At 65.0% G+C, this 114,702-nt stretch carries 107 protein-coding genes and 1 pseudogene (2 of these 108 only partly in view); 57 read left to right on the top strand and 51 right to left on the bottom strand.

The annotated features are described in order from the left end of the window. From FNA67_RS06860 to FNA67_RS06870, 3 genes are all read left to right on the top strand, one after another. Window positions 1–286, top strand: the 3' portion of a protein-coding gene (locus FNA67_RS06860; RefSeq protein ID WP_049704489.1) for a DUF2059 domain-containing protein. The gene continues 230 nt to the left of window position 1, outside the view; 286 of the gene's 516 nt are visible here — the last part of the coding sequence; its start codon lies off the left edge, out of view; the stop codon is at window positions 284–286. Between the two features lie 99 nt (window positions 287–385). Continuing rightward, on the top strand, window positions 386–1,762 hold the full coding sequence (gor, locus tag FNA67_RS06865; RefSeq protein ID WP_147655499.1) for a glutathione-disulfide reductase: 1,377 nt from the start codon (window positions 386–388) through the stop codon (window positions 1,760–1,762). A 100-nt stretch (window positions 1,763–1,862) separates the two neighbouring features. Beyond that, window positions 1,863–3,236 carry a class II 3-deoxy-7-phosphoheptulonate synthase gene (locus FNA67_RS06870; protein ID WP_049704491.1) on the top strand — a complete coding sequence of 458 codons (1,374 nt, stop codon included), beginning with the start codon at window positions 1,863–1,865 and terminating at the stop codon, window positions 3,234–3,236. Between the two features lie 36 nt (window positions 3,237–3,272). Here FNA67_RS06870 and FNA67_RS06875 read toward each other — a convergent pair whose 3' ends face one another. After that, entirely contained in the window at window positions 3,273–3,698 is a 426-nt protein-coding gene (locus tag FNA67_RS06875; protein ID WP_244616510.1) for a response regulator, read from the bottom strand. Between the two features lie 247 nt (window positions 3,699–3,945). On the opposite strand from FNA67_RS06875, the gene FNA67_RS06880 reads away from it, so the two are divergent. The 3 genes from FNA67_RS06880 (at window position 3,946) to FNA67_RS06890 (ending at window position 7,986) form a co-directional block, all read left to right on the top strand. Continuing rightward, complete coding sequence (locus FNA67_RS06880; RefSeq protein WP_147655501.1) at window positions 3,946–4,890, top strand: hypothetical protein; 945 nt, start codon at window positions 3,946–3,948, stop codon at window positions 4,888–4,890. A 100-nt stretch (window positions 4,891–4,990) separates the two neighbouring features. After that, entirely contained in the window at window positions 4,991–6,664 is a 1,674-nt protein-coding gene (locus FNA67_RS06885) for an NAD+ synthase (protein ID WP_147655502.1), read from the top strand. Further along, entirely contained in the window at window positions 6,661–7,986 is a 1,326-nt protein-coding gene (locus tag FNA67_RS06890; protein WP_147655503.1) for a glutamate--tRNA ligase, read from the top strand. Before FNA67_RS06885 ends, FNA67_RS06890 begins: the two co-directional genes overlap by 4 nt. Here FNA67_RS06890 and FNA67_RS06895 read toward each other — a convergent pair. Continuing rightward, entirely contained in the window at window positions 7,931–9,070 is a 1,140-nt protein-coding gene (locus FNA67_RS06895) for a DUF2865 domain-containing protein (RefSeq protein ID WP_170267240.1), read from the bottom strand. The genes FNA67_RS06890 and FNA67_RS06895 overlap by 56 nt on opposite strands. Window positions 9,071–9,234: 164 nt before the next feature. Between FNA67_RS06895 and FNA67_RS06900 the strand changes: the two genes are divergently transcribed. The 9 genes from FNA67_RS06900 to FNA67_RS06940 all read left to right on the top strand — a co-directional run bounded on the left by FNA67_RS06900 (window position 9,235) and on the right by FNA67_RS06940 (window position 18,995). After that, complete coding sequence (locus FNA67_RS06900; protein ID WP_147655505.1) at window positions 9,235–10,242, top strand: fumarylacetoacetate hydrolase family protein; 1,008 nt, start codon at window positions 9,235–9,237, stop codon at window positions 10,240–10,242. A 186-nt stretch (window positions 10,243–10,428) separates the two neighbouring features. Beyond that, a complete protein-coding gene (cysS, locus tag FNA67_RS06905; RefSeq protein ID WP_147655506.1) occupies window positions 10,429–11,814 on the top strand; it encodes a cysteine--tRNA ligase in 1,386 nt (461 codons plus the stop codon). A gap of 52 nt (window positions 11,815–11,866) precedes the next feature. Continuing rightward, on the top strand, window positions 11,867–12,241 hold the full coding sequence (locus FNA67_RS06910) for a VOC family protein (protein ID WP_049707887.1): 375 nt from the start codon (window positions 11,867–11,869) through the stop codon (window positions 12,239–12,241). Continuing rightward, entirely contained in the window at window positions 12,228–12,698 is a 471-nt protein-coding gene (locus FNA67_RS06915; RefSeq protein ID WP_147655507.1) for a GFA family protein, read from the top strand. Before FNA67_RS06910 ends, FNA67_RS06915 begins: the two co-directional genes overlap by 14 nt. After that, window positions 12,695–13,168 (top strand): GFA family protein, encoded by a 474-nt coding sequence (locus tag FNA67_RS06920; protein ID WP_147655508.1) that lies wholly within the window; start codon window positions 12,695–12,697, stop codon window positions 13,166–13,168. Before FNA67_RS06915 ends, FNA67_RS06920 begins: the two co-directional genes overlap by 4 nt. A 6-nt stretch (window positions 13,169–13,174) precedes the next feature. Continuing rightward, window positions 13,175–14,776, top strand: coding sequence for a citramalate synthase (gene cimA / locus FNA67_RS06925; RefSeq protein WP_147655509.1), 1,602 nt, complete (start codon window positions 13,175–13,177; stop codon window positions 14,774–14,776). A gap of 52 nt (window positions 14,777–14,828) precedes the next feature. Next, a complete protein-coding gene (locus FNA67_RS06930; protein WP_147655510.1) occupies window positions 14,829–16,637 on the top strand; it encodes a LysM peptidoglycan-binding domain-containing protein in 1,809 nt (602 codons plus the stop codon). A 121-nt stretch (window positions 16,638–16,758) separates the two neighbouring features. Further along, a complete protein-coding gene (locus FNA67_RS06935; RefSeq protein ID WP_049704502.1) occupies window positions 16,759–17,085 on the top strand; it encodes an ArsR/SmtB family transcription factor in 327 nt (108 codons plus the stop codon). Continuing rightward, window positions 17,085–18,995, top strand: coding sequence for an ABCB family ABC transporter ATP-binding protein/permease (locus FNA67_RS06940; protein WP_049704503.1), 1,911 nt, complete (start codon window positions 17,085–17,087; stop codon window positions 18,993–18,995). Before FNA67_RS06935 ends, FNA67_RS06940 begins: the two co-directional genes overlap by 1 nt. Window positions 18,996–19,163: 168 nt before the next feature. Here the strand turns inward: FNA67_RS06940 and FNA67_RS06945 are convergent, their stop codons facing one another. The 7 genes from FNA67_RS06945 to FNA67_RS06975 form a co-directional block, all read right to left on the bottom strand. Next, window positions 19,164–20,093, bottom strand: a complete 930-nt coding sequence (locus FNA67_RS06945; RefSeq protein ID WP_147655511.1) for a DMT family transporter — start codon at window positions 20,091–20,093, stop codon at window positions 19,164–19,166. Between the two features lie 152 nt (window positions 20,094–20,245). Further along, window positions 20,246–23,560: an efflux RND transporter permease subunit gene (locus FNA67_RS06950; RefSeq protein ID WP_049704505.1), complete on the bottom strand. Its 3,315-nt coding sequence runs from the start codon at window positions 23,558–23,560 to the stop codon at window positions 20,246–20,248. Window positions 23,561–23,562: 2 nt separating this feature from the next. Continuing rightward, window positions 23,563–24,771 (bottom strand): efflux RND transporter periplasmic adaptor subunit, encoded by a 1,209-nt coding sequence (locus tag FNA67_RS06955; protein ID WP_049704506.1) that lies wholly within the window; start codon window positions 24,769–24,771, stop codon window positions 23,563–23,565. 17 nt (window positions 24,772–24,788) lie between these two features. Further along, complete coding sequence (locus FNA67_RS06960; protein ID WP_053167741.1) at window positions 24,789–25,343, bottom strand: PadR family transcriptional regulator; 555 nt, start codon at window positions 25,341–25,343, stop codon at window positions 24,789–24,791. 178 nt (window positions 25,344–25,521) lie between these two features. Further along, complete coding sequence (gene cysQ, locus FNA67_RS06965) at window positions 25,522–26,340, bottom strand: 3'(2'),5'-bisphosphate nucleotidase CysQ (protein WP_147655512.1); 819 nt, start codon at window positions 26,338–26,340, stop codon at window positions 25,522–25,524. Between the two features lie 3 nt (window positions 26,341–26,343). Next, window positions 26,344–27,216, bottom strand: a complete 873-nt coding sequence (gene nadC, locus FNA67_RS06970; RefSeq protein ID WP_147655513.1) for a carboxylating nicotinate-nucleotide diphosphorylase — start codon at window positions 27,214–27,216, stop codon at window positions 26,344–26,346. 81 nt (window positions 27,217–27,297) lie between these two features. Next, window positions 27,298–28,317, bottom strand: a complete 1,020-nt coding sequence (locus FNA67_RS06975; RefSeq protein WP_244616512.1) for a LacI family DNA-binding transcriptional regulator — start codon at window positions 28,315–28,317, stop codon at window positions 27,298–27,300. A gap of 163 nt (window positions 28,318–28,480) precedes the next feature. On the opposite strand from FNA67_RS06975, the gene FNA67_RS06980 reads away from it, so the two are divergent. The 6 genes and pseudogenes from FNA67_RS06980 to FNA67_RS07005 all read left to right on the top strand — a co-directional run. Further along, window positions 28,481–31,267, top strand: coding sequence for a glycoside hydrolase family 2 protein (locus FNA67_RS06980; RefSeq protein ID WP_147655514.1), 2,787 nt, complete (start codon window positions 28,481–28,483; stop codon window positions 31,265–31,267). 200 nt (window positions 31,268–31,467) lie between these two features. Further along, a complete protein-coding gene (locus tag FNA67_RS06985) occupies window positions 31,468–32,553 on the top strand; it encodes an ABC transporter ATP-binding protein (protein ID WP_147655515.1) in 1,086 nt (361 codons plus the stop codon). 110 nt (window positions 32,554–32,663) lie between these two features. Continuing rightward, the gene (locus tag FNA67_RS06990) at window positions 32,664–33,944 is read left to right on the top strand and encodes an ABC transporter substrate-binding protein (protein ID WP_049704511.1); all 1,281 of its coding nucleotides are present in this window, start codon (window positions 32,664–32,666) and stop codon (window positions 33,942–33,944) included. Between the two features lie 61 nt (window positions 33,945–34,005). Next, complete coding sequence (locus tag FNA67_RS06995; RefSeq protein WP_049704512.1) at window positions 34,006–34,884, top strand: carbohydrate ABC transporter permease; 879 nt, start codon at window positions 34,006–34,008, stop codon at window positions 34,882–34,884. Between the two features lie 53 nt (window positions 34,885–34,937). Next, window positions 34,938–35,765 (top strand): carbohydrate ABC transporter permease, encoded by an 828-nt coding sequence (locus FNA67_RS07000; RefSeq protein WP_174851695.1) that lies wholly within the window; start codon window positions 34,938–34,940, stop codon window positions 35,763–35,765. A gap of 11 nt (window positions 35,766–35,776) precedes the next feature. Further along, a pseudogene (locus FNA67_RS07005) lies at window positions 35,777–36,460 on the top strand (carbohydrate ABC transporter permease); the annotation flags it as partial. Window positions 36,461–36,521: 61 nt separating this feature from the next. Here the strand turns inward: FNA67_RS07005 and FNA67_RS07010 are convergent. The 9 genes from FNA67_RS07010 to FNA67_RS07050 form a co-directional block, all read right to left on the bottom strand. Continuing rightward, window positions 36,522–37,550, bottom strand: coding sequence for a GntR family transcriptional regulator (locus tag FNA67_RS07010; protein ID WP_147655518.1), 1,029 nt, complete (start codon window positions 37,548–37,550; stop codon window positions 36,522–36,524). A gap of 34 nt (window positions 37,551–37,584) precedes the next feature. Beyond that, the gene (gene pip / locus FNA67_RS07015; protein ID WP_049704514.1) at window positions 37,585–38,559 is read right to left on the bottom strand and encodes a prolyl aminopeptidase; all 975 of its coding nucleotides are present in this window, start codon (window positions 38,557–38,559) and stop codon (window positions 37,585–37,587) included. After that, the gene (gene pqqE, locus FNA67_RS07020) at window positions 38,549–39,760 is read right to left on the bottom strand and encodes a pyrroloquinoline quinone biosynthesis protein PqqE (RefSeq protein ID WP_147655519.1); all 1,212 of its coding nucleotides are present in this window, start codon (window positions 39,758–39,760) and stop codon (window positions 38,549–38,551) included. Before pqqE ends, pip begins: the two co-directional genes overlap by 11 nt. Next, a complete protein-coding gene (gene pqqD, locus FNA67_RS07025) occupies window positions 39,757–40,077 on the bottom strand; it encodes a pyrroloquinoline quinone biosynthesis peptide chaperone PqqD (RefSeq protein ID WP_147655520.1) in 321 nt (106 codons plus the stop codon). The genes pqqE and pqqD overlap by 4 nt, the downstream gene beginning before the upstream one ends. Continuing rightward, window positions 40,074–40,838, bottom strand: a complete 765-nt coding sequence (gene pqqC, locus FNA67_RS07030) for a pyrroloquinoline-quinone synthase PqqC (protein ID WP_147655521.1) — start codon at window positions 40,836–40,838, stop codon at window positions 40,074–40,076. Before pqqC ends, pqqD begins: the two co-directional genes overlap by 4 nt. Beyond that, window positions 40,835–41,743: a pyrroloquinoline quinone biosynthesis protein PqqB gene (pqqB, locus tag FNA67_RS07035; protein WP_147655522.1), complete on the bottom strand. Its 909-nt coding sequence runs from the start codon at window positions 41,741–41,743 to the stop codon at window positions 40,835–40,837. The genes pqqC and pqqB overlap by 4 nt, the downstream gene beginning before the upstream one ends. A 29-nt stretch (window positions 41,744–41,772) precedes the next feature. Continuing rightward, window positions 41,773–41,853, bottom strand: coding sequence for a pyrroloquinoline quinone precursor peptide PqqA (pqqA, locus tag FNA67_RS07040; RefSeq protein WP_035027773.1), 81 nt, complete (start codon window positions 41,851–41,853; stop codon window positions 41,773–41,775). Between the two features lie 112 nt (window positions 41,854–41,965). Continuing rightward, a complete protein-coding gene (locus FNA67_RS07045; RefSeq protein WP_082201915.1) occupies window positions 41,966–43,045 on the bottom strand; it encodes a LysR family transcriptional regulator in 1,080 nt (359 codons plus the stop codon). A gap of 95 nt (window positions 43,046–43,140) precedes the next feature. Next, entirely contained in the window at window positions 43,141–44,061 is a 921-nt protein-coding gene (locus tag FNA67_RS07050) for a LysR family transcriptional regulator (protein ID WP_147655523.1), read from the bottom strand. A 132-nt stretch (window positions 44,062–44,193) separates the two neighbouring features. On the opposite strand from FNA67_RS07050, the gene FNA67_RS07055 reads away from it, so the two are divergent. The 10 genes from FNA67_RS07055 to FNA67_RS07100 all read left to right on the top strand — a co-directional run bounded on the left by FNA67_RS07055 (window position 44,194) and on the right by FNA67_RS07100 (window position 53,575). Then, window positions 44,194–45,240: a class 1 fructose-bisphosphatase gene (locus FNA67_RS07055; protein WP_147655524.1), complete on the top strand. Its 1,047-nt coding sequence runs from the start codon at window positions 44,194–44,196 to the stop codon at window positions 45,238–45,240. Between the two features lie 18 nt (window positions 45,241–45,258). After that, a complete protein-coding gene (locus tag FNA67_RS07060) occupies window positions 45,259–46,131 on the top strand; it encodes a phosphoribulokinase (RefSeq protein ID WP_049704521.1) in 873 nt (290 codons plus the stop codon). A 10-nt stretch (window positions 46,132–46,141) separates the two neighbouring features. Beyond that, window positions 46,142–47,365, top strand: a complete 1,224-nt coding sequence (locus FNA67_RS07065) for a phosphoglycerate kinase (RefSeq protein WP_147655525.1) — start codon at window positions 46,142–46,144, stop codon at window positions 47,363–47,365. Then, a complete protein-coding gene (gene fba / locus FNA67_RS07070) occupies window positions 47,365–48,444 on the top strand; it encodes a class II fructose-bisphosphate aldolase (protein WP_147655526.1) in 1,080 nt (359 codons plus the stop codon). The genes FNA67_RS07065 and fba overlap by 1 nt, the downstream gene beginning before the upstream one ends. 29 nt (window positions 48,445–48,473) lie before the next feature. Then, the gene (locus FNA67_RS07075) at window positions 48,474–49,934 is read left to right on the top strand and encodes a form I ribulose bisphosphate carboxylase large subunit (RefSeq protein WP_147655527.1); all 1,461 of its coding nucleotides are present in this window, start codon (window positions 48,474–48,476) and stop codon (window positions 49,932–49,934) included. Between the two features lie 12 nt (window positions 49,935–49,946). Next, window positions 49,947–50,366 (top strand): ribulose bisphosphate carboxylase small subunit, encoded by a 420-nt coding sequence (locus tag FNA67_RS07080; protein ID WP_049704525.1) that lies wholly within the window; start codon window positions 49,947–49,949, stop codon window positions 50,364–50,366. Window positions 50,367–50,549: 183 nt separating this feature from the next. After that, window positions 50,550–51,443 carry a CbbX protein gene (gene cbbX, locus FNA67_RS07085; RefSeq protein ID WP_244616516.1) on the top strand — a complete coding sequence of 298 codons (894 nt, stop codon included), beginning with the start codon at window positions 50,550–50,552 and terminating at the stop codon, window positions 51,441–51,443. After that, the gene (rpe, locus tag FNA67_RS07090; protein WP_147655529.1) at window positions 51,440–52,111 is read left to right on the top strand and encodes a ribulose-phosphate 3-epimerase; all 672 of its coding nucleotides are present in this window, start codon (window positions 51,440–51,442) and stop codon (window positions 52,109–52,111) included. Before cbbX ends, rpe begins: the two co-directional genes overlap by 4 nt. A gap of 14 nt (window positions 52,112–52,125) precedes the next feature. After that, window positions 52,126–52,845 carry a phosphoglycolate phosphatase gene (gene gph / locus FNA67_RS07095; RefSeq protein WP_147655530.1) on the top strand — a complete coding sequence of 240 codons (720 nt, stop codon included), beginning with the start codon at window positions 52,126–52,128 and terminating at the stop codon, window positions 52,843–52,845. Next, window positions 52,838–53,575, top strand: coding sequence for an HAD-IA family hydrolase (locus tag FNA67_RS07100; RefSeq protein ID WP_147655531.1), 738 nt, complete (start codon window positions 52,838–52,840; stop codon window positions 53,573–53,575). The genes gph and FNA67_RS07100 overlap by 8 nt, the downstream gene beginning before the upstream one ends. A gap of 154 nt (window positions 53,576–53,729) precedes the next feature. Here FNA67_RS07100 and FNA67_RS07105 read toward each other — a convergent pair whose 3' ends face one another. The 9 genes from FNA67_RS07105 to FNA67_RS07145 all read right to left on the bottom strand — a co-directional run bounded on the left by FNA67_RS07105 (window position 53,730) and on the right by FNA67_RS07145 (window position 63,902). After that, window positions 53,730–54,956 carry a metal-dependent hydrolase family protein gene (locus FNA67_RS07105; protein WP_147655532.1) on the bottom strand — a complete coding sequence of 409 codons (1,227 nt, stop codon included), beginning with the start codon at window positions 54,954–54,956 and terminating at the stop codon, window positions 53,730–53,732. A 302-nt stretch (window positions 54,957–55,258) separates the two neighbouring features. Beyond that, a complete protein-coding gene (locus FNA67_RS07110; protein ID WP_147655533.1) occupies window positions 55,259–56,233 on the bottom strand; it encodes an ABC transporter ATP-binding protein in 975 nt (324 codons plus the stop codon). Beyond that, window positions 56,226–57,218, bottom strand: coding sequence for an ABC transporter ATP-binding protein (locus FNA67_RS07115; RefSeq protein WP_147655534.1), 993 nt, complete (start codon window positions 57,216–57,218; stop codon window positions 56,226–56,228). Before FNA67_RS07115 ends, FNA67_RS07110 begins: the two co-directional genes overlap by 8 nt. A gap of 24 nt (window positions 57,219–57,242) precedes the next feature. Next, window positions 57,243–58,187, bottom strand: a complete 945-nt coding sequence (locus tag FNA67_RS07120; protein WP_049704533.1) for a succinylglutamate desuccinylase/aspartoacylase family protein — start codon at window positions 58,185–58,187, stop codon at window positions 57,243–57,245. Window positions 58,188–58,212: 25 nt separating this feature from the next. Further along, window positions 58,213–59,058: an ABC transporter permease gene (locus FNA67_RS07125; protein WP_049704534.1), complete on the bottom strand. Its 846-nt coding sequence runs from the start codon at window positions 59,056–59,058 to the stop codon at window positions 58,213–58,215. Between the two features lie 5 nt (window positions 59,059–59,063). Then, the gene (locus tag FNA67_RS07130) at window positions 59,064–60,044 is read right to left on the bottom strand and encodes an ABC transporter permease (RefSeq protein ID WP_147655535.1); all 981 of its coding nucleotides are present in this window, start codon (window positions 60,042–60,044) and stop codon (window positions 59,064–59,066) included. After that, the gene (locus FNA67_RS07135) at window positions 60,041–61,213 is read right to left on the bottom strand and encodes a M24 family metallopeptidase (protein WP_147655536.1); all 1,173 of its coding nucleotides are present in this window, start codon (window positions 61,211–61,213) and stop codon (window positions 60,041–60,043) included. Before FNA67_RS07135 ends, FNA67_RS07130 begins: the two co-directional genes overlap by 4 nt. A 68-nt stretch (window positions 61,214–61,281) precedes the next feature. Continuing rightward, complete coding sequence (locus tag FNA67_RS07140; protein ID WP_147655537.1) at window positions 61,282–62,829, bottom strand: ABC transporter substrate-binding protein; 1,548 nt, start codon at window positions 62,827–62,829, stop codon at window positions 61,282–61,284. A gap of 47 nt (window positions 62,830–62,876) precedes the next feature. Next, complete coding sequence (locus tag FNA67_RS07145; RefSeq protein WP_244616517.1) at window positions 62,877–63,902, bottom strand: GntR family transcriptional regulator; 1,026 nt, start codon at window positions 63,900–63,902, stop codon at window positions 62,877–62,879. A 229-nt stretch (window positions 63,903–64,131) separates the two neighbouring features. Here FNA67_RS07145 and FNA67_RS07150 point away from each other — a divergent pair, with 229 nt between their 5' ends. Then, window positions 64,132–65,112, top strand: a complete 981-nt coding sequence (locus FNA67_RS07150; RefSeq protein ID WP_147655538.1) for an aldo/keto reductase — start codon at window positions 64,132–64,134, stop codon at window positions 65,110–65,112. Window positions 65,113–65,153: 41 nt separating this feature from the next. Here FNA67_RS07150 and FNA67_RS07155 read toward each other — a convergent pair whose 3' ends face one another. From FNA67_RS07155 to cueR, 3 genes are all read right to left on the bottom strand, one after another. Next, window positions 65,154–66,068 (bottom strand): ABC transporter substrate-binding protein, encoded by a 915-nt coding sequence (locus FNA67_RS07155; RefSeq protein ID WP_147655539.1) that lies wholly within the window; start codon window positions 66,066–66,068, stop codon window positions 65,154–65,156. A gap of 59 nt (window positions 66,069–66,127) precedes the next feature. Next, window positions 66,128–67,339 (bottom strand): MFS transporter, encoded by a 1,212-nt coding sequence (locus FNA67_RS07160; protein WP_147655540.1) that lies wholly within the window; start codon window positions 67,337–67,339, stop codon window positions 66,128–66,130. A 116-nt stretch (window positions 67,340–67,455) separates the two neighbouring features. Then, complete coding sequence (gene cueR / locus FNA67_RS07165) at window positions 67,456–67,911, bottom strand: Cu(I)-responsive transcriptional regulator (protein WP_147655541.1); 456 nt, start codon at window positions 67,909–67,911, stop codon at window positions 67,456–67,458. 134 nt (window positions 67,912–68,045) lie between these two features. Here cueR and copM point away from each other — a divergent pair, with 134 nt between their 5' ends. Then, window positions 68,046–68,477 (top strand): CopM family metallochaperone, encoded by a 432-nt coding sequence (copM, locus tag FNA67_RS07170; protein ID WP_244616518.1) that lies wholly within the window; start codon window positions 68,046–68,048, stop codon window positions 68,475–68,477. A 40-nt stretch (window positions 68,478–68,517) separates the two neighbouring features. On the opposite strand, the gene FNA67_RS07175 is transcribed toward copM, so the two are convergent. Beyond that, window positions 68,518–69,687, bottom strand: coding sequence for an MFS transporter (locus FNA67_RS07175; RefSeq protein WP_147655542.1), 1,170 nt, complete (start codon window positions 69,685–69,687; stop codon window positions 68,518–68,520). A gap of 66 nt (window positions 69,688–69,753) precedes the next feature. After that, window positions 69,754–70,251 (bottom strand): hypothetical protein, encoded by a 498-nt coding sequence (locus FNA67_RS07180; protein WP_170267241.1) that lies wholly within the window; start codon window positions 70,249–70,251, stop codon window positions 69,754–69,756. Between the two features lie 400 nt (window positions 70,252–70,651). Between FNA67_RS07180 and FNA67_RS07185 the strand changes: the two genes are divergently transcribed. From FNA67_RS07185 to FNA67_RS07215, 7 genes are all read left to right on the top strand, one after another. Further along, window positions 70,652–71,806 (top strand): Gfo/Idh/MocA family protein, encoded by a 1,155-nt coding sequence (locus FNA67_RS07185; protein WP_049704544.1) that lies wholly within the window; start codon window positions 70,652–70,654, stop codon window positions 71,804–71,806. An 11-nt stretch (window positions 71,807–71,817) separates the two neighbouring features. Beyond that, window positions 71,818–72,705 carry a carbohydrate ABC transporter permease gene (locus FNA67_RS07190; protein WP_049704545.1) on the top strand — a complete coding sequence of 296 codons (888 nt, stop codon included), beginning with the start codon at window positions 71,818–71,820 and terminating at the stop codon, window positions 72,703–72,705. A 101-nt stretch (window positions 72,706–72,806) separates the two neighbouring features. Next, entirely contained in the window at window positions 72,807–73,649 is an 843-nt protein-coding gene (locus tag FNA67_RS07195) for a carbohydrate ABC transporter permease (protein WP_049707894.1), read from the top strand. A 42-nt stretch (window positions 73,650–73,691) separates the two neighbouring features. Beyond that, a complete protein-coding gene (locus FNA67_RS07200; protein WP_049704546.1) occupies window positions 73,692–74,915 on the top strand; it encodes an extracellular solute-binding protein in 1,224 nt (407 codons plus the stop codon). 114 nt (window positions 74,916–75,029) lie between these two features. Further along, a complete protein-coding gene (locus FNA67_RS07205) occupies window positions 75,030–76,118 on the top strand; it encodes an ABC transporter ATP-binding protein (RefSeq protein WP_147655543.1) in 1,089 nt (362 codons plus the stop codon). 40 nt (window positions 76,119–76,158) lie between these two features. After that, a complete protein-coding gene (locus FNA67_RS07210; protein WP_049704548.1) occupies window positions 76,159–77,025 on the top strand; it encodes a MurR/RpiR family transcriptional regulator in 867 nt (288 codons plus the stop codon). Window positions 77,026–77,102: 77 nt separating this feature from the next. Then, the gene (locus FNA67_RS07215; RefSeq protein WP_147655544.1) at window positions 77,103–79,112 is read left to right on the top strand and encodes a beta-N-acetylhexosaminidase; all 2,010 of its coding nucleotides are present in this window, start codon (window positions 77,103–77,105) and stop codon (window positions 79,110–79,112) included. Window positions 79,113–79,225: 113 nt separating this feature from the next. On the opposite strand, the gene FNA67_RS07220 is transcribed toward FNA67_RS07215, so the two are convergent. From FNA67_RS07220 to epmA, 5 genes are all read right to left on the bottom strand, one after another. Continuing rightward, window positions 79,226–79,540 carry a type II toxin-antitoxin system RelE/ParE family toxin gene (locus FNA67_RS07220; protein WP_049704550.1) on the bottom strand — a complete coding sequence of 105 codons (315 nt, stop codon included), beginning with the start codon at window positions 79,538–79,540 and terminating at the stop codon, window positions 79,226–79,228. Window positions 79,541–79,542: 2 nt separating this feature from the next. Then, window positions 79,543–79,797, bottom strand: coding sequence for a ribbon-helix-helix domain-containing protein (locus FNA67_RS07225; protein ID WP_049707895.1), 255 nt, complete (start codon window positions 79,795–79,797; stop codon window positions 79,543–79,545). Between the two features lie 165 nt (window positions 79,798–79,962). Further along, on the bottom strand, window positions 79,963–81,423 hold the full coding sequence (locus FNA67_RS07230) for a M81 family metallopeptidase (protein ID WP_147655545.1): 1,461 nt from the start codon (window positions 81,421–81,423) through the stop codon (window positions 79,963–79,965). 152 nt (window positions 81,424–81,575) lie between these two features. Next, the gene (locus tag FNA67_RS07235) at window positions 81,576–82,622 is read right to left on the bottom strand and encodes a lysine-2,3-aminomutase-like protein (protein WP_147655546.1); all 1,047 of its coding nucleotides are present in this window, start codon (window positions 82,620–82,622) and stop codon (window positions 81,576–81,578) included. Next, a complete protein-coding gene (gene epmA / locus FNA67_RS07240; RefSeq protein WP_371874360.1) occupies window positions 82,619–83,638 on the bottom strand; it encodes an EF-P lysine aminoacylase EpmA in 1,020 nt (339 codons plus the stop codon). Before epmA ends, FNA67_RS07235 begins: the two co-directional genes overlap by 4 nt. Before the next feature lie 186 nt (window positions 83,639–83,824). On the opposite strand from epmA, the gene efp reads away from it, so the two are divergent. The 12 genes from efp (at window position 83,825) to FNA67_RS07300 (ending at window position 94,994) form a co-directional block, all read left to right on the top strand. Continuing rightward, complete coding sequence (gene efp, locus FNA67_RS07245; RefSeq protein WP_049704554.1) at window positions 83,825–84,394, top strand: elongation factor P; 570 nt, start codon at window positions 83,825–83,827, stop codon at window positions 84,392–84,394. Between the two features lie 82 nt (window positions 84,395–84,476). Then, window positions 84,477–86,030: a VOC family protein gene (locus tag FNA67_RS07250; RefSeq protein ID WP_147655547.1), complete on the top strand. Its 1,554-nt coding sequence runs from the start codon at window positions 84,477–84,479 to the stop codon at window positions 86,028–86,030. A gap of 172 nt (window positions 86,031–86,202) precedes the next feature. Then, a complete protein-coding gene (locus FNA67_RS07255; protein WP_147655548.1) occupies window positions 86,203–89,139 on the top strand; it encodes a monovalent cation/H+ antiporter subunit A in 2,937 nt (978 codons plus the stop codon). Further along, the gene (locus FNA67_RS07260; protein ID WP_049704557.1) at window positions 89,139–89,474 is read left to right on the top strand and encodes a Na+/H+ antiporter subunit C; all 336 of its coding nucleotides are present in this window, start codon (window positions 89,139–89,141) and stop codon (window positions 89,472–89,474) included. The genes FNA67_RS07255 and FNA67_RS07260 overlap by 1 nt, the downstream gene beginning before the upstream one ends. Before the next feature lies 1 nt (window position 89,475). Then, the gene (locus FNA67_RS07265; RefSeq protein WP_147655549.1) at window positions 89,476–91,101 is read left to right on the top strand and encodes a monovalent cation/H+ antiporter subunit D; all 1,626 of its coding nucleotides are present in this window, start codon (window positions 89,476–89,478) and stop codon (window positions 91,099–91,101) included. After that, the gene (locus tag FNA67_RS07270) at window positions 91,098–91,583 is read left to right on the top strand and encodes a Na+/H+ antiporter subunit E (RefSeq protein ID WP_147655550.1); all 486 of its coding nucleotides are present in this window, start codon (window positions 91,098–91,100) and stop codon (window positions 91,581–91,583) included. The genes FNA67_RS07265 and FNA67_RS07270 overlap by 4 nt, the downstream gene beginning before the upstream one ends. Continuing rightward, window positions 91,580–91,861 carry a K+/H+ antiporter subunit F gene (locus tag FNA67_RS07275; RefSeq protein ID WP_049704560.1) on the top strand — a complete coding sequence of 94 codons (282 nt, stop codon included), beginning with the start codon at window positions 91,580–91,582 and terminating at the stop codon, window positions 91,859–91,861. The genes FNA67_RS07270 and FNA67_RS07275 overlap by 4 nt, the downstream gene beginning before the upstream one ends. Next, window positions 91,858–92,232, top strand: coding sequence for a monovalent cation/H(+) antiporter subunit G (gene mnhG / locus FNA67_RS07280; RefSeq protein ID WP_049704561.1), 375 nt, complete (start codon window positions 91,858–91,860; stop codon window positions 92,230–92,232). Before FNA67_RS07275 ends, mnhG begins: the two co-directional genes overlap by 4 nt. Before the next feature lie 33 nt (window positions 92,233–92,265). After that, window positions 92,266–92,904 carry a DedA family protein gene (locus FNA67_RS07285; protein ID WP_147655551.1) on the top strand — a complete coding sequence of 213 codons (639 nt, stop codon included), beginning with the start codon at window positions 92,266–92,268 and terminating at the stop codon, window positions 92,902–92,904. 96 nt (window positions 92,905–93,000) lie between these two features. Beyond that, on the top strand, window positions 93,001–93,789 hold the full coding sequence (locus tag FNA67_RS07290) for an SDR family NAD(P)-dependent oxidoreductase (protein WP_147655552.1): 789 nt from the start codon (window positions 93,001–93,003) through the stop codon (window positions 93,787–93,789). Between the two features lie 20 nt (window positions 93,790–93,809). Next, window positions 93,810–94,592: a MoaF C-terminal domain-containing protein gene (locus FNA67_RS07295; protein WP_147655553.1), complete on the top strand. Its 783-nt coding sequence runs from the start codon at window positions 93,810–93,812 to the stop codon at window positions 94,590–94,592. A 12-nt stretch (window positions 94,593–94,604) separates the two neighbouring features. Next, complete coding sequence (locus FNA67_RS07300) at window positions 94,605–94,994, top strand: nuclear transport factor 2 family protein (protein WP_049704565.1); 390 nt, start codon at window positions 94,605–94,607, stop codon at window positions 94,992–94,994. 208 nt (window positions 94,995–95,202) lie between these two features. Here the strand turns inward: FNA67_RS07300 and FNA67_RS07305 are convergent, their stop codons facing one another. From FNA67_RS07305 to FNA67_RS07365, 13 genes are all read right to left on the bottom strand, one after another. Next, window positions 95,203–96,126 carry a helix-turn-helix domain-containing protein gene (locus FNA67_RS07305; RefSeq protein WP_147655554.1) on the bottom strand — a complete coding sequence of 308 codons (924 nt, stop codon included), beginning with the start codon at window positions 96,124–96,126 and terminating at the stop codon, window positions 95,203–95,205. Window positions 96,127–96,138: 12 nt separating this feature from the next. Continuing rightward, window positions 96,139–96,852, bottom strand: coding sequence for an ABC transporter ATP-binding protein (locus FNA67_RS07310; RefSeq protein ID WP_147655555.1), 714 nt, complete (start codon window positions 96,850–96,852; stop codon window positions 96,139–96,141). Window positions 96,853–96,855: 3 nt separating this feature from the next. Next, on the bottom strand, window positions 96,856–97,560 hold the full coding sequence (locus FNA67_RS07315) for an ABC transporter ATP-binding protein (protein WP_147655556.1): 705 nt from the start codon (window positions 97,558–97,560) through the stop codon (window positions 96,856–96,858). Continuing rightward, window positions 97,557–98,585 (bottom strand): branched-chain amino acid ABC transporter permease, encoded by a 1,029-nt coding sequence (locus FNA67_RS07320; protein ID WP_147655557.1) that lies wholly within the window; start codon window positions 98,583–98,585, stop codon window positions 97,557–97,559. The genes FNA67_RS07315 and FNA67_RS07320 overlap by 4 nt, the downstream gene beginning before the upstream one ends. Continuing rightward, window positions 98,582–99,448 (bottom strand): branched-chain amino acid ABC transporter permease, encoded by an 867-nt coding sequence (locus tag FNA67_RS07325; RefSeq protein ID WP_049704570.1) that lies wholly within the window; start codon window positions 99,446–99,448, stop codon window positions 98,582–98,584. The genes FNA67_RS07320 and FNA67_RS07325 overlap by 4 nt, the downstream gene beginning before the upstream one ends. Window positions 99,449–99,511: 63 nt before the next feature. Next, window positions 99,512–100,768: an ABC transporter substrate-binding protein gene (locus FNA67_RS07330; protein WP_147655558.1), complete on the bottom strand. Its 1,257-nt coding sequence runs from the start codon at window positions 100,766–100,768 to the stop codon at window positions 99,512–99,514. Window positions 100,769–100,885: 117 nt separating this feature from the next. Further along, a complete protein-coding gene (locus FNA67_RS07335) occupies window positions 100,886–102,481 on the bottom strand; it encodes a GMC family oxidoreductase (RefSeq protein WP_147655559.1) in 1,596 nt (531 codons plus the stop codon). Window positions 102,482–102,484: 3 nt separating this feature from the next. Then, window positions 102,485–103,891, bottom strand: a complete 1,407-nt coding sequence (locus FNA67_RS07340) for an aldehyde dehydrogenase family protein (RefSeq protein WP_049704573.1) — start codon at window positions 103,889–103,891, stop codon at window positions 102,485–102,487. Window positions 103,892–104,001: 110 nt separating this feature from the next. Further along, entirely contained in the window at window positions 104,002–104,952 is a 951-nt protein-coding gene (locus tag FNA67_RS07345) for a helix-turn-helix domain-containing protein (protein WP_049704574.1), read from the bottom strand. Window positions 104,953–105,020: 68 nt separating this feature from the next. After that, entirely contained in the window at window positions 105,021–105,791 is a 771-nt protein-coding gene (locus tag FNA67_RS07350) for an SDR family NAD(P)-dependent oxidoreductase (protein WP_147655560.1), read from the bottom strand. Next, window positions 105,788–106,567 carry an SDR family oxidoreductase gene (locus tag FNA67_RS07355; protein ID WP_147655561.1) on the bottom strand — a complete coding sequence of 260 codons (780 nt, stop codon included), beginning with the start codon at window positions 106,565–106,567 and terminating at the stop codon, window positions 105,788–105,790. Before FNA67_RS07355 ends, FNA67_RS07350 begins: the two co-directional genes overlap by 4 nt. Beyond that, a complete protein-coding gene (locus FNA67_RS07360) occupies window positions 106,567–107,946 on the bottom strand; it encodes a transaminase (protein ID WP_147655562.1) in 1,380 nt (459 codons plus the stop codon). The genes FNA67_RS07355 and FNA67_RS07360 overlap by 1 nt, the downstream gene beginning before the upstream one ends. After that, window positions 107,943–109,421, bottom strand: a complete 1,479-nt coding sequence (locus tag FNA67_RS07365; protein WP_147655563.1) for an aldehyde dehydrogenase — start codon at window positions 109,419–109,421, stop codon at window positions 107,943–107,945. The genes FNA67_RS07360 and FNA67_RS07365 overlap by 4 nt, the downstream gene beginning before the upstream one ends. A 199-nt stretch (window positions 109,422–109,620) precedes the next feature. Here FNA67_RS07365 and FNA67_RS07370 point away from each other — a divergent pair, with 199 nt between their 5' ends. The 5 genes from FNA67_RS07370 to FNA67_RS07390 are packed head-to-tail and all read left to right on the top strand — an operon-like array spanning window position 109,621 to window position 114,515. Then, entirely contained in the window at window positions 109,621–110,409 is a 789-nt protein-coding gene (locus FNA67_RS07370; RefSeq protein ID WP_147655564.1) for an IclR family transcriptional regulator, read from the top strand. Next, window positions 110,406–111,665 carry a Tm-1-like ATP-binding domain-containing protein gene (locus FNA67_RS07375; RefSeq protein ID WP_147655565.1) on the top strand — a complete coding sequence of 420 codons (1,260 nt, stop codon included), beginning with the start codon at window positions 110,406–110,408 and terminating at the stop codon, window positions 111,663–111,665. Before FNA67_RS07370 ends, FNA67_RS07375 begins: the two co-directional genes overlap by 4 nt. Then, window positions 111,662–112,318, top strand: a complete 657-nt coding sequence (locus FNA67_RS07380) for an HAD family hydrolase (RefSeq protein WP_147655566.1) — start codon at window positions 111,662–111,664, stop codon at window positions 112,316–112,318. Before FNA67_RS07375 ends, FNA67_RS07380 begins: the two co-directional genes overlap by 4 nt. A 15-nt stretch (window positions 112,319–112,333) precedes the next feature. Further along, a complete protein-coding gene (locus FNA67_RS07385; RefSeq protein WP_147655567.1) occupies window positions 112,334–113,683 on the top strand; it encodes an aspartate aminotransferase family protein in 1,350 nt (449 codons plus the stop codon). A 58-nt stretch (window positions 113,684–113,741) separates the two neighbouring features. Further along, window positions 113,742–114,515 carry a HugZ family pyridoxamine 5'-phosphate oxidase gene (locus tag FNA67_RS07390; protein WP_147655568.1) on the top strand — a complete coding sequence of 258 codons (774 nt, stop codon included), beginning with the start codon at window positions 113,742–113,744 and terminating at the stop codon, window positions 114,513–114,515. 48 nt (window positions 114,516–114,563) lie between these two features. On the opposite strand, the gene FNA67_RS07395 is transcribed toward FNA67_RS07390, so the two are convergent. Next, window positions 114,564–114,702, bottom strand: the 3' portion of a protein-coding gene (locus tag FNA67_RS07395; RefSeq protein WP_049704583.1) for a Dps family protein. Its footprint extends 398 nt past the window's final position; 139 of the gene's 537 nt are visible here — the last part of the coding sequence; its start codon lies beyond the right edge, outside the window — the gene reads right to left on this strand; the stop codon is at window positions 114,564–114,566.

The raw sequence follows: 114,702 nt of genomic DNA on the forward strand, positions 1-114,702 counted from the left end.
CAAGCAGCTCGACGCCGCCATCACCAAGACCCTGGACGAATACAAGGCCAAGAAGGGCGAACTGCTCGACCAGTTCGCGCGCATCTATGCGCTGCGCCTGTCGATGGAAGAACTCCAGCAGATCGTAGCTTTCTACGAGTCTCCGGCGGGCTCCAAGCTCGCCCAGGTCAATGCCGAAGCCAACCAGGACCTCCAGAAGGTCATGCAGGTCTTCCAGAACAACCTGCAGATCGAATTCATGGCCAAGGTCCGCGCCGAACTGAAGGCTCAGGGCGTCAATCTCTGATCTGGCTGCATTGCTGCCATATGCGACTGATGAAGGCCTCGCTTTGTGCGGGGCCTTTTCTTATGTAAGGGCACCATTGTCGCAAGCAGGAGTCGACCCTTGAGCCAGACCTATGATCTCGTCGTGATTGGTGCAGGCTCCGGCGGAGTACGCGCGGCGCGCATCGCGGCCAACCTGGGCGCCAAGGTTGCCATCATCGAGGAATATCGGGTCGGCGGCACCTGCGTGATCCGCGGCTGCGTTCCCAAGAAGCTGTTCGTCTATGCCAGCCGCTTCACCGACATGTTCTCGGTGGCCGAGAGCTTCGGCTGGCAGGTCGACGCCAAGTTCGATTGGCCGACCCTGGTCGCCAACAAGGACAAGGAAATCGCACGCCTCGAGGCGGCCTATGTTGCCGGGCTCGAAAAGCCCGGTGTCGAGATCATCCGGGATCGCGGCGTACTGGTAGATGCCAACACCGTGCGTCTGGTCAACGAAGGCAGGGACCTTTCGGCCAAATACATCCTGATCGCCACCGGCGGGCACCCCTACGTCCCCGATATTCCGGGCAAGGAGCATGGCATCACCTCCAACGAGGCCTTCCATCTCAAGCGCCTGCCGCACTCCATCCTCATCGAAGGCGGTGGCTATATCGCGGTCGAGTTTGCCACCATCTTCGCTGGCCTGGGCGTCCAGACAACGATCAACTATCGCGGCAACCAGATCCTGCGCGGCTTTGATGCCGATGTGCGCACGAGCCTGGAGGCGGGCCTGGAAGCGCGGGGCATCAAGCTCATCTACGAGACCACCATCCGCTCCCTCAAGCGGCACGATAACGACGTCGTGGTCGAGTTCAGCGATGGCACCACCGCGCCCTATGGCGCCGTGATGTTCGCGACCGGTCGCCGGGCGAACATTCATGGGCTCGGTCTGGACAAGGCCGGCGTGGCCATGACGCCCGACAACTTCATTTCGGTGGATTCCTTCTCCAAGACTTCAGTAGACAGCATCTACGCGGTGGGCGACGTCACGGGCCGCGCTGCCCTGACCCCTGTCGCCATCCGCGAGGGCCAGGCCTTTGCCGAAACGATCTTCGGCGGCAACCCCACTTCGGTCGATCTTTCGCTCCTGCCCACCGCCGTCTTTGCCGAGCCGGAGGTCGGAGTTATCGGGCTGACCGAAGAAGAGGCCCTGACCGGCCACCCGGATCTTGAGGTCTATGTCACCCGTTTCCGGCCGATGATGAACACCCTCTCCACCCGCAGCGAGCGCGTCATGATGAAGCTCATCACCGCCGCCAATGGCGGCAAGGTGCTGGGCGTCCATATCGTGGGGCCGAGCGCCGCGGAGATGATCCAGCTTGTTGCCATTCCCATGGCGATGGGGGCCACCAAGGCCGATTTCGACCGCGCGATCGCCGTGCATCCCACCGCGGCCGAGGAACTGGTGACCTTCAAGGCACCGACCTACCGCTACAAGGATTGTGTGAAGGTCTAGCGCCTTCACACTACCAATTGCTGCTTGGCACCGCCGCCTTGTCGCTGTAAACCGCCATCCCGGCCCTCGTGAGGGGCCAAGCAAGGCGAGTTAGCAGCAAATGAGCACCTGGACCCCCGCAAGCTGGCGCAACAAAACCATCTCGCAGGTCCCGGCCTATCCGGACCCGGCGGCACTTGAAGACGCAGAGCGCCAGCTCGCTTCGTTCCCGCCGCTGGTGTTCGCTGGCGAAGCGCGCGAGTTGAAGGCCTCGCTGGCCGAAGTCGCGCGCGGCAATGCCTTCCTGCTCCAGGGCGGTGACTGCGCCGAAAGCTTTGCCGAGCACGGTGCCGATCACATCCGCGACTTCTTCCGCGTGTTCCTGCAGATGGCGGTGGTCCTGACTCACGGCGGCAGCAAGCCCGTGGTCAAGGTTGGCCGCATCGCCGGCCAGTTCGCCAAGCCGCGCTCGGCCGATACGGAAACAGTCGATGGCGTTTCGCTGCCCAGCTATCGCGGCGACATCATCCACGACATCGCTTTTAACGAAGAGGCGCGCCGGCCCGATCCGCAGCGCCTGCTGATGGCCTATCGTCAGTCGGCCGCCACGCTCAACCTCCTGCGCGCCTTCGCCTCGGGCGGCTATGCCGACCTGACCCGCGTCCACGAATGGACCGTCGGCTTCATGAAAGGCTCCAACTGGTTCCCGCGCTACGAGGAAGTGGCCCAGAAGATCGATGACGCCATCCACTTCATGGCGGCGCTCGGCCTCAACCCCGACAACACGCCGGCCCTGCGCGAGACCAAGTTCTATACCAGCCACGAGGCGCTGCTGCTCGGCTACGAGCAGGCCCTGACCCGTCGTGACTCGATCACCAATGACTGGTACGCCACCTCCGGCCACATGCTCTGGATCGGCGACCGCACGCGCCAGCCCGACCAGGCCCATGTCGAGTACTTCTCGGGCATCAAGAACCCGATCGGCATCAAGTGCGGCCCCTCGCTTTCCAGCGATGACCTACTGCGCCTCCTCGACAAGCTCAACCCCAGCGACGAGGCTGGCCGCATCACCCTCATCGGACGTTTCGGCGCCGACAAGGTGCGCGACAACCTTCCGCGCCTCATCGAGACGGTCAAGAAGGCCGGCCGGACGGTCGTCTGGTGCTCCGATCCCATGCACGGCAATACCGTCAAGGCCTCCAACGGCTACAAGACCCGCCAGTTCGACAAGGTGCTCGACGAGGTGAAGTCGTTCTTCGATGTCCATCGCGAGATGGGCACCTATGCCGGCGGCGTGCATATCGAGATGACCGGTGACGACGTGACCGAATGCACCGGCGGCGTTTCGGCCGTGACCGAGGCGAACCTCAAGGATCGCTACCACACCTATTGCGACCCGCGCCTCAACGCCAGCCAGGCCCTGGAACTGGCCTTCCTCGTCGCCGAGGAAATCCACGCCCAGCCGGCTCGCCCGGCCAAGATCGCTGGTCTCTGAGGAGGGTAGGGTTGCCGCGCCCGGGTGGCGCGGCGCCTAGGCCGCCGACTCGAAGAGTTGCAGGCTGCGCGGCGGAATGTCGTGCTCGGCGACGCGCCGGGCCACGGCGTAACGAATAGCCTGGCGCAGCTCGGTATCCGCGACGGGTTTGGTCAGCACGCCAAGGGTGCCTGGAACGCCTTTGCCCAATTGCTCGGGATTGGCTGTCATGAACAGCACGGTGATGCCGCGCTCGGCCAGTTCACGCCCGATATGGGGACCGGTCGCGCCATCGCGCAGGTTGATGTCCACCAGCGCGATGTCGGCCTTTTCGGCAATGCGCAAGGCACCAGCCTTGTCGGCGGCGATGCCGACGGGCGTCAGGCCCATTTCGTCCAGAACGCTTTCGATCTCGATGGCGACGAGAATTTCGTCCTCCACCACCATCACGCGTTCAGCAGTATGCTCAGGTTGTTTTTGCATCTTCATTCACTTTCAGCCGCCCAACCCGCGACTCAGCGATATGGTTGCAACGATGAACGCTCAATTCACTAAGATTGAAAACAATAGTTACTGAAAATCTGTGAACGGATGCTTCGAGGTCGCCTCACACGTGCTCGAATGGGACGGCGGGCCAGCGCTTTCAGCGACTTAGTACAACATTAACCCTAATGGGCGATGAATGGAGTGTACGGGAGACCGCCATGGGGGCGGCGAGCCGGAGGACGCCATGTATCGTTTGGTCCCAGCCCTTGCCTTGTCAGCTTTCGCGCTTTGCGCCGCGGCGCCGGCCCTAGCGGCGGACTATCCGGACGGGTTCCGCCCCAGCTACCCCGACAATTTCGATACCTACGAGCCCCTCGGCTTCGAAGCGGGCCTGCGCTACTGGTATTCCTGGGGCCAGCAGAAGGCCGATCTCGGCAGTGGGCAGCTCAACTCCGATGATCGGACCAGCATCGTCGAAGGTCATTTGCGGATCGACGACTACTCGACCCAGAGCTACGTGAAAGGCCTGGCTGGCTACTCCACCGTCATCAACGGCAACTATCAGATCGGCGCCAACGCTCCCGGCTCGATCGAGGCAGGGCGCGTTGCCTATGCCGGTGCCGATTTCGGCTGGTCACCCTTCGGCTGGGCTCCCGGCGGCAATGGCGTCTACGGCTTCCTGGGCTACCAGTACTGGAATGACTCGCCTGAGATGGGGCGTGGCCCGTTCGTCGTGAGCCTCGATGGCAGCGGCAACCCCAATGCCTTCGACAGCGCCGTCAACAATCTCGACATCAGCGCGCTGCGGCTGGGTCTGGCCGGACGCGCCGATTTCGGCATGTTCGACGTCACCGCGGAAGTCGCGGCCATTCCATACGCTTGGATGTCGGGCACGCTCGGCACCGGCTCGATTTCGCCGTTCAACTATGGCGGCAACACCTACTACCAGGCCTCCGCCACCAATGTGAGCGGCTGGGGCTATGGCGCCATGGGCGAGGTAATGGTCGGCGTCAAGCCCATCGAGAACATGGCCATCCGCGCCGGCGCACGTGCCTGGTATGTCGGGGGTAACCTCGACTACACCTACGAGGCCATTTCTGACACTGCAGGTCGCCAGGGCTTCATCGGCAAATCCTGGGTTTCCGCTTTCCGCTACGGCCTGCTCGCCGAACTTACCTACAAGTTCTAGGGCCGGGATTGTTCCTGCATCCCTCGCGTTTCCGCATCCGCTTGCCCTTGCCGGGGTGAGCGGATAAGTCTTTGCCGTCTTTGAACCCGGGCCGTTTTCCGTGACAGATCGCCTCCGTATCGCCCTTGCGCAGCTCAATCCCAAGGTTGGCGACCTCAAGGGCAACCTTGCCCTGGGGCGCAAGGCATTGGCCGATGCCGTCGAGGCGAAGGCCGATATCCTGATGTTTTCCGAACTGTTCCTCACCGGGTATTTCCCCGAGGACCTGTTCTTCAAGCGCCAGTTCGTGGATGACGCCATCGCCGCTGCGCGCGAGCTCACCGCCGCGACCGCCGGTACCAATGTCAGCCTCGTGCTGCCGACCGTATGGCGCGACGAGGAAGGGCTGCGCAACGCCGTGATCCTGGCAGAGAACGGGCGCGTCACCGCCCGCCGCTTCAAGCGCGAACTGCCCAACGACGACGTTTTTTACGAACGGCGCTACTTCGTGCCGGGCGACCTCGCCGAGCCGGTCACGATCAAGGGCGTCTCGATCGGTATCCCAATCTGCGAGGACATCTGGCACGCAGACGTTTGCGAGCACCTGGTCGATAACGGCGCGCGCCTGCTGCTCTGCCCCAATGGCTCGCCCTATTGGCGCAACAAGCAGGACATGCGCAAGGAACTGGTGCTGGCGCGTGTCAATGAAGACAATGTCCCCTTGATCTACCTCAACCAGGTGGGCGGGCAGGATGAGCTTGTCTTCGACGGCGCCTCCTTCGCCATCGAGCCCGGCGGGCGCCTCGCCCTGCAGGGAAAATCCTTCGAGGAAGATTTCATCGTCAGCGATTGGGTGCACACCGACAACGGCTGGCGTTGCGGGAACGGGCAGGTCGTGCCGCTGGTGTCGAGCGACGAGGCGCCCTGGCGCGCCTGCATCCTCGGCTTGCGCGACTATGTCTACAAGAACGGCTTCAAGCAGGTGGTGCTCGGCCTCTCCGGTGGCATCGACAGTGCCGTGGTCGCCACCATGGCCGTCGACGCGCTCGGTCCGGAAAACGTCCACTGCCTGATGCTCCCTTACCGCTACACCTCCGAGGAGAGCCTGCGCGACGCAAAGGATTGCGCCGAACGGCTCGGGGTGCGCTACGACATCGTCTCCATCGGCGCCCCCGTCGACGATGCGCTCGAGGAGCTAGCGCCCGTCTTCGGCAACAAGCCGCAGGACCTCACCGAGGAGAACATCCAGTCGCGCATGCGCGGCCTGGTGCTCATGGCGGTTTCCAACAAGTTCGGCTCGATGCTGCTCACCACCGGCAACAAGTCCGAGATGTCGGTCGGCTACGCCACGATCTACGGTGACATGAACGGCGGCTTCAATCCGCTCAAGGACATGCTCAAGATGCAGGTCTACCGGCTGGCCCGCTGGCGCAACGAAAACCTGCCCGGCAATGTGCTGGGGCAGCGCGGCGAAGTCATTCCGCAAGCGATCATCGACAAGGCCCCCAGCGCCGAGCTGCGTCCCAACCAGACCGACCAGGACAGCCTGCCGCCCTATCCGGTGCTCGACGCCATCCTTGAGGGATTTGTCGAGGAGGAGCTTTCGATCAAGGAACTGGTGGCGCGTGGCTTCGAGCTCGAGACCGTCAAGCGCATCGAAAAGCTGCTCTACATCGCCGAATACAAGCGCCGACAGTCCGCCCCTGGCGTCAAGCTGACCGCCAAGGCGCTGGGCCTCGGCCGTAAATACCCGATCACCAACGGCTATCGCGACGATAGCGGGAACATCAATTGACCACCGTCCGCTACGCGCCGTCCCCCACGGGTCGGCTCCACCTGGGCAACGCGCGCCCCGCCTTGCTCAACTGGTTCTTCGCTCGCTCGCATTCGGGCACCTACATCCTGCGGATGGACGACACCGATACCGCCCGCTCGACCCGCGAGTTTGCCGACGGCATCGAGCGCGACCTCGCCTGGCTCGGCATCGTGCCCGACGCTCTGGTCCGCCAGTCCGAACGGACTGCCCTTTACGAAACCGCCAAGCTCAAGCTCATCGAGAGTGGGCGCCTCTACCCCGCCTACGAAACTGAAGACGAACTGGACCGCCGTCGCAAGCGCGCCCGCGCCATGGGCAAGCCCCCGATCTACGATCGTGCCGCGCTTCGCCTGACCGCGGAGGATCGCGCCAGGCTCGAAGGGGAAGGGCGCAAGCCGCACTGGCGTTTCAAGCTCGATGGCAAGCCGGTCCATTTCACCGACCTCATCAAGGGCGAGCAGACCGTCAATACCGCCTCGATGTCCGATCCGGTGCTGGTGCGCGAGGACGGCTCGTTTCTTTACACGCTCCCCTCGGTGGTCGACGACATCGACCTGGGCATCACTCATGTGATCCGGGGCGAGGACCATGTGTCCAACACCGGTACCCAGATCGAGATCTTCGAGGCGCTGGGCGGCAAGGTGCCGTTTTTCGCCCACCACAACCTGCTCACCGATGCCGAGGGCCAGGGCTTTTCAAAGCGCCTGGGTTCGCTGTCGCTCTCCGATCTGCGCGAGCAGGGCTACGAGTCGCTGGCGGTTGCCGAAATGGCGGCCCTGACCGGCACCTCGCTCCCCATCGAGCCCTACGAGAGCCTCGACGCCATCGCCTCCCGGCTCGAACTCTCCATGATCTCGCACGGCTCGGCGCGCTTCGATCCGGCCGAACTGGATTCGCTTAACGCCCGCATCCTCCACGCCATGCCCTATGAGCTGGCGCGGCCACGCCTCGAGGAACTGGGGCTGGCCAGCGAGCCGCTTTGGCTCGCCAATCGGCAAAATTTGAATAGATTTTCGGACATCCAGGAGTGGTCCAAACTGATCTCTGGCCCGGTCGTGCCGATCATCGAGCCTGAAGATCGCGAGTTCATCGACCTGGCCCGCGACATGCTGCCTGCCGAGCCCTGGGACGAGGCCACCTGGATCCTCTGGACCAACGCGCTCAAGGAAAGGACTGGCCGCAAGGGCAAGTCACTGTTCCTGCCGCTGCGCATGGCTCTGACGGGCCGTCACGACGGCCCCGAGCTCAAGGCGCTGCTGCCGTTACTTGGGCGTAGGGTGTGTCAGGACCGACTATCCTGACGGTCTTGTCCCCGAAATGAATAATTCGCTCGCCGGCCTCTGCCGGCTGGGCGGTTACCGTCGGCGCGACCGTGCCGGGACGGCGGCGGGGCAGGGGAACGTTCACCGAAGCGATGCTGGCCATCTGAACGGGGGCGAGCGTGGTAACCTGCTGGCCGCGCCGTGGATCGCGCTTGGGCATCGGAAACCCAAGGTCGGCGAAGTTGACCACCGATTGCGCGTCTTGCCCGTCGCCTCCCGCTCCCATCACCGAGACCGAGCCCTGCGCAGGCGCTGCGTTGCATGAGGCCGTCAGGTCCACCTGCTTGCGATAGGCAAAGGCGAACGGCATCGAGGCATAGGCCGAGCCATCCAGGTTCACCATCTGCTCTGGCTCCTGGCCGGGGTTCTTGTAATAGTAGAGGTCTACCGGCGTGCCGGGGCAGGTCTCCTGGCACTGGTAGGCGTCCTGGCCCAGGTAATCGGGCAGGGTGGAATAGCTGATCGGCCAGAAGTAACCGTCGCTCTTGCGCACGCACACCGTGCGGATGGTGCCGTAGCCCATGCCGGTATACTGGTCGCCTACGATGTCGCCTTCGGTGAACTGGCCCTGCTGGTTGGTGTAGCCGCCAAAGAGGCGATCGAAGAGGCCGCCACGATTGGTGTTGTCCTGCTGGGTGACCGTGGCCTGCGAGCCGGAATTGCAGCCGAAGCGCATCATTTCCTGCAGCACGGTTTCGCGCTGCTGGCTGACCGCCGCGGCGGTGTTGACCGAGTTGGTCAACTCGTCGCGCTGCTGGCGGCCCTTGATGATGGTCCGCGCCAGCGCCTGGCATTCCCGGGTGAGTTGCTGGCCCGCCTTGGCGGCTGCGTTGCAGCCCGTGCGCACATAGGCGCTTTCGGCATCCTGCACCTGGCCGGCCACGATCCGCGCCTGCTCCGAATTGCTCTGGCCGAGCCGGAAATCGTTGTTGCGTTCGAGCTGGCTCAACTGTCGCTGCAGCTGCGAACAGGCATTGGCCTGGGCATAGGCCTCGGTGACGTCCAGTACCGCGCCCACAGCCATCGCCGCGAACAAGGCGAATAAGCGGATCGCGTTTTTCATTGAAACCTGCATGCCCGGGTGCCTAACTCCGTGGACGGCTAATGTTGGATTGTGCCAAAACCGCGGCTGCTTAAGGAAACCGACAGACAAGCACAGCACTATGCCCACCCGTGGTTAGCCAATAGCGCTGCCGCTGTCACCTCAAAGCGCCGAGAAGTCCCCGCATGAAGCTCGCAACACTCCGCAACGGCCGACCCGATGGGCAGCTCGTCGTCGTCTCGGGTGACCTCACCCGCTGCGTCTCTGCGGGCAAGATAGCGCCTCACCTGCAGGCGGCGCTGGACACCTGGGAGACCAGCGCTCCCGCGCTTGCCGAGCTGAGCCGCGCCCTCAATTCAGGCGCGATCGCCGCGCAAGCCTTCGACCCCGGCCTGGCGCTTGCGCCGCTGCCGCGCGCCTATTCCTGGATCGACGGGTCGGGCTACCTCAGCCACCTCGAACGCGTGCGCACGCTCGCGGGCAGCAAGGATGCCGAGCTGCAATCGGCCCGCCCGCTGCTCTATCAGGGCGGTTCCGATTCGCTGCTGGGTGCCACCGAACCTATCCTCGTCAGCGACGATAGCCTGGCGGTGGATTTCGAGGCCGAGATTGCGGTTATCACCGGACCGGTCCTCATGCGCGCCACCCGCGCGGAAGCCGCCGCCGAGATTCGCCTCATCACGGTGTGCAACGACGTCTCGCTGCGCCGGCTCGTGGCCGACGACCTGCAGAACGGTTTCGGCTTCTTCCACTCCAAGCCTTCCACCGCCTTCGGGCCGGTTGTCGCCACCCCCGATGAGTTCGGCACAGCCTGGCACGACAACAAGCTCCACCTCAAGCTGCGCGTCACGGTCAACGACGCTTTCTTCGGCCAGCCCGACGCCGGTGTCGACATGCATTTCGACTTTGCCGACCTCATCGCCGCGGCCAGCGAAACGCGCCGCCTGATCGCCGGCACCATCGTCGGCTCCGGCACGGTCACCAACCGTCACGATGAAGTGCCCCCGATCAAGCGCGACGGCATCGGCTTTTCCTGCATCGCCGAGGCGCGCGCGGTCGAAAAGCTCAAATACGGCAAGGCGCGCACCCCGTTCCTCAAGGAGGGCGATCGCGTGACCATCGCGATTGTCGATTCCGCCGGAACCCCGGTGGTCGGCAGCATCGACCAGCGCGTGGCTCTCTACCAACGTTGAAACAGCTTGATTTCCGCTCCGTTCGGGGTCAAACATGCGCGCCATGAAAACCGTCAACGCAATCTGCATTATCGACTGCATTATTATCCGCTAACCCATCGGGCGCGGCGCGGTTTTCTTCACCTAAAATCCTGACTACCGAAGAGTCCGCGCCCGCGTGAAATCCGTTCTGTGGCAGGAATACTCATGGCTTCGGCTCAAGACACTCGACTGCGCCTCTACAATACGCTCACCCGCTCCAAGCAGGACTTCGTCCCGCTCGATCCGGACAATGTGCGCATGTACGTGTGCGGCCCGACGGTCTACGACTTTGCCCATATCGGCAATGCCCGCCCTGTCATCGTCTTCGACGTGCTGTTCCGCCTGTTGCGCCATGTCTATGGCGCCGAACACGTGACCTACGTGCGTAACATCACGGACGTGGACGACAAGATCAATGCCCGTGCCGCGCGTGACTTCCCGGGCCTGCCGCTCAACGAGGCCATCCGCAAGGTCACCGAAAAGACCGCCGCCCAGTACCAGGCCGATACCGCCGCCCTGGGCGCGCTCGAGCCGACAGTGCAGCCGCGCGCCACAGAAAACATCGATGAGATGCAGGCTCTTATCAAGGCGCTGATCGAACGCAGCCACGCCTACGAGGCCAAGGGCGAAGTGCTGTTCGCCGTCGATTCCATGCCTGACTACGGCCAGCTCTCAGGTCGCAATCTCGAGGACCAGCTCGCCGGCGCCCGCGTGGCGGTGGAAAGCCACAAGCGCAATCCGGCCGACTTCGTGCTCTGGAAGCAGTCCTCGAGCGAGGAACCCGGCTGGCAGAGCCCCTGGGGGCGCGGCCGCCCGGGCTGGCACATCGAGTGCTCGGCCATGAGCGAGCGCTACCTCGGGCGCACCTTCGACATTCACGGGGGCGGGCTCGACCTCATCTTCCCGCACCACGAGAACGAGATCGCTCAGTCCCGTTGCGCCCACGGCAGCCACGCGATGGCCAATGTCTGGATGCACAACGGCTTCGTGCAGGTGGAAGGCCAGAAGATGTCCAAGAGCCTGGGCAACTTCGTCACCATCCACGACCTGCTCGACACCGAAATGTTCGGCGGTCGAAAATGGCCCGGTGAGGTGCTGCGCCTAGCCATGCTCATGACCCATTATCGCGAGCCCATCGATTTCTCCCTGGCGCGGCTCGAGGAAGCCACCCAGCTCCTCGAGAAATGGGAGCGCTTCGCCAAGGGACACACGCCGGCTGCCGATATCGACCCCGAAGCCCTCGCGGCGCTGGCCGACGATCTCGATACCCCCGGAGCGATCCGGCGCCTGCACCGGCTCATCGTCGATGATGGCCAGCCCGCCGCCGGTCTCGCCATTGCCGACCTGCTCGGCATCAAGGTTCTGCGCGAAACCGTGGTCGACGCCGGCACGGAAGCCCTCGTTGCCGCGCGCCTCGCCGCGCTCAACGGCAAGGACTTCGCCGAGGCCGACCGCATCCGCGCCGAACTGGCCGGGCAGGGCGTTCAACTGATGGACTACAAGGACGCCGAAACCGGCGAACGCCGCACGCGCTGGGAAGTCAAGCGATGACCCTGCGCCACCCCACCTTCGTTCCTCCTCGGGATCTCCTGCCATGAGCGCCATCATCGACCATGTCGGCCTGTCGGCAACCGACTTCGATAAGTCCAAGGCCTTCTATACCGAGGCCCTTGGGACGCTCGGGATCAAGCTGCTTGCCGACTGGACTTTCGGGGACAGACGCATCGCCGGGTACGGCGTGGATCGCGCCACCTTCTGGCTGCACTCGGGCAAGCAGGTTCGCGGCGACGCCCATCTTGCCTTCCGGGCGCGCAGCCATGCCGAGGTCAATGCCTTCTATTCGGTAGCCCTGTCGATGGGCGGCACCGACAACGGCGCTCCCGGGCCGCGCCCGCACTACCACGCCAATTACTACGGCGCCTTCGTGCTGGATCCGGACGGGCACAACATCGAGGCTGTCTGCCATGACCCCGAGTGAAAGCCTGACCGGCGGCTGCCAATGCGGCGCGGTGCGCTTTCGCGCCGGCCGGCTCGGTCGTCCGTCCATTTGCCACTGCCGCATGTGCCAGAAGGCCTTCGGCAGTTTCTTCGGGCCGTTGGCGACAGCCTATGACGTCGTCTGGACCCGGGGCGAACCCAAGCGCTTCCGCAGCTCCAACAAGGTGCAGCGCGGCTTCTGCGCCGACTGCGGCACCCCGCTGACCTATGAGGTCGATGGCGAGCCGACCGTCGAACTGGCGATCGGCGCCTTCGATCATCCCGAGGTTGCCGCCCCCCTCATCCAGGTGAACCACGCCGACAAGCTGCCGTTCTTCGACGGGCTGGCCGCGTTGCCGGTCCATCGCCGCGCCCCCGAGGCTGAGGCCTTCTACACCGACATCGTCAGCTTTCAGCATCCGGATCACGATACCCACCGCGAAGGGGACAAGCCATGAGCGAAAGCTTTTCGGGCGGCTGCCAGTGCGGCGCCGTGCGCTTCCGCGTCGAGGGGCCCGTCCACCACGCCTCGATCTGCAACTGCCGCATGTGCCAGAAGGCCTTCGGCAACCTGATGGCGCCCTTTGCGAGCTTCAAGTCCCCGGTCGAGTGGACACGTGGCAAGCCCACGCTCTTCCGTAGCTCGCAGGCCGTGCAGCGCGGCTTCTGCAACAAGTGCGGCACCCCGCTGACCTATCAGGTCGGGGACGGCAATCCCGCGCTTGCCATCGGCGCCTTCGACCGGGTCAACGAGATCGTCCCGACCATCGAATTCGCGCGCGAAAACCGCCACCCTGTGATGGACAACCTCGATACCCTGACGCCCGAGGACCTCGGCTCGACCGACGAGGAGCGCAACATGCTGGCGATCCTCAAGTCCTTCCAGCATCCCGACCGCGACACCGACAACTGGCAGCCCCAGGGCTGAAGCTTGATGACCAAAGAACGCCTCTACCTCTTCGACACCACCCTGCGCGATGGCGCCCAGACGGCCGGCATCGAATTCTCGCTCGAGGACAAGATTTCGGTCACCGCACTCCTTGAGGATCTTGGTGTCGACTACATCGAGGGCGGCTATCCGGGCGCCAACGTTGTGGACACAGAGTTCTTCTCCCAGAAGCGTACGCGCCGGGCCACCTTCACCGCCTTCGGCATGACCAAGCGGGCGGGGCGCTCGGTGGGTAACGATCCGGGCGTGCAGGCTCTGCTCGACAGCCGTGCCGATGCCACCTGCTTCGTCGCCAAGGCCTGGGACCAGCAGGTCGTGCTCGCGCTCGGCATCACGCCCGAGGAAAACCTCGCGGCGCTGGCCGAGACCATCAAGGCCGGCGTAGAGGCGGGCAAGGAAGTTCTCGTCGATGCCGAACATTTCTTCGACGGCTACAAGTCCAATCCCGGCTACGCCGCCAGTTTCGTCGAGACGGCGCTGCAGGCCGGCGCCCGCTGGGTCGTCCTGTGCGACACCAATGGCGGCACCATGCCGTTCGAGATCGAGGACATCGTGCGCGCGCTCCCCGTCGACCACGCGCGTCTCGGCATCCACGCACACGATGACACCGGCCAGGCCGTCGCCAACACGCTGGCGGCCGTGCGCGCCGGCGTTCGCCACATCCAGGGCACGCTCAACGGCATCGGCGAGCGCTGCGGCAACGCCAACCTGATGACCATCATCCCCACCCTGGCGCTCAAGCCCGGCTTTGCCGACCGGTTCGAGATCGGCATCGACGCGGCGCGCCTGCACGACATCACCCGCATCTCCCGCACGTTTGACGAATTGTTGAACCGCGCCCCCAGCCGCCAGGCGCCCTATGTCGGCTCGTCCGCCTTCGCCACCAAGGCCGGCATCCACGCCTCCGCCCTGGCCAAGGACCCCTCGACCTACGAGCACGTGCCGCCCGAAAGCGTCGGCAACGAGCGTTCGGTGATGGTGTCCCAGCAGGCCGGCAAGTCCAACCTTCTCATCACGCTCAAGCGCCACGGCATCGAACTGGCCAAGGACGACCCGCGGCTCGATACGCTCCTGCGGCACGTCAAGGAGCGCGAGGCACGCGGCTATTCCTACGACGGCGCCGACGCCTCCTTCGTGCTCCTGGCGCGCAAGACCTTGGGAATGCTGCCCGAATTCTTCGATGTCGAGAATTACCGCACCAGCGTCGAGCGTCGCCACAACGCCCGTGGCGAGCAGATCGCGGTCACCGAGGCGGTGGTCAAGATCCGGGTGGGCGATGACCTGCTGATGTCCGTCGCGGAAGGCAACGGCCCCATCAATGCGCTCGACCTCGCGCTGCGCAAGGATCTGGGCAAGTATTCCGACCAGATCGGGGACCTCGAACTGGTCGACTTCAAGGTCCGTATTCTGGACGGCGGCACGGGCGCGGTCACCCGTGTACTGGTCGAAAGCAGGGATGGCACCGGGGAGCGCTGGTATACTGTCGGGGTGTCCCCCAACATCATTGATGCCTCATTTGAGGCGTTATATGAGTCAATCACCTATAAACTGTTGAAAACCGAGGCACCGGCCCAGATTCCGGCGTAATCGGACTTTCGCGACAACCCGGTTTGTAGGCGCATTTGCGTCTGCGAACCCCTTGGAGGCTAAACTGGCCGAGACCGCCCCGAAACGTCCCCTTGCCGTCACCGTCGGTGCGGCAGTCGCCACGTTGGTCATTATTGCGGGGGTACTGACAGGCCCCACGATCCTGACCTGTTCCGGCAGTCCCGAAGGTTTTGGCGCCTGCTTCTCCGGTAAGCTCTCCGATATCGGCATCCTGCCCAAGCCGGCTCCGGTCGCTGTGGCAGAGACGACCCCGCCTGCGGCGGACACCGCGCAGACGGCCGTCCCTCCGACGACCGAGACACCCGACACGGGCCTGCCAGCCAACATTCCCGACATCATCACCCCGACCTTCGGCCTGCTGCGTGCCGAGCCCGATGGCTCGGTCGTCATCGCCGGTAGCGGTAAGCCGGGCACGGAAGTGGAAGTGTTCTCCAATGACGCTCCGATCGGCAAGGCCAAGGTCGAGCCGAGCGGGGACTGGGTTCTCGTGCCCGAAAAGCCGCTGCCCGATGGCGGCGTTGAACTGACCGTCGGCGAAGCCGGTGGCAAGGATCGCTCGAGCCAGTCCTTCGTGGTGGTCATCGATCCGGAGCACAAGAACGAACCTCTGGTCGTGGCCAGCGCCCCGGGCAAGGCCAGCGAAGTGCTCCAGGGCCTCGCCAAGGCCGGCAGCGAGCCGTCCATGCAGGTGGCCAATGCCGAAACGCCGGCGCCGGCCCATCCGGTCGCCAGCGAAACCGCCGGCAACTCCACCGCGCCCTCCGCTTTCAACAGGCCGGAAGCGGCCCCGGCCCAGCAGCCGACGACCGAGCAGCCCGCTGCGGGCCAGCCGGCAGCCGATCAGCCTGCCGTTGCCGCCGAACCGGCGCCGTCCACCGATAGCGCCGCGACGCCGGCCGCCACGCCTGTTGAGGCCAGCCAGCCTGATGCGCCCGCGACGGTCGCAGCGGCAACGCCGCAGGCGCCTGCGACCGATCAGCCCACTCCCGAGGCGACCGTTCCTGCCGCCGCAGAAACTCAGGTTGCCAAGGCCGAGGAGCCCGCTGCCGCCGCGACGCCCGAACCCGGTGCCGTCGCCGCCGTGGCCCCGAGCATCGATGCCATCGAGATCGATGGGAACCGCAACTTCTTCGCCGGTGCCGGGCCGGATGGCGCCACGGTACGCCTCTATGTCGATGACCGCTTCATTGCCGATAGCCTCGTGCGCGGCGGCCGCTGGCTGGTCGAGACCACCGAAAACGTGCTGAGCAAGTCGGCCCAGATCGTGCGCGTCGACGTCCTGCGCCCGGGCACGTCCGAGGTTGTATCGCGCGCCGAGGTCAATTTCGAAGTGCAACTGCCCAATGCTCCCGAAGCGCCGGTCGCCGTAGCCGAGGCCCAGCCGCCCGCGACTGCAACTCCGGCCGCGCCCGCGGCGGACGCCCAGGACTCCACGAGCGTTGCAGCGCCCGCCGATCAATCTGCGGCTGCCGCTTCGTCGTCCAGCGATGCTGAACCGGCCACCGAGGCGGCAGCGCCGACCGAAACCGCGGCTGCCGCTCCCGGCACCGAAACCGCGCCGGCCGAAACGGCTCCTGCCCAGGTCGCCGAGACCCCGGCGCAGTCCGATATCCCCACCATGATCGGCGTGGCCGTCGGCAACGATCCGGAGGGTCAGCGCTTTGCCTCGGGCAGGGCGATCATCCGCTCGGGCGATAACCTGTGGACCATTGCCCGCCGCGTCTACGGCAAAGGCATCAAGTACACCACGATCTATGAGGCCAACGTCACCCAGATCCGCGATCCGGACCTGATCTACCCGGGCCAGGTCTTTGACCTGCCCGACGACAAACAGCCCTAGTTCCGACGTTTCGATCCTGTTCAAGGCCCCGCATGTGCGGGGCCTTTCGCTTTGGAAATCGTCCAGTTTGGTATAGTTCTAACTTGCGAACCCCGAAGCCTTCTTCTATCGTAATTTAACGATGAAAAATCCGATCATGCAGGACGACGATCTGGCCGCCATGTTGCGCGCGCTGGGACACCCGGTGCGGCTATCGATCTTGCGCATTCTCAGTGCGCAGAACGATTGCTGCTGCACCGACGTAACCCAGTGCCTGCCGCTGGCGCAGTCGACGGTGTCCCAGCACATCAAGGTGCTGCTCGATGCCGGCCTGATCGAACGCCAGGCCAAGGGTACGCGGAACTGCTATTCGCTCCGCACCGACCGGCTTGACGCAGTCAACACCGCCTGCGGCGGCCTTCTGGCCACACTGACGCAGGCCCCGCAACGGTTACCGGAAGCGGTTTGATGTCTTCTCCAGAAATGTCTCGCAAGAAGCCCCGGGTCAGCGCCGAGGAGGGCTCGCTGCTCTCCACTGTCCGCAATCTGTGGGGATACATGTGGCCCGCCGGCCGCCCCGACCTCAAGATGCGCGTGGTGCTCGCCATTGGCGCGCTGCTGGTGTCCAAGGTCGCCACCACGCTCGCGCCCTTTGCCTACAAGGGCATCATCGATGCCCTCGGGCAGACGGGCGGCAACCAAGCGCTCATCATGGGCCTGGCGGTTCCCATCGTGCTGGTCATCGCCTACGGCATCGCCAACATCGTCGACGCCGGCTTCCAGCAATTGCGCGACGTGCTCTTTGCCAGCGTCGGCCAGAACGCGGTGCGTACGCTGGCCTTCCAGACCTTCAACCACCTCCACCGCCTCTCGCTCCGCTTCCACCTGCAGCGGCGCACGGGTGGGCTCTCCCGTGTCATCGAGCGCGGCACCAAGGGCATCGAAACCATCGTCCGCTTCACCATGCTCAACACGGCCCCGACACTGGTCGAGTTCGTGATCGTGGGCGTGGTCTTCATATCGATCTTCGGCATCAGCTACCTGGGCGTGCTGATCGTCACCATCTGGCTCTATCTGTGGTTCACCATCAAGGCGAGCAACTGGCGCATTGCCATCCGCCGCGACATGAACAACTCCGATACCGACGCCAACTCCAAGGCGATCGACAGCCTGCTCAACTTCGAGACGGTCAAATATTTCAACAACGAAGACCTCGAGGCGCGCCGCTTCGATGCTTCGATGGCGACCTACGAGCGCTCGGCCATCCGCATCTGGAACTCGCTGGGCGTCCTCAACTTCGGCCAGGCGGTGATCTTCTATGTCGGCCTCACCATCATGGCCGCCATGTCCATTGTCGGCGTGCTCAACGGGCGCCTCACCATGGGCGATTTCGTGCTGCTCAACACCTTCCTGATGCAGATCTACCGGCCGCTCAACATGATCGGCTTCGTCTATCGCGAAATCCGGCAGGGGCTGACCGACATCGAAGAGATGTTCAAGCTGCTCGACCAGGATCCGGAAATCGTCGACAAGCCTGATGCCCGTCCGCTCGCGATCACCGGTCCGGTGATCCGGTTCGATGATGTGCACTTCCAGTACGACCACGACCGCCCGATCCTGAAGGGCGTGAGCTTCGAGGTTCCCGCCGGCAAGACCATCGCCGTCGTCGGCCCTTCGGGCGCCGGCAAGTCGACCATTTCGCGCCTGCTCTACCGCTTCTACGACGTCTCGAGCGGGGCCGTGACCATCGATGGGCAGGACGTGCGCGACATCACGCAGAATTCGCTGCGCTCGGCCATCGGCATGGTGCCGCAGGACACGGTGCTCTTTAACGACACCATCGCCTACAACATCCGCTACGGCCGGCCCGACGCTACCGACGAGGAAGTGCGCCAGGCCGCCCGCATGGCCCAGATCGGCGAGTTCATCGAATCCCTGCCGCGCGGCTACGACACGCCGGTCGGCGAACGCGGACTCAAGCTCTCCGGCGGCGAGAAGCAGCGCGTCGCCATCGCCCGCACCATCCTCAAGGCACCCCCGATCCTTGTGCTGGACGAGGCGACTTCGGCCCTCGACACCAAGACCGAGCGCGACATCCAGTCGGCCCTCGACGCGGTCTCCAAGAACCGTACCACCGTCGTCATCGCCCACCGGCTCTCCACGGTCATCAATGCCGACGAGATCATCGTGCTGCGCGACGGCCAGATCGCCGAACGCGGGCGCCATCCGGACCTGCTGATGCGCGATGGCCTCTACGCCCAGATGTGGAACCGCCAGCGCGAGGCCACCGAAGCCGAAGAACACCTGCGCGCCGTTCAGGCCGACAAGGAAGGCTTCCTCGGGCGCCCCGCCAGCACCGAGAACGAGCCCGCAGAATAAGCGGGCTCGGCCCTCGCGGATAGCGGGGATGGATGCGTCCGTGCCTGGACCCTGGCCTTCGCCGGGAAGAGGATGTAGGAATCAAGGTGCTATGGCGTACCTGATCCCTCTTCCCCGGCAACGGCAGGGGTCCAGAAAGCCACGTGCTCTGAACTGCCTCAGCCGCGGCTAACCCTCTACTACCGCCTTGCGCGCGAAAAACTCACCGCCATTGACGATCACGATCCCGGCCAGCACGAGCAGGGCGCCGATGGCGAAGCTTGCATCGACAGGATCGTGCAGCACGATCACCGCGCTCGCCACCCCGAAGAGCGGGGTCATGAACGAGAGGATGCCAAGCCGCGTCGCCAGGTAACGCTTGAGCAGCCAGAACCAGATGAGGAAGGTGGCCAGCGTCACTACGATCGACTGGAAGCCCAGGCTCAACAGTGCCGTCTGCGTGAACTCCACATGGGTGGCACCGGTGACCAGCGCGACGATGAGCATCAGGATCGCCGCCACCGCGACCTGATAGAACAGCGTCTTGGCGGCCGGGGCCTCCGAGATGCTGCTGGTGCGGATGACCACCGTAGTCAGCCCCCACGACGCGCCCCCGAGGAGCGCAAGGAAATCGCCCAGCAGCACGTTGCTCGCCGCGCCGCCGGCCGCGCCATTGCCTGCAAAGGCAATGCCCACGCCGACGAACGCCACCAGCACGCCCAGCCACTGCATGCGCGACATGCGCTCGTCCGGCAGCCGCAGGTGCAGGCCCAGCGCCGCCCAGATTGGGGACGTATAGACGAACACCGAGACGTGCGAGGCATAGGTGAAGTTGAGCGCCCAGGCGATGAACAGGAACTCCATCGCAAAGAGGATGCCGATGCCGATCCCCGGCACGAGCGAGCCGTCGCGGAACTGCGCCAGCCCGTTCTTCCAGACCAGGTAAACGCCCAGCACCACGGCGGTGAACCCCGAGCGGATGGCGATCTGCATCACCGTCGTCACGTCCGGCGCCGCCAGCTTGATCGCGACCTGCTGGAAGCCCCAGCAGATGCATAGAACGAGCATGATGCCGAACGCAGTGGCGTCGAGCGGGCGACGGGCGGCTTTGGTTTCCATGGGAGGGACTCGGGAGTTAGTCGATGCGGCCCGCACCTTGATGGTCGCGGCGGGGCAGGGCAACCGCTATTTTCGCCGCGCGGCCGCAGGAAACGCGAAGGGGCCCGCATTTCTGCGGACCCCTTGCTTGTCTTCGTCGGTACGGCTCTGCCTTACTCGGCGGCGTCCTGGCGGGAAACCACCGTCACGCCGTTCTTTTCCGTTTCGACCAGGCCGTTGCCATCGGTACGGATGTACTTCTTGGCGCTGTCCGCGTCCGCCGGGATCTCGACCGAAAGACCCTCGGGGGTCGCAGCGGTCTGGCTGCGGCGGAAGGGCTTGGTGATCGCCGAGAACAGCCATCCGAACTGGTGCTTGATCACGTACGGGGCCGTGATCATGGTCGGAACCATGATCAGGGTCAGGGCCGTCGAGAAGAACAGGCCCGAAACCAGCGCCGCCGACAGGTGCACGAACCACGAGCCGGCAAGGCCGCCCACCACGATCTCGCGGCGGATGAAGTCGAACTCGATATTGAGCGCCATCGGGATCACGCCCAGCGCCGTCACCGTCGCCGTCAGCAGCACCGGACGCACGCGCTGTGCGGCGGTGAGCAGCATGGCCTTGATCGGCTCGACGTCGTCGTCACGGCGGTAGTGGTTATAGGTGTCGATCAGCACGATGCCGTTCTTCACCACGATACCCGCCAGGGCGACGATGCCCAGGCCCGTCATGATGGCCGAGAAGCTCATCCCCGTGACCAGCATGCCGAGCAGCACGCCCGCCAGGGACATGATGACCGTCGAGAGGGTCACCAGCACCTGGTAGAAGCTGTTGTACTCGAGCAGCAGCACGAAGAAGATCAGGAACATGGCCATGCCGAACGCCTGCACGATGAAGGCATTGGTGTCGTCCACCTGTTCGGCCGAACCGCCATAGGCGATGGTCACGGTCGAGGGCCAGGTCTGCGTGGCCTGCCAGGCCTGCAGTTCCTTGACCTTGGCGTCGGTCGCCACGCCCGGCTCCAGGTTGGCCGCCACGTTCATCACGTAGACGCCGTTCCGGCGCTGGATGTTGGCCACCTTCGGCACGGCCTTGCGCTCGATGAAGTTGGACACCGGCACCAGGCCCGAACTGGTCATGATGCGCAGGCCGTCGAGCGTATCGAACGTCCGCTCGTCCTGCGGCAGGCGAACACGGATGTCGAGTTCGTCGGTCGCATCGTCCGGGCGATAGGTGCCCAGCTTCACGCCCGAGGTCACGAGCTGCACGTAGGGCGAGAGCTCGCGCACGCCGATGCCGTACTTGGCCGCTTCCGCACGGTCGATGGTGACTTCCCAGTCGATGCCGGGTGACGGGCGGCCGTCTTCCACGTCGATCGTCTGTCCGAGGTCGTTCTCGATATAGTCGCGCAGCTTGGCGACGGCCGGAGCCAGGTCGGCATAGTTGGTGCTCTCAACGCGCAGGTTGATCGCCTTGCCGGCCGGCGGACCGTTTTCCTGGGCCGCGATCTGGACTTGCAGACCCGGGATGTCCTTGGTGCGCTCGCGGATATTGGCGAAGATTTCCTCGGCCTTGACGCGGTCGTTCCAGGGCAGGAGCTGCAGGTTGAACTGGCCGATCGTATCCGGCGGAGCGCTCGAACCCATCATGTTGGCGCCCGAACCGGCGAACGTCATGATCGAGTCCTGGATGCCCGGCACCTGCAGGATCTGGTCTTCCACTTCCACCAGCAGGTCGCGGATCTCGACCGGCGAGTAGTTGCCGCGGGCAATGACGTTCACCGTGCCGTATTCGGGCTCGGACGCCGGGAAGGCCTCCACGCCCGTCGGGTGGGTCATGTAGAGCCCGAAGATCAGCGCAATGATGCCCAGCCCCACGGGCAGGGTGATCAGCGGGTAATGCAGCAGCACCGAAAGCGCCCGCACGTAATGGCCCGAGAAGCCCTTGACCTTCTTGAGGTCGAACTTGTCCGGGTACATCACGATGTCGGCGGCTTCCTTCTCATCCTCATCGATATGCGCGCGGGCGATGATGCCGCCGATCACGGGCATGAAGATGAGAGCCGACACCAGCGAGGCCACCATGACCACGATCACGATGATCGGCAGGTAGCTCATGAACTTGCCGATGATACCCGGCCAGAAGAGCAGGGGGATGAACGCGCCCAGCGTCGTGAAGGTGGCCGAAACCACCGGCACGAACATCTTGCGCGCCGCCATGATGAAGGCTTCCTTCTTGTCGTAGCCTTCGGCCAGCTTTCGTTCGGCGTATTCCACGACCACGATCGGGTCGTCCACGAGCACGCCCACCGCCAGCACCAGGCCGAACATGATCATCATGTTGACGGTCATGCCCATGATCTGGACGACGAGGAAGGCGATCATGAACGAGATCGGGATCGACGTACCGATCATGATGGCCGGACGGATGCCAAGGGTCGCCACGCAGGTGATCATCACCAGCGCAACGGCGGTCAGCACGGCGGCTTCAAGCGAACGGTAGAGGCTCTTGGTCGAGTCGGCCTGGTCCACCAGGAACGAGTGCTCGATGCCATCGGGCCAGTCCTTGGTGAACTCGGTGGTGACCCGGCGGGTCTCGTCCGAGATCGAGATGACGTTGGTGCCAAGCTTCTTGACCACGCCCAGGGTAATGGCTGGCTGGCCGTCCACATGGGCGTATTCGGTCGCGTCCTTGAAGGTGCGCTGGATGGTGGCCACGTCGCCGAACGTCACGACAGTGTTGCCGTCGGTCTTGAGCGGCAGCGAATAGACGTCGGCGGCGTTGGTGATCAGACCCGGCACGTCCACGTTGAACGAACCCTTGCCCGTGTCGAGCGTGCCGCCCGGCACCACCATGTTGTTCTTGGCCAGCGCGTCCATCAGCTGCGCCGCGGTCAGGCCATAGGCCTCCAGGCGGTTGGTGTCGATGGTCACGGCCAGCATTTCGTCGCGGGCGCCCGAGATCGAGACGCTCTGGACGTCCGGAATTTCCTCGAGCTTCTTCTTGAGGTCCTTGGCCTTCTCGACCAGGGCGCGCTCCGGCACGTTGCCGTAGACGGCCACCGAGATCGAGGGCATGCCCGAGAACGAAATCTCGGTCACCGTCGGGGTGGTCGCATCGGCCGGCAGGTCGCCGGTCACGCCGTCGAGCTTGGCGCGGATATCGGAGAGCGCCTTGTCCTTGTCGGCGTTGACGTCGAATTCCAGGAACACCGAGGCGTGGCCGGTCGTGGAGGTGGACGTGTAGTTCTTCAGCCCGTCCAGGTCCTTGATGCGGTCTTCGATCGGCTTGGCGAGCAGGCGCTCGGCGTCGTAGGGGGAAACGCCAGTCTGGCTGACGGAAACATAGAAGTAAGGAATGTCGATTGCCGGGAAGCTTTCCTTGGGCAGCGACGTATAGGCGCCGAAGCCTGCGATCATGAGCAGAGCCATGATCGTCAGGACGACGCGCGGCATCCGAAGGATGCGTTCAATGAAATCAAGCATGATTAAGCCCCATCAGCCTTGCTGGCGTTCACGGTCTGCCCGGCCTGGACGAACTCCTGGCCGACAGTGATGACGTCCAGCGTCGCGGGCAGGCCCGTGACCAGAACGCCTTCGCGCGTATCGCTAATGATGGTGACCGGGTAGAAGGTCACCTTGCTATTCTCGACGGCGCGGACCCCGAGGGTGCCTTCGTCGTCGAGGGTCAGCACAGACTGCGGGAGCAGTTGAGCCGTGGCGGTGCCGAGGTTCACGGTCGCGCTCGCGGTGAGCCCGGCCTGGAGCGAACCATCGGCGTTGGGAATCTCGATTTCGATCGGGAACGAACGGGTGGCCGAGTCAGCGACCGAGGCGATGTAGGTCACCTTGCCCTCAGCCGTCCTGCCGGTCACCGTGGTGATCGTGGCGGGCAGGCCGAGGCGGGCGTAGCCGATCCGGGCTTCCGGCACGTTGCCGGTAAACAGGATCGGGTCCATCTGCACGATCGTGGCGCAGGGCGAACCGGCAGCCAGCATCGAGCCGACGGCGGTCATCGGGTCCTGGACGATGCCATCGCTCTTGGCGCGGATCTCGGTGCGGTCGAGTTCGGCCTTGGCCTGGTCGACAGCCGCCTGTGCTGCCTTGAGGGAAGCTTCGACCGTCACGACGCTATTGGAGGCCGCAGCGCCCTTGTTCACCAGCGCCTGGGTGCTGTTGTAGGCCGTCTGGGCCTGGGCGAGGGAGGCTTCCGCCTGGGCCACCGCCGCCTGGCGGGTACCCTGGTCGAGCGTGCAGAGCAGGTCGCCGGTCTTGACCGACTGGCCTTTCTTGACCGCGACGCTTGCCACGATGCCGGTGGTTTCGGCCGAAGCGGTCACGGTTTCCTTGGCCTTCGTCTGGCCGCGAAGCGGAACTTCGATCGGCATTTCCTTGGCGGTGAAGGTTTCAATGCGCACCGAACGTGCCGGGGCGGACTCGCCCTGGGTTTCGGCCTGGCGCTGAGCGATCGTCAGGTGAGGATCGACGTCGGTGTGAGTTTCCGATTCCGACAGGACCCCGGAATTCTCGAGGGCGGTCTTGACCGGCCCTTCCTTGTTACCGTCGACCAGTTCGACGATGTGACGCTCGCCATTGCCCGGACCCTGGCCGCCCTGAATGAGCGTCCCGGTCGCCAGCCACGCACCCGCGGCAACGACGATCAGGAAGGCAACGCCATAAGAAAAGAATGCACGCATAATCTAAAAAACCCCCGCTATTCTGCCGCTTCTGCGGCCTCGGTGTCGGGGCGCGCCATCGCGATTAGCTCGCGCATATGGGAAGCCATATGCTGCTGCGCAACCTCCATCACCGACAATCCGTAACGAACCACCCAGGCGTCTGCGGCGCTGAGCGGTTGATGACCCTGGAGGACGTCCTCCAGCTTTTTCTTGCCCTCGGCCATCTTGTCCATCTGCTCGTGCAGCCGCGCTTCCACGAGGCTTGCCGGCAGCAGGTGCGCGTAGCGCGCAAACAAGAGGAACGGAGAACGGTAGACGTCTTCGCCCAGCGGCTCGAACAGCGAGGCGACGAACGCCCGCCGGCCGGCTTCCGTGATGGCGTAGATCTTTTTCGCCGGCTTGCCGTCCTGCGGCTCCACGCGGCTGGTGACGAGCCCTTCGGCTTCCATTTTGGCAAGCGCCGGGTAGATCGAGCCGAAGCTCGCTTCCACGAAATAGGCGCATTCGCCTTCCACCGTCATCCGGCGAATCTCGTATCCCGTCGCTTCGCCCTCATAGAGGATCGAGAGGCAGACCGTCCTGACATTCATGTTAGTTGGTCTCCGGCGAACCCTATGCTCGCCAAATATATGGCGGCCGTATATATGCCGGGCCGGCATATGGCAAGCAGCGAGATCGTTTGGGGACGCGACCGGTTAACGCGGCATTAGAACGAAAGGCGACTGGCCGCGGATCAAAGGCGTTTACACACAACGCCTTACCTAAAGCTTAGACCTGGTGCGGCAAAGTCTCTACTTCCCGCATTTGCATGGCTGCCCTGCGTGCAAGGTCTAGGCTGCTGGCCGCCACGAAGAACGGATTGAGGAAGTCGTTCGCCGCTTTCCCGTAGCGAAGCGGCTCGCCATCGAGGGTGATCACCACCCCGCCCGCCGCCTCGAGCACCGCTTGCCCCGCCGCCGTATCCCACTCGCAGGTCGGGGTAAAGCGCGGATAGAGCTGGGCGTCGCCCCTGGCCAGGAGGCAGAACTTGAGCGAGGAGCCGACCGAGACATCGCTCTCGACCTTGAGTGTTTCGACCAGGCTCGCCAGCGCCTTGTGCCCGTGCGATCGGCTGGCGACGACGCGCATCGGCGCGGCGCAATCCACCCGGATGCTGCGGCGCTCGGTCTGCCCGCCCACGCCATGGCAGGAAAAGGCCCCCTCGGGCCCGCCGCAGAAGCACTCGCCGGTGGCCGGTGCCAGCACCACGCCCATTATCGGCCGGCCATGTTCGACCAGCGCGATGTTCACCGTGAACTCGCCGTTGCGCTTGATGAATTCCTTGGTCCCGTCGAGCGGATCGACCACGAAGAAGCGCTCGCCCAGCGCCGGTATCCGCCCGGCAGCGACGCTTTCCTCGGCCAGCACCGGAATGCCGGTCGGCGCCAGCATCTGGAGGATCACGGCTTCAGCTGCCGCGTCCGCCTCGGTGACCGGCGAGCCGTCCGACTTCGCCTCGGCCTCGAACGGGCGTCCATAGACGTCCATGATGACCTTGGCGGCCGCCATCGAAGCATCCAGCATCAGGTCGAGCATCTTGGTGGTCATGGACTAGTTGCCGATTTCGATATCGAGGCCCAGGTCGAGCGGCTTTGCCGACATGGTGATCTGGCTGGTGGAGATGAAGTCGACGCCCGTTGCCGCGATGGCCTTGAGCCGGTCGAGCTTGACGCCGCCCGAAGCCTCCAGCACCGCGCGTCCGGCGGTCAGTTCCACCGCCTTGCGCAAGGTCGCGTCGTCCATGTTGTCGAGCAGCACGATCCGCGCCCCGGCTTCGAGCGCTTCTTCGAGCTGGGCCAGGGTCTCGACCTCGATCTCGATCGCGACCAGATGCCCGGCGAAGGCGCGCGCCGCTTTGAAGGCTTGCGTCACCCCGCCTGCCACCGCGATGTGGTTATCCTTGATGAGGATGGCATCATCGAGCGCGTAGCGATGATTGGCGCCGCCGCCGCAGCGCACCGCATACTTTTCGAAAGCCCGCAGCCCGGGCGTGGTCTTGCGCGTGTCGCAGATGCGCGTCTTCGTGCCGTCAACCTCGCGCGCGTACTGGCGCGTCAGGGTGGCGATACCACTCAGGTGGTTGAGGAAATTGAGCGCCACGCGCTCGGCCATCATCACCAGCCGGGCATTGCCCCAGACGCGGCCGACGACCGTGCCTCGTTCGACCGCATCGCCATCGGCGACGGCAGGCTCGAATGTCAGCCCGTCCCCGATCAGCCGGAACGCCGCGGCGGGGAACGCAAGTCCGGCGATCACGCCCGCTTCGCGCGATGCCAGCACCGCCGAAGCCGTCGCCTGGGGCGGCAGCGTCGCCTGGCTGGTCAGGTCGCCGGCAAGCCCCAGATCCTCTTCGAGCGCGGCCATTACCGCCTTTTCGACGAGCGGCCTGGGCAGCTCTGCCACCGGTGTGGTCACAATATGCATCTTCGCCCTCCCGGCGCTTGGCGACGGTTTACGCGGGCTCGCGCGGGCTTGCAAGGATGGCAAGGAGGCCGGCTTGCCGCATCAGCCCCGGGGCGGCGGGGCGATGGAGCCCCGGGCCACCAGCGGGCATTCCATCTTGATCTTCTTCACGCTCGTGTCGCCCGCCTGGCGGTCGAGCAGGGCGCTCACCGCCCAGCGCGCCATTTCGTCATGCGGTAGCAGGACCGTCGACAGCGGCGGCTGCGCGTAGGTCGCCAGATCTTCGTCGTCGAACCCCACCACCGAAATGTCGTCGGGAACGCGCAGGCCCTTCGCCTTGATCGCGTCATAGGCGCCGATGGCCATGCGGTCGTTAAAGCAGAAGATGGCCGTGGGCGGATTGGGCAGCTCGAGCAATCGCGCCGTCAGCTCGCGCCCGCCATTGACCGTCCAGCCGCCGGTCACGATCAGGTCCGGGTCCACCGCCACGTCCCAGGTGGTGAGTGCCTGCCGATAACCCTGCGCACGGCTCCTGGCGGCCTCGATCCACTGCTCCCCGGTCAGGTGCGCGATGCGCCGATGCCCGGCCTTGAGCAGGGCCTCGGTGGCCGCATGCCCACCGGCGACATCCCCCGGCACAACGGAGGGAAAACGTGTGCGCTTCTCGTAGCAGTTGAGCAGCACCGTTGAGAGTTCGCCCAGCCGTTCAGGCGGTTGGGCAAGCTGCGTCGTCACCAGCGTCGCATAGATCACCCCGATCGCCTTCTGCTGCACCAGCATGTCGAGCGCGGCGTTCTCGAGCTTGGGGTCGCCGCGCGTGCAGAAAGTCGCCAGCAGCACGTCCTGGAGCGCCGCCTCGTCGCGCGCGCCTTCGATGAAAGGCATCGCGAAGGGGGTCGTGCTCACCTCGTCGAGCAGCAATCCGATGACCGGAGACGCGTTCTCGGGCACCGCATGGCGCGGTCCCTTGCGATAGCCGAGTGCCTCGGCCGCTTCGAAGATTCTCTGCCGGGTCGCCTCTGCGACGCGGGCATTGGTCACGCCGTTGAGCACGAGCGACACCGTGGCCTGCGAGACGCCTGCCCGGGCCGCCACGTCGATCATCGTCGCGCGTTTGCTCATATCTTCAACTGCTTGATCCGCCACCGCTGGTCGCTTCCTGCCACGTCGTGGCCTGGTTTGCCAAACTTATTTCCACTCCGCCCGTCGGGCCTGCTTGCCAAGGCGTGTTTCCTCGACTAGCGTTGCTAATAATATAACTAATAAGATTACCCAAGGGGGAGTCATGACCGTACGGGCAACCGTAACCGAGGCCGGCGCGCGCGCCGCTCTTTCGCTGGATGGCGCCTGGCGCTTCCGCATGGAGGGCGAGGAGAACTGGCGCTCCACCAACGTCCCGAACCCCTGGCAGGCCGAGTTTGCGGACCTGCGCCATTCGTTCGGCCGGGCGGTCTATGCCCGCGGCTTCACCATCCCGGCAGATTGGCAGGGCAGGGAAGTCGCCATCCGCTTCGGCGCGGTCAACTACGTCTGCGAGGTTTATCTCAACGGCAAGCTTCTCGGTTCGCACGAGGGCGGCTACCTGCCGTTCGAATTCGTCCTTCCCGCCGACGCGCTCGAAGCCGACAACGCGCTTGAAGTGCGCGTCGCCCTGCCCAGCGGCGACACTGCCGAATATCCGGACTATCCGTTCGGCGAAATTCCGCACGGCAAGCAGAGCTGGTACGGCCCGCTCGGCGGCATCTGGCAGTCGGTGACCCTGGAAGCGCGCGATCCTCGCCACCTCGTCCACGCCGCCCTCGACGCCGAACTCGCTACCGGCGCGGTCCGCGCGACACTCGAATTTTCAGCCGCCGCAAAGGGTGCGTTGGTCGAAGTCACCGTGACCGACCCCGACGGCGCCGAAGTCGTCTCGGCCTCGGGCGAGGCTGGTGCCGATATCTCCTTCGTCGTCCCCAACGTGGCGCCCTGGTCGCCCGAAGCTCCCAATCTCTATTCAGCCCAGGTCGATCTCAAGGCCGCCGACGGCGCGCTGCTCGACCGCACGCGCCACACCTTCGGCTTCCGCACCATCGAAACCCGCGACGGCAAGTTCTTCCTCAACGGCCAGCCGCTCTACCTTCGTGGCGCGCTCGACCAGGACTACTACCCCGAAGGCATCTGCACGCCGCCTTCGCTCGATTTCCTCGAGGATCAGGCGCGCAAGGCCAAGGAACTCGGCCTCAACCTGCTGCGCTGCCACATCAAGGTTCCCGATCCGCGCTATCATGAGGTGGCCGACCGCCTGGGCCTCCTGGTCTGGACCGAGATTCCGAACCTGCAGCACTTCTCCGAGCGCGGCGGCGAACGCCTGCGCGAGACCATGTCCGGTATCCTGCGCCGCGACGGCAATCATCCTTCGATCATCGCCTGGACCATCATCAACGAGGACTGGGGTACGCGCCTCGTCGAGAGCGCCGAGCACCGGCAATGGCTCAAGGACACCTATGACTGGCTCAAGGCCGAGGATCCTTCCCGCCTCGTGGTCGACAACTCGGCCTGCATCCCCAACTTCCACGTCAAGACCGACATCAACGACTACCACTATTACCGCTCGATCCCCGAGCGCCGCGCCGAGTGGGAGAAGCTGACCGAGGAATTCGCAGCCGGCGCCGACTGGACCTACAGCCCGCACGGCGATGCCGAGCGTCGCGGCGACGAGCCGCTCGTCGTTTCCGAGTTCGGCGTCTGGGGGCTCCCCAACCCGACCGAAATCCGTGACGCTTCCGGCAACGAGCCCTGGTGGACCGAGACCGGCGGCAACTGGGGCGATGGCGGCGCCTATCCCCACGGCATCGAAAACCGCTTCGCCACCTATCACCTGGGCAAGGTCTTCGGCTCGCTCGATGGCTTCATCGAAGCGGTGCAGTGGTACCAGTTCGACAATCTCAAGTACGAGATCGAGTCCATGCGCGCCCATGCGCCGATCGTGGGCTACGTCATCACCGAACTGACCGACGTGCATTGGGAGGCCAACGGCCTTCTCGATATGAACCGCAATCCGCGCGTGTTCCACGAACGCTTTGCCGAGATCAACGCCGACCTCGTCATCGTCCCGCAACTGGCGCACCACGCCGCCTATGCCGGCAGCGAAGTCGCCATAAGCCTCAAGATCGCGACGGGCGGCAGCTCCGTGCCCGCCGGCGCCAGTCTTTCCTGGTCGCTCGATGGCGGGGCATCTGGGGAAATCGCGGTTCCGCCCACCGGTGGCCTCGCCGTCGCCGATCTCGGCGTGCTCAAGGTGCAACTGCCGGCGGGCAGCGAAAATCGCATGGCCCGGGTCACTTTCTCCCTCCATGCAGGCGGGAAGGAACTCGCCGGCAACGAAATCGCCATCTCCGTCTACGCCCAGCGCTCGACTGCCGGTCTTCCCAGGGTCGCCACGAGCGATGCCGGTCTTGCCGCGCGGGCGACCGTTCTCGGCTACCAGGTCGTGGATGCTGCGAGCGCCGATGTCGTGCTCGCCCGCTCGCTTGCCGCCGCCGATATCCTGGCCATGCAGCAGGGCGCCCGCTACGTCGTCCTCGCCGATGGCAAGGCGCCCACCCATCGCAACCTGCGCTCGGATGTGGGCACGCGCGAGCCGCCCTTCATGCCCATCGTCGATGAGACGCCGGGCATGCCCATGGGCAGCGAAGCTCAGCTTCCCAATATCAACCTGGTGGAACGCCAGGGCACCATCTGGCGCGGCGACTGGATCGCCAATTTCAGTTGGATCAAGCGCCAGGGGGCCTTTGCCGACCTGCCGGGTGGCCCGCTGCTCGATGCCTCCTACGATCGCGTCGTGCCCTACCACGTCCTCACCGGCTTCCGCTCGTGGGAATACGAGGGGCTGGTCCACGCAGCCCTTGCTGTCGGCTATCTCAACAAGCCCGCCGCGCTCATCGCCCAGCGCTCGCTCGATCGCGGCGGCCTGGTGGCCACGACCTTCCGTTTGACCGAAGACGCCCCCGGCGCCGATCCCGTCGCTACCGCGCTTTTTGATGCAGTCATCAAAACGGCTGTGGGAATAGGCGCGAAACAAAAGCGCTGATGCAAGAAAATGACGCGATTTCAGCTAGATAGTATAAATATCAAACTATCGGGTTCGTATCGATTTTCGCGTTGACAAAGATGGTCCCTGCGATAGTTTGACCGCAGGGAACGAGGGCCGGTGCCAAACCGGCGAAGACCGGGAAAAACCGGTCGTGAGGAAGGTGGCCGACCTGGGAAGGGAGGCCGAGGGAGGAAAGCGTGGCCGATATCAGGCTCAAGAGCGTCAGCAAGCACTTCGGTGCCGTGCGCGTCATCGAGAATGTTTCGCTCAACATCGAATCTGGCGAGTTCATCGTCTTTCTCGGACCCTCGGGCTGCGGCAAGTCCACCTTGCTGCGCATGATCGCCGGGCTGGAGTCGGTCGATGGCGGTGAAATCTGGATCGGGGATCGCCGCGTCGACCAGCTGCCTCCCGCCCAGCGCGAAATCGCCATGGTGTTCCAGAACTACGCGCTCTACCCGCACATGACGGTCAAGGACAACATGTCCTTCGGCCTTCAGAACATCCGCATGCCCAAGCCCGAAATCGAGCAGCGCATCGCCAATGCCGCCAAGACGCTCGAGATCGACCACCTGCTCGAACGCCGCCCGGCGCAATTGTCCGGCGGCCAGCGCCAGCGCGTTGCCATCGGCCGCGCCATCGTGCGCGATCCCAAGGCCTTTCTGCTCGACGAGCCGCTGTCCAACCTCGATGCCGGGCTGCGCGTGCGCACCCGTGTCGAGCTGGCCCAGCTCCACCAGCGCATGCAGGCGACGATGATCTTCGTCACCCACGACCAGACCGAGGCCATGACCCTGGCGACCCGCATCGTCGTGCTCAACAACCGCAAGGTCGAGCAGATCGGCACGCCCATGGAGATCTACTCCCGGCCCGCCTCGCGCTTCGTGGCCAATTTCGTGGGTTCCCCGGCCATGAACTTCCTGCCGGTCACCCGCGTCACCGACCGGGAAGGCAAGGCGCTGGTCACCTTGCCCGATCAGTCCGAGGTCCAGACCCAGATCCCGACCAGCACTCTGCCCGGCGGCGACGGGCTGACCCTGGGCATCCGCGCCGAAGCGGTGCGCGTCCACGCCGATGGCGCCACCAAGGGCAAGTCGGACGTCATCGAGCGCCTGGGCGAGCGTACCCTCGCATACATCCGCCTGACCGATAACTCGACCATCATCGCCGAGGACGTGGGCAATAGCAGGCTGGCCGTCGGGGAGAGTGTCGGCCTGCGTCTGGATGGGGCCTCCGCGCATCTCTTCGATGCGCAGGACAAGGCCTACCACGCGGCCAACTGAGGAACACTCCCGGCGCTCCGGCAGCTCCAGCCGGGGGTCGGGGGAGGATCGGGAGATCCTGAAAGCTTGCCGAAAAGGCCTGGAGCGTTTTACCCAAAGGGAGGAATAACGTGAAGACTTTGATGAAGCTGGCCATGGTGACCACGGCGCTGATGACGATCAGCTCTGTCGTCCAGGCCAAGGAAACCGTGGTTTGGTGGGACTTCCTGGGCGGCGGCGACGGCGTCCGCATGAAGGCCCTGATCGACGAGTTCAACAAGGAAAACGGCGACAATATCGAAATCCAGGCCACCACCCTGGAATGGGGCACCCCCTTCTACACCAAGGCGCAGACCTCTGCCGCCGTTGGCGAAGGCCCGGACGTGATGACCTATCACATCTCGCGCCTGCCGCTTGGCGTTTCGACCAACACGCTTTCGGAAATCACCGCTGACGACCTCGCCAGCGTTGGCCTGAAGGCCGAGGACTATGCGCCCGCCAACTGGCAGGCCGCCCAGGTCGATGGCAAGCAATACGCCATCCCCTTCGATATCCACTCGATCATCCTCTACTACAACAAGGACAAGCTGAAGGCCGCTGGGCTCCTCGGCGATGACGGCCTGCCCAAGGGCCTGGATGGCGTGGACAACTTCAAGGCCGCGCTCCAGAAGCTCAAGGACGGCGGTTCCCAGTATGGCGTCTCCATCCACTCGGCCGCCGGCGACAGCCAGTGGCGTATCTTCTACTCGCTCCTGAATCAGCAGGACGGCAAGTTCTTCGCCGACGGCAAGTTCCTGGATGGCGACAACCTCGACAAGGCCGTCAAGGCCACGCAGGTCGTTGCTGACTGGGTGAAGGAAGGCCTTGCCCCCTCCAACACCGAGTATCCCGCGTCCATCGCGCTCTTCACCTCGGGTGAAGCCGCCATGCACATCAACGGCGTCTGGGAAGTCCCGACCTTCACCGACCTCGCTGCCAAGGGCCAGCTCGGTTTCGAATGGGGCGCGGTTGCCCTGCCGACCTTCTTCGATCACCCGGCTACCTGGGCTGACTCGCACTCCTTCGTCATTCCGAACAATGTCGGCAAGGACATGACCCCGGAAAAGCGCAAGGCCGTGATGGAAGTCATCGCCTGGATGAACAAGCACTCGCTCGCCTGGGCTGGCGCCGGTCACATCCCCGCCTACGGTCCGGTCCGCGACAGCGCCGAGTTCAAGGCCCTGCAGCCGAACGCCACCTACTCGGTGCTCGCTGACACCGCCGCGTTCGACCCGGTCTCGACCCTCGCCGGCGTTGCCTCGCCGGTCTATGACGCCGCTGGTAACTACATGGTGCCGGCGATCAACGGCGAGATGGACCCGCAGCAGGCAATCGAAGACCTGCGCGACGACCTGCAGGCTCAGGTCGAGTAACAATAAAGAGGAGCCGGCTGCCCAGCGGCCGGCTCTTCTGTCTTGGGTAGGGGATATTTCGATGATCAAGAACCGGACGGCCGAAGTCACGGCAGCGCTGATCCTGGTAGCGCCCTTCGTGCTGATCTATGCGGTGCTCTTCATCTATCCCACCATCCAGATGGTGGCGATGAGCTTTACCAACGCGCCCCTGATCGGCGAAGGCGAGTGGATCGGGCTCAAGAACTACACCAAGATGTTCGCGGACCGGAGATTCCAGACCTCGGTCATCAACACCTTCTATTTCGTGCTGCTGACCGTCGTTCCCAATACGCTGATCGGCCTGGGCATCGCCATGATGGTGAACCGCCTCAAGGGCTGGCAGCAATCCATAATCCTGGCGCTGTTCTTCCTGCCCTATATCCTTCCGGTATCGGTGGTCTTCCGCATCTGGAACTGGATGTTCGACATGCAGTTCGGCGTCATGCAGTTTCCGATCGAATTTCTCTTCGGCCAGCGCGTCCCGGTCTTCCGGACGCCCGCGCTCTTCCTGCCGGCCGTCGCCTTCGTCACCATCTGGTGGACGTGCGGCTTCAATATCCTGCTGTTCCTGGCGGGCCTGCGATCGATCTCGCCCGAGATGTACGAGGCTGCCTCCCTCGACAATGCCGGGCGCTGGAAACAGTTCACCCGCATAACCTGGCCGCTGATCTGGCCCGTCACGGCGCTGGTGCTCACCATCCAGCTCATCCTGCAGCTCAAGATCTTCGACCAGGTCTACCTGTTCGTGCAGGGCGGCCGCGCCGATCCATCCATGGTCATGGTGCAGTACATCTACACCACCGCCTTCCAGAAGAGCCAGGGCGGGTATGGCGCCACCATCGCCGTTGCCCTGTTCGTCATCATCATTGCCATGTCGGTGCTTCAGTTCACCGTTCTGCGCGCCCGAGGTGAGAAATGAGCGCCGTGACCGAAGACAACGCCACCGCCATCAGCCAGCGCCAGTTGCGGACCATCAAGGCCTTCGACATCGGCGGCGCCATTCTCGCCATCGTCACCCTGGTCTCGGCGATCATCTGGGCCTTCCCGCTCTACTGGGGCGTGATGACCACCTTCAAGCCCGAGTTCCAGGTGGTCGAGCCGGGCTTCAATCCCTGGCCGCGCACCTTCACGCTCGATGCCTATATCCACATCCTGACCCACACCAATATCGGGCTCTGGTATCTCAATTCCCTTGTGACCTCGCTCGCCGTCACCGTGCTCGTGGTCATCATGGGGGCAGGGGCGGGTTACGCCATCAGCCAGCTCAGCTTCCCGGGCCGCAAGATCCTCTGGTTCATGATCCTGGCCAGCTTCATGGTGCCCATCCAGGCGCTGATCGTGAACCACTTCGTGCTCATGAGCCAGTTCAAGCTCATCAACAACTGGCTGGGCGTCATCCTGCCCCAGCTCATCGTTCCGGTGGTGGTGATCGTCTACAAGCAGTTCTTCGACAGCGTGCCCAAGGAGTTCCGCGAGGCCGCCGTGATGGATTCGGCTAGCGAGTTCCGCATGCTGTTCAAGATCTTCCTGCCCATGAACTGGGGCGTCACCACCGCTCTCGCCATCATCACCTTCATCGGTGCCTGGAATTCCTTCCTCTGGCCGTTCCTCATCACCACCAAGGAAGAGATGATGAACGTCACGGTCGGTATTACCCAGGTCCGTGACTCCTTCGGCGTGCAGTATGCCCGCGAACTGGCTGCCGCCGTTCTGGCCGGCCTGCCGGTGGCCGTGGTCTACCTGATCTTCCAGCGCCGTGTGACGCAGGCCATCATGCTCTCGGCGGGCATCAAGGGCTGATCCCTCCCTGGCCGCGCACCTTCACGCTCGATGCCTATATCCACATCCTGACCCACACCAATATCGGGCTCTGGTATCTCAATTCCCTTGTGACCTCGCTCGCCGTCACCGTGCTCGTGGTCATCATGGGGGCAGGGGCGGGTTACGCCATCAGCCAGCTCAGCTTCCCGGGCCGCAAGGTCCTCTGGTTCATGATCCTGGCCAGCTTCATGGTGCCCATCCAGGCGCTGATCGTGAACCACTTCGTGCTCATGAGCCAGTTCAAGCTCATCAACAACTGGCTGGGCGTCATCCTGCCCCAGCTCATCGTTCCGGTGGTGGTGATCGTCTACAAGCAGTTCTTCGACAGCGTGCCCAAGGAGTTCCGCGAGGCCGCCGTGATGGATTCGGCCAGCGAGTTCCGCATGCTGTTCAAGATCTTCCTGCCCATGAACTGGGGCGTCACCACCGCTCTCGCTATCATCACCTTCATCGGTGCCTGGAATTCCTTCCTCTGGCCGTTCCTCATCACCACCAAGGAAGAGATGATGAACGTCACGGTCGGTATTACCCAGGTCCGTGACTCCTTCGGCGTGCAGTATGCCCGCGAACTGGCTGCCGCCGTTCTGGCCGGCCTGCCGGTGGCCGTGGTCTACCTGATCTTCCAGCGCCGCGTGACGCAGGCCATCATGCTCTCGGCGGGCATCAAGGGCTGATCCCTCGTTCTCCTGCACTGACCCTGGGCCTTGCAACTCCCGGCAAGGCCCTTCTTTTTGCCTAGTCTCCCACCGGCACGAGATAAGGCGGATAGCGGTCCCGGTCGAGCGGGGGCAGGTTGGCGATGCGCGGAACGGTCGTGGTCGAAGCGCGCTTGAGGTGGTGCCGCAAGGCTTCTGCCGCGCCATCGACATCCCCTGCCACCAGCGCGTCGAGCACCGCCAGGTGCTCCTCGAACGCCAGGTGCATGTCGGGGGTCGGGCCATAGCGCTCGAGCGTGTGCCCCGTCGCGATCAGCGAGCGCTGGCTTTCCCTGATGATACGCACCAACTGCCCGTTGGGCGCCGCCTGCACGACGTCGACATGGATGTCCCGCTCGAAATCGTTGAGCTCGGACGGGCTGGCGATGCCCCTGTCGATCAGCGCCTTGAGCCGGTCCCGCGCCGCTACCAGCCGTGCGTGGTTGAGCAGCGGGTAGGCGCTCCGCAGGGCCTCCGGCTCCAGCAACTGCCGGATCTGGTAGTGTTCGGAAACATGCTCGGGCGTCAGCTTGTCGGCAAACCAGCGCGCCTGCTTGTCCTGCCGGATCAGTCCGGCATGCTCGAGCCGCGTCAGGATCACATGGGCGAGCGTGGGGCTGATATTGTGGAACTCGGCCAGCGCCGCCCGGTCCAGCCCGAAGCTGCCGAACGCTACGCATGAGGAGACGGTCGCCTCGACGATGGGATAGATGCGCTCGGCAGCGCCCGAAAACCCGAAGGCATCGCGATCGGCTTCCGAAAGCTCGAGGCCGGCCTCGAACAGGTCCTTGCGGACCGGCGCCACCGGGCGACCGGTATAGGAGACGATCAGCCCGCGCCCGCGGAACCGCAGCACCAGCCATTCGGCCGCCAATTGTTCGAGCGCGATGCGGGCCGGCGTCCGGCTGACGTCCAGCGACTTGGCGATGCTGGCTTCTCCCAGCACGAGACCGTCTGGAAACACGCGCTTTTCGATGTGGCGCCGCAACAGCGCATAGATGGATTGGCTGAGCTGCTTGGGATCGCCCATTCCGTCGGGCAAGTCCAGAACTGCAAGTTCGCTCGTCATCGGCGGGCTCCCGTACCGTCGTGGGGTAACGAACCTAGGCGCTGGAAAGTGGCCCTACAAAGGCGCCTATTGCCGCAACCACCGCCTCGGTTACTCCGGGGTCACCTAGCGAATGGCCTGCGCGCTCGACCACCCGGATTTCACAGCCCGGCCATTTTTGCGCCAGGGCGAAGGAAGTGGCCGGCGGACAGAGCAGATCGAAGCGGCCCTGGACGATCTTTCCGGGTATTTCCGCAAGGTTTCCGGCGCTTTTCAGCAGTTGGCCGGGTTCCATGAAGCAGTCATGGCTGAAGTAATACGCCTCCATGAACGGGGAGGAGGCGAGGGGCGTGGCGGGATTGCCGATGCTTTCGAAGTTGAGGCGACTTGCCGCAGGCGCAACCTCGGACAAAATGCGTTCGGTGTCGTTCCAGGCGCGCGCCGCCGGCCCGTGGATGACCGGATCGGGGTCGAGGATACGCCGCCAGTAGGCATCGAGCGGCTGCGCCCGCTCGCCCTCCGGCAGCACGGAGAGGAAGTCCTGGTAAAGCCCGGGATAGGTCGTCGCCAGTCCGGTGCCGAAAGCCCATTCGAGTTCTGCCCGCGTCCCGAGAAACGTGGCACGCAGCACCAGCCCGCTGACGCGCTCCGGATGCGCCTCCGCATAGGCCAAGGCCAGCGTCGCGCCCCACGAGCCGCCGACCACGAGCCACTTGTCGATGCCCAGCGTCTGCCGGATCAGTTCCATGTCCGCGATGAGATGGGCCGTGGTGTTGGCCGTGCGGCCGCGTCGCGGCGTGCTGCGCCCGGCGCCACGCTGGTCGAACAGCACTGCACGGAACTGGCCCGGGTCGAAGAGCCGCCTGTGGCTCGGCTGGCACCCGCTGCCGGGGCCTCCATGCAGGTACACCGCCGGAATGCCGTCGGCTCGCCCGATGGTCTCTACATAAAGCGCGTGCCCGTCCCCCACCGGCAGCATCATCGTCGTCAGCGGGGTGAAGGGATCGGAATAGCTTCCGTCAGGCGCCATGCGCGTTTTCTTCCGGCTCCAGCGTGCCGCCCGAGAAATTGCGGTAGATGTAGCGGTTGGTGCCCTCTGCCGCTTCCGTCTCGGCGATCTTGAAGATCTTGTCATGGAGCGGGGAGAGCGAGCAAGCCGGGTCGGTATTGCCCGCGCTTCCCGTCAGTGCGAAAGCCTGGCACCGGCACCCGCCGTAATCCTGCTCCTTGAAGGCGCAGCTCTGGCACGGCTCGGGCATCCAGCCGGTGCCGCGATATTTGTTGAACGCGTCCGAGTTCTGCCAGATCCAGGCGATCGAGTGGTTCGAGCGCACGGATTCGAAGTCGAGGTCCGTGATCGTCTCGGCCGCATGGCAGGGCAGGACCTTGCCGGCGGGCGTGATGTTGAAAAACTGCCGCCCCCAGCCGCCCATGCACTTCTTGGGCCGCGTGGCGTAATAGTCCGGGATCACGAAGTCGATCGCCAGGATGCCCTTGAGCCGCTGCTCGGCCTCCTCGACCACCTTGGTCATCTCGTCGATCTGCTCGATCGTGGGCATCAGCGAGGCGCGATTCTTGAGCGCCCAGCCGTAATACTGGACGTTCGCCACCTCGATCCGGTCGGCATCCATGGCAACGGCCATGTCGATGATCTGCGGCAATTGCGCCATGTTCTGCCGGTGCATCACTGCGTTGACCGTCAGCGGCAGTCCGACCTCGCGCGCCCAGCCGGCCGCTTCCAGCTTCTTGGCATGCCCGTTGCGGAACCCGCCGATGCGGTTGGCCAGCACCGGATCGGACGCCTGGAAGCTGATCTGGATATGGGCCAGCCCCGCATCGGCCAGCGCCTCGAGCTTTTCCTTGGTCAGCAGCACGGCCGAGGTGATGAGGTTCGAATAGAGCCCCACATCGCTCGCGTGCTGCACCAGTTCCACCAGGTCCTTGCGCACCGTCGGCTCGCCGCCCGAAAAATGCACCTGCAGCACGCCGATCTCGGCCAGCTCGGTGAGGACCTTTTTCCACTCCTCTGTGGTCAGTTCGTTGCCCGCGCGCTCCATCTCGATGGGGTTGGAGCAATAGCCGCATTGGAGCGGGCAGCGATGGGTCAGCTCCAGCAGCACCGCCAGCGGAATCCCGTACTGTTCGGCAACCGAACGGTTGCCTTCCAGGATCGCCACCCCGTCGCGCGGGTCGGCAAGGGCAGGGCTCGAATGGGTGATCGAAGGGCTCATGACTTCGCCTCCACCAGGAACCCGGACTCGGCCAGGTCCTGCAACATGGCAATGACGTCCGCGCCGATTTCCTCGCGCGGCGCCGTGTACTTCTCGACGAGCAGGTCGATGACGTCCGCCACCGTCCGCTTGCCGTCGCACAACTGCAAGATCTCGACCGCAATCTCGTCGGGGGCCATCACCCGTTCGGGCACCAGCAGCACCCAGCGCTGCCGCGTCTCGTCGAACCGCAGCTTCGCGCCGCGCGCCAGCGTCGGCACGCTGGCCTCGCTCACCCTCATCCGCCGCCGCGCGGCGGGTGCGGCGGCCGTGTTCATTTCGCCTCCGGCACGAAGGCGCCCGGCGGCACGTTGCCTTCCACATAGGCGTGGTAGAGCGCGTCGAGCTGTACCCAGAGCACGTTGGTCTTGAAGATCAGCGCATTGCAGACCAGCGCGCGCTGTTCGGGTGTCCTGGCGTGATCCTTGACATAGGCCAGCGCGAAATTGGCATCGCGCGGAGCCTGTTCCAGCCGGCGCTGGAAATAGGTCATCACGTTCGGGTTGATGAAGTCATAGTGCTTGAGCATTCCCGAAATGCGCTCTTCGTGCAGGTTCGGCGCGAAGAGTTCGGTGAGCGAAGAGGCGATGGCCTCGAGCGGCGAGCGGTCGCGCACGAAGTGCACATAGGCGTCCACCGCAAAGCGCGTGGCGGGGAGGATGCCCTCTGCGGACTCGACATAGTCGGTGTCCAGCCCCAGCCCCTCGGTCAGCTTGATCCAGCGCTCGATGCCGCCTTCCGTATCGAAATTGCCGTCATGGTCCTCGATGCGATGCCGCCATTCGAGCCGGATGTTGCGATCCCGGAACCGCGACAGCACCACCGCGTCCTTGATGGGGATCGAGCTCTGGTAATAGTAGCGGTTGAGCGCCCAGGCCTGCACCTGGCCCTTGTCGAGCTTGCCGCCATGCAGCAGCTTATGGAACGGATGCAGGCTGTGGTAGCGGGTCGCCCCGATGTGCCGGAGCTGCGTTTCCAGCTCTTCCGCCGAGTTGAGTGGGGCATCGGTGGCCACCGAAAAAGCCGTCATGGCCGTCATAGCTTGATCTCCATACCGTCCGACGGAATGAGCCACCCCGCCGCTTCCGCCTCTCGCCGCTCGGGCGAGCCGGGCAGCAGTACGGGATTAGAATTATTGATGTGCAGGAAGACCTTGCGGTCGATTCCTGAATCAGAAAGCGCGGGAATTGCCGCCTCCATGGCGATGTGTCCCATGCGCTGCCCGGTCTTCCTGGAAAGTCCCTGGGCGATCATCTCGTCATCGCTCCAGAGCGTGCCGTCGAAGAACACCAGTTGGGCACCCGCCAGCTTGGCCTCGACCTCAGGCGTCACCCGTGCACAGGCCGCCAGGAACACCAGCTTCTGTCCGCCGGCCTTCTCGCCGATGACGAGGCCCAACGTATCGCCCGGCTGGTCATCGGAAATTCCTTCGAGATACCACGCCCCCTTGCCGGGAGCCTCGAAGGCCTCCACCACCAGTCCCGAGGGGGTGCCGTCCGGCAGCAGTGGTTCGAACGCCGCGTCCGTTTCAATCGGAATCCGTTTCACAAGATCGGGATTCAACACATTGAAAATGCTGTTCGACTTGAGGATCGCGTGCACCCGCTCATGGGCATAGACGCCGAAGGGCCATCCTTCGCGCAGCGACAGGAGACCGGCCACCGCATCGACTTCGCCATTGGTGAGGATGACGCCCGCGATCGGGCTGTGACGCAGCTTGGCGCCCTTGGGGTGGAGGGCCGGATTGTCGGTGATCTGCTGGCGGATATCGGGCGAGGCATTGATGAGGAACCAGTGCTCCCCATCCGCGCTCACCGCCACCGAGGCCTGCGTCGAGCGCAGTTCGGGCTGGCCGTTTCGCGCAGCCGAGCAGACGGCGCATCCGCAGTTCCACTGCGGCACGCCGCCACCCGCCGCGGCACCGAGAACGATTATGCGTAGCATGAGCTTCAGCGCTCGCGGCGGGATCGCTGTTACTTGCGCGTAGCGCAGGCGTACATGTTGATTTCCATGCTCACCGGCACTTCGACGATCTTGGGCTTGTTCCAGGCCATGAGTTTTCTCCTCAGGTAGTTTTTAGGCGGCACGATTGCCTGCCCGAGGAAAAGGCTAAGTGCGTGACCGGTTTACGCGCACTCTATGGCAGCGATAGGCGATGCCTATCGGCTAGAGGTCGTTCAGGGCCGGCCGGTCGAGGAACGGCGGCGTGGCCTCCAGCGTCGGCGCCACGAAGCTTGCGCCCACGTCCTGGAGCGTTTCCAGCAGGGTGGAGTAGGGCTCCAGCCGCCGGTACTGGGAGGGCACCATCGCCACGATGTGGCGCGGCGGCGACTGCACCTTGTAGAGCCTCACGCCATCGAGCGCCCCGGCGCCCGCCACCGTCGAGATCGCTGGCGCCAGGCACACGCCCAGCCCCGCCCGCACCAGCCCGATCGCCACCTCGAAGCTGCGGCATTGCGCGGCCACGCGATGCTCGGGCAGCATCTGGTCGTACCAGTCCTCCACGCGCTTGGCGTGCTGGGTTCCGAAGATGAACTGGATCGATTGGTTGAGCACCGCCCGCTGCCCCTTGCGCAGGTCGCGCGCCGGGACCCGCACATTGCTCAGGTCGAGGCTTTCGGGCACCACCAGCACCATCGGGTCGTCCACGATTGGCACCTGCAGGAAACCCACGCTGGCCTGCGCCACCGAGCTCGAAGCCACCAGACCGATATTGACCCGCCGCCCATAGAGCAACTCGAGCACGTCGCCCGGCGCATTCTCCTGGATATCGAAATCCACGTCCGGAAACTTGGCATGCATCGCCGTGATCGCCGCCGGCAGGATCACGCGCAGTACCGAGTTGATGCCGCTCAGCCGCACCGTCACCCGCTGCCCGCCGCTGAACTGGGTAAGGCCATCCTCGAGTTCGCGCATGTTGCGCAGCACCGTCTCGGCGCGGCTCATCAGGTAGTGTCCGGCGTCGGTCAGCGTCATCTGGTTGGAGCGCCGGTCGAAAAGGCGCGTGCCCACGATGCTCTCGAGCTTGGAAAGCTGCTGGGAGAGCGAGGGCTGCGCCAGCCCGAGCTGCTTGGCCGCCTTGGTCAGCGTCTCCGAATGCGCCACCGCCCAGAAGATGCGCAGTTGGTGCAGCGTAATCTCGGGCCGTTTCGCCTTGACCTTGCCCGTCGCCGGGCGCGGCGAGCGCAGCAGGGCGTTGATTTCGCCCAGGAGTTTATCGCTGTTGTCCGTTTCGTTTTCGTCCATGGGTCCGACCTTGTGGCGCTCTGGTCTCCTAAATCAGCTTTAGGTTTGCCCGACTGCTAACTTTCCAATGATCAAAATTACAAAACGAACGATAGTCACCTTGCGGTGATCCTGGGCAGGAAACGTTCGCCTTCCTTGCCCAGGAACGCCTCGAAGGCCACCATGCTAGGCGAAAGCGCCCGGTCGGCCCGCGTGACCGAGAACCATTGCCGCCGGATCGGCGTACCCAGCACGTCGAGCACCACGAGCCGCCCCAGTTCCACTTCCTGGGCGATGGTATGGCCGGAAATGAAGGCCAGTCCCAGCCCCGCCATCACTGCCTGCTTGATGGTTTCGTTGGAGTCGAGTTCGGTTCCCAGGTCGTCGATCCGCCCGGGGAGTTCGCCCAGGAAGATCTCGAGCGAGATGCGCGTCCCCGAGCCGCGCTCGCGCACCAGGAACTTCTCCTGCCCGATGCGCTCCTTGCTGATCTGCTGGTGCCTGGCCAGCGGATGGTCGGGTGGCGCCACGAAAACCAGCGGATGCTCGCCGAACGAAGCCGCCCGTACCGGCAGCTCGCGCGGGGGCCGCCCCATCAGCGCCACGTCCACCGAGTGGTTGTTGAGGCTCGCTATGGTCTCGGCGCGATTGCCCACGAACAGCGACACGTCCACGTCCGGATACTGCTTCATGAACGCGGCCATGATTCCCGGAGCGAAATACTTGGCCGTCGACACCACCCCCAGCCGCAGCGCCCCCTTGCGCACGCCCTTGATGGCGTCGATCTCGTCATGGAGCACCAGCAGCCGTTCCTCGATGGCCTTGGCGGCCTCGGCCACCGCCAGACCTGCGGCAGTCGGACGCATCCCCTCGCTGGTGCGGTCGAAGAGCTGCGTCCCCAGCATCGCCTCCAGGTCCCGCAATTGCAGCGTTACCGCCGGCTGCGACAGACCTAACTCGTTGGCAGCAAATATTATTTTGCCAGCCTTCTGCACGGCGGCCACGGCGCGAAGCTGGCGTAGGGTGATGTTCTTCATGGCATCACTATAAAAATCCCAAATAGCCTTTGCATAGATTATAAATTTTACGCCAACCCGATTGGCTGTTCGTCTGAACTCACCGCTTGAGACCGGCCCCAAGACTGGCCAGGCGGCTTGGAGGAACAGCCAATGCCCGCGCCGACGCTGGACGACCATCTCAACGCCTTTGTCAGCACCTCGTCTGCCGACTGCCTGGCCGTTGCCGATGTCGTCCGCAAGCTGGCCGGTGCCGCCGTCGAGGTGCGCGAGGCCATCAACCTGGGCGCCCTGGGCAATGCCTTCGCCGGCATCGCCGCCACCAATGCGGGCGGCGACGTGCAGAAGGACCTCGATGTCCTCGCCGACGAAATCTTCCTCAACGCCATGGCCGGCGCGCCGGTCGCGCTCTTTGCGTCAGAGGAACTGGAAAACCCGGTCGTCCTCGACCGCGAGGCCCCAATCGCCATTGCCATCGACCCGCTCGACGGGTCGTCAAATATCGAAACTAACGTCTCGGTCGGCTCGATCTTCTCCCTGCTGCCGGTGGTGCGGCCGCTGGAGGGAAGCGGCATGGAGACGTTCCTGCAGCCGGGTAGCTCCCAACTGGCTGCGGGCTTTTTCGTCTACGGTCCGCAGCTCGCGCTGGTCCTGACCCTGCGCGCCGGCACCCACATCTTCGTCTATTCGCCGCGCCAGAACACCTTCGTTGAGGCCTATCGCGACGTTCAGGTTGCGCACAAGGCCTCCGAATTCGCCATCAACGCCTCAAACTATCGTCACTGGGATGCACCGGTCCGGCTTTACATCGATGAGTGCCTGAGCGGTTCAGCCGGCGCCCATGCCCGCGACTACAACATGCGCTGGATCGCCTCGCTCGTGGCCGACACCTACCGCATCCTCATCCGCGGCGGCGTGTTCCTTTATCCCGGCGATAGCCGCAAGGGCTACGGCAGGGGACGCCTGCGGCTGCTCTACGAAGCCAATCCGATTGCGATGCTGGTTGAACAGGCGGGGGGCCTGGCGACCGATTGCGTGACCCGCACCCTAGAAATCCAGCCCACCGCGCTCCACCAGCGCGTGCCGCTGGTCTTCGGGTCGGCCTCCGAGGTCACGCGCATCGAGCACTACCACGCCGAGGCAGACCAGATCGGAGGGCGCTCGCCGCTCTTCGGGCATCGCGGTTTGTTCCGGTCATAGGTCGCGGGGGAGGGGAACTTGTCGCAACTGCATCCGATCATATCGATCACGGGCTCGTCGGGCGCCGGCACTACGTCGGTCAAGCGCATCTTCGAGCTGATTTTCCGGAGGGAGAACATCGGCGCTGCCTTCATCGAAGGCGACGCGTTCCACCGCTACAACCGGGTGGATATGAAGACCAGGATTGCCGAGGAGGAGAAGCGCGGCAACCCCAACTTCACCCACTTCCACCCCGATGCCAACGAGCTAGAAACGCTCGAATCCATCTTCGCCGAATACGCCCAGTCCGGCACCGGCCGCACCCGCACCTACATCCACGACGATGACGAGGCCAAGGATTTCGGAGTTCCCGCCGGCAATTTCTCGCCCTGGCGCGAGTTCGATGAGAGCGACCTGCTGTTCTACGAGGGCCTGCACGGATGCGCGGTGACCGATACGGTCAACTTGCCGCGCTATGCCGACCTCAAGATTGGCGTCGTCCCCGTGATCAATCTCGAATGGATCCAGAAGATCCATCGCGACCGGGCGACGCGTGGTTACTCCGCCGAAGCGGTAATGGATACCATCCTGCGGCGCATGCCGGACTACGTCCGCTACATCACGCCCCAGTTCACCCAGACCAACATCAACTTCCAGCGCGTCCCGATCGTGGACACGTCCAACCCCTTCATCGCGCGCTGGATCCCCACGCCCGATGAATCGATGCTGGTCATCCGCTTCGCCAACCCGCGTGGCATCGATTTTCCGTATCTGCTCTCGATGATCCACGACAGCTTCATGTCGCGGCCCAATTCCATCGTCGTGCCCGGCAACAAGCTCGACCTGGCCATGCAGCTCATCCTGACCCCGCTCATCTTGCAGCTCATCGAGCGCAAGCGGCGGGCGGCGTGAGGGGGCGGCCATGAACGCCACCATGCTCCCCGATATCCGAGATGCCGACGTTGCCGGCCGCACGGTGCTCGTCCGCGCCGACCTCAACGTCCCCATGCATCATGGCGCGGTAACCGATGCCACCCGCATCATCCGCTTCGCGCCAACCGTCGCCGCCCTCCAGCAGCGCGGCGCCAGGGTGGTGGTGATGTCGCACCTCGGCCGGCCCAACGGCCAGGTCAATCCGGTTCACTCCCTGGCGCCTGTGGCCAATGCCCTCGCCCGGGAGCTCGACACCCCCGTCCGCTTCGTCCCCGATTGCATCGGCGGGGCCGCTGAATCCGTCAGCCGCTCGCTCGCGCCGGGCTCGGTCGCCATGCTCGAGAACCTGCGCTTCCACGAAGGCGAGGAGGCCAACGACCGCAGCTTCGCGCTCATGCTCTCGGTCAACGGCGACATCTTCGTCAACGATGCCTTTTCGTGCTCTCACCGCGCACATGCCTCTACCCACGCCATCACGCGCCTCATGCCCTCTTATGCCGGTCCCTCGCTGCTGGCCGAGGTCGAGGCGCTGACCCTGGCGCTCGAAGATCCCGATCGCCCCGTGGCCGCCGTCGTCGGTGGCGCCAAGGTTTCGACCAAGATCGATATCCTGCGCAACATCGTCACCAAGGTGGATTTCCTCATCATCGGCGGTGGCATGGCCAACACGTTCCTCGCCGCCTTCGGCCATGATGTCGGCCGCTCGCTCCACGAACCCAATGCCATCGCCACCGCGCGTCGCGTGCTGGTCGAGGCGCAACGAAACAACTGCGAAGTCATCCTTCCCCAGGATGTCGTGGTTGCTCGCGACTTCGCTCCGCATGCGGCCAGCGAAGTCGCATCTGTTTCCGCCATCCCCTCGGACGCCATGGCCCTCGACCTCGGCCCGGCCTCGCTCGACCGCGCCCTTGGCGTGCTCGAGCGCAGCCGCACCCTGCTCTGGAATGGTCCCCTGGGCGCCTTCGAGATGGAACCCTTTGGCCAGGCGACTTTCGCGCTGGCCCAGGCGGCTGCCGACCTCACAGCGGCCGGTCGCCTGCTTTCCGTCGCCGGTGGCGGCGATACGGCCGCGGCTCTCGGCGCTGCCGGGGTGGCCGATCGCTTCACCTACCTCTCGACCGCCGGCGGCGCCTTCCTCGAATGGCTCGAGGGCAAGGAACTGCCCGGCATTGCCGCGCTCGCCGCACCCGCATCCGCTTTGGAGAACACCTGATGGCTCGCATCACCCTGCGCCAGCTTCTCGATCACGCCGCCGAGCACGGCTACGGCGTCCCCGCCTTTAACATCAACAACATGGAGCAGGGGCTGGCCGTGATGGAAGCGGCCAAGGACGTGGATTCTCCCGTCATCCTCCAGGCCTCGCGCGGCGCTCGTTCCTATGCCGGCGACATCATGCTTGGCCGCATCATCGATGCGCTCGAAGAGATGTACCCCGACATTCCGCTCTGCATGCACCAGGACCACGGCAACAACGTCGCCACGTGCCTGTCGGCCATCCAGCACGGCTATACCTCCGTGATGATGGACGGCTCGCTCAAGGAAGACGCCAGGACCCCGTCCGACTACGATTACAATGTCGGCATCACCGCTGAAGTCGCGCGCCTCGCCCACATGGTCGGCGCTTCGGTCGAAGGCGAGATCGGTGTCCTCGGCAGCCTCGAAACCGGGGAAGGGGACGCCGAGGACGGCCACGGCTTCGAGGGCAAGCTCGAGCGCCACATGCTGGTGACCGATCCCGAGGAAGCTCGCCGCTTCGTCTCCGAAACCAAGGTTGATGCGCTGGCCGTAGCCATCGGCACCAGCCACGGCGCCTACAAGTTCACCCGCGAGCCTACCGGCGAAGTGCTGGCCATGGAGATCATCGAAAAGCTCCACCAGGTGCTGCCCAACACGCACCTGGTCATGCACGGCTCGTCCTCCGTTCCCAAGGAGTGGCAGGAAGTCTTCAATGCCCATGGCGGCGACATGCGCGAGACCTGGGGCGTGCCGGTCGACGAGATCGTGCGGGGCATCAAGCACGGCGTCCGCAAGATCAACATCGACACCGACCTGCGCCTCGCCGCCACCGCCGCCATGCGCAAGGTCGCCGTCACCGATCCAGCCGAGTTCGATCCGCGCAAATTCTACAAGCCAGCCATGGACGCCATGCGCAGCGTCTGCCGCCAGCGCTTCGAGGCCTTCGGCACCGCCGGCAATGCCTCGCGCATCAAGGTCATTCCCCTCAGCCAGATGGCCAAGCGCTACGCCTCGGGTGCGCTCGACCCCAAGACCTCGGCCCAGCACGCCGCCTGAACACCACGAGATTTTTGAAAGGAACCGTCATGGATACCGCCGCAAAGACCGTCAGGGGCAAGGACCGCTACAAGTCCGGCGTCATGGAATACCGGAAGATGGGCTATTGGGAGCCCGATTACGAGCCGAAGGACACGGATGTCATCGCGCTCTTCCGCATCACCCCGCAGGACGGCGTCGACCCCATCGAAGCCGCTGCCGCCGTCGCCGGTGAATCCTCCACCGCTACCTGGACCGTCGTCTGGACCGACCGCCTGACCGCGACCGAGAAGTATCGCGCCAAGGCATATCGCGTGGACGAAGTTCCCAACGCCCCCGGCCAGTACTTCGCCTACATCGCCTACGATCTCGATCTCTTCGAACCCGGCTCGATCGCCAACCTCTCGGCCTCGATCATCGGCAACGTCTTCGGCTTCAAGCCGCTCAAGGCCCTGCGCCTCGAGGACATGCGTTTCCCCGTCGCCTATGTGAAGACTTTCCAGGGCCCGGCCACCGGCATCGTCGTCGAGCGCGAACGCCTCGACAAGTTCGGCCGCCCGCTGCTCGGCGCCACCGTCAAGCCCAAGCTCGGCCTCTCCGGACGCAACTACGGCCGCGTCGTCTACGAGGCGCTCAAGGGCGGTCTCGATTTCACCAAGGACGACGAGAACATCAATAGCCAGCCGTTCATGCACTGGCGCGACCGCTTCCTCTACTGCATGGAAGCCGTCAACAAGGCCGAGGCCGCCACCGGCGAGATCAAGGGCACCTACCTCAACGTCACGGCCGGTGACATGGAGGCCATGTACGAGCGCGCCGAGTTCGCCAAGGAACTGGGCTCCTGCATCGTGATGATCGATCTCGTGATCGGCTACACCGCCATCCAGTCGATGGCCAAGTGGGCGCGCAAGAACGACATGATCCTGCACCTCCACCGCGCCGGCCACGGCACCTATACGCGCCAGAAGAGCCACGGCGTCTCCTTCCGAGTCATCGCCAAGTGGATGCGCCTGGCCGGTGTCGACCACATCCATGCCGGCACCGTTGTCGGCAAGCTCGAAGGCGATCCGAACACCACCAAGGGCTATTACGACATCTGCCGCGAGGGCTTTAACCCGATGCGCCTCGAACACGGCGTCTTCTTCGACCAGGACTGGGCGAGCCTCAACAAGCTCATGCCCGTGGCCTCGGGCGGTATCCATGCCGGCCAGATGCACCAGCTCATCCATCTCCTCGGCGAAGACACGATCCTGCAGTTCGGCGGCGGCACCATCGGCCACCCGATGGGCATCCAGGCCGGCGCCACCGCCAACCGCGTCGCGCTCGAAGCCATGATCTACGCCCGCAATTCCGGCCGAGACTACCTGGCCGAAGGCCCGCAGATCCTCCAGGAAGCCGCCCGCCACTGCCTACCCTTGAAGCAGGCCCTCGATACCTGGGGCGACGTCACCTTCGACTACACATCGACGGACTCGCCCGATTTCGTGCCCGTCGCCACGGCCGCCGAATAAGGAGCATCTTCAATGCGCGTTACCCAAGGCACGTTCTCTTTCCTGCCCGACTTCAACGACGACCAGATCCGCACGCAGGTCCAGTACTGCATCGACAACGGCTGGGCCGTGAACATCGAGTTCACCGACGATCCGCACCCCCGCAATACCTACTGGGAAATGTGGGGCCTGCCGATGTTCGACGTCGCCGACGCCGCGGCAATCATGCTCGAGCTCGAGTCCTGCCGGAAGGTCCACGACGGCAAGTACATCCGTCTCTCGGCCTTCGACGCCTCGCACGGCTGGGAGTCGATCCGCATCTCCTTCATCGTCAATCGCCCGAAGGAAGAGCCCGGCTTCCACCTCGAACGCGACAACGGCCCCGGCCGCCAGCAGCACTACCACCTGCGCAGCTACGCCACCGACAAGCCGTCCGGCGAACGCTACCTCTGACCAGTTTTGCGGGGCCAAATCCTTATCACTCTCACGGCCCCGCAAGAGTCGGCGCGCCCGGGTCCTCAGTCCCCGGGCGCGCCCGACAGACCGGAAACGAGCGGCGTCGACCCGACGCCTCGCCACCACCACCGAACTTCCCTGGCCGCCGCAAGAATGCACGAACATACCGAGGACCAAGCCATGGACGCACTCACGCCCCAGATCGACCTCCGCCGCGAATTCGAAGACTCCGGCGTCGCCGAAGTGCTGCGCGAACTCGACCGCGAGCTCGTCGGCCTCGTCCCGGTGAAAACACGCATCCGCGAAACCGCAGCGCTGCTCCTCGTAGACAAGGCCCGCCGCGACCTCGGCCTCACCCAGGAAACCCCGACGCTCCACATGAGCTTCACGGGCAATCCCGGCACCGGCAAGACCACCGTGGCCCTGCGCATGGCCAACCTGCTTCACCGCCTCGGCTACATCCGCAAGGGGCACCTGGTCTCGGTCACCCGCGACGATCTCGTCGGCCAGTACATCGGCCACACCGCCCCCAAGACTAAGGAAATCCTCAAGAAAGCCATGGGCGGTGTCCTCTTCATCGATGAGGCCTACTACCTCTTCCGCCCCGAGAACGAGCGCGACTACGGCTCGGAAGCCATCGAAATCCTGCTGCAGGTCATGGAGAACCAGCGTGACGACCTCGTCGTCATCGTCGCCGGCTATGGCGACCGCATGGAAAAGTTCTACCAGTCCAATCCGGGCTTTCGCTCCCGTATCGCTCACCACATCGATTTTCCCGACTATACCGACGACGAACTGCTCCAGATCAGCGAGCTGCTGCTCGCCCAGCAGCATTACCACCTCGATGAAGGCGCCCGCAGAGCCCTCACCGAATACATCGCCATCCGCCGCACCCAGCCGCATTTCGCCAATGCCCGCTCGCTGCGCAACGCGCTGGACCGCGCCCGCCTGCGCCAGGCCAACCGGCTCTTCGAATCCGCCGATGGCCCGATGAGCGCGGAAACGCTCTCGACCATTGCCGAGCCCGACATCCGCAAGAGCCGCATCTTCGCGGCGGAAGGAATGAAACGGTGAGCCTCATCATCGCACCATCGGTCCTCTCGGCCGATTTCTCTCGCCTCGGCGAGGAAGTCGAAGACGTGATGGAGGCCGGCGCCGACTGGATCCATCTCGACGTGATGGACGGCCACTTCGTCCCCAACATCACCTTCGGCCCCCCGGTCATCAAGGCGCTGCGCCCACGCACCAAGGCGGTCTTCGACTGCCACCTGATGATCGAGCCCGCCGATCCCTACCTCGCAGCTTTCTCGGCTGCGGGCGGCGACATCATAACCGTCCACGCCGAGGCCACGAAGCACCTCGACCGCTCGCTCCAGGCTATCCGCGACCTCGGGCGCAAAGCCGGCGTCTCGCTCAATCCCTCGACGCCCGAAACCGTCATCGAATACGTGCTCGACCGGCTCGATCTCGTCCTGCTGATGACCGTAAACCCGGGCTTCGGCGGCCAGGCCTTCATCCCCGCCGTGGTCGAAAAGGTCCGGCGCGTGAAAGCCATGATCGGACGCCGGCCCATCCAAATCGAGATCGATGGCGGCGTCACGCCGGAAACCGCGCCTTTGGTCGCAGGGGCAGGGGCGGACGTATTGGTCGCAGGGTCAGCAATCTTCAAAGGCGGTAAAGATGACTATCGCCGCAACATCGATGCCATTAGAAGGGCAGTCGCGGCGCAACATGCCGCCTGACCCGCTAAGGACCGATGTACAAAGCTCAATCCATGCCTGACGAGGCCGAGAAAGCCGCTGCCGCCTGGCCGCGCGTGATTCTCTTCGATCTGGACGGAACGCTGATCGATTCCGTCCCCGATATCGCTGCATCCGCCAATCAGATGCTGGCTCGCGAGGGCCTCAATCCGCTCACCGTGGACGAAGTCCGCGCCATGATCGGCCACGGCATCCGCATGCTGACCAAGCGCGTTTTCGCCGCTCGCGGTCAGGAGCTCGATGACGGGGCGCTCGACTACAAGACCTCGATCATGTCGGGGATCTACGCGGAAAACCTCACGGTGCTCACCACCGTTCACGACGGCGCCCGCGAAATCCTGGCTCACTACCGCGCTCTCGGCACCAAGCTTGCCGTGGTCACCAACAAGCCCCAGCTCGCCACTGAAACCGTTCTCAGCGCCTTCGGCCTCAGCGCGGATTTCGACCTCGTCATCGGCGACAGCGGCCTGCCGCGCAAGCCCGAGCCCGACATGCTCCTCCACGCGGTGGCGCAGCTGGGTGCGACCACCGCCGACACCATCATGGTGGGCGACAGCCCCGCCGACATCGAATCCGCACGGGCTGCCGGCATCGCTTCGGTCGGCGTCCGGGGCGGCTACACCAACGTGCCGCTGGAATCGCTTCAGCCCGGCGCGATAATCGAGCGCCTGTCCGATCTCCCGAACGCCATCGAGGCTCTATCTGCGCATGTCTGAGCTCAAAGCTCTGATCTTTGACGTCGATGGGACCCTGGCAGAAACCGAAGAGCAGCACAGACTGGCATTCAACGCTGCCTTCGCCGGAGCCGATCTCCCATACGAATGGTCAGAGGATCGATACCGTGAACTTCTCGGCGTAGCCGGCGGCAAGCAGCGGATGGCGGCCTATTTCGCCGCGGTCGGCGGCGACACCAGCGTCGGCGCCATCGCCGCCCTGCACCAGGCCAAGAACCGCCACTACGCGGAGGCCGTGGCCGCCGGTGAGGTGCGCTTGCGCACTGGCGTTGCCCGCATCCTGATGGAAGCGCGCGACGCGGGACTGCGCCTCGCCATCGCCACCACCACCAGCCGCGAAAACCTCATGGCGCTGCTGCACGCCACCATGGGGTCGGCCCACCGCATCTTTGAGGTGATGGTCACCGGCGAGGATGTCGCCAACCTCAAGCCCGATCCCGAGGTCTACCTCAAGGCCATGGCCCAGCTCGGCCTGCCGCCCGAAAACTGCCTCGCCTTCGAGGACTCGGCGCTTGGTCTGGAATCGGCCACCCGCGCGGGCCTGCGCACGGTGGTCACGCCGTCGATCTACACCAGCCACCACCGCTTCGGCCCGGCGGCGCTCGTTGTCAACTCGCTGGGCGAACCCGGCTCGACGATCCGCGTCTACGACGGGACCCTGGCTTCCAAGACCCACGTCGACCTCGCCGCCCTTCGCCAACTCGTCGGCTGAGGGCACGGGAGCGAGGGTAGGGGAATTTACCTATATCTCTCTTCCCCAGCGAAGGCGGGGGCCGGAGAGTCTCTCCACCACACCAGGCGCGCGATTGGACCCCCGCCTTCGCCGGGGGAAAGAGGTTGGGGGTAGGGCACCCCAAACCCAGCCCTCAGTTCAGCGCGTCCTTGAATACCTTCCCGTCCCGCATGATCAGCGGAATGCGGGCGCCATCGCCCATCAGCACCGAGACATCCTCGAGCGGATTGCCATCCACCACGATCAGATCCGCCTTGGCGCCCTCGGCCACGACGCCGATCTCGCCCGTCATCTGGCAAAGCTCTGCCCCTACCGTCGTCACGGACCGCAGGATTTCCGCCGGCGTCAGCACTTTCGCCAACAGCTCGAACTCCATGCAGTGGTACGATCGCAGCTCGCCCAGCAGGTCAGAGCCGAACGCCATCGGCAGCCCGGCATCGCGCATGATCTCGAGCGAAGCGAGCCCACCCCTGCGGACAGTGTCGATCTTGGCGAACTCGGTCTCCCCGAACCCGAACCGCTTGCCTTCAAGGTGCAGGGCTTCGTAGGCGACAAGCGTCGGCACCGCGATGCAACCCTTGTCCGCCGCAATCTTGGCTGTCTCCGGCGAGATCAGGTTGCAATGCTCGAGCGAGCGCACGCCCAGCTCGGCGCAGCGGCGTATGGCGGCATCGGTATAGACGTGAGCCGCCACGTAGATTCCGGCATTCTCGGCTTCCTCGACCATGGCCAGGATTTCGTCGCGCGAGAACTGAATGGATTCGATCGGATCGTTCGGGGAAGACACGCCGCCATTGGCCATGATCTTGATGAACTTGGCGCCGCCCTTGATCATCTCGCGGGTGACCTTGCGGCACTCATCGACGCCATCGACGACATAGCCCATCGAGCCCAACCGCTCATGCATCATGGTCGGGCGGTCATCGGTTCGCGGCCGCAGGTCCGCATGGCCGCCGGTCACCGTTAGTCCCTTGCCGCAGATCACCAACCGAGGCCCGTCGATCAGCCCGTCCTCGACGCCCTGCACGAGCCCGACGTCGGCACCGCCCAGATCGCGCAGCGTGGTGAAGCCGCGCTGCAGCGCCTCCTCCATCACCCGCGCCGAGCGCAATGCCGCCAGTGAGGTCGGCGCGATGATGTTGGACCAGAGGTTCAGCGTCTCGGCCACGACATGCACATGGCAGTCGATAAGCCCGGGCATCAGCGTCTTGCCGTCGAGGTCGATCTTGCGGGCATCGGCGGAGAGGTTCTGGCCCACGGCACGGATGGTGCCGTCCTGAATCAAAACATCAAGTCCTTCACGCAAAACGCCAGCTTCGGCATCCAGCACCCGGCCGCCGGTAAAGAGAGTGGATGACATTATTCACCTAAGGGATTGAGGGGATTCAGGGATTGAAAGTTCGAGTCTGGGGTCTACCCCCACCCTCAATCCCTCCCCACAAGGGGGAGGACGCGATGGGGCATGATTGAGCAGGCAGATCTCCCTCCCCCTTGTGGGGAGGGAACAAGGGTGGGAGTGACTGGCACTGGGATATTGGCGTTTCCCCTCCCAGCCTCCCCGCAAGCGGGGAGGTGTTTCGATCGTGTTGCTGGCGCATGGGGCGCTCGACAACCACGGTCAGCACCTCCCTTGCGGGGGAGGCTGGGAGGGAAACGCCAAACTCACCGATGATGGCACGCCACCAACCGCCCATCGGCTCGCGCCGTGAGAGCCGGCTCGATGCGCTTGCACTCGTCCGTCGCCAGCGGGCACCGCGTGTGAAAGGGGCATCCGCTCGGCTTGTTCGTCGCACTCGGAATGTCGTCGTTCCGCGCTTCGAACGTATGCCGGTTACGCGGGTCGAGCGAGGGCGCCGATTTCATCAGCAGCTCGGAATACGGATGGGTCGGCGAAGCGAAAATCGCCGCCTTGGGCGCCAGCTCCACGATCTTGCCCAGATACATCACCGCTACCTGGTGCGAGATGTGCTCCACCACGCCCAGGTCGTGCGAGATGAAGAGATACGACACCCCAAGGTCGCGCTGCAGGTCCGCCAGCAGGTTGAGAATCTGCGCCTGCACCGAAACGTCCAGCGCCGACACCGGCTCGTCGCACACGATGATGTCCGGCTTGAGCGCCAGCGCCCGGGCGATGCCGATGCGCTGGCGCTGGCCTCCAGAGAACTGGTGGGCGAAATTGTCCGCCTGGTCCGGCCGCAGGCCTACGCGGGCCATGAGCTCGGACACGAGCTCCTTTCGCTCGGCCATCGTCCCCACATTGTGGATGTCGAGCGGCGCCCGGATGATGTCGCGCACGCGCTGACGCGGATTGAGCGAGGAGAACGGGTCCTGGAACACGATCTGCATGCGCTTGCGATAATTGCGCAGCGTCGCGCCGTGGAAGCTCCCCACCGTCTGCCCATCGAACGACACCGAGCCTTCGGTGGCCTTGACCAGCCCCATCAGCGCCAGGCCCGTCGTCGACTTACCGCACCCGCTTTCGCCGACCAGGCTGAGCGTCTCGCCGCGCCCGAGCGTGAAATCCACGCCATCGACGGCCTTGACCGCGCCGACCTGCCTTTGCAGCACGCCCTTGCGGATCGGAAAGTGAACTTTCAGCCCTTCGACCTTGAGGAGCGGAGCGGCGGCCTCAGACATTGTCGTGCTCCCAGCAGGCGGCGAAGTGGCCGGGTGATTTCTCTTCGAACGGCGGACGCTCCTCGCGGCAGCGCGCCGAGGCGCCCGGGCAGCGCGGCGCGAAGGCGCAGCCCTTGGGCAGGTTCCAGAGCGGCGGTACGGTGCCCGCGATGTCGGTCAGGCGGTCCGCGCTCTGCCCGCGCGGAATGGCGCCCATCAGGCCGCGCGTATAGGGATGGATGGGGTTGTCGAAGAGCTCATAGACCGAGGCCTCCTCGACCTTGCGCCCCGCATACATGACGATCACACGGTCGGCGACTTCCGCCACCACACCCAGGTCGTGGGTAATCAGCACCTGCGCCGTGCCCAGCCGGGTCTGCAGGTCCTTGATGAGCCCGAGGATCTGCGCCTGTATGGTCACGTCGAGCGCCGTCGTCGGCTCGTCCGCCACGATGATGCGCGGCTCGCATGCCAGCGCCAGGGCGATCATGGCGCGCTGGCGCATGCCGCCCGAGAGTTCATGCGGATATTGCGTGGCCCGGCGCGCCGGGTCGGGCATCTGTACGAGCTTCAAGACTTCCACGGCCCGCCCCCAGGCTTCCTTTTTGCCCACCTTGCGGTGCTGGCGCACGCCTTCGGCGATCTGCTCGCCGATGGTCAGCACCGGGTTGAGCGCCGTCAGCGGCTCCTGGAAGATCATGGCGATCTTTTCGCCGCGATAATCTTCCACCTGGTGCTGGCCCATGGCCAGGAAGTCCTGGCCGTCGATCTCGATCTTGCCCGCCGCCACTGACGCTGCCTCAGGGAGGAGGCGAAGCAGCGCCAGGGCGGTCATGGATTTACCGCAACCGGATTCGCCAACGATGCAAACGGTTTCACCGGCGGCGACGGACAAGCTCATGTCGGAGACCACCGCAAACGGTCCGTTCTCGCTGGCGATGCGGACATTGAGTCCTTCGACGGCGAGCACCGGGGCCCGATCCTGGTTGTGGATTTGAGCGGTCATCTGCGTGGTTCCGTGTTCTCTCACTTAGTCGGTGGCGCCTTCGAGGTTGCCAACCATGAAGCCGTAGTCACCGGCCTCGACGACGTTGCGCGTCAGGTGCTGCATGATCATCACGCCGTTCTCGAACGGGGTTGGGATCTCTTCGATCACTTCGAAGTCGTAGGGGCTGACGACGCGGCCGAGAAGCTGGCCGCCCTTGATCACTTCGCCATTGGCGGGGCACAGGGGCTCGAGCCAGCCGCCGTGCTTCGGACGAATCCCGACGAGCTCGGTCACCACGATCTGCTTCGGGTTCGGCTTGACCTCACCCTCGATCACGCCCAGGTGCCGCAGCATGTTGAGAAGGCCATTGAGCGTGCGCTCGACATACGGTCCTTGGTCGACGATGCCGCCGCCCAGTTCGACCGTAACCACCTTGGTGCCATGGCGGTCCATGGTCACCGACTTGGTGGTGCCAGCATAGACCGTGCCTTCCTTGCCCTCGACCGGGCGGTAGAGGCACTTGGAGCCGAAGGCGCGCGACAGCGGTTCGTCGTTCCAGATGTAGACATAGTCCACCGTCGGACGATCGGTGCCCGAGTGCAGGTCGATATGGTAGTCGAGCTCGTTGAAGTAGTTGTTGGCCAGCGCATCGGCGAGCTGCTGGGTGTAGTTGCCGCGCGGGCTGCCGGGGAACTCGCGGTTGAGGTTGAGCTCGTCGAGCGGCGTGAAGCGGTGGTTGACCGCGAAGGCCCGCGGATTGGCAACCGGCAGCAGGAGGATGCGGCCCTTGAGCGGCATATCCTTGATGGCGCGGAAGAGTTCGAGGATCGTCTGCGAGCCGGCATTTTCGTTGCCGTGGATCGAACCGGAAATGCCGATGGTCGGGCCATCCTGCTCACCCACCAGTTCATGCACGAAAAGCAGGGCGTCGCTGCCATCCGCATGGGTGGTGAACTTGTGCCGTAACTTGTTGATCGCCTTGACCATTCTATAGTCCTTTTTCAGTCAAATTTTATCGTTTGGCGTTGCCGCCGCGCGAGAGCTGGCGCGGATCGAGGATGTCGCGCAGGCCGTCGCCGAGGAGATTGAATCCGAGCACGGTGATCATGATCGTCGCGCCCGAAACGATTGCCAGCCACGGCTCGTCACGCATGAAGCGCGTGCCGTAAGCGAGGGTCCAGCCCCAGGTCGGGGTCGGGGGAGGAAGGCCGAAGCCCAGGAACGAGAGGGCCGATTCCGCGATGATCGCGGTGCCCAGGCCCAGCGAGGCCAGGACGATGATCGGGCCCAGTGCGTTCGGCAGGATTTCCTTGAAGAGGATCCGCATCGGGTTCGCCCCGAGCGCCTTGGCCGCCTGCACGTAGTTCTGCTCGCGCAGCACCAGGGTGGTGGCCCGCACCACCCGGGCATATTCGGTCCAGAACACCACGATCAGCGCCAGCGCCACGTTGACGACGCCCGGTCCCATCACGGCCACGATGGCCAGCGACAGCACGATCGCGGGGAACCCGAGGAAGATATCGGTGATGCGCATCAGCAGCAGGTCGATCCAGCCGCCGAAATAGCCGGCGATGAGGCCTACCGTCGTGCCGATCAGGGCCGCGCCGCCAACCGAGACCACCGCGATCGAGAGCGATACCTGCGCGCCGAAGACAAGGCGCGACCAGAGATCGCGTCCGAAATTGTCGGTACCCAGCCAATGGGCGGCGCTTGGCCAGGCGAAGCGATTGCGCATGTCCATCTGCTCGACGCCATGCGTCGCCACGTAGGGGGCCAGCAACGCCAGCAGCACGATGGTGATGGTGATGACCGCCCCGACGACAAGCGAGGTGTTACGAAGAATGCGAGGAACGCGCATGGCTTTCACCCGAGCCTGATGCGCGGATCGACCGCGGCATAGAGTAGATCGACGATGAGATTGACCAGCGCGAAGATGATCGCGAAGGTCAGCACGATGCCCTGGATCAGCGGAATGTCGCGCTGCGAGATCGCCGAGATCGTGAGCTGACCGAGCCCCGGCCAGGCGAAGATGCTTTCGGTCAGCACCGCGCCGCCCAGCAGGGCACCAAAGCGCAGGCCGATGACCGACAGTACGGGCAGCAGCGCGTTGCGCAGCGCATGGCGCACCACCACCCGCGGCCGGCGCAGGCCCTTGGCATAGGCCGTGCGCACGAAATCCTCGCGCAACACTTCGAGCATAGAGGTGCGCACGAGCCGGCTGATGATGGCGGCCGAGTTCACCGCCAGCGCCAATGCGGGCAGGATGATATGGGCCAGGGAATCCCAAAGCACCTGCGGCTTGCCCGTCAGCGCCATCCAGATGGCCGAGGGCAGGGGCTCGCCCCGCCCGATGGAGGGCAGCCAGCCGAGTTGAACTGCGAAGAACAGCATCAGCAGCAGGCTCAGCCAATAGACCGGCATGGAAACGCCGAGCTGGGCGAAGAGCATCGTGACGGTATCGACCCACGTCCCCTGCTTCATGGCGGCCACGACGCCCAGCACCATGCCGATGATGGTTGCCAGCAGCAGCGCCACGACAGCCAGTTCGACGGTCGCGCCCAGGCGTCCGGCAATGATGCTGGCCACGGGTTGGTTCTGGAAGATCGAGCGCCCCATGTCCCCATGGAGGAGGGCGGCGAAATAGTCCCAGAGCCTGATATACCAGGGATTGTCGAGGCCGAGCGAGGCACGCAGGTTCGCGATGGCGTCGGCGGATGCTTCCTGTCCAAGCAGCACAGAGGCTGGATCGCCCGGAATGAGCAGCAGCAGGCCGAAGGTCACCACAACCATCCCGATGGCCATCGGGATCAGCAGCAGCAGGCGTCGGGTCACATAGGCAATCATGCGATGACGATCTCTTCGAGCTTGCGCGGGTACTTGGTGAGGCTGTTGGGGCCGGCCGCCGTCACGTGCACCGTATCGGCAAGACGGAAGCCACCCAGGTCCGGCACGTAAAGCGCCGGTTCGGTCGAGCACACCATGTTGGGCACGAGCACGGTTTCGTCGCCGCCTTCGACCCACGGCGGCTCGTGGAACATCACGCCCATGCCGTGGCCGACGCGATGCAAGCAATACTCGCCCATGCCGCTCTCGCGGATATAGGCAAGCGCGAGGTTGTCCGCCGAGGCGCAGGTCTTGCCAGCGATCAGGGCCTCGGTCGCCATCTTCTGGGCTTCATAGGCAACGGTGTAGTATTTGGCCTGGTCGGCGCTCGGCTCGCCCAGGATGAAGGTCCGCTCGCTCTCGGCGGCGCGGCCGCCGACGCGGCAGCCGAGCGAGAGCATGAAGCTTTCGCCCTTCTGGAAGCGGCGGGCCGACGGCATGCCGTGCGGGAAGGCGGAGTTGAGCCCGCCATAGACGAGGCCGCCCGCGATGCCCTGGACCAGCATGATGTCCTCATGCTCGCGGTTCATCACATCGAGCGCATGGCGCATGATGTAGCTTTCGACCTCGATCTCGGTCGGCATCTGGCCGCCCGAATGGAAAGCGTCCGAAATCATGGCGACACCGGCGGCGACCATGCTGTCCGAAATCCGCGCAGCTTCCTGCTGCAGCACGATTTCCTCGGGATACTTGGTCAGGCGCATCGTCGAGACCACCGTGGTGGGCTTGACGGTCGCATTGGGGAAGGCGGCGGCGATCTGCGGGGCGCGCGCCATCGAGATACCGGCGCTGTGCCCGATCGTGCCGGTCACGTTGCCGAGCGCGCGCGCCAGCACGTCGAACGGCTTGTCGATGCCGGGGAACTCGAAATAGACCACCGGCTCCGCCGCCACTTTCTGGTCGGCGCAATGGGTTCTTTCGAGTTCGGGAATGAGAATGAGCGCTTTGTCCTGCGTGAGCGCAAAGACCACCGGGCGTTCGGTCGCGTAGTGCGAAAAGCCGGTCGTGTAGATCACGTCGTCATTGCTATCGAGCAGCAACACGTCGATCCCGGCTTCGGCCATCCGTGCGCGGATATCGCGGTGGACGCGGGAATAGTACTCGGCGCTCAGGCGCTGCTTGAAAGTCATGGCAAGGCTCGGGGCAAGAAGAGAAAGGTGGCCGGCGCGTTTGGGCCCGCGCCGGCCTTCACAGCAGATTAGTCCTTGTAGCCGATCAGGCCGCGGAGATTTCCGCGTGGGGTGGCCTGAACTTCGACAGGGATGTCCTTGCTGTAAAACAGCTGATAGCCCTGATCAGACACGATGTAGTACGGCAGGTCGAACGCCAGGATCTTGGCGGCTTCCTGATAGGCGGTGGCACGCTCGGACTGTTCGGTCGCGGTGCGGCCCTTCTGAAGAAGCTCGTCCACCTGCGGGTTGGAATAGCCACCCCAGTTGGTCGAGCCGCCGGTGGTCAGCTGGTTGAACAGCAGACGATCCGGATCGACGATGTTGAGCCAGCCGAGCAGGGCGATCTGGTGCTTGCCCTGCTGGACGTAGTTGGTCGAGAACGACGGCCAGTCCGAGATCTGAGCCTGGGCGTCAACGCCGGCCGACTGCATGACGGCCTGGATGAACTCGATCGACTGCACGCGGTTCGGGTCTTCGCTGTGGGTCGAGAGCGTGACCGTCAGCTTGTTGCCGTCCTTGTCGAGGATTCCGTCGTTGTTGCTGTCGGTCCAGCCTTCCTCGGCGAAGAGCTTCTTGGCGCCTTCGACGTCGAACGTGGGCTGCTTGATGTCGGCCGAATAGGCCCAGGACGACGGCAGGATGATCGAGGAAGCCACCGCGTCCACGCCATTGTAGATGTCGTTCACGATGGTGTTCTGGTCGATCAGCATCGAGAACGCCTGGCGCATCTTGGCGTCGGCCAGCAGCGGGTCCTTGACGTTGTAGTTGATGTAGGTCACGCCCAGGCCCGGCTCGATGACGTTGCCGAAGCGATCATCGGAAGCGAGGCGCTGGATGTCCTGCGGCGAGAGCGGGGACTGGATGGCATCGAGGTCACCGGCTTCGAAGGCCTGCGCGCGGGCGCTGTTGTCGCCGATGATCTTCATCGTGACCTTGGCCATCTTGGGCTGCTCGCCCCAGAAGTTCGGGTTGGCTTCGAGTTGGATGTCGCTGCCGCGGTTCCAGGCGGCCAGCTTCATCGGCCCGGCGCCGAGCGGTTCCGAACCGATATCCTTGCCGCCTTCGACGGCGGCCTTCGAGACGATGCCGATGTCGAGGTAGGAGAGGAGCGGGGCGTAGGGGGCCGAGAGCGAGAACTTGACCGTCTGCGGGTCCACGGCCTCGATCTTCTCGATCGGGGTGTAGAGTCCGCGCATCGGCGCGTTGAAGTCCTTGTCGATGATCGAGGTGAAGGTGAACACCACGTCATCGGCCGTCAGGGGCGAGCCGTCCGAGAACTTGAGGTCCGGGCGCAGGTGGAAGATCCAGGTCTGCGGATCCGGCGTTTCCCAGCTTTCGGCCAGGTCCGGAACGGCGGCCAGGTTCGGGGTGATGTGGACCAGGCCCGAATAGATCAGGTCGATGGCGCGCGAGGCGGTCGTGTCACGCGACAAGCGCGGATCGAGCGTGCCTGCGTCGACGTCCATGCCCATCACCAGGGTATCCTTGGCGTTCTGCGCCAGCACCGGGGCAGCCCCCGAGGCCATGGCCAGCGCCAGGATGGCAGCGCTCGTAGTCAGTAGCAGTCTCTTCATAGTTCATCCCTTGTTGAACAGTTGTGACGCTTAAGCGTTTGTTTTGGTTAGCTTACCAACGCTCCGGTCGGCTCCTTCTCCACCTCGCCCGTCTTGGAGCGGCGTAGGTGGGCCAGGTAGGGGACCAGCACGTTTTCGAGTGCGCCCTGATCGGGCGAATGGCGATATTCGAAGCACCGCATGCCCGGGCGGGCGAGCCCCGCGACCTCGTCGGCGCCCGTGGCGAAGATCACCACGTCGCATTCGGCGATGGTTTGGTTGAGGTCGGGCGCGGACGACCACGTCACCCTGATTTCCGCCACGTGCGGCGCGAATTCGCGGATCGAGGGTCGCATGATCGCGATGAAGTCCTTGAAGTGCGTCACCGCCGCGATCTTGGTGCGTGGATCGAGACTGGCCAGCGCCTGCCGCGTCTTCTCGGATGGAATGAATCGCAGGGCCAGCAGCCGCGCCTCGGGCACCAGCGCCTGCACCTCCATCTCGCGATGCACGAAAGTGAGCACGACATCGGCCCGCGCACATTGCTCGCGCGCTTCCGGTGACGCCTTGAGTTGCTCGAGCATGATCATGCGCACCTGGTCGTCGGCCGCCAGCACGCGCTTGATCTCCTCGACATAATCCCGCGTCGGCCCCGGAAACAGGCCTACGAACACGATGTTGAGCCCCGAGCGCGGCTTGCGCATCTGAACCTGCGCCGTCACCATCGACAGTAACGCCATCGGCGAGACACCCAGGTGCTCGGCCTTGCCCAGCAACTCATCGATGTCGGCGCGCAGCGCGTTGATGGGTTGGTCCTCGTGCAGCCGCGCATGCGGATCGCGCGCTGTAAACGCGCCGAGCCCGCGCTTCATCTCGATGAGCCCGGCATCGCGAAGGTCCTGATAGACCTGGCTGACCGTCATCGGGGCGATGTTGAGGTCGGCCGCAAGCTGGCGCACCGATGGCAGCTTTGTCCCGTACGCCATGTCGCCGTGCGAAAGGATGTAGCTCAAAAGGCCATGCAACTGCGTGCTCACCGGAACGGGCAGCGACTTGTCTATCGATGTGGCGTCCAGCGGGAACATATGGAACATGGGTGTTCTAACCATCCAGTACACCAAGACCGTAACATGTGTTTCGTAGTGCGCAAGTGGCTAGCGCAAAAAATGTTCATGTGGAGAAAGTGCGTACAAACTGGGCGGATAAGTTAAGGAAATCAACGATTGTGGCAGCGCCGGCGCTCACTAAACCGGTTTCCAAGCGGGACTGAGTGCGCTACGCAGTGGGGCAACGACCACAATCACTGGCGTACGAGGTGTACTAATGGACTATGTCAACCTTGGCCGAACCGGCCTCAAAATCTCGCGGCTTGCACTGGGTTGCATGACCTTCGGTTCACCCAGCTGGTCCAGGTGGGTGCTCGACGAAAGCGGCTCGCGCCCGATTATCGAGAAGGCCATCGAATACGGCATCAACTTCTTCGACACCGCCGATATGTATTCGCTCGGCGCCAGCGAGAAGATCGTGGGCAAGGTGGTTCTCGAGCATCTGCCGCGCCACAAGGCCGTCATCGCCACCAAGCTCTACAATCCCATGAGCGATGACCCGAACGATCGCGGTCTCTCGCGCAAGCACGTCTTCGAGGCCGTCGACGGCAGCCTCAAGCGGCTCGGCACCGACTACATTGATCTTTACCAGCTTCACCGCTTCGATTACGGCACCCCGCTCGAAGAGACGCTCGATGCCCTCAACGATGTCGTGCGCATGGGCAAGGTCCGTTACCTCGGCGCTTCCTCGATGCATGCCTGGCAGTTCATGAAGGCCATCGGCCTGCAGCGCCAGTACGGCTGGGCGCCCTTCGTCTCCATGCAGCCGCACTACAACCTCATCTATCGCGAGGAAGAGCGCGAGATGCTGCCGCTCTGCCTGTCCGAAGGCGTCGGCGTCATTCCGTGGAGCCCGCTGGCGCGCGGCCTGCTCGCCGGTAAGCGCAACGAGGGGCAGACCTCCGTGCGCGCCGAGACCGACAAGACCGCCCACGCGCTCTATGATCGCAGCAAGGCGCAGGACGATGCCGTCATCGCGGCCGTCCGCGCCGTCGCCGAGCGTCACGGCCGCCCGATGGCGCAGATCGCTTATGCCTGGGTAGCCTCACGCCCGGCCATCACCGCCCCGATCGTGGGCATTTCCAAGCTCGAGCAGTTCGCCGATGCGATCGCCGCGCTCGAGGTCAAGTTGACCGACGAGGATGTCGCCGAGATGGAAGCGCCCTACCACGCCAAGCCGGTGGCAGGGCACGTCTGAAAAACGAAGGGCCGGCCGGTGATCCAGCCGGTCCTTGCGGATCATCGCGTCGAGGCGATGCCGTAAATCTTCTCGATATCGTCGAGCGCCAGGTTGGCCGCCATGATGCCGCCCGCAGTGGCCCAGACCGTGTCGGACACGGCGTATACCTGATTGGCCTTGGCCGCCTTCAACTCTGCCCAGAGGGGCGAAGCCATCCACGTTTCGGCTTCCTTGGTCGCACCGCCGTCACCGATTTCGTAGCTGAAGTGCAGCAGCCGGTCGCCGTCTAGTTCCGGGATGCGTTCCATTGTGATCTTTTCGGCCAGGCCCGGCTTGTCCTGCGCTGCGGGGCGGCCGAACCCGATGTCCCGCAGAATGGAGCCCGAGAAGCTGTCATTGTTGTAGGCGTAGTTCTGCCCGGCAATGAAGCGGACGAGGCCCACCACTTCCTTATTGCGTTCGCCCAAGGCATCCTTGATCGCCGCCACGCGCCGGGCGTAGTCGGCCAGCGCCGCATCGACTTCTGCGCTGCGTCCAGAGGCATCCGCATAGACCTTGATGTTGTCTTTCCACTGTCCGGTGATGTTCTCCACGAACACCGTCGGAGCGATGGCCGATAGCTGGTCGTAGATTTTCTCGTGCCGCTTCTTGTTGCCCAGGATGAGGTCAGGCTGCAGCGCGGCTATGGTTTCGAGTTCGGGCGCGAGCTCCTCGCCGACCACCTTGGTGTCGGCCAACTGCGCCGCTATATGGTCGAACCACGGATCGGCATTGGCGGAGCGCGCCGCGCCGACCGGAACGATGCCCAGGGCCACCAGGTCTTCGGTCGCTTCATTGGTCAGGGCGACAATTCGCACAGGGTGATCGGCAAGGGTTGTCGTGCCCATGGCGTGGGTGAGGTCGCGGGCGAGGGCCGCAGGCGCCCATGCGAGCACGGCCAGCGGAAGAGCGAGCAGAAGTCGGCGGTTGATCATTATGTCCCGTTATCTTGACTAACAAAGTCAGTTTTCTTTCGGGCCTAAGGCCCTGGAAGTCAAGCGCCTGACCGCAAGGCAAGGCGGCGGACGATCGGGATTATCGCCAGCGAACAGACGGCGGGAACCGACGCCAGGGCAATCCAGGGGAGCGCAGCGCCGGGGCCGGGTGCGAGGGCGTGTTCAAGGCTCGGGCCGAGCAGCACATTTCCCACGAGCACCGCGAGGCCGCCCGCCGAAGCCAGCGCGCCATAATAAGTGGCGGTGGAGCGCCCGTTGGCGAAACGGGGCACCATGTCCATGGCAACGGGCCTGACGGTCATCTGTCCCAGGATCAGCAACACGACCAGCATCGCGGCCGGAACGAGCCTGAGAGGCCCGGCCGGCGCGGGAAACGCGGCGCAGGCCGCAACCGCCAAAAATGCCAGGGCCATCAGCGCGAAGCCGAAGAAAAGGCTGCGCGACCAGCTGATCGTGCTGACGCGACGCGTCACCGGCATCTGCAGGGTCACGACCATCAGCGAGGCGAGCATGAAGAGCGGCGCCAGGTCCGCGTCAGAGCCGCCGGCCCGGCGGATCTCGACCGGAAGCGCGAAATAGAGCTGGTTGTAGCTGAACAGAAACCCGCTATGGGCCAGCGTGAACGCGATGAACAGGCGGTCGCTGAAGACTCGCCACCATTGATTGTCCCGACTTGGCGCCTCGCTCGGCGAGGTGCGCGGCAGATAGGTGTGGAGAACCACATAAGCCGCGGCGAAAACCGCCGCGCCGCCTAGCGCCATGGCCTGGAAGCCGATGCCGAGCAGCAGGGCGCCGGCCAGCGGCCCGACGATGGCGCCGAGTTCGCCCCACACCGCCATGCGGGCGAAGAAGTGGGCGCGCGTTTCCTTGCCCTGGCGGCTTCGCGCTTCGCCAACGCTCGCGGCCAGCGAGGAAATCGCGGGCGAAAACAGCGCGCCGGCAAAGCCGGTGAGGCAGGCACCGAGCAAGACAGTGGCGAAGTCGCGGCTCACACCCAGCACGACGAAGCCGATGACGCGAACGGCGCAGCCGAGCAGGATCAGGCGGCGCGGGCCGAGCCGGTCGGCAAAGGCGCCTCCCACGATGAACAGGCCTTGCTGGGAAAACGTCCGGATGCCCAGAACCAGACCGATCGCGACGCTTTCGAGCGCCAGGTCGTCCCTCATGAAAGCCGCCAGGAACGGCACCACCATGTAAAAGCCCATCATGAAGATGAACTGGTTCGAGAGCAGGAGAAGCGGCTTGACCATCAGGGCGGGGCTTGGGGCAGGGGAGGCCAGCCATGGCCTAATCATCGCGGCAAGACAAGGCATTGCGCCGGGGAGCCGGGCGCCGCGCCTTCATCCTTGCCCGAGGCTGTGGAAAACTAGGAGCCCTGGGCCTCGAGCGCCGCGCCGCCGAAGCGCGGGCGCTTGCGGGTGAGCTTGGGGGCAGGGGCCTCCGCCAGTTCCTCAAGGATCGGGCAGTCGGGGCGCGCGTCGCCGTGGCAGTGGTTGGCCAGATGCCGCAACGTGTTGCTCATCTCCTGGAGGGCTTTGGCCTTGCGCTCGAGTTCTTCGATGTGGCCGAGGGCGATGGCCTTGACGTCCCCGCTCGCCCGCGAGCGATCGCGCCAGAGCGCCAGGAGATCGCCCATCTGCTCCACGGAGAAGCCGAGGTCGCGGGCCCGGGCGATGAAACGCAGGGTGTGAATGTCGTTGTCTTCATAGACGCGGTAGCCGGAATCGGTGCGATGGGCGCTCGAGATCAGTCCGATGGATTCGTAGTAGCGGATCATCTTTGTCGAGATGCCCGAGGCCCGGGAGGCTTGTCCGATGTTCATCGCGGGGCTCCTTGTCGTCACTGCCATCGATATAGGTAAGCCTTCCAATGATGGGAAGCTCAAGGGGGCTTGACCTTCCAATGGTGGCAAGCTGCACAAACGGCGCGTTTCGAGGACGAAAAGGAACGATTGTCATGCGCCTCCCCGCCACCGCCGCCGTTGCGCTACTGCTGATCGCGGCATCCGCGCCGGCTCACGCCCAGGACCATTCGATGCACGGCGCCGTCGCCGCGCCCGCGCAGCTTCCCGCAATCTGCCTCGAGAACGCCAAGGGGCACGACATGGCGGCAATGGCCGCCGCGCCCGCCGAGGGCGATGAAGGTCATCGGGCTATGGCCGCGACCATGGACGCGATGCATAGCGACATGGCCGCCGGCATGACGGCGACCGATATCGACGTCGCGTTCGTGTGTGGGATGATCCCGCACCACCAGGGCGCCATCGACATGGCCCGGGTCGAACTGCAATACGGCAAGGACGAGTGGGCCCGCGCCATGGCGCAGAAGGTGATCGACGCCCAGGAGCAGGAAATCGTCGACATGCTCAAATGGCTGGAAGGCAAGTAGCCAAAGGCGAAGGGCGGGCCTGCGGGCCCGCCCTTCGGTTCTAGCCGGCGGCGGCTGTCCGCGCCTTGGCGGGCATGCCGGCGCGCAGGGTGCCGGTCAGGATGAGGCTGAGGCCGAGGAACGGCAGCAGCATGGCCAGCCCGCCTCGCATGCTCGTGTGCTCGGCCACGAACCCGATCATCGGCGGCCCGATGAGGAAGCCGGTCAGGGCGATGAAGGAGAGTGTCGCCACGCTAGCCGAGGCCGGGCGGTCCTTGAGACTTGCCGCGGCGGTCACCGCCAGCGGGAAACCCACCGAGACGCCGAAGCCGATGACGGCGAAGCCGGCGATCGCGACCTGCATGGCGGGAGCGAAGTAGACGATCACCAGCCCGATGAGGGCGCAGACCCCGCAGAACCGGGCGACCGCGACTGCTCCATAGCGCGTGCGCAGCCAGTCGCCGCTGAACCGGCCGGCGGCCACGAGGCCGGCGAAGACCGAGTAGCCGATACCGGCCTGGGCCGTCGGCGAGCCGAAGACGTCGCGCAGGAACACCGCCGACCAGTCGGCGATGGCGCCCTCGGTCATGCCGATGCCGAAGACGAAGAGGCAGATGCCGAGCAGCATCGGGCCGGGCGGCTGCCACTTGCCCCTGGGCGCAGCGGCGGCGGCGATGCGCTCTTCCTTGCCGTGGTCGGGCAGGACGTTGCCGACGACGAGTGCGACCGGCAGCACGATCACGGCCGCTAGCGGAATGGCGACGGCGGCGGCGACGCCAAGCGCGGCGAAGGCCGAGCCGATGACGCTGCCCGCCATGATGCCGAGGCTCCAAAAGCCGTGGCAGGTGCTCATGATCGGCCGGCCGCCGTGCTTCTCGACTTCATCGGCCTTGACGTTGAGCCCGAGCTCAAGCGTGGAAATGGCAGAGCCTGCGAACATGAGCGCGACGAAGAGGCTTTCGCTGTTCCAGGCCAGCGCCGGCAGCGCCATCACCAGCGAATAGACGATGAACCCATAGATGATCGTGGCGCGCGCGCCGATGCGGGCGACGAGGCGCCCCGCGAAGGGGAGGGTGAGCAGCGTGCCGACCGGCAATCCGAGCAGCGCCAGGGCCAATCCGGCAGGGCCGACGCCGAGGTGCTGCTGCACATCCGGGATGCGCGGAAGCCAGCTCCCGAAAGCGATGGGCTGGAGAAAAAATATAAGCATAATCAATCGATTAGGTGACATTCAGCCGGTCGCAATCGATAAAATTTGAATGAAAAAGGCGCGACCTTGCGATCGCGCCCGGATGAATCAGGCCTTGCGCGGCGATCCCATGGGGAATGGCGCGTAGCCGACGAAACCGGTCAGTTTCCACTGTCCGCCGACCTTGCGGCAGAAATAGAGCGTCTGCCAGTTCATGATGTCGGCGCCGCCGTCAGCGCGCGCGATGGTGCCGTCGAACTTCTTGTGCGCCACTGCGATATCGCCGTTGATCTCGATGTGCTGCAGGTTCGTGGCGCGGAAGATGCCGGCGCGCTGGTCCTCGGCATAGACGACCTTCTTGGCCTCGGCCGCCTGGCGCAGCCACTCGTCGCGATAGACCTCGAGCGTGGGGAAGCCGATGCGCCAGCTGTCGGGATTGTCGGACTTGCCGGCGTCGATCCCCAGGAAACCTTCCTTGATGAAGTCGCCATCCACCATGCCCCAGTCGGCGGCCAGGAACGCGTCGATGTCGCGCTCGACAAGCATCGTCCAGATCTCGCGACGATCAGGGTCGTTGGGGAAGGGATTGGTCATAAAGCTGGACATCGGCGTGCTTTCGTTGTCAGGTTTTGTTCAGGGACGTTCGGGAAACGTCCGGCAGTGTGGCGCGATCGGGGATTCGCCGCGCCAATATGTTTGAAATTTACATTTATGCAGTCCCCTCGACCTGTCCATGAAAATCCTCCTTTTCATGCACAGGGACAAGTGGGCGCGCCCACGGCCCCGCCCGATTTCTCACCATAATGCACGAAAAGCGTGCGGTAAACGCCCATTTTCTGGGCTTAACGTACCTCAGAAACCGATTTCACCCGCCCGGCTTAGATTGGTATGCAAATCCGTGCGGAAGGCGCTTGACATCCGACCAAAGTCGCTCCTAGTCTTGAAAATCGTTTACAAACGTGGCGGGCAAAAAGTCCGTCAAAAGACTAAAGGGTTCAGGGGCGTCATGAAGGTAGGGATTATCGGGCTGGGCTTCCGGCTCGGGTATTTGGCGCATGTCTTCACCGAGATGGTGCCGGGTTTCGAGATCGTCGGCTATGTCGACGATGCTCCGGCAGGCGCCACCTACGCGGCCGAGCACGGCGTCTCCATCGGCACGTCCTACCCCACCCTCGAGGACCTGCTCGAGAAGGCCGAATTCGACGTCCTGATGGTCGGCTCGCCCAACCACATGCACCTTGGCCACATCCGCACCGGCCTCGAGCACGGCAAGAAGGTCTTCACCGAAAAGCCCGTCGTCACCACCATCGAAGAGACGATGGCGCTGGCCGAACTCATCGGCCAGTACGGTTCGGACAACGTGATGGTCGGCCTCGTGCTGCGCTACGCCCCGCTCTACAAGGACCTGCGCAAGGCGCAGGCCGAAGGGCTGCTGGGCGGCGTCGTCTCCATCGAAGCCTCCGAAACCATTCCGCCCTATCACGGCGCCTTCTTCATGCGCGACTGGCGCCGCTACGAGCGCTATTCGGGCAGCTTCATGCTCGAGAAGTGCTGCCACGACCTCGACCTCTATAACGGGGTCATGGGCTGCCGGCCCAAATACGTGTCCTCCTTCGGTGGCCGCAAGATCTTCGTTCCGGAGAACGCGCCCCAGAGCCAGGGCATCAACGACATGGAAGTCTATTACCGCAAGCCTTCCGGCTGGATGGGCTCGGACAAGGTCTTCGACAGCGACGGCGACATCATCGACTACCAGACGGCCAACGTGGAATACGAGAACGGCTCGGCGCTGCTCTTCCACACCAACCTGTCGGTCCCGCACGATTTCCGCCGCTTCGCCATCATCGGCTCGAAGGGCATGGCTGAAGGCGACTTCATCCGGAACTACTTCCAGGTGACGGACTCGCGCACCTCCAACCGGCTGATCGACACCACCTACCAGCTCTCCGAGCTCTCCCAGCACTACGGTGCCGACGAGCAGATGGCGACCGATATCGGCAACCACGTCAAGAAGGGCGAGCAACTGCCGGTTTCGGTGGTCGATGCGCTCGAAGCGGGCCTGCTGGCCCTCACCATGGACGAGGCCCGACGCACGCGAAGCGTAGTGGACATGACCCCGATCTGGCAGCGTTTCGACGCTGCACTGGGGCGCAAGGTCTGAGGAGGACGATCATGACCAGGCAAAGTAGCGCAACCCTCTTCGCCCTGGCCCTCCTGGCTCCGGCAACGCTCTATATCCTCACGATCGTCGCCTACCCACTGGTCGATACCTTCCTCCTCTCGTTCACCAACGCCTCGCTCAGGCCGCAATCGGACTGGGTCGGCTGGGCGAACTACCAGCGCATCTTCACCGCCGGCAATTTCACCGAAGTCATCATCCGGACCTTCATCTGGACGTTCTTCTCGGTGGCCTTCAAGATGGTCATCGGCACCTGCGGCGCCGTGCTGCTCAACGCCGCGCTGCCCGGCCAGACGCTCTTCCGCATCCTCACCATGCCGCCCTGGGTCGTTCCCATGGCCATCGGCATCTTCATGTGGGGCTGGATGTATAACGGCCAGTTCGGGATGATCTCGGGCCTGCTGCAGAACTTCGGCATCGTCGATAAGCCCATTGCCTGGCTGGCCTATGGCGACACCGCCTTCTGGGCGACCATCATCACCGACGTGTGGATCGGCGTGCCGATGGTGACGATCTATTTCCTCGCCGCCATGCAGTCGATCCCCAAGGACCTGCACGAGGCTGCCTGGACCGACGGGGCAGGGCGCTTCTACCGCTTCCGCCGCATCACGCTGCCGATGATGGTTCCGGCCATCATCACCATGTCGCTGCTCTCGCTCATCGCCACGTTCAACTCGTTCGACATCATCTGGATCCTGACCCAGGGCGGTCCGTCCGGGCAGACCACCACGATGATCATCGACACCTACAAGACCGCCATCGGCTCGCGCAAATACGGCGAAGGCGCCGCCCGCGCCGTGGTGATCTGCATCTTCGTGACGCTCTTCTGCCTCGCCTACTTCCGTGCTGTCCGCAAGCTTACCGCCGGAGAAGCCAAATGAGCCATCTTGCCCGCAATGCCGCGGTCGCGACCGCGGATACCCAGGACACCGCCCAGAGCGCGCCCACCACGCGCAAGAAGGCGCGGCGCTCCGCCAAGCCGATGATCGACCGCTACCGCTGGTACGAGGTCGTGGGCATCTATGCCGGCATCGCGTTGTTCCTGTTCTTCGTGCTGGCGCCCTTCATCGAAGGCTTCCTGGTTTCGCTCAAGCCGCTCGCGCTGCTCTTCTCCACGCCCTACAGCTTCTGGCCGAAGAACGGCTCGTTCGACGCCTATATCTCGATGTGGCAGAGCGTGCCCATGCTCGGGCTCTACATCTTCAACTCGTTCTTCATCTCGACCATCGTCACGCTCGTGGTGATCGCGGTGGTGGTGCCGGCGGCCTATGCCTTCGCCCGCTTCCCGTTCACCGGGGCAGGGCTGATGCTCGGCGGGTTCCTAGCCGTCAACATGTTCTCGGGCGCCGTGCTGCTCATCCCGCTCTTCCGCCTGATGCGCACGCTCGGCCTGCTCAACACCTACTGGGCCATGATCGTGCCCGGCGCCGCCTTCCTCATTCCGTCCTCGATCTGGCTGCTGCGCACCTATCTCATGCGCATTCCCCGCGAGCTGGACGAAGCCGCCTGGGTCGATGGCGCCAGCCGCCTCTACACGCTGCGCCGCGTGATCCTGCCGCTCGCGATGCCCGGCATCGTGGTCGTGGCGATCATGACCTTCATCGGCGCCTATGCCCAACAGTTCATCTTTGCGCTGACCTTCAACTCGAAATCCGAATTCATGCCGCTGCCGATCGGGCTCTTCGCCTTCTTCGGCAAGCAGGAGGTGATCTGGAACGAGCTGATGGCCGCAAGTTTCGTCGGAATCCTGCCAGTCATGATCGTGATCGTGTTCTTGCAGCGCTACCTGGTGGCCGGCCTCACCGCCGGTGCCGTGAAGCAGTGAGGGAAGCGGCCCCAATGGGCCGTCTATCAAGGGAGACTATTAATGAACAAGATTACCGGACTTCTGGCCGTGTCGATGCTGGCGCTCGCCAGCGCCGCGCCGGCCGCCTACGCCCAGGACGTGAAGGAAATCTCCTTCATCAACTGCGGTGACGAGCTGACGGCTGGCTACGCCGACTACTTCAAGGAGTGGGAAGCCGCCAATCCTGGTTACAAGGTCGTCCCCGAAGTCGTGGGTTGGGGCCAGTGCCAGGACAAGGTGACCACCCTCGCAGCAGCCGGCACCCCGGTCTCGCTCGCCTATGTCGGCTCGCGTACGCTCAAGCAGTTCGCCCAGAACGACCTGATCGTTCCGATCCCGATGACGGACGAGGAAAAGGCCTCCTACTACAACTACGTGCCCGATACCGTCACCTTCGACGGCACCCAGTGGGGCGTGCCGGTGGCCTTCTCGACCAAGGCCCTGTTCTGGAACAAGGACCTCTTCAAGGAAGCCGGCCTGGATCCCGATACCCCGCCCAAGACCTGGGACGAGGAAATCGCCTTCGCCAAGGCCATCTCCGAGAAGACTGACGCAGCCGGCTTCGGCGTTGTCGCCAAGACCTTCGACAACACCATGCACCAGTTCCTGCACTGGGTTTACACCAACAACGGCTCGGTGATCGACGCCGACGGCAACATCACGCTGGACAGCCCGCAGAACCTGGCTGCCCTGACGGCCCTCAAGGAAATCACCAAGTACGCCGAAGAAGGCCCGACCGCCTACGAGCAGAACGAAGTGCGCGCCATCTGGCTCGACAAGAAGCTCGGCATGATCCACGCCTCGGTCGGCGCGGCTCTGCGCGCCCAGGAAGCTGGCCTCAACTGGGGCGTCGCTCCGCTCCCGCTCGGCCCGGACGCCAAGGGTCCCGGCACGCTGCTGATCACGGACTCGCTGGCCGTCTTCAAGGGCACCGGTGTTGAAGACCAGGCCATCAGCCTGGCCAAGTTCATCACCGCTCCCGAGCGCCAGTGGGATGCCGAAATGGCCCAGGGCCTGACCCCGCTCCGTCCGCTCGAGCCGCAGACGGACGAACTGGTCGCCAAGTCCCCGTACTGGAAGCCGTTCCTGGATGGCATCGAGTTCGGTGGTCCCGAGCCGCTGTTCACCGACTACATCGGTCTGCAGAACACCATGATCGAGATGGTCCAGTCGGTCGTGACCGGCCAGGCCGAACCGGCTGACGCCCTCAAGAAGGCCGCTGCCGAACTCGAGCAGTACAAGTAAGCCACTTGCCGCGGGTCGCCGCTGCCACCGTTCTCCCGGCGGTGGCGGCCCGCAACCAAGATAATTCCACCCGGCCAAGACGCCGGACGGTTTGACCCCGGAGACCTGACAGCAATGTCCGCACTCACCCTGTCGCGCCTGCGCAAATCCTTTGCCGAAGCTGAAATCATCAAAGGCGTCGACCTTGAGGTGAACGAAGGCGAGTTCGTCGTCTTCGTCGGCCCCTCCGGTTGCGGCAAATCGACTCTCCTGCGCATGATCGCGGGCCTTGAGGACGTGACCGACGGCGAGATCATCATCGCCGGCAACCCGGTCAAGGACCTGCCGCCCGTCAAGCGCGGCATCGCCATGGTGTTCCAGAGCTACGCGCTCTATCCGCACATGACGGTTTTCGAAAACATCGCTTTCCCGCTGCGCGTGGAACGGCTGCCCAACGACCAGGTCAAGGAGCGCGTCGGCCGCGCCGCCAAGGTCCTGCAGCTTGAATCGCGCCTCGAGCACCGCCCCGGCATGCTCTCGGGCGGGCAGCGCCAGCGCGTCGCCATCGGCCGCGCCATCGTGCGCGAGCCCAAGATCTTCCTCTTCGACGAGCCGCTCTCCAACCTCGACGCCGCGCTCCGCTCCGAGATGCGCATCGAGCTGATGGAACTGCACAAGCGCCTCGGCTCGACCATGGTCTACGTGACCCACGACCAGGTCGAGGCCATGACCATGGCCGACAAGATCGTGGTGCTGAATTCGGGCAAGATCGAGCAGGTCGGCTCCCCGCTCGAACTCTATCACAACCCGGACAACCTCTTCGTCGCCGGCTTCATCGGCTCGCCCAAGATGAACTTCATCAACGGCAAGTGCACCTCGATCGAAGGCGGCAACGCCACGATCGACCTGGGCACGCTCGGCTCGGTCACGTTGCCGCGCCGCGGCAAGGCGGGCCTGGTGGGCAAGGACGTGCTGGTCGGCGTGCGCCCCGAACACCTGTCGCTCGGCGACGGCGAGTTCAAGCTCACGTTTACCCCCAACATCGTAGAGCGTCTGGGCATCCATACGGTTGCCTATGCGACCCTGCCGGCGGGCGAGAGCTTCACCGGCCTCTTCGAGGGCGACCCCGAGATCGCCGAAGGACAGGCCGTGACCGTGAGCGCCGACCCGAACCAGTGTCACCTATTCGACGACAACGGACTGGCGGTCAAGCCGTCCGCATGAGCCGGGCCTTCCGCGGTGGAAGGGCTCGAAGGAGATTTTGATGCTCGACCTCGTGGGTTACCTGCAGACCGAGAAAGAGGCATTCAGCCGGTCTGAGAAACGCCTGGCCGAACTCATCCTTTCGGACGTGGAAACCGCGCTGAGCTCCTCGATCGTGGACCTTGCGGCCTCGGCCGAGGTCTCGCCCCCCACCGTCACCCGCTTCTGCCGGCGCGTGGGCTGCGAAAGCTTCTCCGAGTTCAAGGTGCGCCTGGCCCAGAGCCGGTTCGTGGGCCAGCGGTACCTGCAGCCCGCAGAGGGCCCCAAGACCGCCCGCGATATCGCCCAGAACATCATCAATCACGCCCAGTCGGCGCTCTACGCCTTCTTCGAGAGCGTCGATCCGGTGGCCATCGAAAAGGCCGCCGAGCGCATCGCGGACGCGAGCTACCTGCTTTCGTTCGGCTCGGGTGGCGCCTCCTCGATGGTGGCGACCGAACTCGAGAACCGCCTGTTCCGGCTCGGACTGCGGATCAACTCGTGCCTCGACCACCAGGCCCAGCTCATGCGCACCGCCGGCGCGCCCAAGGGCACGGCCATCATCGCTTCCTCGATGAGCGGCAACAACGAACAGCTGGCGCGCACGCTCGCCATTGCCGGCGAATACGGCATGCCGCGCATCGTTTTCACCCGCCCGGACTCGCCGGTCGCCGCCGAAGCCGACGTGCTGCTGGCGCTGGACCTGCCCGAGCAGGCCGACATCCTGCGCCCGTCCTCGGCCCGCTACGCCTATCTCGCCATGATCGACGCGGTCTCCCAGACCGTGGCGACGCGCATCCAGACTTCGGCCGTCGCCAGCATGCGGCGGATCAAGCACCAGCTCATCGTCAATCGCGACGGTGACGACAGCCAAGCCCTCGGGGACTGAAACGCTCCCGCCATGCCCCATCCTCCGCGCCCGCCCGGCGCGGGGCGCCTCAAACACACGCCAACACGAGACTTTCCATGCCCAGCTTTTCCCTGGTCACCACCTGGACACCTGCCACGGACGGCGAGCCGCTCGGCTACGGCATCGAGCTGACCAACACCGGTAGTGAGCCGGTCAGCGGCTTCCAGCTCGGCTTTTCCGGCCCCGCGCGCATCGATCCGCACGCCACGCTCGAAAACGGCAAGCTGCTCAAGCGCCTCTCCAACCACACCCTGATCGCCCCGCCCGACGGCTACGTGCTCGAACCCGGCCAGACCTGGACGGCGACGGCGCGCGGCCTCTCCTACGGCCTGCGCCATTGGAGCGACGGCGCCAACTCGGGCTATGTGGTCCTGGCGGACGGCACGACGGTGGTCACCGGCACGGCGCCCACCAAGGGCAAGGGCCACAACGCGCCGCTGCTCAAGGGCGCCGCCAAGTTCCCGGTGCCGGCCAAGGCCGCCGTACCGGTCTCGATCATTCCCTGGCCGAAATCGGTTGCCACCACCGGCGCGCGCATCGCGCCTCCGGGCTTTGACCTCAAGCCCCAGGGCGAGGCCGCCAATCGTGCCGCCGCCGCCTTTGCAGGCCTCGTGGACGACCTCTTTCCCGTCGAGGCACTGGTGCGTCCGGCCTCGGAGGCCGGCATGCCCGTAAGCATCCTCGAGAAGGCAGGCATGGGGCCCGAGGCCTACGAGGTCACCTTCGCCGACAATAGTGCGACGGTCTCGGCCTCGACGCGGCAGGGCATGTTCTACGGCCTCGTCACGCTCGGACATATCCTGCGCGGCGCCCGGCAGTATCCGCAGACCTTCATCTTCCCGACGGGCGGCACCATCTCGGACGAACCGGCCTTCGAGTTCCGCGGCAGTCATCTGGACGTGGCGCGCCAGTTCTACACCGGCGCCGAAGTCATGCGGCTGATCAAGCTCATGGCCTGGAACAAGATGAACAAGTTCCACTGGCACCTGACTGAGGACGAGGCCTGGCGCCTAGAGATCGATGCCTATCCCCAGCTCACCGAAATCGCCGCCTGGCGCGGCCACGGCAAGGCGCTGCCGCCGCTGCTGGGCTCCGGCCCGCAGCCGACGGGCGGCTACTACAGCAAAGACGTGGTGCGCCAGGTCGTGGCGCTGGCCGACAGTCTGGGCATCGCAGTGATCCCCGAGATCGACATGCCGGGCCATTTCTACGCCGCGCTCCAGGCGCTGCCCGAACTGCGCGACCCCAGCGAGACCGGCGAATACCAGTCGGTGCAGGGCTTCCCCAACAACAGCCTCAACCCTGCCCACGAGCCGGTCTACAAGTTCGTCGGGACGGTCGTGGACGAGGTTCTGGAGCTCTTCCCGGCCAACATCTTCCACTTGGGCGCCGACGAAGTGCCGCTGGCGGCCTGGTCCGGCTCGCCCCTGGCGCTCGACATGCTCGAAAAGCTGGCCGGCCCGGCCATGCGCGCCAAGCACGAAAAGCAGTTCAACCAGCTCGGCAACCATCACGGCGCCGACGAGATCGAGGGCTCGCCCACTGCGGCGCTGCAATCGGAATTCATCAAGCGGGTGCACAAGTACATCGCCAGCAAGGGCGCCATCACCGGCGGCTGGGAAGAGGCGGCGCACGGGGACGCGGTGGCCAAGGACAAGTCCTACGTCATCGGTTGGCGCAACGTTGAGATCAACCGGGCGCTGGCCGCGCGCGGCTTCGACATCGTGGTCTCGCCGGGCCAGCGCTACTATCTCGACATGGCCAATGGCATTTCGTGGGCCGAGCCGGGCGCTGGCTGGGCCGGCTGGTCGGGCCCGCAGGAGACCTATGAGTTCGAGGCCCGCGAGGGTTGGAGCGCCGACGAACTCAAGCATCTCAAGGGCATCCAGAGCTGCATCTGGTCCGAATCCATGACCGACCGCGCCATCTTCGACCGCCTGGTCTTCCCGCGCCTGTCCGCTATCGCAGAAGCCGGCTGGACGACGCCCGAGCGCAAAAGCTGGAACCGGTTCAAGGACATCGTGGGCCTGATGCCGATCATGTACGGGAACTGGGCGGCAGAGTAAGCGCCGCCTGTTTGGGGGAAGAAGCCGCCATCGCGAGATGGCGGCTTTTTTGCTTGTTCAGGAGGGGGTGTGCTCGCCGCTTACCCCACGGCGCGGGGCAGGGCTCTTGCGGTCTAGTATCGGAAATCTGTCCTGAAGCGCTCGATCTGGTGCATGCGCTCGTGGAGGACGGTGACGATGCCGATGTCGCCGCTGGTCAGGTGCCGCCAATAGACGATGTGCTTTTCGTATCTGAAGAAGAACCCCTCCACGCCGAACTCGGCTGGAATGGGATTGGAGCGCGTTCGGTAGGTCTCGATCCCTTCAAACGCTTCGAAGAGCCCAACGATGTAGCGATCAGCCTGCTCAGGACCCCACGTCTCGCGGGTATAGCGATAAATCTCATCGATCCGATGGGAAGCCGCCTCCTGAACGAGGATGCGAGCCATCGCTACGCCTTGTTTCGCGCGATGATCTCGGCGGCGGTCAGTGGCGTGTAGGCAGTTTCCGGCGCAGCAAATGCCAGCGTCAGTTCGGCCTTGAGCCGCTCGAATGTCTCCTGCTCGACCCGCTCCTTGTCGCGTCGGATCAGGTCGCGGATGTACTCGCTGACATTTTCGTACGAGCCGGTTTCGCTCACATTGCTGGAAACGAACTCGCTCAGGGCGCCGCTGAGCCGAACGGTCATGGTTGTAGTGCGTGGCATGAAGGCGTCCTGCAAGAAGCTGGTCGTCTTCAATATAACCAAAGATGAACACAGTTCAAGTTTTGGCCCGATACCCAACTCCTGTCCCTCCTAACAAGGGGGAGGGACGCTTCCCGCCCCCTTGCGAGGAAGAACTGAGGGTGGGCGCATGCCCGCTTGCTTGGCTTACCCCGCGAACGGGTTTTCCACCTTGGGCCAGATGTCCTTGCGCGCCTTGCGGTAGGGCGTGGTGGCCGGGGTATTGGGGTAGGGCTTGCCGGCCGAGCAGTAGATGATCTCGGACGCGATCCTGGAGAAGGAGTCGTAGAAATGGTTGGTCGACTTGATCAGCAGGATCTTCTGCTGCGTCGGGTCGATGCCCATGGCCGAAAAGAGGCTCGGGTCGAAGCTCTGGGCGCGGGTCGAGTTGAGGATGACCTGGAAACCGTCGAAGGCGATGACGGCAGCGTCCCCGAAGGGGGCGAAGCTTTCGCCGAAACGCATCTCGGCGTTGCGCACGAGACGCACGACCTTGACCAGCTTGTCGATCGGCTCGCCTGTGAAGGGAGCGGACTTGGCACCGAAGCGCAGTGCGATCTCGGCGCCTTCCCCGGCGGCGAAGCAGATCTGCACGGCGATTGGATCCCAGATGGTGCCGACGGCAACGCCCTGGGCGTTGTGCTTGATGAGTTCGGCAAGAATGACGGTGGCATCGCCCGCGGTGCCGCCACCCGGATTGTCCCAGACGTCGGCGAGAACCACCGGGCCCTTCGGGGCGGCCAGTGCCTTGGCGACGGCTTCCTTTTCATCCAGCTGCTTGACCATGAAGGTGCCGCGCATGGAGAACAGTTCCATGCCGAGCTTTTCGGCCAGCGCGTCGCCCTTGGCCTTGTTGCCGTCGGTGATGACGATGACCTTGGTGCCCATCTCCGGAACGTCGCCGGCCATGAAGCCGTGGATGATGGAAATGGAGAGGATTTCCGGGTCGCTCTTCTCGAGGGCGTAGAGGCGATCGACGAACGAGCGCATCGGGTCCTGCGAGGTCGGGAACACGTCGATCATCCGGCAATCGAAGACCGACATGACGGGACTGGCCTTGCCGGTCAGCTGGTCAACGGCGATGCGCCAGAGGTCCTCGGCGCGATCGACGAAATCGATGTGCGGGAATTCCTTGAAGACCACGAAGAAATTACCGGCGGCGGCGCGCCTGGCGGTGAAGTGGCTGTGCGGATCGAGCTCGGCGCAGATGAGGACGTCGGGTCCCACGATATCGCGCACGCGGCCGAGGAAATCGCCTTCCGGATCGTCGTAGCCCTGCGCGACCATGGCGCCGTGAAGACCGAGCACCACACCATCGACCGGCATAGCGGCCTTGAGCTGATCGAGAATTTCGTCGCGCAGGCCCTCATAGGTCTGGCGGTTGATGAGGCCGGCAGGGTCGGCCCAGGCAGCGGTGCCTTCGATCAGCTCCCAACCCAGCTCGCGCGTGACGCGGCGGCCGACGGTGATGGGGGCCGAGCAGAGCGTGGGCGTTTCCGGATGCTGGCCCGGAGGGGCATAAAGCGACGCTTCGAAGGCTTTGCGATCGATCGAGATGGGAGAGAAGGTATTGGTTTCGGTCGCCAAGGCTGCGGTGAAGACACGCACGATAATCTCGCTGGGAACTGCGTAAGAAATTTACATGAAATGGCGTCGAAAGAGCGCCTTCGGCGTCATATTAGGGGATAAAGCACTTCTGGAAGAAAGTCACTTACAAAACGAGGGGTTGCGGCGCTGGGAGGGGGAGCCTTGGCCGGGATCTATCCCTCGGGCGGATAGCGATGCTCCCCGCCCCGGAAGTCGCGCACGGTAAAGCAGCCGTCGCCGCGCGGCTCGATGCTGGACGGGCGAATTTCGGCCTTGCCGTGCCCGCCGGGGATATCGAGGATGTAGACCGGCTGGCAGAGGCCCGAGATGCGGCCACGCAGGCCGGCGACCAGCTTCTGGCCTTCCTCGATAGAAACGCGGAAATGACTGGTGCCCGGCGCCAGGTCTGGATGGTGCAGGTAGTAGGGGCGGATGCGCATTTCGACGAAACCGCGCATCAGTTCGGCCAGGACGTCGGGATCGTTGTTGATGCCCTTGAGCAGAACCGTCTGGCTGATCATGGCAATGCCGGCATCGATGAGCCGGGCGCAGGCGGCACGGGTGGCCGCGTTGAGTTCGCGCGGGTGGTTGGCGTGGAGCGCCACATAGACGGTCTTGCCGCAGGCGTTGAGCGCGCTGATGAGGGCGTCGTCGATCCTCTCGGGCTCGACGGCGGGTACGCGGGTATGGAAGCGGACGATCTTGAGGTGCTCGATCTGCGCCAGCTTTTGCATCATCTCGCCCAGGCGGCGCGGGGAGAGGACGAGCGGGTCGCCGCCGGTCAGGATGACTTCCCAGATTTCCTCGTGCGCGGCGATATAGGCGATGGCCTTGTCCAGCGCCTCGGGCGTGAGGGTGCCGAGGCCCTGCGGGCCAACCATTTCGCGCCGGAAGCAGAAGCGGCAATAGACCGGGCAGACATGCACCGCCTTGAGCAGCACGCGGTCCGGGTAGCGGTGGACGATGCCTTCGACTGGGCTGTGGGTGAGATCGCCGATCGGGTCGTCGCGCTCGAGCGCGGTCGTCACCAGCTCGGCAGCGCTGGGCACGAACTGGCGGGCGATGGGGTCGTCCGGATCGGTCGGGTCGATCATTGCCGCGACGGCCGGAGAGATGGCGATGGCATAGCGTTCGGCGACGCGCGCGACGTCATCGACTTCGCCGGCGCCGATGTAGCCGGCCTGAGCCAGTTCCTGCGGCGTGCGGATGGGGCGGTTCACGGCAGGCGCTCCGCGACGGGGACCCAGAGCACCTGATCGATGCGGGCAGCCCCGGTGGCCAGCATCACGAGCCGGTCGAAGCCGAGAGCGACGCCGCTGGTGTCGGGCATCAGGGGCAGGGCGGCGAGCAGGTCCTCGTCGAGCGGGTAGCGCTCGTCGTAAAGGCGCTCCTTCTCGGCCATTTCCAGCATGAAGCGGCGGCGCTGCTCGTTGGCGTCGGTGAGCTCGCCGAAGCCGTTGGCGAGTTCGACGCCGCACGCATAGAGCTCGAAGCGCTCGGACACCCGGCGGTCGTCGGCGGCCCGGCGGGCGAGGGCGGCCTCGGCGGCGGGGTAGCGGTCGAGCACGGTGATGCGGCCAAGGCCGAGATTGGGCTCGACCTTCTCGACCAGGATGCGGCTGAAGAGGTAGGACCAGGTGAATTCGGCGGGCACGGCAAGGCCGCGCGCGCGCATCTGCGCGGCAAGGGCCTCGGCGTCGGTTTCGCCTTCGCCATTCATGGTGCCGAAAAGGTCGATGCCGGCATGGCGGGAGAAGGCATCGACGACGCTCAGGCGCTCGGGCTCTGCGAAGGGATCGGCTTCGCGGTCGCGATAGCGCAGTCTGGCCGCGCCAGTTTCGCGAGCGGCGATGCGCAGCATCTCGATGCAATCGGCGATGACGGCATCATAGGGCTCGTTGGCGCGATACCATTCGAGCATGGTGAACTCGGGATGGTGCAGCGCGCCGCGCTCGCGGTTGCGCCAGACATGGCCAATGCTGGCGATGCGCCGCTCGCCGGCAGCCAGCAGCTTCTTCATCGAGAATTCGGGCGAGGTGTGGAGGTAGAGCGTCTCGCCCAGTCCGTCATTGCCGATGGCACTGGTGGCGAAGGCATGAAGGTGCGTTTCGTTGCCCGGTGAGCGCTGCAGGCCCGGCGGATCGACCAGGATGAACTCGTGGGCGGCGAAATAGGCACGGATGGCCGCTTCGATCCGGTTGCGCGCCAAGAGGATCGGCCGGCGGTCCTCATGCACGCTCGGCGTCCACCACGGGGAGACTTGCGGTGTCGAAGAGGCGGGGGGCAAGTGCAAGGTCTTTCGTGCTGGGGTCTGGCGGTTTTGATGGAATTGCGGTAAGGGCGCACCTCGAGATCAATGCGCGGCCCGGCCTAGTTGCCGTTCCTATTAGGCCGCCGCCACCCGTTGAACAAGGAAGAAACTATGGTCAAGGTCATCGCGTCCTCGCTCCGCAAAGGCAACGTCGTCGAAGAGGATGGCAAGCTCTACGTCATCCTGTTTGCCGAAAACGTCCATCCGGGCAAGGGCAATTCCGTGACCAACGTCGACATGCGCCGCATCTCGGACGGCGTGAAGGTCACCCAGCGCTGGCGCACGGTCGAAATGGTCGAGAAGGCCGATGTCGACGAGCGCGCCTACCAGTATCTCTATGAAGATGCGGAAGGCTACCACTTCATGGAGCCGGAAACCTACGAGCAGCTCACCGTCACCAAGGACGTCGTGGGCGACCAGGCCGCTTATCTCTCGGACGGCATGCAGGTGTTCCTGCAGACCTTCGAGGGCGTCGCCATCGCCATCGAGCTGCCTCAGCGCGTCTCGCTCGAGATCGTCGAGACCGAGCCTGTGGTGAAGGGCCAGACGGCCGCTTCCTCGTTCAAGCCGGCGATCCTCTCGAACGGCGTCAAGACCATGGTCCCGCCCCATATCGGCACCGGCACCCGCGTGGTCGTGATGACCGCCGACGGCTCCTATGTCGAGCGCGCCAAGGACTGATCGGTCCTCACACGAGCTTCTTGCGAAGGCCGGCCATTGCGCCGGCCTTTCGTTTTTCCGGGGCGGCTGCTAGTCGTTGCCGATGACCTCAGGCATCCATCACATCACGCTGCTCACCCGTAAGGTGCAGGCCAATGTCGACTTCTACGCCGGCTTCCTCGGCCTGCGGCTGGTCAAGCGCACCGGCGGCTACGAGGATGCCGAGCAATTGCACCTCTTCTACGGCGACAGCGAAGGCTCTCCCGGCTCGCTCCTGACCTTTTTCGCCTGGGAAGATGGCTCGCCCGGCCGGGTTGGGCTGGAACAGGTCGGCGAGATCGCCCTGGCGGTGCCGCCCTCGAGCATCGGCTTCTGGCTGACGCGGGCGCTCCACTACAACGTCAGGCATCAGGGCCCCTCCGCCGAATTCGGCGAACCCGTGCTGCGCCTGACCGATCCGGATGGCATCGTGGTCAAGCTCGTGGGCGCCGCGATCGAAGGCGGGGCGCCGCCCTGGAGCGCGCATGGCATAGACGAGGCTAATGCCGTCCGCCGGATACGCGGCGCTACTCTCTTTACCGATGTGCCCGACCAGACGAGCGCCTTCCTCACCACCTATTTCGGCTACCGGCACCTCGCCAATGCCGGTGCGATCGAGCGCCTCGTCTCGCAGAGCGGCGACGTTATCGACGTGCGCGACGCCACCGGCTTCTGGCCCGGGGCACCCGGCACGGGCGTGGCCGACCATGTGGCCTTCCGCACGCCGGACCGCGATCAGCTCGAAGTGGTCGAACGCGCGCTGCGCGCCCGCAATTCGAGCATCGTGAACGTCCACGACCGCAAGTACTATTATTCGATGTACGTGCGCGCGCCGGGCAACATCCTGTTCGAACTGGCCACGGACGGCCCTGGCCTGACCGTCGACGAGACGCTGGAGACGCTCGGCTCGCGCCTCATGATCCCGCCTGAGCGGCAGGCTAATGCGGAAGCGATCAAGGTGATGTTGCCGCAGTTCTCGATGCCGGACGAGGACCGCATCCGTTACGCCGACCTGCCCTTCGTGCATCGGTTCCACACGCCGCCCGACCCCGATGGCTCGACCATCGTGCTGCTGCACGGCAGCGCCGGCAGCGAAGCGGACCTGATGCCGATGGCGGCAAGGATCGCGCCGCGCGCCACGCTTGTGGGCGTGCGCGGCCGGGCGACCGAGGAGGGGATTGCGCGCTGGTTCCGGCGCGATGGGCCGCTCGGGTTCGACCAGGATGATATCCGCTCGGAGGCCCGGGCCTTCGAGGCCTTCGTGGAAGGCATGCTGGAGGCCTATGGCATCGATCCGGCGCGGACCACGTTCCTGGGCTATTCCAACGGCGCCAACTTCCTGCTGGCCGCCATGCAGTTCCACCCCGGCCTCGTGCGCAGCGCCATCGCCCTGCGGCCCGCCACGGTGCTTGCCGAAAAGACCGATGCCGACCTTTCCGGCAGCCGCGTGCTCGTCGTACTCGGACGCGACGACGCCCTTTTCCACCATCAGGGCGACGAGGTCTTCGCCGACCTCACACGGCTCGGAGCCGACACCGCCCTGGCCGAAGTCCCGCTCGGCCACGAACTGGGCGACGCCGACATCGAAGTCGCCGGCCGCTGGCTCGCACAGGACTAGCCACTTATCCCCAGTGGGGGATGAGCGGGCGGGTGCTTGCAAGTTTTTTTGTCGCAACATCAAATGCCTGCTTTGACAACTGCCGGAGCCGCTTCATAGTTAGGCGGTCAGGCAGATTCCGCCTTGTGCGTCGCAATCTCCTTCCCAGCCGAAAAGGAAACCCTGCCCACCTATGACAGGCCCAGTGTTGCTGCTCTTTCTCGTCGCGTTGCCGTATGCCGGAAGCCTCATAGCCGGTTTCCTGCCTACGAACGCTCGCAACACCGAAGCCTGGTTCGCAGGGGCGATTGCGTTTCTCGGGCTGGTGGCGGCGCTGCTGGCCTATCCGACCATCGCTGCCGGCGAGGTGATCCGCTACGAGATCGAGTGGCTGCCCATGCTGGGGCTGAACCTGGTGTTCCGCATGGACGGCTTCGCCTGGATCTTCTCGGTCGTGGTGACGTTCATCGGCGTGCTGGTGGTGATCTACGCGCGCTACTACATGTCGCCCAAGGATCCGGTGCCGCGGTTCTTCGCGTTCCTCTTGGCCTTCATGGCTTCGATGCTCGGGCTGATCGTTTCGGGCAACCTCATCCAGATGGTCGTCCTCTGGGAGATGACGAGCATCTTCTCGTTCCTGCTCATAGGCTACTGGTATCACAACCAGGCGGCGCGCGACGGCGCCCGCATGGCCTTGACCGTCACCGCCCTGGGCGGGCTCGCACTGCTGGTGGGCGTGCTCATCATCGGCAACATCGTGGGCAGCTTCGACCTCGACGACGTGCTGGCCTCGGGCGATGCGGTGCGCAACAGCCCCCTCTATATCCCGGCCCTGATCCTCGTCCTGCTGGGCGCCTTCACCAAGAGCGCGCAGTTCCCGTTCCAGTTCTGGCTGCCCCAGGCCATGGCCGCGCCCACGCCGGTCTCGGCCTACCTGCACTCGGCCACGATGGTGAAGGCGGGCGTCTTCCTGCTGGTGCGCTTCTGGCCGTTCATGGCCGGCACCGACGCCTGGTTCTGGATCGTCACCTACACGGGCCTGATCACCCTGCTGCTGGGCGCCTATTCGGCGATCTTCCAGCAGGACCTCAAGGGCCTCCTGGCCTATTCGACCATCAGCCATCTCGGCCTCATCACCACGCTCCTCGGCATGGGCTCCCCGCTCGGGCTCGTGGCGGCGGTATTCCACATCATCAACCACGCCACCTTCAAGGCCTCGCTCTTCATGGCGGCGGGCATCATCGACCACGAGGCGGGCACGCGCGACATGCGCAAGCTGAGCGGGCTCATCCGCTTCATGCCGTTCACCGCCACCCTCGCCATGGTGGCGAGCGCGGCGATGGCGGGGGTGCCCCTGCTCAACGGCTTCATCTCCAAGGAGATGTTCTTCACCGAGACGGCGGTCCGCAACCCCAACCCCTTCATCGACTATTCACTGCCCATCGGGGCCATGCTGGCGGGCATGTTCAGCGTCGTCTATTCGCTGCGCTTCATTATCGGCGTGTTCTTCGGGCCGCCGCCCACCGAACTCGACCGCACCCCGCACGAGCCGCCTGCGCTCATGCGCCGCCCCATCGAACTGCTGGTGCTGATCTGCCTGCTGGTGGGCATCATTCCCGGCATGACCATCGGCCCGTTCCTGGCCGCGGCGGTGCACTCGGTGCTCGGCGCCGAGACCCCGTACTACAGCCTTTCGGTCTGGCACGGCTTCAATGCGCCGCTGCTGATGAGCCTGGTGGCGCTGGTGGGCGGCGTCCTGATGTACATTGCCCTGCGTAGCCACTTCGCGCGCGGCATCGATGGCCCCCCGCTGATCCGGCGGCTCAAGGGGCAGCGTATCTTCGAGCGCGTGCTGGTCACCGTCTCCTGGAAATGGGCGCGCACGCTCGAAATGTTCCTGGGCACGCGCCGGCTCCAGCCGCAGCTGTTCCTCGTGGTCGCCATCGCGGTGCTGGCCGCGCTCATTCCGCTCTCGCGCGGTTTCGGGGCGCTGGGCCTGTCGCTGGATGGGCTCGATCCGGTGCTGGCGCTGCTCTGGGCCATCGGCCTCGCCTGCGCCATCGGCGCCGCCTACCAGGCCAAGTTCCACCGCCTGGCCGCGCTCATCCTCATGGCCGGGGCGGGGCTGGTGACCTGCATGACCTTCGTCTGGTTCTCGGCGCCCGACCTGGCGCTGACCCAACTGGTGGTCGAGATCGTCACTACCGTCCTCATCCTGCTCGGCCTGCGCTGGCTGCCGCAACGCAAGCCCGAAACCGAGCCCCGGGGCGGCATCAAGACCTTCGTGCGCCGCTATCGCGACCTGGCGATCGCGGTGATCGCCGGCGCGGGCATGGCGCTCGTCTCCTATGCGGTGATGACGCGTCCGCTGCTCGACAGCATCTCGGCCTTCTTCCTCGAGCGCGCCTATGCGGAGGGCGGCGGGCGCAATGTCGTCAACGTCATCCTCGTCGACTTCCGTGGCTTCGACACCATGGGCGAAATCACCGTGCTGGGCATCGTGGCGATCACGGTCTTCGCGCTGCTGCGCCGCTTCCGGCCGGCCGCCGAAAGCGTGCCCAAGCCGGCCCAGCAGCAGGTGCAGAACGCCTATGACCAGGCGCGGCCAGAGCGCGACACTGACAGCACCGTGCACGATTACCTGACCATTCCGGCCGTCATCATGAACTGGATGTTCCCGGTCATCACCGTGCTGGCGGTCTACCTCTTCCTGCGCGGTCACGATGCGCCGGGCGGCGGGTTTGCGGCGGGCATCACCATGTCCATCGCCTTCATCCTGCAATACATGGCCGGGGGCACGCGCTGGGTCGAGGCGCGCCTGCGCATCCTGCCCATCCGCTGGATGGGCTCGGGCCTGCTGGTGGCTATGCTCACCGGCCTCGGTTCGCTCGCCTTCGGCTTCCCGTTCCTGACCTCGGCGTTCCAGTACGTGGACGTGCCGCTGATCGGCAAGGTGCCGATGGCGAGCGCGCTCTTCTTCGACCTGGGGGTGTTCCTGCTGGTGGTGGGCGCGACCGTGCTCATCCTCATCGCACTCGCGCACCAATCCATCCGCGCGCCCAAGCCGGCGCGGGTTCCGGAGGCCAAGCCGGCCAGCCGGCCCACCGTCACCACGGCGGGAGGCCGCTGATGGAACTGATCATCGCACTCGCCATCGGCGGACTGACGGGCTCGGGCGTGTGGCTGCTGCTGCGCCCGCGCACCTACCAGGTCATCATCGGGCTCTCCTTGCTTTCCTACGCGGTCAACCTCTTCATCTTCTCCATGGGCCGCCTGCGCTCGAACGCCGCCTCCATCCTGCCGGGCGCCGGTGCCGATATCACCGGCTTCTCCGACCCCATTCCGCAGGCGCTCGTGCTGACGGCCATCGTCATCAGTTTCGCCACGACGGCGCTGTTCCTGGTGGTGCTGCTCGCGGCGCGCGGGCTGACCGGCACCGACCACGTCGATGGCAGGAGGGACTGACATGGACCTGCTGCTCAAGAACATCGTCATCCTGCCCATACTGCTGCCGCTGGCGACGGGCGCCTTGCTGTTCCTGCTCGACGACCGCCTGCGGACGGCCAAGTCCGTGATCAGCCTCCTCTCCAACCTGGGCCTCATCGCCCTGGCGATTGTGCTGCTGGCAAGCGTGGGCGCGGATGCTCCCGCCGATCTGACCCGGACCTATGCCCTGGGCAACTGGCCGGCGCCCTTCGCCATCGTGCTGGCGGCAGACCGTCTCTCGGCCTTGATGCTGCTGCTCGGCGCAATCCTGGGGCTATGTGCTCAGGTCTACGCGCTGGCCCGCTGGAGCGCCGCCGGCCCGGCGTTTTTCGGGCTCGTGCAGTTCCTGCTGATGGGACTGGCCGGCGCGTTCCTCACGGGCGATCTCTTCAACCTCTTCGTCTTCTTCGAGGTGCTGCTCGCGGCCTCCTACGGCCTGGCGCTGCACGGGTCGGGCGGACCGCGCGTGAGGGCCGGGCTGCATTACATCGCCATCAACCTGGCGGCTTCGATGCTGTTCCTGATCGGGGTGAGCCTCGTCTATGGCATGACCGGCACCCTCAACATGGCCGACCTCGCCGCGCGCATCCCCTCCGTCGCCGCCGAAAACCGCAACCTGCTCGAAGCGGGCCTGGGCGTGCTGGGCATCGCCTTCCTCATCAAGGCGGGCGCATGGCCGCTCTGTTTCTGGCTCCCGACGACCTACGCCGCTGCCAGCGCGCCAGCGGCGGCGCTCTTTGCGATCATGAGCAAGGTGGGCATCTACGTCATCCTGCGTCTGTCGCTGCTGCTGGTGGGCGACGGGGCAGGGGCCTCGTCCGGCTTCGGCAGCGCCCTGCTGCTCTACATGGGCATGGCGACCATTGCCTTCGGAACCATCGGCGTGCTCGCCTCCCAGGGCATGGCCCGCCTCGCCGGCTATAGCGTGCTGGTCTCGTCCGGCACCCTGCTCGCCGCGGTCGGGCTCGGCCTGACCCAGGTCACGAGCGGCGCGCTCTTCTACCTCGTCAGTTCCACTCTCACCGCCGCGGCCTTCTTCCTCCTGATCGAGCTGGTCGAGCGGGCGCGCGTCGCCGGCGCCGACATCCTGGCGGTGACGACCGAGGCCTATGGCGAGGACGACGAGGAAACCGACCACGAGGAAGAAGTGGGACTGGCCATCCCCGGCGTCATGGCCATCCTCGGCATCAGCTTCGGCGCGGTGGCGCTGCTGCTTTCGGGCCTGCCCCCGCTCTCCGGGTTCGTGGCCAAGTTCGCCATGCTCCAGGGCATGCTCGCCGGGCGCATCGAAGACGTGCCGGGCCCCGTCTGGGTGCTGCTGACGCTGGTGATCGTTTCCGGCTTCGCCGCGCTCATCGGCATGACCCGCCTCGGTATCTCCACGTTCTGGACCTCCCTTGAGGGGGCCGCGCCGCGCGTTCGCGTGATCGAGCTGGCCCCCGTCGCTGTGCTGCTGGCGCTCTGTGTCGCCCTAACCGTCTGGGGCGGCCCGGTGATGCGCTACATGGACCTGACGGCACAGGCGCTCGAACAGCCGCACCAGTATATTTCGAGCGTCCTCTCGACGCCGCTTGTCGAAGTGCCGGGCGGGGAGGCAGCACATTGAGACGCCTGTTCCCTTATCCGCTGCTTTCCGTAAGCCTGCTGGTGATGTGGCTGCTGCTCAACCAGAGCCTCGGCCTCGGCCACATCCTGCTGGGGGCCCTGATCGGCATCGCCACCGCCTGGGTCACCGCATCGCTCGATCCGCCCAAGCCGCATGTCTATCGCTACGGCTCGATCCTCCGCCTGCTCGGCCGGGTGGTGCTCGACGTCTTCGTCTCCAATATCCAGGTGACCCGCGTGCTGCTGACCGGGCGCAGCCGGCAGACCAACCGCTTCATCGAGATACCGCTCGAGCTGACCGACCGCGTCGGCCTGGCCGTGCTCGCCTGCATCGTCACCGCCACCCCCGGCAGCGCCTGGCTGAACTACGACTCCGCCCGCAACGTGGTGCTGATCCATGTGCTCGACCTCACCGACGAGGACCAGTGGATCAACACCGTCAAGACCCGCTACGAGGCGCTATTGCTGGAGATCTTCCAATGAGCGCGGCAATCATTGTCTGGTCGGTGACGGCCGCCCAACTCATCCTGGCCCTAGCCATGGCGCTCGCCGCCTTCCGCGTCGCCTATGGCCCGCGCGCCCAGGATCGCGTGCTGGCGCTCGATGCGGTCTACATGTGCGCCATGCTCAGCCTGATCTGCTTCGGCATCCGCACCGGCACCGACATCTATTTCGAGGCGGCGCTGATCATCGCGGTGCTCGGCTTCGTCAGTACGGTGGCCCTCGCCAAGTTCCTCATGCGCGGCGAGGTGATCGAATGAGCGGGCTCGACGAGTTTCCGGTCTGGGCGGCGGTCATCATCGCGATCCTGGTGCTGGCCGGGGCGCTGCTGACGCTGATCGGCGCCTTCGGGCTCCTGCGGCTCAAGACCTATTACGAGCGCATCCATGCGCCCACGCTCGGCACCAGCTTCGGCACCCTGTTCATCGTCGCGGCCTCGATCATCTTCTTTTCGATCAGCCAGGGCCGGCCGCTCTTTCATGAAATTCTCGTCTTCATCTTCATCACGGTGACCACCCCCGTGACGCTGATGCTGCTGGCGCGTGCCGCTCTCTTCAGGGACCAGGCCGAAGGCAAGGAAGTTCCGGGCGCCGCCCGGCTGAACGAAACCATTTCGCGCGACGGCGACTAGAGGAACCCAGGGGCAGGGAGGCGCTCAACGACGATGTCCCTGCTCGGCCTCTCCTTTTCCAAGTTCGTGGCCAGCTATGGCTATCTTGCCGTCGCCGGGCTCGTGGGCCTCGAGAGCATCGGCATACCGGTGCCCGGCGAGACCGTGCTGATCAGCGCCGGGGTGCTGGCCGGGGCGACCCACGACCTGCAGATCGGATGGGTCATCGCCGCCGCCGCTGCCGGCGCCATCATCGGGGACACCATCGGCTACCTGATCGGGCGCACCATCGGCTTCCGCGTCCTCAAGCGCTATGGCGTCCGGGTCGGGTTGACCGAGCCGCGGCTCAAGGTGGCGCGCTATCTCTTCACGAAGCACGGCGGCAAGGTGGTGTTCTTCGGCCGCTTCGTATCTCTGCTCAGGACGCTCACGGCCCTGGCGGCCGGCGCGAACAAGATGCCGTGGCCGGAATTCTTTCTCTTCAATGCGACGGGCGGGATTGTCTGGGCCAGCGTCTATGGCCTGGGCGCCTATTATGCCGGCAAGGCGATCGATCAGTTCAGCGGGCCGTTGGGGCTGCTGATGCTGGGCCTCGGCATCGCGAGCATCCTCGCCAGTGCCATCTATTTCTCCCGGCACGAACAGGACCTGATCGCGGCGGCAGAGGCGGCCCTGCCGGGACCGCTGACCTGAGGCGGTGTGCACGCTCAGTCAAGAGAGATTTCGCACTGGGACAGGACGCGCGCCCCGAAAGCGGGCACCTTCCAACGCAAGAATTGGGAGGCGCATATGCGGTTTTCGGGAAAGACGGCCCTCATCACGGGTGGCGGTACGGGGATAGGCGCAGCGGTGGCGCGGCGCATCGCCAGCGAGGGCGGCAATGTCGCGCTCGTGGGACGACGCAAGGAGCCGCTCGAAGCGGTAGCCGGCGAAATCGGGGCCTCGGTGTTCCAGGCCGATGCCTCGGACGCTGCCAGCATGAAGGCGGCGATCAAGGCCATCGTCGAAACGTTCGGTGGGCTGGATATCCTCATCGCCAATGCCGGCGGGCACGGAGTCGGGCCGACGATCTCGATGTCGGACGAAACCTGGAACATGGCGGTGCAGCTCAACCTCAACACCGCCTTCGTCAGCGCCCGGGAAAGCCTGCCCGAGCTTATCAAATCCAAGGGCAATATCGTGGTGCTGGCCTCGATTGCCGGGCTGTTCGCAGGCCCCGACGCGGCAGGCTACGTGACCATGAAACACGCCTGCATCGGGCTGGCCAAGTCTCTGGCGCGCGACTACGGGCGCAAGGGCGTGCGCACCAACACGGTCTGTCCGGGCTGGGTGACCACCGCCATGGCCGACGACCAGATGCAGCATCTCGTCGAAAAGCACGGCTTCGCCAGTGTGGATGAGGCCTATGCGCTGGTCACCAAGGATGTGCCGATGGGCCGACCGGCCTCGGCCGAGGAAGTTTCCAATGTCGTCTGCTTCCTGGCTTCGCCCGAGGCGTCGATGGTCAACGGCGCCATCGTGACAGTGGACGGCGGCGCCTCCACGGTTGACCTGCCGACCCTGGCCTTTGTGCAATAACGACAAAAGAGGAGGACCCCATGGCGGTCGAGAACCCCAAGGATTGGAAGACCTACGACGAGTTCGCCTTCGGCATCGACACCAACCGCCTGCCGGCGACCAATGCCCTGGCGGGCAGCAAGCATAGCGTGGCGTTCGAGGATGGACGGACCCTCGAGCTGGGTTTCGCCGACGGAACCGTGGTCTGGAACGACGGCAAGGACGGTGCCAGTGACGCCTGCGAGGTGATCGAGGTGGCGCCCGATACCTATTTCGTGGAGATCATCTTCGCGGGGCGGCCCAAGGAGGCCGAGACGCTGATCCTCAACCTCAAGTCCAAGCGGGCCCTCTCGATCTATTCGCTCGTGCGCGCCAAGGAGGAGAGCGTCGGGGAGCCGCAGGTGGCCCAGATCTTCCGGCCGGGCGTCATCGATGGTGGCCCGGCCACGGGGATGGTACCGCACGAAACGCGCGATCTTATCGGGCTGCGGGCGCATTTCACCTATAGCCCCAACCACGTCTACGAGCACACCTATCTCTCGTCCCGGCGCTATGCCTGGCAGAACCTGGTGGGTGTGCAGCGCGGCCACGGCGACGTGGACCTGGCGACCACCTACAAGTTCGACGAAGACCAGTATGTCTTCACCTTCCGCGAGTTCAAGATCGCCGTCGCGTCGACCTTCTTCTACAATTTCAAGGACATGCGCTCGACCGGCAAGTTCCTCGGCATCACCGGGGACGGCGCGATCCAGAACAGCCCGGCCGGCGCCCATATCCGCAAAGTTTCGATGACCTATTACCTGCCGGGCCAGGAACCGGTGTGAGGAGACTGATTGATGCGTACTGCCTATGAGGTCGTGAAGGCCCATTACGACGCCAATGACCGGCACGACATGGATGGCATGCTGGCCGATATCGCGCCCGATTGCCGGTGGACGGAAATGGCAGGCTTCCCCTGCGCCGGCACCTATGTGGGCCGCGACGAGGTTTTCGCCAACGTTTTCCAGGCGCTCGGCGCCATGTTCGACGACTATACCTTCAAGCTCGAGCGCCTGCTCGATGCCGGTGAGGACGTGGTCGCCACCGGCGTCTACACGGCCCGAAACAAGAAGACGGGCAAGAACTTCACGGCCCGCGTCGTTCACGTCTGGGGAGTCGCCGGGGACAAGATCCGCCGGTTCGAGCAGTTCACCGACACATGGAAGGTCGTTGAGTCCATGCACTGACGGGGGGAAGTTCAAGGCTCCACATCCCTCTCCGGCAGCTGGGGCCGGGGAGGGAGTCTTGCTTTGGTTCACCCTCACCCTTGTTCCCTCCCCACAAAAGGGGGGCGACGCATTTGCTCGATCCCGGCATTGCCTTTCCGTCCGCATGGGGGAGGGGTGGAGGACGGGAGTCGGGGGCGAGATTTTGCCCCTGGGGTGATCCTGACCCTCAGTTCACTCGCCCGCGAACCTCCCTCGGCGAGGCATCGAACCTTGCCCTGAAGGCACGGGAGAAATGGGCGCTCGAGGAGAAGCCCAGCGAGAAGGCGATGTCCGAGATCGACTGCGTGCGGTCGCCCGAACGGAGCTGCTCACGCGCCTTTTCGAGGCGCAGGTTCCAGAGGTAGTCGGCGGGCGTGGTGGCGTCTTCCTCGAAAGCGCGGAAGATGTAGCGGGGAGAGCAGCCCATGCGGCGCGCGATCTCGGCGACGGTCATGTCCGGATCGCCGAGATTGGCTTCGATGTGGGCCTTGACCCGCTGCAACAGTACCTGGCGGGAGGCTTTGGTCGGTGCTCTGTTCGGCTCCTGGCTCATATTGCCCTCGAGCATGGTGTTGACGAGGTTGAGAAGCGTCTGGCCGACGCTGACGCGGGCGGCATCATCGAGCCGCGCCGCCTCCCCCAGGGTCGTGCGCATCAGCGAGAACAGCACCTGCTGGAGGCCTGCATGACGCTCCTGGCTGCGGAACGGGCGGGCCAGCCGCTCGAGAACCGGGCGCGAAAAGGCCGTCCGCGGCATCTGCAACAGGACCAGATCCACCGGCCCGGGATTGGAAAGCAGGTAGGGGCGCGTGGGGTCGTAGACCACCACCGCATCGGCGCTGACCTGCGCGCGCCGTCCGTTCTGGCGCAGCTCGGAAAGGCCGCACGTCTGGATGATGAGCTTGATCGCGTCCGGATCGTAGGAGTGCAACACCACCCTTTCTCCCAGCACGTCATGGGCGCCGGCCCGCAGGTGCGAGAGACGGACGGTCCCCAGGTCCGTCGCGATCAGCCGCCGGTCGCCGCGCTCGCCGGGGAAATCGAGGGTGACGTTGCCAAAGAGCGAACGGGCGGCGGCGGCGAAGTCGGAACCTCGGGCGTCGTGATACACGGGTGGAGCTCCTTACTGGGCGAGGTAGGCGCCGTGGAGGATTTCGGGGTTCTCGCGCAGGGTCGCCGAAGGGCCGTCATAGACGAGCCGCCCCCGTTCCAGAACCATAGCGTGCCGGGCCAGATCGAGCGCCAGCTTGGCGAACTGTTCGATGAGCAGCACGCCTATCCCCTGGCTCGCGGCGAGCTTGAGCGCTTCGGCGAGGCGCCGGACCACAGTCGGCGCGAGCCCCAGGGAAAGCTCGTCCACGATCATGAAATCGGGCCTGGCAATGAAGGCCTGGCCCATCGCCACCATCTGCTTCTGCCCGCCTGAGAGGTCCGAAGCCTGCTGGCGGCGCCGTTCGGCGAGTTCGGGGAAGATTTCGTAGACGCGGTCGAGGCCCGCCCGTCGCGCCGTGGCGGAAGGATCGAGCGCGGCGACCAGAAGATTGTCCTCCACGCTCAACTGCCCCAGAACGCGGTGGCCTTCGGGCACGAGCGCCACGCCATGGCGGCGGATGCGGTCGGGCGAAAGCCCGGTCAGCGTCTCGTCCCCGAGCCTCACCTTGCCGCTGTCGGTGGGAATGGCGCCGGCAAGGGCCATGACCGTCGAGGACTTGCCGGCGCCGTTCGCTCCCAGCAATGCCGAGATCTGGCCGGGCGCGACCCCGAACGAAATATCGTGAATGACGCGCTTGCCGCCGCGCGCGACGGTGAGGTTCTGGACGGTGATCGAACGGGTCATCTCTCAGAACTCCCCCAGATAGGCGCGGCGGACATCGGGGCTGGCCAGCACCTCCTCGGTGGGACCGAGGGCGAGCATCTTGCCGTAGTCGAGCACCAGCGTCTGCGTGCACATCGAACGGATGAGCTCGACATCGTGATCGATGAGAAGCACCTGGGCGCCGAATTCGTCGGGGATGCGCATGATGAGCTCGCGCAGGGTCGCGCTTTCCTCGTCCGTGAGCCCCGCCGCCGGCTCGTCGAGCAGCACCAGCCGCGGCTTGCCGATGAGGCACTTGCTCAGCTCGACGAGGCGCCGCTGGAAGAGGTTGAGGGCCTTGCCCAGCGTATCGGCGACGCCGCGCAGTCCGGTGAAGGCAAGGGCGGCTTCCACCGCCTCGATCCGCTCGCCCGGGCCGGTGACGTGGTCGGCGATGGCGTAGAGGTTGCCGGCCACGGTGAGGTCTTCCACCACCTGTTCGGTCTGGAACGAGCGGCGCAGGCCCGACTTGACGCGATCGAGCGGCCGCAGGGCCAGCAAGTCGCGCCCCTCGACCTTGACGGCACCCTGGACCGGCGAAACGAAGCCGGAGAGAACGTTGAGCAGCGTCGTCTTGCCGGCGCCGTTGGGGCCGATGAGGCCCGAAACCGGCGCCGAGATGGTTGCGGTCAGGTTGTCGATGGGGCGGACGCCCCCGAACTGCACGACGAGGTTTTCGATGGCGATCATGGCTTATGCCCCTTGCGGGTAAGGCGGGCGATGAGCCCCGAAATCTGCCCCGCGATGCCTGCCGGGGCGGTGGCGAGCGCCTGGAACAGCGCGACCCCGAAAATGCCGATGGTGACGTAGCCGTCGATGCCCAGATCTGTCAGCAGGGCAGGAACCGCGCGCAGCAGGAGCCCGGCGATGAGGGCGCCGTACCAGTTGTAGACGCCCCCCACGACGGCGAGCGCGAAGAGGTTGAGGCTTTCGAAGGCCGTGAAGGCGCGGCCGTCGAGCTGGCCGACATTGCCCGCGAGCAGGGCCCCGGCAATCCCGGCGAGGAAGCCGGAGAGGGCGAAGGCCCAGGCCTTGTAGGTGAGCACGTTCACGCCCGAGGCGATGGCGACGTGCTCGCCCTTGCGGATCAGCGCCCAGGCGCGCCCCGGCCGGGCCAGCTTGTGCCACTGGGAAATGACCAGGCCGATGGTGGCGACGATCGACACATAGACGAAATAAGGCACCGAATCCTGGGCGAGGTCGGGACGGGAGAGCATGGCGCGTCCGGCGCCGTCCGCCCGGCCGAGGAAGCCCGGCCCCCCATCGGGAAAACCCCAGGCCCCGATGATGGTCTGGAAGCCCCCGGCAAGCATCAGCGTGACGAGCGCGAGGTAGAGCCCGCGCAGGCGCAGGGCGGGAATACCGAAGATGAGTCCGACAAGCGCGGCGACGATGCCGCCCGAAAGCATCGAGACTTCGAAAGGCGGATGCCAGGCGTGGCCGATGCGCAGCGTCACCCAGCCGCCGACACCCACCAGCGCGAACTGGCAGAGCGAGACGAGGCCGAGCTGGCCATAGAGGATCGCCAGCCCGGTGACCGAGAGCGACAGGGCAACCGCTGAGGTTGCGGCCGTCAGCCAGAACGAATTGGCCAGCAGCGCCACGGCGGCGGTGAATACGGCCATGACCACTGGAATGACGAGGACTTCGCGGGGAACGCGGATGGCGGAAGGTGAAGCCATGGGGCGAGCTAGGGTCTGGTTCTGAGCGGTCATCGGTCTTTGAGCGCCGCCTGCGCGGTGCTTCCCAGGATCATGACGGCGATGAGGGCGATGACGAACGGGGTGGCCGAACGGTAGGGCGAAATCCAGTCGATGGGCGTCAGCAGCGCTTCAGCGACCCCGATGCCGAGGCCGGCAAAGGCCGTGACCCAGAGCGAGCGGAGCTGGCCGAGAATGGCGGCGGCAATCGCCGGGATGACGAGGAAGGTCAGGAATGTCCCCTGCAGCCGCACGAGATCGGCGAGCAGCAGGCCCCCGAGCCCGGCGAAGATGCCGGTGATGATCCAGGCGGCGGTCTCGGTGCGGGTGATGCGCACCCCCAGGATCGCCGAGAGGTCACGGTCATTGGCGAGGGCGCGCATGTCGAGCCCGAGGCGCGTGGTGCCGAGCAGCACGGTGATGCCGCCGACGACCACGATGGCCAGGACCAGCGCGATGATGCGGGTAAAGGTCAGCCGCACGCCGAAGAGCGTGAGGTACATCTGGTCGGTCGGAAACTGCAGGCGGCGCGGCAGCTCGCCCCACACCACGCCCATGAGCGCGATGAGGAACAGCGCCAGCGCAAGCGTGCCGACGGCGCGCACCACGGTGTCGCGATAGGAGAGCAGGGGAGCCAGGAACCGGCCGTAAAGGAAACTGACGAGCGTGGACACCAGGACCGCGGCGAGGATCGCCAGTGCGAGTGGATAGTCCCATTCCATAAGCTGCCAGGCGACGTGCGCCCCGACCGCCCCGATGGCGCCGAAGGCGAAATTCAGGACGCCGGTGGCGCGGAAGAGCACCAGCAGGCCGACTCCGGACAGCGCATAGACTGCGCCGATCCCCAGGCCCGAGATGATGAAAGGCAGGAAATTCATTGACCGTCCCCGTGAGAAGGGCGCGTCCCCGGTGCTGCTCCGGGGACGCGCTGGCGTCAGGACTTACTGGGTGATCCCGGCGCTCTTTTCGAAGGCGCGAATGTCGGCCAGTTCCGGATCGGGCGAGGGAGCGCAATCGGAAACCACCTTCCACTTGCCGCCTTCGCTGACCGCCATGCGCGTGGTGCTGTTCGCATTGTGGCGGGGCTGGTCGGCGCCGAAATACCAGGGCGCGCAGAAGATATCGCTCTCGAAAGCCTTGATGTCGGCCACGGCCTTGCCGGCGGTTTCGCGGGTGATGTTGGCGGGGTCGATGCTCATCAGCGCCTTTTCGGCGATGCGGGCGGCCAGGTAGCCGGCCTGGGCGAAGGTGTCGCGCGGGTCGCTCTTCTGGCCGTATTCATCCATCACGGCGAGCCAGTTCTGGTTGTCCGGGGTGGTGGCCTCGAGGTCGTTGAACTCCATGTTCACGTAGAACTTGCCGTCCCAGCCCGGCCCGATGGTCTCGGGCACCGATAGGTCGTAGGCGGAGGCGGCCGAGACGAACTTGATCTTCTCGTTGAGCCCCTGTTCCTCGGCGGCCACCAGCAGCGGCACGGCCGAACCCTTGGACATGCCAAGCACGATGACGTCCGGATTGGACGATGCCGCCTGGAGCATTACCGAGGTGGAGTCGGCGCTGCCCTGGTCGATGAGGATGGTGGAGGCGGGGAAGCCCTTTTCCTTGGCGAGCAGCATTACGCCGTCGCAGGACCACGAGCCCACGTTCGGGATGTTGGGGCCAATGCAGACCACCGACTTGGCGCCGAGCTGATCCAGCGCATAGCCCATGGCGCCGAGCATCGAGACGCGCGGACCGGCATTGGTCGGCGCGATGGCCGAGGCGAAGAAGCACTCACGCGGCACGCCGACGCCGGCGACGACGGTAATGCCGGACTTCTTGTAGAAGTCGGCATTGGCGCCGCATTCCACGAACGAGGAATTGCCGACCATCAGCACGGCCTTCTGGTCATCCACCAGCTTGGCGGCGAGCTGGGCGGCGATTTCGGGGTTCCACTGGTCGTCTTCGACCATGTATTGCACCGGCCGCCCGTGGATGCCGCCATTGGCGTTGAGGCAATCGAAATACGCCTTGGCCGCCCGGGTCGAATTGGAAAAATCGTCCGGGCCGGTCTTGCCGGTGATGGCGCCGATGACGATGGGCTCGCCGGTCGCGGCCTGGCCCGTTCCTTCACCACAGACCGCGGCGGCGCTCGCGCCTCCTGCGGACATGACGATGAAAGCTAGTCCTGCGGCAATGGCCGCCAAACGCAGTTTCATGAGTTCCTCCTCCACTGATCGCTTCTTTTTCGCCCGGGTCGCCGCGATCAGGCAGTTGCGGCCCGGAAGGTCCTGGCGCTTGGCTCCGGCGCGTCCTCCACGCACCGGAAAGCGCAATCAGCCGGCAATGACCTTGCCGGTGATGAACGAGGCCGCGCGAGCGGCGATCATCATCACGGGGGCATTGGTGTTGCCGGAGACGAGTGTGGGCATGACCGAGGCATCGCAGACGCGAAGTCCGTCGACGCCATGCACCTTGAGATCGGGGCCCACCACGGCCGTCCTGTCCTCGGCGCGGCCCATCCTGGCCGTGCCCGAGGGATGGAACACCGTCTTGGCGGTCTGCCGGATGTAGTCGCGCAGGGCCGCCGGATCGCTCTCGACGCCCGGCCTGGGCAGAACGCGGCGTTTGACGAGCCGAGCCAGCGCCGGGGCTTCGAGAATGCGGATGGCAAGCTGGACGCCACGCGCCAGCGTCTCGACATCGGCGGGATCGGACAGGGCATTGGCGTTGAAAAGCGCGCTGTCGACAGGGTTGGCCGAGCGAAGCTTGACCGTGCCCCGCGAGCGCGGACGCAGGAAGCAGGGGCCAATGGAAAGCCCGTGTCCGGGCTCGGGCTCGCGATCCACGAAACCGATGAGCGTCGGAATGACGTGGAACTGGATGTCGGGCTGTCCCACCCCGGCGGTATCGGCGAAGCCCCCCGCTTCCACGACGTTGGAGGCCAGCAGCCCCTGGCGCGCCGCAACATAGCGCAGCATGTGCAGCGCGGCCTTGACGCCCTGGTCCTGCCCGAGGATCGAAATCGGATCGCGCGTTTCGCCCTGAACGGGCACTTCGAGGTGATCCTGGAAATTCTCTCCCACGCCCGGAAGGTCGGCGACCACCGGGATACCAAGGCTCGAGAGGTGATCGGCGTCGCCGATCCCCGACACTTGCAGGATCTTGGGCGTGGCGATGGCGCCCGCCGTAAGGATGACCTCGCGATTGGCGAGATAGCGCGTCCCGTCGAGCAGCTCGACCCCGGTGGCGCGCTTGCCCTCGAAGGTCACACGGGCGACCTTGCGCTCGGTGAGGATCGTGAGGTTGCGGCGGCGTTCTGCCTCGCGCAGGAAGGCTTGCGCCGAACTCCAGCGGCGCCCGTTATGGGTCGTGCTCTGGTAGAAGCCCACGCCCTCCTGGTCTTCGCCGTTGAAATCGGGATTAGGCTTGAGGCCGGCTTCCTGGGCAGCCTCGACGAAGGCGCGCGTCAGCGGATGGCGATGGCGCGGGTTGGAAACGAAGAGCGTGCCGGCCTGCCCGTGATAAGCGCCGTTGAAGGTGTCGTTGTTCTCCAGCGAGCGGAAGGCGGGGAGCACTTCCTCGTAGGACCAGCCGGGGCATCCGGACTGGGCCCAGGTGTCGTAGTCGTTGCGGTGCCCGCGGATGTAGATCATGGCGTTGATCGACGATCCCCCGCCCAGCACGTTGCCCTGCGGCACGATAGAGGGCCGCCCGTTGAGGCCCTTTTCGGGCTCGGACGCGTAGGGGTGGACGGCTTCGCCCTTGGCCAGGACCTTGAAGAACGTGGCGGGGATATGGATCCACGGATCGGTGTCGCGCTTGCCGGATTCGATCAGCAGCACGCTCGCGGAGGGATCCTCGGAGAGCCGGTTGGCCAGCACGCACCCGGCCGAGCCACCGCCGACGATGATGTAATCGTAGCGCTCCATGGGTCAGCTCAGGACCGTCTGGGCGACGGTCAGCTCCTTGAGGCCTTCGACGCCGAACTGGACGCCGATGCCCGATTGCTTGATGCCGCCATGCGGCGCATTGGGCTGGATGGCCCCGTGCTTGTTGACCCAGGCAATGCCGCATTCGAGGCGCGTCGCCAGTTCGCGCGCCTTTTCGATATTGCTCGACCAGATCGATCCGCCCAGGCCCACCGGCAGGCTGTTGGCGCGATCGATGACTTCGTCGATGTCGCTGTAGCGGATGATGGGAAGGGCAGGGCCGAACTGCTCCTCGTCCACAAGCCGGAAACCGTGATCGACATCTGCGACCAGCGTGATGGGGTAGAAGTAGCCGGGACGCTCCATGCGGGCTCCGCCGGTGAGGATCCGCCCGCCCCTGGTGCGCGCGTCTTCGACCAGCTCGCTCACCTTGTTGAACTGCATCTCGTTCTGGATGGGGCCGAGGATCGAGGCTTCGTCCTGCCCGTCGCCGATGGCGATGGTGCCGGCATAGGCGACGAGTTCCTCGCACACCGCATCGTAGATGCTGTCATGGACATAGAGGCGCTTGAGGGCCGAACAGGTCTGGCCGTTGTTGATGAAGGCGCCCCAGAAGAGCCCCTGTGCGATCTGCTTGGGATCGGCATCGGGCAGGACGATGCCCGCGTCGTTTCCGCCCAGCTCGAGCGTGAGGCGCTTGAGGGTGGCCACGGCCGAGGCCATGACCTTCTTGCCGGTCTCGATCGAGCCGGTGAAGGTCATCTTGGCGATGCCTGGATGCGCCGAAAGGGCCGCACCGATGCTGTTCTCCCCGGTGATGACGTTGACCACGCCCGGCGGCAGAACCTGATTGATGAGTTCGACCATGCGGATGGTGGAAAGCGGCGTCTGCGGCGAGGGCTTGAGCACGACGGTGTTGCCGGCGCGGATGGCGGGAATGATATGCCAGGAGGCGATCATCACCGGCCAGTTCCACGGGGTGATCGAACCGACGACGCCGATCGGCTTGCGGTGAAGCTCGACACGCCCCTCGTTGTTGTCCTGCAGGATTTCGACCGGAAGGGTGAGGTCGGCGGTGTAGCGGGTCCAGGCGAGGGTGCCGCCCATCTCGAAACGCGAGCCGAGGCCGTTGAGGGGCTTACCCTGTTCGCGGGTCAGCAGCAGCGCCAGCTCTTCCTGATTGGCGGCGATGATATCGGCCACCGCATGGCAGGCACGCTTGCGCTCGGCATCGGCGGTGCGGCTCCAGGTCTTGAAGGCGCGGGCGGCGGCTTCGACGGCGAGGTCGAGCTGCTCGGGCGTGGCAAGCGGCATCAGGCCGACGGTGTCGCCGGTCGATGGATTTTTGACTTCGGCATGGCTGGCGGTCTCGACGCGCTTGCCGTCGATCAAAAGGGCATACGGATTCACGTTGGGCTCCTCCCAGAACTTGGGAGAAGTATGAATCCGTTAACGAATGCCGTCTTGGAGAGGGACGCGGGCAGACTTGGACTCAAACGCGCGAAAGGCGCGGGCCATTCCTACTGCTTGAGCAGGTCCCGCGGCGCGCAGGAGAACATCTCCTTAAAACTCCGGTTGAAGTAGGAAATGTCGTTGAATCCGGTGGAATAGGCGACTTCGGCGATGGTTTCCTTGCTGCCCTGGTCGCGGATCTGCTCGATCTTCTCGCGCGCCAGGCGCAGGCGCCGGTCACGGATCACCGTGGTGCAGGTGACGCCCAGCCCCTGGAAGTCCTCCTGGAGCGTGCGGATAGAAACGCCGATCTGCGTGGCGAGCCACTTGGCGCCCAGCTCGCTGTCGGTCAGGTGCCGGTCGATGAGGATGTCGACGATCTCGAGCCGCTTGCTGGCGCTGTCATTGGCGGGCTGCAGGCTCGCCTCGCCGCCGGCGACGAATGCCTGGCGCGTGGCGTTGAACATCAGCTCGCGCAGGTGCGGCGAACCATCGTCGGCCGCGCTCATGATCTTGGCGATGAGGGCTCGCAGCATGACGGCCATCGGATCGTGGGATTCGAGCTTGCGCGCGATGTCGAAAGCGACCTTGGCGCCCGAATACATGGTCTGGCGTGGCAGGTGCATGGACAGATGATTGGAGAACCGGCCGCCGAAGTGGAAGGTCGTCGGCTTGGTCGAATCGACCAGGATGCAGTCCCCGACGTCGAGCACGCTCTGCCGGCCGAAATGCTCGACCCCGCACATGCCCTCGATCTGGACGATGAGGAACAGGTGCTCGTTGGCATCGCGCCGGATGTCGTCCATCGAGCGGTGGACACGGTCGAGATTGTTCGAGACATGAGCGAAGTTCATGCCGCCCACGTCGATCCCGCGGGCGGCGCCGAGCACGGCATCGCCCTTCTCCACGGTCACGGGGTTGAAGTTGCCGCATATGGTATGCAGGTCATCCGCCCACTGTTCGTAGGGCACGACCGACCAGGTGCGCTGCACCAGGTTCTGGCTTTGCAACAGTTCCAACCCTGCCTCCCTACAGTGCTGGCCTATTTGCCCTCCAAGGTGACCGCCATCCCTTTAGCGGTCAAGGGCTAGACGGCCCGGTTGGCCACCGGCGCGCGCCCGCCGCCGTCGGCGACGAGCACAGTTCCGGTGACGAATGACGATTCCGCGCTCGCCAGGAACAGGCAGCACGAGGCGATCTCGGAGGGATCGGCGATGCGCCGCAAGCCTATGCGCTGGCGCAGGTTCTCGAACTCCTCTTCGCGCGTCGTCCCGTTGGCGCGCGCCGCATCGTCCATCTCCATGTCGCTCATCGGCGTGCGGACCCAGCCCGGGGCGATGACATTGGCGCGAATGCCGTCGGGACCATGGGCCACGGCGATCGAGCGCGTATAGGCGACGAGCGCGGCCTTGCTCGAGGCGTAGCTCGTCATGCCCGGCCCGCTGTTGAAGGCCGCCACCGACGCGATGTTGACGATCGCGCCACCGCCCTTGAGCAGGGGCAGCGCGGCCCGGCAGACATTCATCGTCCCCGTCACGTTGACGGCGAAAGTCTTGTCCCAGCCTTCATCGGTCACCGTTTCGGGCGTATCGGTAAGGATGATCCCGGCCGCGCTGACCAGGATATCGAGCTTTGCCCCGCAAGCGGCGATGGCGCGGGCAACGTCTTCGGCGCGCGTGATGTCGCCATGGATCACCTGCGCACCGGTGACGCGACCGGCGTCATCGAGCTCGGCGCCGCCCAGCCCGAAAAGCACCAGTCGCGCGCCTTCGGCAGCAAAGCGCTCCGCGGTGGCCCGCCCCATGCCGGTGGCGGCCCCGGTGATGAGCGCGGTCTTGCCCGCGAGCCGGCCGGTCATGGCTTGCCCCAGAGCGAATGAACCGCGTAGCCGGTTTCGGGCAGGGACGAGCCGCCGTCCACCACGATGGTCTGACCTGTCATGTACCTGGACTCTTCGGACGCGAGATAGAGCATGGCGTAGGCTATGTCGTCGGGCTCGCCCATGCGGCCCATCGGGATTTCGCCGCCGAGCGTCGCCATCATTTCCGGCGTCCCCATCTTGCCGCGTCCAGGCTTGGCGATGAAACCGGGCTCGACGCCGTTGACTGTGATGCCTGTGCGCGCCAGTTCGAGCGCCGCGCCGCGGATGAAGGCGTTCACCCCGGCCTTGGCCGCCGAATAATGCGCTCCGCCGCCCATGGCGAGGCGGGCGGAGACCGACGAGGTCACGAGAATGCGCCCCCAGCCGTTGCGCTTCATGTGCGGGATCGCCGCCTGGCTGAGCCAGATCGTGGCCTTGAGGTTGATATCGAGGGCCGCCTCGAGCTGCTCCTCGGTCAGGTCCTCGACGTCCGCCCAGGGGCAGCCGCCGGCATTATGGACGAGTATGTCGAGCCGGCCATTCTCGTCGGCAACGGTATCGACGAGCCTCTTGAGGGCGGCCCGGCCGCTGCCGGGAAAGCCGGTAGCGGTGACGTTGGGCACGCTTTCCGCCAGGCTCTGCGCATGTTCGATGGTGCGGTTGGCGGCGACGACCCTCGCCCCGGCCTCAGCCAGCCGCGTGACGATGGCGGCGCCGATCCCCCGGCCGCCCCCGGTCACCAGCGCGACCTTGCCGCTCAGGTCGAAGGCCATCAGGCGATACCCTCCGCCTTGAGCAGGGCGACGAACTTCTCGAATACCCGCGTGTGGTGGTCGACCTCGGCTTGCGTGGTGGCCGGGCACATGAGGAACATCGTGTGGAACGGCGTCACCAGGATGCCCTCGTTCATGTAGAAGGCGTGCAGCAGCGTCTCGAGGTCGCCACGCCGGGTGGCGATGACCTCGGCGCCGTTGCGGGGCGGGCGGGGCGTGAACATGATCTCGGCGCGCGCGCCGATCTGGGTGACGTGCCAGGGGAGCTCGTTCGCCGCGATGACCCGCCGCGCGCCCTCGGCCAGCCGCTGGGCATTGGCGATCATGCGGTCGTAATTGGCCGGCGTGAGGATGCTCTCTAGCACCGCCTTCATGGTGGCGATGGTCAGGGCGTTGCCGGCGAGCGTGCCTCCGATGCCAAGGTGAGCCGACTGGCGCTGGCGCGGGTTCACATAGGGCACCGCCGCCCAGATCTTTTCGGCCGTCTCCTGGCTGACCCCGAAAATGCCCGCCGGAATTCCCCCGGCAATGGCCTTGCCGGCGACGAAGAAATCGGGTTCGAGGCCGTGGAGGCGGGTGTAGCCGCCCGGGCCCGAAGAGATGGTGTGCGTCTCGTCGATGATCAGGAGCGTGCCGGTCCGGCGGGTCTCCTCGCGCACGAAATCGAGGAAGCCCTCGGCGACGGGGATCATGCCGAAATTCGTCATGACCGGCTCCATCAGCACCACCGCCACGTCACCCTCGGCGAGCGCGGCGCGAACCGCGTCGAAATCGTTGAACTCGACCACCTTGGAGACGCGCGAGTGATCGACCCCATTGGGGTGGATCATGTTGCGCAGCGCCACCTTGCTGTCACGCAACTCGACATGGGCCTCTTCGACCCCCCCATGGTAGCAGCCGGAAAACACCAGGACCTTGTCGCGCCCCGTCACCATGCGCGCGAACCGGATGGCGCCGCGGTTGGCGTCCGTGGCCGAGGTGGTGAGCGTCCAGTAGGGCAGGCCGAAGCGGCGGGCCAGTTCCTCGCCGACCCAAAGGCTGTCCTCGGTGGGCAGCATGGTGGTGGTGCCGCGCTGGAGCTGGCGCATGGCCGCCTGCGTCACGGCCTCGGGCGCGTGGCCACACATGCCGCCGGTGTCGCCCAGGCAGAAATCGACATAGGACTTGCCATCGACGTCAAAGAGCCGCGCGCCCTTGGCCTCATCCACATAGAGCGGGAAGCCGCCGGCCCAGCGGCGCATCCAGTGCGAGGGACCGCCATAGAGGAAGTGTTGCTTGCCGCGCTCCCAGTTGGCGCGCGAGACAGGATGGGACTGGGCGAAGCGCTGCTGCTCGCGGTCGATCAGTTCGTCGATGGTGGCGGGGGCGGTAGTGGTCACTTGAGGTCGATCCAGGCAGTCTTGAGGTCGGTGTATTTGTCGAGCGCATGCAGGGACTTGTCGCGTCCGAAGCCCGACTGCTTGAACCCGCCGAGCGGCACGGTCATGTCCGCCCCGCCATAGGTATTGACGTGAACGACCCCGGCGTTGATGGCGCGCACCATGGTGTGGGCGGTGCTCAGGCTGGAGGTCCAGACGGCCGAGGCGAGCCCGTAGACGGTGGAGTTGGCGATGGCGATGGCTTCGTCCATGGCCTTGAAGCGCGTGACCGCCAGGACCGGGCCGAAGACTTCCTCTCGCGACAGCGTCATCTGCGGGGTGACGCCCTCCACGATGGCGGGTGAGAGATAGTAGCCCCCGGTTTCGGCGAGAAGCCGTTCGCCACCCTGCCGGACCGATCCGCCCTCGGACCGCGCCGTTTCGAGATAGGCCAGGTCCTTGGCGAGCTGATCGGCGCTCGAAATGGCGCCGATGTCGCTTTCGAGCGAAAGCGGGTTGCCGACACGAAACTTTGCGGTCGTCGCGCCGAGCTTTTCGAGGAAAGCGTCATAGATGCCTTCCTGCACGAGGAGGCGCGAGCCGGCGACGCAGACCTGGCCGGAATTGCGGAAGATGCCGTTGGCGCTGACCTTAACCGCCTTGTCGATATCGGCGACGTCGTCGAAGACGATATTGGGCGACTTGCCGCCCAGTTCGAGAAACACGCGCTTGAGGTTGGACTGGGCCGTATATTCGAGCAGCTTGCGGCCGACCGGCCCAGAGCCGGTGAAGGCCAGAGCATCCACGTCCATATGGAGGGCCAAGGCCTTGCCGGCGATGGTGCCGTGCCCCGTCACGACGTTGAAGACGCCTTCCGGCACGCCCGCTTCGAGCGCCAGTTCGGCGATGCGCAACAGCGAGAGCGAAGCGATCTCGGCGGGCTTGAGAACCACAGTGTTGCCGGCGGCGAGGGCAGGGGCCACCTTCCAGGCGCCGATCATCAGCGGGAAATTCCATGGCACGATGGCGCCGACGACGCCCAGCGGCTCCCGATGGACCAGGGCAAGTACGTCCGGGCCCGTCGGGGCGATCTCGTCATAGACCTTGTCGATGGCTTCCGCGTAGTAGCGGAAGGTGCCGGCGGCCGAGAGCGCTTCGGCCTTGTAGGCCATGTTGATCTCGGTGCCGTTGTCGCGCACGCCCAGCACGGTCAGTTCGAGCGCATGCCTTTCGATGAGATCGGCGAGTTTGTGCAGCACCTTCTTGCGGAAAGCCGGGCCCGAACGGCTCCAGGCGGGAAAGGCGGCGCGCGCCGCGGCGACGGCGCGGTCGACGTCACTGGCCGAGCCATCTGCAATGGTCGTGAACGCCTGCCCGTCGATGGGCGAGATCACCGGCAGGCTCGCCTCGCCACCGACTCGTTTGCCTGCGATGAGATGACCCTGCGGGGCGATGGTCTCGCCTGCCAGCCTATCGATTGCGCCCTGTTCGAGCATTGCTGTCTCCTCCCTCGCAACATGCTTGCGAGGCTTGGTCTATAGGTTCATTATCCGAACCCTGAGTTCATAAACAGACTTGCAAACATCCTGGCGTGGTGTCAATGTATTTCACACGTTAAGTAATGGTGCGAGCCGAAACATCGTTGGATTAACGTGCTCCCGGCCCTCGGAAGGGCGGGATTGCAGGGGAGAGAATATGAGCACTGTCGGCAAGGCAATCACGCTGCTCGAGGCGTTCGACGTCCAGCGGCCCGAACTCGGCCTGACGGAACTGGCCAAGCTGGTCGGCTTCGACAAGGCGACGACCCGCCGGCTGCTGCTGTCCCTGGCCCAGGGCGGGCTGATCGAGCAGGACGAGGCCACGCGCCTCTACCGCCTCGGGCCAGCCACGGTGCGTTTCGCGCGCATCCGCGAGGCGCATTTCCCGTTCCTCGAGAGCGCCCGGCCATTCGTCGTGGCCCTGGCCGAGCAGACGGGCGAGACCGCCCACCTTTCCGAATACGACTCGGACCTGCTGACCTCGATCTATGTCGAGGAATCCACCCAGCCCAACCGCATCAGCGTCTCGATCGGCGACCGCTTTCCGCTCCACGCCACGGCCTCCGGCATCGCCTACCTCGCCTTTTCGCGCCCCGAATATGCGCGCACCTATCTCGCCCGCAAGCTCGACAAGTTCAGCCCCTTCACCGTCACCGATCCGGAGCGGCTCTCGCATATGCTCGAAGAGACCCGGGCGCGCGGTTTCTCGATCAGCGACCAGGGCCGCGCCGAGGGCGTCTTCAGCGTCGGCGCCCCGATCGTGGACCGGGACGGCTACGCCATCGGCGCCCTGGCCGTGGCCAGCCCCTTGGTGCGCGTGGCCGACGGCACCGCCGACGCCCATGGGGAAGCGGCCATGCTTGCGGCCCAGAAGATTTCGGCGCGCCTGAGCGGGCGCGCCGTTCCCACCACTGCCAGAACTTCGCCTAGAGACAAGGTCGCATGAAAACTCCGAGAATTCTCGTTATCGGCACCGGCGACACCAAGGCCGACGAATTGCGTTTCATCGAAGGGTGCATTCGCGAAGCGGGCGGCCAGCCCATTTCGATGGACGTGAGCATCCTGGGCGATCCGCCCTACCCGCCCGACTACGACAAGCACGCCGTGCTGGCTGCGGGCGGCCACCATCTCGACAAGGCCGTCGCCGGGGGCGACGAGATGTCGGCGATGACCTACATGGCCGAAGGCGCCGCCGCGCTGACGCGCCGGCTCCATGACGAGGGCAGGATCGACGCCTTCATCGCGCTGGGTGGGACGATGGGTACCGACCTGGCGCTGGACGTGGCCCTCGCGCTGCCGCTGGGCTTTCCCAAATTCGTCGTCTCGACCATCGCCTATTCGCATCTGCTGCCGCCCGACCGCATCGCCACGGACCTGATGATGATCCTCTGGGCCGGTGGGCTCTATGGCCTCAACAGCATCTGCAAGGCCGTGCTTTCGCAGGCGGCCGGCGCGGTGGTGGGGGCCGCCAGGGCCGTGATCGTCCCGCCGCGGGCAAAGCCGGTCATCGGCATGAGTTCGCTGGGCAAGTCGTGCCTGAGCTACATGGTCGGCCTCAAGCCCGAACTCGAAAAGCGCGGCTACGAACTGGTGGTGTTCCACACCACCGGCATGGGTGGACGCGCGCTCGAGGCCATCGCGGCGCAGAAGGGGTTCGTCGCGGTGATGGATTTTTCGCTCCAGGAACTGGCGAACTTCCACAATGGCTCGGTGGTCAATTCCGGACCCGACCGGCTGGAAAACGCCGGGATTGCCGGCATCCCGCAGATCGTGGCCCCGGGCGCCATCGACATGATCGACATGCCGGCCTGGCAGGCTCCGCCCAGCCATCTCAAGGAGCGCACGTACTACGCCCACAACCGGCTGATCGGCATGGTGACGGCCGACGACGAGACGCGCCGCGCCGTGGCCCGCAAGATCGGCGCCAAGCTCTCCACCGCCAAGGCGCCCGTGGCGTTCATCCTGCCGACGCGCGGCATCGAGCAGTGGGACCAGGAGGGCGAGCCCTTCTACGATCCCTCGGGCCTGAGGGCCTTTGTCGATGAGATGGGCAAGAGCGTCGCCGCGCCCGCCGAACTCCATGCCATCGATGCCCATATCAACGATCCGCTCTTTGTCGAGACGGCGCTGGCCATCCTCGATCGCTGGGTGGCGGAAGGCATCGTGCCGGCAGGTCGCCCCGACGCGACGGAGGCGGCATGAGCGCGCTCGGCGTCAAGGCGCTCGTCCTCGATTTCGGGGGTGTCGTCTCCAAGACCCTCTTTGAAACCCATGCGCTGAGCGAGCAGGCGCTCGGGCTGCCGCCCGGCTCGCTGGCCTGGCGCGGGCCCTTCGATCCCTCGACCGACCCGCTCTGGCAGAAGATGCAGCGCGACGAGATTTCGGAGCGCGACTACTGGCACACCCGCACCCGCGAGGTCGGCAAGCTCGTCGGCGAGGACTGGGCCGACATGCAGACATTCGTCAAGCGCGCCCGCGGCGCGGATCCCGATGCGGTGATCCGGCCCGAGGCCCGCCGCGCCATCGGCCAGGTGCATGTGGCCGGCTACAAGCTGGCCGTGCTCTCCAACGAGCTCGATCTCTTCTACGGGGCCGAGTTCCGCAAGAAGCTGCCGCTCCTCAAGCCGTTCGCAACAATCGTGGACGCGACCTACACGGGCATCCTCAAGCCGGACCCGCGGGCCTATCGGCAGGTGGCCGACGAACTCGGCCTGCCGCTGGAAGCCTGCGTATTCGTCGACGACCAACTCCGCAACGTCGCCGGCGCCAGGCGCGCCGGCATGAAGACAGTCCATTTCGACGTGACCAACCCCGCCAAGTCCTATGACGAGGCGCTCGCCTATTTCGGCCTCTAACGAAAGCGATCCCCCATGCGCGATGACAATTTCCTGGTCGAGCAGAATGCTCGCAGCATCTGGCACCCGATGGCGCACCCCGCCGATATGCGCGCCAACCCGCCGCGCATCATCGCCAGGGGCGAGGGGACCCATGTCACCGATATCGAGGGGCGGACGGTGCTGGACGCCGTAGCCGGCCTCTGGAACGTCAACCTCGGCTATAGCTGCCAGCCCATCAAGGACGCAATCGCCGCCCAGCTCGACGTGTTGCCCTATTATTCGGGCTTCCGCGGCACCTCCACGCCCACCTCTATCGAGCTGGCCTATGAGCTGGCGCAGTTCTTCGCGCCGGAGGGGATCGAGAGGGCCTTCTTCACCTCAGGCGGGTCGGACTCGGTCGAGACCGCACTCCGGCTGGCGCGTCAGTACTGGAAGGTGCGCGGGCAGGGCGACCGCACCAAGTTCCTCGCCCTCAAGAAGGGCTATCACGGCACCCATTTCGGCGGCGCCTCGGCCAACGGCAACGCCAATTTCCGCCGCAACTACGAACCGCTCATGCCCGGCTTCTTCCACGTGCCGGCCCCGTGGACCTATCGCAATCCCTTCAACGAAAGCGATCCGGCCAAGCTGGCCCAGCTCGTCGCCGCCGCGATCGAGGACGAGATCGCCTTCCAGGGCGCCGACACCATCGCCGCCTTCATCATGGAACCTGTGCTGGGCGCGGGCGGCGTGATCGTGCCGCACGAGACCTTCATGCCGCTGGTCCGCAAGATCTGCGACAAATACGACATCCTGCTCATCGCAGACGAAGTCGTGACTGGATTTGGCCGGGCCGGTGCCTGGTCGGGCTCGCGCCTCTGGGGCGTGCAGCCGGACATGATGTGCATCGCCAAGGCCATCACCTCGGGCTACTTCCCGCTCGGCGCCACGCTCATCGGCAAGAAGGTCGCCGAGGCGTTCGAGGCCGACAAGACCACCTTCGGCAATATCGGCACGGGCTACACCTATTCGGGCCATCCGGTCGGCTGCGCGGCCGGCGTCGCGGCGCTCGCCGAGACGCAGCGACTCAACCTCGCCGAGAATGCGCGCGTGCGCGGGGAGGAACTGCTGGCCGGGCTCAACCGACTCAAAGACAAGCACCAGATCATCGGGGATGCGCGCGGCAAGGGGCTCATGGTTGCCCTCGAACTGGTTTCGGACCGCGCCACCAAAAAGCCCGCCGACAAGAAGACCATGGCGCAGGTGGCCGACACTGCCTTCGACCAGGGTGTCATGATCCGGATTTCCGGCCCCAATATCATCCTGTCGCCGCCGCTGATCCTGAAGGCCGAGGAGGTTGATACCATCATCGGCGCCCTCGATGTCGCATTGGGTAGCGTATAACTTGATTATTGTGATCAAGTTAGGATAGGCCTCTCCCGTGTGAACGGGAAGGAATGACATGTCCGAGAACAAGTCCGTGCTGCAGCCTGTGGACGCCCAGGCCGTTGCGCTGGCCAAGACCCTGATCCGGACGGCCCGCCATGGCGCGCTGGCCGTGCTCGAACCGGGCACCGGGGCGCCCCTGGTCAGCCGCGTGGGCGTTTCCACCGACATGGATGGGACGCCCGTCATCCTCATTTCGGGTCTTGCCGCCCATAGCGCCGCGCTGCGCGCCGATGCGCGATGCAGCCTGCTTCTGGGTGAACCCGGCAAGGGCGATCCGCTCGCCCACGCCCGCATCAGCATCGATTGCACGGCCGTCGAAATCCAACGCGACAGCGCCGACCACGTGCGGATCGAGGGGCGCTACCTGCGCCACCAGCCCAAGGCATCGCTTTATGCGGGGTTGGGCGACTTCCGCTACTTCCGCCTCGAGCCCCGCAAGGCAAGCCTCAACGGCGGTTTCGGCAGGGCCTACGCCATGAAGGCGGAGGAAATCCTTTCGCTCTCGCCGGCGAACGAAAGCCTGTCGGCCGCCGAGGCAGGAGCCATCGAGCACATGAACGCAGATCACGCCGACGCGGTCGAACTCTATGCGCGCTTTTTCGCCCGGGCGGACGCCGGGAAATGGCTACTGGTGGGGATAGATGCCGACGGCATCGATATCGTCAACGGCGACAGGGCCGAACGCGTCCCTTTTCCGGCCCAGCTGAGCTCGGGAGCAGAGATGCGCGAGGCCCTGGTAAAGCTAGTCCGGACCGCGCGTTCGGGGCTGGCCTCGAAGCCTCACTGATCAAGTGATGGGGTGGGAGCCAGGCTCGCCACCCATCCCCTGAGGGTATCAGTCGTTGGCGCCCGGGCCGCCGCGCGTCGACTCGAAGAGGAACCACGCACGGCGCTCGGTCTCGTCGATCCACACTTCGAGCAAGCTGGTCGTGCCGACGTCGCCATAGCTGTCGGCGGTGTCGTGGACCTCGCGC

The organism is Youhaiella tibetensis (genome assembly GCF_008000755.1).
GTDB lineage: Bacteria > Pseudomonadota > Alphaproteobacteria > Rhizobiales > Devosiaceae > Paradevosia > Paradevosia tibetensis.

Bases quoted from the DNA above. Each gene is read 5' to 3' on its own strand.
- pip (WP_049704514.1), bottom strand. From the start codon at position 38,559: ATGGCGCCTGACGGAAGCTATTCCGATCCCTTCACCCCGCTGACGACG.
- FNA67_RS07350 (WP_147655560.1), bottom strand. From the start codon at position 105,791: ATGACCGGCCGGCTCGCGGGCAAGACCGCGCTCATCACCGGGGCCGCC.
- FNA67_RS06960 (WP_053167741.1), bottom strand. From the start codon at position 25,343: ATGAATGTCAGGACGGTCTGCCTCTCGATCCTCTATGAGGGCGAAGCG.
- FNA67_RS06880 (WP_147655501.1), top strand. From the start codon at position 3,946: ATGTATCGTTTGGTCCCAGCCCTTGCCTTGTCAGCTTTCGCGCTTTGC.
- FNA67_RS07190 (WP_049704545.1), top strand. From the start codon at position 71,818: ATGACCAGGCAAAGTAGCGCAACCCTCTTCGCCCTGGCCCTCCTGGCT.
- FNA67_RS07010 (WP_147655518.1), bottom strand. From the start codon at position 37,550: ATGACGAGCGAACTTGCAGTTCTGGACTTGCCCGACGGAATGGGCGAT.
- FNA67_RS07285 (WP_147655551.1), top strand. From the start codon at position 92,266: ATGTCCCTGCTCGGCCTCTCCTTTTCCAAGTTCGTGGCCAGCTATGGC.
- gph (WP_147655530.1), top strand. From the start codon at position 52,126: ATGTACAAAGCTCAATCCATGCCTGACGAGGCCGAGAAAGCCGCTGCC.
- FNA67_RS07335 (WP_147655559.1), bottom strand. From the start codon at position 102,481: ATGGAGCGCTACGATTACATCATCGTCGGCGGTGGCTCGGCCGGGTGC.
- FNA67_RS07135 (WP_147655536.1), bottom strand. From the start codon at position 61,213: ATGACTTTCAAGCAGCGCCTGAGCGCCGAGTACTATTCCCGCGTCCAC.
- FNA67_RS07355 (WP_147655561.1), bottom strand. From the start codon at position 106,567: ATGGCCTTCGACCTGAGCGGCAAGGTCGCGCTGGTGACCGGGGGCGGC.
- copM (WP_244616518.1), top strand. From the start codon at position 68,046: ATGCGCCTCCCCGCCACCGCCGCCGTTGCGCTACTGCTGATCGCGGCA.
- FNA67_RS07265 (WP_147655549.1), top strand. From the start codon at position 89,476: ATGGACCTGCTGCTCAAGAACATCGTCATCCTGCCCATACTGCTGCCG.
- FNA67_RS06900 (WP_147655505.1), top strand. From the start codon at position 9,235: ATGAAGCTCGCAACACTCCGCAACGGCCGACCCGATGGGCAGCTCGTC.
- FNA67_RS07215 (WP_147655544.1), top strand. From the start codon at position 77,103: ATGCCCAGCTTTTCCCTGGTCACCACCTGGACACCTGCCACGGACGGC.
- FNA67_RS07145 (WP_244616517.1), bottom strand. From the start codon at position 63,902: ATGTTCCATATGTTCCCGCTGGACGCCACATCGATAGACAAGTCGCTG.
- pqqE (WP_147655519.1), bottom strand. From the start codon at position 39,760: ATGAGCCCTTCGATCACCCATTCGAGCCCTGCCCTTGCCGACCCGCGC.
- FNA67_RS07250 (WP_147655547.1), top strand. From the start codon at position 84,477: ATGACCTCAGGCATCCATCACATCACGCTGCTCACCCGTAAGGTGCAG.
- FNA67_RS07380 (WP_147655566.1), top strand. From the start codon at position 111,662: ATGAGCGCGCTCGGCGTCAAGGCGCTCGTCCTCGATTTCGGGGGTGTC.
- FNA67_RS07325 (WP_049704570.1), bottom strand. From the start codon at position 99,448: ATGAATTTCCTGCCTTTCATCATCTCGGGCCTGGGGATCGGCGCAGTC.
- FNA67_RS07155 (WP_147655539.1), bottom strand. From the start codon at position 66,068: ATGATCAACCGCCGACTTCTGCTCGCTCTTCCGCTGGCCGTGCTCGCA.
- FNA67_RS07125 (WP_049704534.1), bottom strand. From the start codon at position 59,058: ATGCGCGTTCCTCGCATTCTTCGTAACACCTCGCTTGTCGTCGGGGCG.
- FNA67_RS07100 (WP_147655531.1), top strand. From the start codon at position 52,838: ATGTCTGAGCTCAAAGCTCTGATCTTTGACGTCGATGGGACCCTGGCA.
- pqqB (WP_147655522.1), bottom strand. From the start codon at position 41,743: ATGCTACGCATAATCGTTCTCGGTGCCGCGGCGGGTGGCGGCGTGCCG.
- FNA67_RS07110 (WP_147655533.1), bottom strand. From the start codon at position 56,233: ATGTCTGAGGCCGCCGCTCCGCTCCTCAAGGTCGAAGGGCTGAAAGTT.
- FNA67_RS07330 (WP_147655558.1), bottom strand. From the start codon at position 100,768: ATGAAACTGCGTTTGGCGGCCATTGCCGCAGGACTAGCTTTCATCGTC.
- FNA67_RS07050 (WP_147655523.1), bottom strand. From the start codon at position 44,061: ATGAAGAACATCACCCTACGCCAGCTTCGCGCCGTGGCCGCCGTGCAG.
- FNA67_RS07290 (WP_147655552.1), top strand. From the start codon at position 93,001: ATGCGGTTTTCGGGAAAGACGGCCCTCATCACGGGTGGCGGTACGGGG.
- FNA67_RS07260 (WP_049704557.1), top strand. From the start codon at position 89,139: ATGGAACTGATCATCGCACTCGCCATCGGCGGACTGACGGGCTCGGGC.
- FNA67_RS06955 (WP_049704506.1), bottom strand. From the start codon at position 24,771: ATGCGTGCATTCTTTTCTTATGGCGTTGCCTTCCTGATCGTCGTTGCC.
- FNA67_RS07385 (WP_147655567.1), top strand. From the start codon at position 112,334: ATGCGCGATGACAATTTCCTGGTCGAGCAGAATGCTCGCAGCATCTGG.
- FNA67_RS07295 (WP_147655553.1), top strand. From the start codon at position 93,810: ATGGCGGTCGAGAACCCCAAGGATTGGAAGACCTACGACGAGTTCGCC.
- FNA67_RS07365 (WP_147655563.1), bottom strand. From the start codon at position 109,421: ATGCTCGAACAGGGCGCAATCGATAGGCTGGCAGGCGAGACCATCGCC.
- FNA67_RS07065 (WP_147655525.1), top strand. From the start codon at position 46,142: ATGAACGCCACCATGCTCCCCGATATCCGAGATGCCGACGTTGCCGGC.
- FNA67_RS07180 (WP_170267241.1), bottom strand. From the start codon at position 70,251: ATGTCCAGCTTTATGACCAATCCCTTCCCCAACGACCCTGATCGTCGC.
- FNA67_RS07150 (WP_147655538.1), top strand. From the start codon at position 64,132: ATGGACTATGTCAACCTTGGCCGAACCGGCCTCAAAATCTCGCGGCTT.
- FNA67_RS07075 (WP_147655527.1), top strand. From the start codon at position 48,474: ATGGATACCGCCGCAAAGACCGTCAGGGGCAAGGACCGCTACAAGTCC.
- cimA (WP_147655509.1), top strand. From the start codon at position 13,175: ATGACCAAAGAACGCCTCTACCTCTTCGACACCACCCTGCGCGATGGC.
- FNA67_RS07370 (WP_147655564.1), top strand. From the start codon at position 109,621: ATGAGCACTGTCGGCAAGGCAATCACGCTGCTCGAGGCGTTCGACGTC.
- FNA67_RS07115 (WP_147655534.1), bottom strand. From the start codon at position 57,218: ATGACCGCTCAAATCCACAACCAGGATCGGGCCCCGGTGCTCGCCGTC.
- pqqD (WP_147655520.1), bottom strand. From the start codon at position 40,077: ATGAACACGGCCGCCGCACCCGCCGCGCGGCGGCGGATGAGGGTGAGC.
- FNA67_RS07205 (WP_147655543.1), top strand. From the start codon at position 75,030: ATGTCCGCACTCACCCTGTCGCGCCTGCGCAAATCCTTTGCCGAAGCT.
- FNA67_RS07160 (WP_147655540.1), bottom strand. From the start codon at position 67,339: ATGGTCAAGCCGCTTCTCCTGCTCTCGAACCAGTTCATCTTCATGATG.
- FNA67_RS07275 (WP_049704560.1), top strand. From the start codon at position 91,580: ATGAGCGCGGCAATCATTGTCTGGTCGGTGACGGCCGCCCAACTCATC.
- FNA67_RS06975 (WP_244616512.1), bottom strand. From the start codon at position 28,317: ATGAGCAAACGCGCGACGATGATCGACGTGGCGGCCCGGGCAGGCGTC.
- cysQ (WP_147655512.1), bottom strand. From the start codon at position 26,340: ATGACCACCAAGATGCTCGACCTGATGCTGGATGCTTCGATGGCGGCC.
- FNA67_RS07200 (WP_049704546.1), top strand. From the start codon at position 73,692: ATGAACAAGATTACCGGACTTCTGGCCGTGTCGATGCTGGCGCTCGCC.
- mnhG (WP_049704561.1), top strand. From the start codon at position 91,858: ATGAGCGGGCTCGACGAGTTTCCGGTCTGGGCGGCGGTCATCATCGCG.
- FNA67_RS06945 (WP_147655511.1), bottom strand. From the start codon at position 20,093: ATGGAAACCAAAGCCGCCCGTCGCCCGCTCGACGCCACTGCGTTCGGC.
- FNA67_RS07080 (WP_049704525.1), top strand. From the start codon at position 49,947: ATGCGCGTTACCCAAGGCACGTTCTCTTTCCTGCCCGACTTCAACGAC.
- FNA67_RS06995 (WP_049704512.1), top strand. From the start codon at position 34,006: ATGATCAAGAACCGGACGGCCGAAGTCACGGCAGCGCTGATCCTGGTA.
- cysS (WP_147655506.1), top strand. From the start codon at position 10,429: ATGGCTTCGGCTCAAGACACTCGACTGCGCCTCTACAATACGCTCACC.
- FNA67_RS07120 (WP_049704533.1), bottom strand. From the start codon at position 58,187: ATGGTCAAGGCGATCAACAAGTTACGGCACAAGTTCACCACCCATGCG.
- fba (WP_147655526.1), top strand. From the start codon at position 47,365: ATGGCTCGCATCACCCTGCGCCAGCTTCTCGATCACGCCGCCGAGCAC.
- FNA67_RS06875 (WP_244616510.1), bottom strand. From the start codon at position 3,698: ATGCAAAAACAACCTGAGCATACTGCTGAACGCGTGATGGTGGTGGAG.
- nadC (WP_147655513.1), bottom strand. From the start codon at position 27,216: ATGCATATTGTGACCACACCGGTGGCAGAGCTGCCCAGGCCGCTCGTC.
- FNA67_RS07310 (WP_147655555.1), bottom strand. From the start codon at position 96,852: ATGACCCGTTCGATCACCGTCCAGAACCTCACCGTCGCGCGCGGCGGC.
- FNA67_RS07220 (WP_049704550.1), bottom strand. From the start codon at position 79,540: ATGGCTCGCATCCTCGTTCAGGAGGCGGCTTCCCATCGGATCGATGAG.
- FNA67_RS07375 (WP_147655565.1), top strand. From the start codon at position 110,406: ATGAAAACTCCGAGAATTCTCGTTATCGGCACCGGCGACACCAAGGCC.
- FNA67_RS07210 (WP_049704548.1), top strand. From the start codon at position 76,159: ATGCTCGACCTCGTGGGTTACCTGCAGACCGAGAAAGAGGCATTCAGC.
- FNA67_RS06920 (WP_147655508.1), top strand. From the start codon at position 12,695: ATGAGCGAAAGCTTTTCGGGCGGCTGCCAGTGCGGCGCCGTGCGCTTC.
- FNA67_RS06870 (WP_049704491.1), top strand. From the start codon at position 1,863: ATGAGCACCTGGACCCCCGCAAGCTGGCGCAACAAAACCATCTCGCAG.
- FNA67_RS07055 (WP_147655524.1), top strand. From the start codon at position 44,194: ATGCCCGCGCCGACGCTGGACGACCATCTCAACGCCTTTGTCAGCACC.
- FNA67_RS07300 (WP_049704565.1), top strand. From the start codon at position 94,605: ATGCGTACTGCCTATGAGGTCGTGAAGGCCCATTACGACGCCAATGAC.
- FNA67_RS07045 (WP_082201915.1), bottom strand. From the start codon at position 43,045: ATGGACGAAAACGAAACGGACAACAGCGATAAACTCCTGGGCGAAATC.
- FNA67_RS06895 (WP_170267240.1), bottom strand. From the start codon at position 9,070: ATGAAAAACGCGATCCGCTTATTCGCCTTGTTCGCGGCGATGGCTGTG.
- pqqA (WP_035027773.1), bottom strand. From the start codon at position 41,853: ATGGCCTGGAACAAGCCCAAGATCGTCGAAGTGCCGGTGAGCATGGAA.
- cbbX (WP_244616516.1), top strand. From the start codon at position 50,550: ATGGACGCACTCACGCCCCAGATCGACCTCCGCCGCGAATTCGAAGAC.
- FNA67_RS07255 (WP_147655548.1), top strand. From the start codon at position 86,203: ATGACAGGCCCAGTGTTGCTGCTCTTTCTCGTCGCGTTGCCGTATGCC.
- FNA67_RS07390 (WP_147655568.1), top strand. From the start codon at position 113,742: ATGTCCGAGAACAAGTCCGTGCTGCAGCCTGTGGACGCCCAGGCCGTT.
- FNA67_RS07140 (WP_147655537.1), bottom strand. From the start codon at position 62,829: ATGAAGAGACTGCTACTGACTACGAGCGCTGCCATCCTGGCGCTGGCC.
- FNA67_RS07185 (WP_049704544.1), top strand. From the start codon at position 70,652: ATGAAGGTAGGGATTATCGGGCTGGGCTTCCGGCTCGGGTATTTGGCG.
- efp (WP_049704554.1), top strand. From the start codon at position 83,825: ATGGTCAAGGTCATCGCGTCCTCGCTCCGCAAAGGCAACGTCGTCGAA.
- cueR (WP_147655541.1), bottom strand. From the start codon at position 67,911: ATGAACATCGGACAAGCCTCCCGGGCCTCGGGCATCTCGACAAAGATG.
- FNA67_RS07315 (WP_147655556.1), bottom strand. From the start codon at position 97,560: ATGATCGCCATCGAAAACCTCGTCGTGCAGTTCGGGGGCGTCCGCCCC.
- FNA67_RS07195 (WP_049707894.1), top strand. From the start codon at position 72,807: ATGATCGACCGCTACCGCTGGTACGAGGTCGTGGGCATCTATGCCGGC.
- FNA67_RS07175 (WP_147655542.1), bottom strand. From the start codon at position 69,687: ATGTCACCTAATCGATTGATTATGCTTATATTTTTTCTCCAGCCCATC.
- FNA67_RS06935 (WP_049704502.1), top strand. From the start codon at position 16,759: ATGAAAAATCCGATCATGCAGGACGACGATCTGGCCGCCATGTTGCGC.
- FNA67_RS07105 (WP_147655532.1), bottom strand. From the start codon at position 54,956: ATGTCATCCACTCTCTTTACCGGCGGCCGGGTGCTGGATGCCGAAGCT.
- FNA67_RS06980 (WP_147655514.1), top strand. From the start codon at position 28,481: ATGACCGTACGGGCAACCGTAACCGAGGCCGGCGCGCGCGCCGCTCTT.
- FNA67_RS06940 (WP_049704503.1), top strand. From the start codon at position 17,085: ATGTCTTCTCCAGAAATGTCTCGCAAGAAGCCCCGGGTCAGCGCCGAG.
- FNA67_RS06915 (WP_147655507.1), top strand. From the start codon at position 12,228: ATGACCCCGAGTGAAAGCCTGACCGGCGGCTGCCAATGCGGCGCGGTG.
- pqqC (WP_147655521.1), bottom strand. From the start codon at position 40,838: ATGACGGCCATGACGGCTTTTTCGGTGGCCACCGATGCCCCACTCAAC.
- FNA67_RS07225 (WP_049707895.1), bottom strand. From the start codon at position 79,797: ATGCCACGCACTACAACCATGACCGTTCGGCTCAGCGGCGCCCTGAGC.
- FNA67_RS06950 (WP_049704505.1), bottom strand. From the start codon at position 23,560: ATGCTTGATTTCATTGAACGCATCCTTCGGATGCCGCGCGTCGTCCTG.
- FNA67_RS07130 (WP_147655535.1), bottom strand. From the start codon at position 60,044: ATGATTGCCTATGTGACCCGACGCCTGCTGCTGCTGATCCCGATGGCC.
- FNA67_RS07320 (WP_147655557.1), bottom strand. From the start codon at position 98,585: ATGACCGCTCAGAACCAGACCCTAGCTCGCCCCATGGCTTCACCTTCC.